Origin of the sequence: Halorussus aquaticus (assembly GCF_024218795.1) — an archaeon.
Classification (GTDB): domain Archaea; phylum Halobacteriota; class Halobacteria; order Halobacteriales; family Haladaptataceae; genus Halorussus; species Halorussus aquaticus.
Genome location: NZ_CP100400.1, coordinates 3,392,348 through 3,501,961, shown reverse-complemented (window position 1 = coordinate 3,501,961; position 109,614 = coordinate 3,392,348). Strand labels below are relative to the sequence as shown.

The following is a 109,614-nucleotide window of genomic DNA, read 5'->3' as shown; positions in this document are numbered from 1 at the left end:
GTCGTCCACGACCACGGGGTCGTCCCCGCCGGTCTCGGCGAAGGCCTCTTTCGCCCCGGTCACCGCGATTTCGCCGAGGTCGTCGCTCTGAACCTCCGTGTAGTCGTAGTTTATCTGCTCCACGTCGTCGTCGAGGTACTCGCGCGCCTCTCGGACCTTGCCCGCGTTGCTCGTCACGAATCTGATGGTCATGAAGGGTCTCCGTTGATTCGGGGTGAGGGTGCGCGTAGGTTATAGTCGTTGATTCGCCCGACGTTCTCCGGCGAGCGTTCCCCGGAAGTTATGATGCTTGGGTGACTGTTTCGAGCATGGACTCGCTCACGACCGGGCGTCCCCTCGACGAGGACGGCACACCCACCGACGGACCCGCGCTCGAACTCGACCCCGAAGGGACCGCCGCCGACCTGTTCGAGGACTCACCCTATCCGCTCGCGTCCAGCCCCGGAACCGGGATGTGGATGGCTCCCCTGCGGTGGCCCGACGACGCCGACGAGTCGCCTGCCATGTTGGTCTGGTTGTCGCCCGACGCGACCGAGCTTCCGGCGCACGTCCACACCACCGACGAGGAGCAGTTCCGCGCGGTCGAAGGCGAACTGACTGTCGTCGAGGAAGGCGACCCCCGCCGTCTCGAACCCGGCGAGGAGTACACCGTCCGGCCCGGGCGCGAACACTACTTCCGGAACGACACCGACGACTTCGTCGCCTTCTACGTGGACCTCCCGTGGGCGAAGACCCTCGAAACGCAACTCACCGTCTCCGGGTTGGACCACGAAGGGGCGTTCGGTTCGGGCGGCGACTACGGCGAACCGAGCCTCCTCTACGGACTCGTGATGAGCGAGTACCTCCGAGACGGCACGAGAGTCGCGGTCGGACCCCCGGCCGTCCAGCGACTCCTCTGGGCCACGCTCGGCCGCGTCGCGAAGGCCCTCGGCCATCGACCGGTCGAGGAGCGACACCTCCGCGACGAGTTCTGGACAGAGACCGTCGAACAACCGAACCTCTGACCGGACTCGGTGGTGAGGGACCTCACTGCCGAGTCGGCGACCGGACCGAAAATCGCAATTCCTTACCTCGCCCGGCGACTCACTCCAGATATGAGCACGATTCGGGTCGCGTGGGGAACGGGAACCGGACCCACCGAGATGTCCTCGTACGACGCCGCTCTCGCGGACGCCAACCTCCACAACTACAACCTCGTGTCGGTCTCGTCGGTGATTCCGGCCGACGCCGAGGTCGAAGCGGTCGGCACGGCCCCGGACCTCGGACCCGCTGGCGAGCGCCTGACGGTCGTGGAGGCGCGCGCGACGCGCGCCGGACCGGGACACGTCTCGGCCGCGCTCGGATGGTCCCAGAGCGAGGAGGGACCGGGCCTGTTCTACGAGGCCGCGGGCGAGACCGACCCCGAAGCCGTCGCCGAGCGCGTCCGGACCGGTCTCGCGGCCGGGCGAGAACTTCGCGAGTGGACGTTCACCGACGAACGCGTCGAGACCGCCAGCATCGACGCCGAGGCCGGAGTCTACGCGTCGGCGGTCGTCATGGCCGTCTACGGCGAGAGCGAACCGATTTGTTGAGCAGATTCGCTCGCAGTAGCGAACCGTGTCAGAGCCTGCCGAAGCCGAGAGCTTTTATAACGTCGGGAACTAAAGTATCGTCGTTAGACCGATGAACGGAAACACCCCCTACGCGGGCGTCCCCGGCAAGACGCAGGCCGGTAAACGTGCGAACGCCGACGTTCCGGACCTCTCCCCCGAGCAGAAACAGTCGCTTCGCGACAGCATCACCGACATCGCCACCCGGACCCGCGAGTTCCTCCCCGACGAGTACGTCGTCGGGTCGAAGGTCGCCGACGACGGCAACGGACCGCAGGCGCAGGTGTCGGTCCAACCGCCGGTCGGCCACCCCGTGAGTGCGGGGTTCAAACCCAGCATCGACGACTTCGACGGCGACAACCTCGAAACGCACGAAGAGGCGGAGGTCGCCCGCGGCCTCGCGGCGAGTGCCGCCATGCAGGTCAAGCAGATGATGGGCGACAACATCACGCCGACCGCGCGATAAGCGTCGCGTCTGCCGGGCGGTCCCGTACTTTCACTCGAACGACCCTCGATTTTCACGCGGAACCGACTACCGTCCGTCGTGTCGAACGACTACTGTCCGTCGTGTCGAACGACTACTGTCCGTCGTGTCGAACGGCTACTGGTTCTCACGCAGAGCGGCCATCGACTCTCACGCAGGAGAATCAGCAGTTTCACGCGGAGGGTCCGCCGACCCGTCCGCGCGGACCGCGGCGCGTCGGCGGGTTCCGGAAGAGAAGATGGGCGAGCGCAATCGCCGACAGCATCGCGCCCGCCGACACGCCGAACTGGGACGTGACGCCGAACAGTTGCCCGGCGAGCAGACCGACCAGCAGCGGCATCGGAAGGAAGACGAGAGCGAGGTCGTAGTAGGATACGTTCGGTACTCCGGCGTTACCACTGGGTAGTTGGATTTGCCCGAGCATGAAACCACCTTTCCGTAGGTGTATAGGGTAGGGATTGACTAAAAATTATTGGTCGGTGGTAATCTTATCCGCCAGCGGCCGAGGGCGACGCTGGAGTCGGAAGGCCTGTCGCGAGGTTCGACGCCGCTCAGTTCTCGACGACCGTCCCGCCAGCACCGACGGCGACGTTCGGACTGCCGCGGACGACCGCCTTCAGGTTCTGGCCGGTCGGCGTGGCGTCCTGCGCCCACTTGCCGTCGGTCAGATCGAAGACCTTGCCGCCCCCGCCGACGGTGAAGCCGTTTCGGTCGTCGTCGGTGACTTCGACGTCGCGGAGACCGGCGTCGCCGAGGTCGGTCGGCGTCCAGTTGGCACCGTCCCAGTGGAAGCCCATGCCGCCGCCGCCCGACACCCACACGTCGTCGGTGGCGTCGCTGTCCACGCCGTAGAAGTTGACGTTCGCGTCGGCGATGCCGATGTCGTCGTAGGTGACGCCGTCGGTGGTCTGGAACACCGTCTGGTTAGTGTCCACGACGTGGCCGGACTTCACGTCGTGGAAGTCGATGGCCGAGAGTCCCGACCCGCTACCGGGCGTGACGTAGTTCCACGTCTGGGACGCCCCGTTCTCGAAACTGTAGTAGACCTTGCCCGAGTCGCCCGCGACGTAGACGTTGGCATCGCCAGCGGGACCAGTCACGGACACGTCGTTGAAGTTGTTCGTGCTCCCGACCGGCTTGGAGTGGTCGTAGAGAGTCCCGGTCTCCACGTCGTACGCGCCGACCGCGCCCGAGGAACCGACCATCCAAATCTGCTTCCCGTCGTCGGTCACGTCCGCGCCGTACAGCGAGTTCCCGTTTCCGGTCACGCCGCCGTCGAAGACCTTCCGCCAGCCGTCGGCCGTCCGGCGGATGGCGACGCCGCCAGCGCCGACCGCGTACGCGCTGTCTGCCGTGTACTCCACGTCGTAGAGGGTGTTTCCGGTGGGGGTCTCGGCGACCGTCCATCCGGTTTCGGCGGCGGTCGCAGTCGCGGGGAGGGCGGCAGTTACGACCGTCGCGGCCGATGCTTGCAGGAACCGTCGTCGCGTCGTAATACGTTCCGTCATGACTCCACTCGACAGTGAACGAGGGTTGATACTTCAAAGGAGGAATCCGTTCCCGCTCTTCAGACCGTTTAAAACCACGCAATCGTGGCTGAAACCCGCGAAAACCCAACATCGAGGAGTAATTTTAATCCCAGTATAGTTTGGACTGATTGAGTAATAAATGGTGAAAAATAGAGCCGGTTGTTTATAATCGACCTCGACACGCGGCCGGAATCCGGGTCGATTCGTCGCGGACAGCGGTTTCGGTCCGACCTACTTCCCCCAGAAGGGGTCGCGCTTGCGCCGTTTGTCGAGGTACATCTGGAGCGCCTCGAGTTCGTCTACCGGGATGTCGTCGGCGAGTTCCTGTTCGAGAATCTTGGCGTGCTTCTCCGGGAGTTCCATCCAGAGTTCGTCGCCCTCCTCTATCTGGCGGCCGACCGTCGGTCCGTCGATGGCGACGCTGACGCGGTTCCCGCTACGCGCTTCGTCCACGTCGTCGCCCTGCTCCTGAATCCCCTTGAGTTGGCCGACCCGCGTCGGGTCGTTCCCGTCGAACTTCACCACGTTGCTGTTCTTCTTGACGGTGCCCGCGAGAATCTCGACGCCGACCACGGCGGGGTCGTTCTGTCGGAAGGTGTGGTCCTTGAGAATCTGGAACCGCGCGGGTCGAGTGATGTTGTCCAGCACCGTCTCCTGCTGGGCGCGTTCGAGTTCCTCGACGTACTCCTCGTACTCTTCGATGAGTCGGTAGATGACGCCGCTCTCGAACAGTTTCACGTCGCTGTCCTCCGCTTGCTTTTCGGCGTCGGCCAGCACGTCCACGTTGAACGCGAGGATGGTCTTGTGCGTGTCCTCGCTCGCGGTGGACGCCACGCTGATGTCGCGAGGAGCCACGTCGCCGACTTCGGCGCGCATGATGGGGATCTCGGCCTCGTCCATGGCGTTCGCGATGGCCTCCAGACTGCCGAGCGTGTCGGCCTTCACGACGACGCCCTGTTCTTGGGTCTCCACCTCGATTTCGGAGAGTTCGGCCCGAACCTCCGTGATGACCTCCTCGATGTCTCGGTCCCGGACGACTCGGACCGGCGCGCCCGCCATCGCGTCGTCGAGGTCGGGTGCGGCGATTTTGACGCCGGACGCGGCCGCGATTTCGTCCACCTTCTCGAAGCGGTCTTCGGTCCGAATCTCGGCGAGCGGCCGGGGTTTCAGGATGGCGCGCACGTCGGTCACGATGGGGTCGTCCAGACCCCCGACCACGATGGTCTCGTCCTCGCGGATGGTCCCGTCGTACAGCACGACGTCGAGGGTCGTCCCGAAGCCCTTCTCCTCTTTGACTTCGAGGACGGTGCCCGCGCCCGGTCCGGTCACGTCGATGGCCATGTCCTCCTTCATGTACCGCTGGGCCAGACCCATCAGGACGGTCAGCAGGTCGGGAACGCCCTCGCCGGTCTCCGCGCTGACCGGCACCACGCCGATGTTCCCCCGGAAGTCCTGCACGCGCCAGTACATGTCGGCCGAGAACCCCTCGTCGCTGAGTTCGCCGATAATCTCGTAGAGCTGCTCGTCGAGCGCCGACTGCACGCGGTCGCTCTGGGCTTCTTTGGTCTGTTGGACCGGCGCGTCCTCGTTCGGTTTCCACCCCGGAATGGTGTCGATCTTGTTCGCCGCGACGACGAACGGCGTCTGGGACTGTTTGAGAATGTTGATGGCTTCGAGGGTCTGCGGTTGGAAGCCGTCGTTCACGTCCACGACGAGGATGGCGATGTCCGCCAGCGCGCCGCCGCGCGACCGGAGCGTCGTGAACGAGTGGTGACCCGGCGTGTCGATGAACAGCAGACCGGGCAGGTCGAAGTCGCTCGGGTCGATGAGGCTTCCCGCGACCTTCGACACCACGTCGAGCGGGATGGCGGTCGCCCCGATGTGCTGGGTGATTGCACCTGCTTCGCCTTCGATGACGGTCGAACCGCGTATTTTGTCCAGAAGACTGGTCTTGCCGTGGTCTACGTGTCCCAGTACGGCGACGATGGGGGTGCGCAAACCTCGTTCGTTCTCGCGTGTATTAGTGTCAGGCATAGGCTACCACCGGGGAAAGAAGGTTCTTACTCAAGAGGTACTCCGCGTAGCATTTAACTTTTTCACTCCGCTGTACGTCAGCGCCCGAACTGTCGGGGGTCGCACCACCCCGTATCCTTTATGGTGTAGCACTCAGTAACCCCCCGTATGTCGAAAATCCTCGCCGAAAACCTCTCGGGGAAGGCCGTCATGGGGTCAGACGGGACAGAACTCGGTATGCTGTACAACATCACCATGGACCTCAAGACGGGTGAACTCGCGGACCTACTCGTCGAACCTGACGAACAGTTGCAACGTGGCACGGTGGAGTTCGACTCCGACGAAGAGGGTCGGTTTCAGGTCCCCGTCAAACGAGTGCAGGCAGTAAAAGACTACATCGTCGTTCAGCGGTAAATGTACGTTCTAGACGCCTCAGCTTTCATCAACGAGTATCACACCAACGCGGACACGGCGAGCATCCCGATGGTCCGCGAGGAACTAGAGGACGAGAGCGCCTATCGTTTCGACGCGATGGAGGGGTCCGGGATGCACATCCACATCCCGCAGGACGGCGCGGTAGAGCGCGTGCGCCGGGCCGCCAAGGAGACCGGCGACTTCGAGGAACTCTCCGACACCGACGTTCGACTCATCGCCGGTGCCTTCGAACTCGACGCGACGCTCGTCACCGACGACTACGCCATGCAGAACGTCGCCGAACACATGGACGTGAACGTCGAGGTCATCGCGCAGGAGGGCATCGCCGAACAGCGCGACTGGCGGTTCCAGTGTCAGGGATGCGGGCGCGAATTCGACGAGAACAAGGACCGATGCCCCATCTGCGGGAGCGAACTCACCCGCAAGAACCCGTCGAACGCCTGAACCGACCGAACTACCCCTCCGTCCGACGTTCGACTCGCCGACCGGATTCGTCCGCAACGGGCCTCCTCTGTTCTGGGACTCGTCTCCCGCCCAACCTGCGCTGTCGCTCGCGCACGCGGAGTCGCTGCGCACTCACTCGTCGGTCTCTATCTCTTCGAGTCCGACTTCGATGAGTTGCCGGAGGACCTCCTGCGTCGTCAGGTCGTACTCGCGGGCCAGCGTCTCGATGCGCTTGGCGCGGTCGCGCTCGCAGGTGATCGAGTAGCGACGCTCCATGAGGCGTTCAGAGGTCGTTGCAGGTGTTAAATCTACGTCAGACGCGAGGCGGACGCGGGACGCACGGACGGCAGACGCCCCGTCTCCGGGGCGAACGTTCGATTTCGACCGGTCCGTTGTCAGCCACGACTCGACCGGTCACGCGCCGCCGGTCATCTGGACGTACATCGCCGCGAAGATGATGGCGTCGAACGTACCGTGGATCAGCGCCGAGACGGTCACGTTGTCCGTCTTCAGGTACGTCGCCCCGAGGATGAGCGAGAGGAAGAAGATGACCGCGAGCGTACTCAGTAGCGCGGGGAGGTCGGCCCCGGCAGCGTAGGCGGGGATGTGTGCCAGCGAGAACACGACGCTCCCGACCAGCACGCCGCCCCAATCGCCGAACGTCGGATACAGCGACTTCTGGATGATGTTGCGGTAGAGCAGTTCCTCGCCCGGACCGATGATGAGCCACGACGCCGGAATCAGCAACAGGAGGATTTCGGCGTTACCGCCCGCCGCGGCCTGCTGGACGTTGTGTTCGGCGGTGCTCAGGCCGAGTTGGGAGAAGACGACCGTGACGAGTACCTGTAGCCCGAACAGCGCGAGGACGCCGCCCACGACGTAGCCGAGGTCGCGCAGTGTCGGGACGCGGAAGTCCAGAAACGCCAGCGTCTTGTCCGTCCACTGGAAGTATATCAGCGCGACGGTGCCGGTGCCCAGACCGAGCGCGACCGCGCTGATGGCGAGTTGAGCGGCCGTGCCGGGGTCGCCGGGGACGAGTCCCGCCGCGATACTCACGAGCACGCTGGCCCACGCCGCGATGGCGAACAGTCCGGCGAATCCGACCGCGAGACCCCATCCGGCGGCTTTGACGGCCGTACCCAGCGACTCGGGGAGACCCCGGCCGTCGCCGTACGCCGCGATGACGCCGCCTACGCCGCCGAGTAGCGCGAGGGTCACGCCCCACGGTGAGACCGCAGTTACATCGACGGATAGCGCCGTTCCCCCGGCCAGCGTACTGTGACCGGCGAGTGCGCTCGCTCTCGCTACGCCGACGTAGCCGACGACGGCCAGACTGGCGACGCCAGCGACGAGCGACCCGGGACCGCGGGCGAGTACGTCATGGCGTCGCAGCGAGAAAGCGCCGAACGCGGTCGCGCCGAGGACGGCGAGAATCACGTTTTCGACGGGACCGATGCCGACGGTTCCCCACGGGAGCGCGGCGGCCGCGAGGGCGAATCCGGCCAACACGACGCCCACGCTCGCAGCAGAACGGTCTTCCATACTCCGAACAAGGGGTGGCCGGGCTAAAGTCCCTGTGTTTGTATGTTGGCGCGGTGAGTTGTGTCGGGTGCGACGAGTCGTCAGTTCCGCCGCGCGAGTGCGAGTCCGGCCGCCACCGCGACGAGCGCCACCGGGACGCCGAATCCCGGGATGCTGGACCCGCTGCTACCGTCGGTCGTCGAAGTGGTGGACGCCGCCGATTCGTCGGCGGTGGTCGTGCGAGCGGTCGTCGTGGGAATTACGGCCGACTCGTTCACGACGCGTCCGTCCACCTCTGCCAGTGGGAGACCCCGCTCGACCGTGACCGTGAAGTTCGCCCCCGTCTCGGCCTCGCCGAAGTCCAGCGTCGCGGCGAAGGTGCCGTTCTCTCGAACCGTGGCGGTGTCGGACAACGAGAAGTCGTTCGGCACGTTCATCGCGCCGTTCTCGGCGGTCACGACGATTTCAGTGCCCGGACGGAGGTTCGTCGTTCCGCGAATCGTCTGGTCGGGAGCGGCGCGGACCAACACCGCCTCTCCCGGACGCTCGACCGTGAGGTTCAGCGGGGTCTCGACGAAAGCGAACACGGTGGCGTCGCCGGACGCCTCGGTTACGACGAGTTCGGACACCGTCCGAGGCACTCCGCCGACGTCGACCGAGAGTTCGGTGCCCGCTGAGAGCGACGAGAGTTCGAACGTCGCGTTGAAGCGACCACCCTCGTCGACCGTGACGGTCCGCGAGGCGTCGAACGTCGAATCTGACGCCGACACGTTGACGTCGAGTTTCGTGACGGTCTGGTCGCCGACGCGGCCCCGAATCGTGTAGTTCGACGCCGGGTCGTCCACGGTCAGCGTCCCGTTTCTGCGCACGGTCGCCGACTCGTTCACGACGAGACCCTCGACCCCGGTGTCGCGGCTTTGGCGCACAGAGGCGACGAACTCGGTTCCGCCTCTGACGTCGCTGAGGTCGAAAGCGGCAGTGGCGGTGCCGTCGTCCCCGAGGGCCACCTTCTGGGCCTTGAGGAACTCACCGCTCGCCTTCACTTGGACGGTGAACTCCGTCCCCGGTGTGGCGTCGGACCGAACGCGGACAGTCTGATTCTCGGCGGTCTCCAAGACGAGACGGCCACCGTCGTGGACGAACGTAACTTCGTGATTCGTCACGACACCGGTCGCCTCGGCCAGTTTCCGCCCCTCTTGATTGACTGTAACCGTCACGTTCGTCCCCGGTTCCGCCATGCGGAGGTCGAGATTCGCCGTCGCAGTGCCGTCCTCCGAGACCGTCACGTCGTACATGTCTGCGTACTGGCCGTTCTCCCTGAGTACCACGTTCAGTTCGGTGCCAGCGTCGGCGTTCGTTCGGATGGTGACGTTCTGGTTCCGGGCCGGACGAAACTCTAGAGGTTCACCGTCGTGAACGATGGTTGCAGAGACGTTTCCCTCGGTGGTCGTCCCGTTCGTCTGAGCAAGCGCGGGATTCGCTTCGGTCGGGGATGCGTCCACGATGTCGCTCGATACACCTACAGGCGAGGCGGGAGCGCCCGCGGCCGTACTAGAGACGAGTGCGACCAACGCCAGTGCGAGCGCTATCCGTCGATGGAGGGCTATCTCGACCATGATTCTAACAATATCCGCGGTAATCTACCCGCCCTACTGTCAAAAATTTACTGTTTTAGGTCCCGAGCTACTCGACAGTTAGCGTCGTCTTCTCGGCGACGGCGTCGGCCTCCTCGAAGTCGCCGCCGCCCAACAGCCCTCGCGCGGCCTTCTTGCCCCACTCGACCGCCGGTTGCGTGAACGTCTTCACGCCCGCGAGTTCGCCGTAGAGAACGCAGGCGGCCTCCATGCCGTAGAGGAGTTCGCCGAGACTCCGCTCGTCGATGCGGTCGATTTCGACGCGGACGTTGGGCTGACCCGCGGCGGCGAGACTGGCTTCGGTGGCCTCGAACTCGGCGTCCAAGAGGTCCCCGAGCGACGACCCGCCGAGATACGAGAGACCGTCAAGGTCGGTGTGCGGGATGTCGCGGTCCGCCCGCTCCTCGGGTCGCACGAGCGTGACCATCTTGTCGTGAGGACCGGCCCGGTAGAGTTGCAGTTGGGAGTGTTGGTCGGTCGCACCGAGCGCGCGGGCGGGGGTCTGGCCCCGACCGTCTTTGCCGAGGCTCTCGGCCCACAACTGGGCGAACCACTCGGCGAAGGTTTCGAGCGACTCGGCGTAGGGCATCATCGCGTTGACGGCCGCGCCGCGTTCTTCGAGGGCGTAGGACGCCGCGCCGTAGGCGTACGCGGGCGAGTCGTACAGCGACCCCGCGAGTCGGTCGGCCTCGTCTCCGGCACCGCGGAGGATGGCGTCGATGTCGTGGCCCTGTATCGCGGCGCAGGCCAGCCCCACGGTCGAGAGGACAGAGAACCGGCCGGGAACCCCGTCTGGCACCGCGAGCGCGGGCAGGTCCTCCGTCTCCGCGAGTCGCCGGAGGTTCCCCTCCTCGCCGGTGGTGACGAAGGTCCGGTCGGTCCAATCGACCCCGGCGTCGTCCATGGCCTCGCGCACGACGAGGAAGTTGGCGAGCGTCTCGGCGGTGGTGCCCGAGCGCGAGACGACGTTGACCGCGGTGTCGGCCAGCGGCAGGGAGTCGAGCAGTCGCGTGACGTGTTCGGGGTCCACGTTGTCGAGGAAGAAGGCGTCCGTCTCGGAGGGCAGGGCGCGGGCGAGCGTCGCCGCGCCGAGCGCGGACCCGCCGATGCCGACGGTCAGGACCGCCTCGGCGTCGGCGAAGGGTTCGACCGCGCGCCGAATCGCGTCGGGGTTCGCGGTGTCGGGGAGGTTCAGCGCGGCGTAGCCGTGTTCGGACTCGTCGCGCCCTCGTTGGATGCGCTCGTGGGCGTCGGCGACTCGCTCGTCGAGTTCGTCGAGGGCTTCGCGTGAGAGGCCGGGGGTGGCGACGTCGGAGAGTGCGTTACCGAGGTCTACTCGCATGGTGGTGTTCGTATCCGCGATGGCGCGCGACTAAATGGTTGCTCCTCGGTTCGTGGACTCGACCCCGCGGACGCCCGCCGTTCCCGGTGACTCATCGCACCCCTTTTCACCCCGCTACCCTAACGTCCGGAGAAGATGGGCGACGCGCAGACCGGAACCGAACCGGAGGAACCGCGGACCGAGACCGACGGGTCCCGCAGCGTCCTCGTCGCGGCGTTCCGCCGGTCGTTCGCCGGGACCGACTCCCGACTTCTCAAGTCCTACGTGGTCGTGAGCGCGCTCCTCGGGGCGCTGGTCGGAGTGCTGCTGTTGCTCGCGATTCCGGTCTGGGTGTTCAACACCGCTGGCGGGTCCGAACTCGCCACCTTCTCGCGGGCGTTCCTCGTCGTCGCCGGGGTCCTGCTGCTGGTGGCACTGGCCGCGCCCGTCTACTCGGCCGGACAGCGTCACGCCCGCGGAACCGCGAGCGCCCGCGCCGACGCCTCGCTCGCGCTCGCCGGGTACGTCTTCGTCCTGTCGCTGTACGTCTCGCTGCTGATTTCGGCACCGCCCGGTCAGCGCGAGACGCCCCCCGCGCTGGTCGCGCCCGCGGTGGAGTTCCTCTACTCGCTCCCGGCGACCTACGCCGTCGCGCCGCCGCTGCTCGCCGCAGCGCTGATTCTAGTCGTCCACCGGGTCGCGCGGTAGCGCGTCCCCGTCGCCCACAAACGCAACCGGGAAAACCCCGGGAGACCTACGCCGGACCATGAGCGACCCCGACGAGAAGACGAGTACCTTCCTCGTCACGCACGCCGAGGGCGATTCGGCTGTACTGAAGGACGTCCACGACGGGCAGGTTCACACCCTCTCGTCGAATCCCGGCGTCGAGGAGACCGACGCGGTCGAAGCCACGGTCGCGCCCGACAAGCCGATGAACCTCACGTGGTCCGTCGTCGAGGTCGAGGAGCGCCGGAACCTCTCGACCGAGCGGAGCGAAGAGCCACCGACCGTACAGGAGCGCGAACTCGCAGACGAGCAGGACGTTGGCGAAATCGCCCGGACCGAGCGCGCCGGAGAGGGCGAGATTCACGTCCTCACGGTCCCGCCGGAGGACACCGAGGACGCGGTCTCGGACGTGTTGGACGACGAGGCGACCCTCTCGCGGGCGGCCAGACTCGGCGTCTCCCGGGTCGAAGTCCGCGCGGATGACGGCGTCGTCAGCGTCCGATACATGCCGTAGAAGACGGTCGCGTCACACCTCGTTCGGTCCGTCCCGACTCTGGACCTTCCACCCGCCCTGCATCCCGCAGGCCTCCCGGACCGCCCACTCGATTTCGGTGTCGGGTCCGAACGTCTCACCGCTCTCGATTCGCTCGACTCGGAGCGGCACGTCCAGCGTACTGCCACAGCACCCGACGCCGACGAACTCCTCCCACCCGTCGCCCTGCCGAACCCGGTCGGTCTTGGTCTTCCGGAGGTAGGCCTCGAACGTGTCCTTCTCGACCTGAAACCGACCCCAGTCGCTCAGGTCCGCCGGGTAGGAGACGACCACTCGGTCGGCGGGCGTGAGGTCCTCGTGTCGGTCTCGCAGGTCGTCGGTTTCACTCATGACTGCGGATACGCCCGCGAACGGTTTGAGCCTTCTTCCCGAACCGAGTTCCGTCGTCAGTACGCCGTTCAGTCCTCGGCGAACCGACTGACGAGAACGAGAAGGGATAAGAACACTTATTCACGGCCGTACCCCATTCCTCTCCCATATGGTAGCGTTCGAAGTGCCGGAGGTGGACTACACCCAGTACTCCAACCGGCAGTTGGCGGCGATTCCCCTCGCAGTTCTCGCCGTCGCACTGCTGGTCATCGTCGGGTGGTACGTCTTCACCGGCGCACCAGTACGACTCGGCATGGAGTTTACTGGAGGAACAGAGCTACGAGTCCAGACCTCCACACCGCCCTCCGAAATTCGCACCTCCTTCGACGTGGAACCGACGATTACTCCGGTCCGAACGGCCGACAACACCTACATCGTGACCTTCCCGCCGGAGACCGAGAACATCGCCCAACAGGCGAGAAACAACTTAGAGCCGGTCCAAGGACAGACGGAGGCCGACATGGTGAAGTCGGTCCAAGGGACCTCCGCGAGTTTCGGTCAGGAGACCCAACGCCTCGCACTGCTGGGCATCGGCCTCGCGTTCGCCGGAATGAGCGTCCTCGTCTTCCTGATGTTCCGGTCGTTCGTCCCCTCCATCGCGGTTGTCATCTCCGCGTTCAGTGACATCGTGATTCCCGTCGCGCTGATGAACCTGCTCGGTATCCCGCTCTCGCTGGGGACCGTCGCGGCACTGCTGATGCTCATCGGGTACTCGGTGGACTCCGACATCCTGCTGAACAACCACATCCTGCGCCGGTCGGGCAGCTTCTACGAGTCCACCCACCGCGCGATGCGGACCGGCGTGACGATGACCGTCACGTCGCTGTCCGCGATGGCAGTGATGGCGCTGGTCTCGTACCTGTTCGGCATCGAACTGCTGGCGTCCATCGGCGTCGTCCTCGTCCTCGGACTCGCGACCGACCTCATGAACACCTACATGCTCAACCTGAGTCTGCTTCGCTGGTACAAGTACGAGGGGGTGGCCAGATAGATGGAGATTCGTGACAACTGGCGAGTCATCCTGCTCGCCATCTTCCTCGTGGTCAGTACGTTCGCCATATTCGCCCCCGGCGTCGGCGGCGACGACGGCGGCGGGAGCGGCGCAGTCGTCGAACAGGCCAGCGACGGCCCGACGAACCTCCAGTTCGGGCTCGAACTCTCCGGCGGGACTCGCATCCGCGCGCCCGTCAACGGTCTCACCGCCGAGAACGTGGACGTACCTCAAGGTACAGGACCGGGCGCCGTCGAGCGGCAGGTCGCCGGGAACCTCTCCGGCGTCGGGGCCGCCGACGTGAGCGTGCGTCTCGCGGCCGCGGCCAACGAGACCACGACCGTCGAAGTGTTCAGCGAGAACGTCACCGAAGACGAGTTCGCCTCGGCGCTCCAGCAGACCGGATACGAGTACGACACCATCCGGCAGGGAGTCACCGAGCAGACTCGCAACACCATCACTCGCATCCTCCGAGACAAGATATCGGAGGCCGGACTCTCCGGCGGGCGAGTCCAGCAGGTGACGACCGCGAGCAACGAACACTTCATCGTCATCGAGATGCCCAACACCAATCAGAGTCAGGTCAGGGACCTGGTGACCGAGCGCGGGCAGGTGCAGGTCGTCGCCGTCTTCCCGGCACAGAACCAGAGCGGTAACGGGACCCAGTACCGCCGAGTTCCCCTGCTCTCGCAGGGCGACTTCAGCAGTATCGGGACCGCCGAAGTGACGCAAACTGTCGGCCCGAACGTGCCGGTGGTGCTGAACCAGCAGGCGGCCGAGAACTTCTCGCACGCGATGCGGGCGTTCGGTTTCACCGGCGAGGGCGTCAACGCCTGTAATTATCGAGCGAATCCGGAGAACCCCGGCTACTGCCTGTACACCGTCGTGGACGGCGAAGTCGTCTACGCGGCGAACATGGCCGAGGGCTTGGCCCAGACCTTCCGACAGGAGAAGTTCACCCAGAGTCCCAACTTCGTCATGGGCACGGCCAACCTGTCCGAGGCCCGCGAACTGCAGATTCACCTGAACGCGGGGTCGCTCCCGGCGTCGCTGAATCTGGATCAGGGCACCTCCTACTTCCTCGCGCCGAGTCTGGCCGAGGAGTTCAAGCTCTACTCGCTCATCACGGGACTGGTGGCCGTGGCGGCGGTCAGCGCCGTGGTCTTCCTGCGGTACGGTGACCCGAAGGTCGCCGCGCCGATGCTGGTGACGGCGCTCTCGGAGGTCGTCATCCTGCTCGGAGTCGCCGCGGCCATCCAACTGCCGCTGGACCTCAGTCACATCGCGGGGTTCATCGCGGTCATCGGGACCGGGGTGGACGACCTCATCATCATCGCCGACGAGGTGATGTCCGAGGGCGACGTGAACTCCTCGCGGGTGTTCCAGAGCCGGTTCCGCAAGGCGTTCTGGGTCATCGGCGCGGCCGCCGCGACGACCATCATCGCGATGAGTCCGCTGGCGGTGCTGAGCCTCGGGGACCTCCAAGGGTTCGCGCTCATCACCATCCTCGGCGTCCTCATCGGCGTGCTGGTCACGCGACCCGCGTACGGTGACATCCTGCGGAGTCTGCTGACGGACAAGTAACCGCACGCGAATATTTTCTCGAAAATAGTTTCGGGCCGAACGGACTTCTCGGTCAGCAGTTGCAGTCGTAGCACCACTCGTCACACCCCGGCGAACAGAAGCACGGAGTGCAACAGTCGTCGCAACAAACCTTTTCACACGTTCCGCCGTCACAGACTCCGAGCGTGGTCGCACCGTCTAGAACCGTCGGTTCCGACCCACGCTCACCGAGGAGTGCCCATCGTTCGCCGCTCTCTGGGCGAATCGCAAAGGTCAGCAACCCCTCGTCGGTCATCCGGGTGATTTTGATCTCCGGTTCGACCGACCCATCGGCCCGTCGATTCGAGTCGACGTATTCGTACTCCTCTCCACGGTTTGGACCGTCCGGGTCCAGCGTCATGTCCTCCGCAGTCGTCGCCTCGATGAGACCGTCCTCAGCAAGCGATTCGAGTGCCTCCTCGTGGTCCGAGACGACTTCCCGAACGCTCTCCGGGGCTTCGTATCCAGCGACGGCCGCCTCGTGGTCGGCCATCGTGTGTGACGCCTCTCCGGTCTTGGCTCCTGCGACGCCGCTTGCACTACCCATAACTGTCGCGCCTGCTGCGACCTTCTTGAGAACACTCCGTCGGTCGATGGTATCGTTATCGAATGTCATTGTCGCGCTTTCAACCTCATAGTAGAATCATTTATAGATTTTCAAAATAAGATAAAAGAAAATGTGGCGGTATCTTCCCAAGTGGCCGTCGGTGAGCGGTCGTGGGCCGCCCGAGGACCGACTTCTACTCCTCGTGTGATTCGCACCGCGACGCGAAGTTTCTTGTACTGACGCCGACAACTCCTCGGTATGCCCTCCGACATCCCCGACGAGCAGTTAGAGCGCGTCGTCCGACGCGCCGTCCGTGCGGAACTCAACCTCCTCGTCGGGCGCGTCCTCTGGACGCTGCTCTCCGTGGTCGGCATCTCCGTCGGGTTCGGCCTCGTTACGATGGGTTTGGACGCCGCGGAGTGGAACCCCGTCACGGTGGCGTTCACCGTCCTCGGCATCTGGCTGGTCGGTCTCGGAATCCGGACGCTCCTGTTGAAGTGGAATTTCCCGCCGTACTACTCCGAGAACAGTCTGTCGTAACCCCTGACTCGGGTGACGCCTTCGCTCGTCCCGAATCGCGTGGCCTAGAACTCCCCGAGACCCGACTGCTCGGCCGCGGCCAGCACGTCCTCGCAGGTGGACCAACTCCGGCGCGCGCAGTCCGGAAGCCGACCCGTCTCGGCCACGAAGGTCTCCAGAAACTCGCGGGTGGTCGAGTCGCCGGGATAGCCCGACCCGAGGTCGCCCAGTCGCGACCCGTACTTCTCGGCGTACCGCTCGGCGAGCGCCGCGACGTGGGCGTCGCGCTCGACTTTGGCGACGATACTGGCCGCCCCGACCACGGCGTGCTCGTCGTCGGCCCCGTGTTCGGCGGTCAGTTCGACCGCCGCGGGCGCGCGGTCGGCGACACGGCGCGCGAACCGCTCCTCGCTGGTGTCGCCCGCGTCCGCGAGGCCCGCGACGGTCTCGTCGTCCGCCTTCGGTGACACGACCTCGGCGATGGCGTCGGCGTGGGCCGCCACGGTGAGCGTGTTCATGTCGGTCTCCGGGTCGTCGATGCGTTCGACCGGAACTTCGGTGACGCCGACCGCGATTCGGTCGTCGTCGCGCAACTCGGCCGCGAGCGCCTCCCGGCGCTCCGGTGGGACGCGCTTCGAGTCGTCGATGCCCGCCGGGAGGTCGGCGGGGTCCGGAATCCGGACCGCGGCCGCGAACATCGACCCCAACACCGGACCCTTGCCCGCCTCGTCTACTCCGAACACGGTCCCGACAACGCGTCCGGGCTAGTTGTACGTTGCTACTCGCCGATTCGTCGTAGACGAAAACACCAGAGGGCGGAGAGGTTGGGCCAGAAGAGGCATGAACATCCGTGAAGGATATAGGGTCGATGAAACGCTACCTTCTGGACCGAATCGACGACAGCGACGAACTGCTCGACGAGGACAGATACCCCATCAGTGCCGACGACCTCATCGACGAGTTCGGCGACTTGATAGTCTCCTACCCGGACGGGAGCGAGACGCTGCGGGAGATTCTCGGCAGAGTCTCGCCCGACACCTACCGGACGCCCGAAGAGGCACGGACGGCCATCCTGACCGGCGTCGGTACGCAGGCCGTCGGCCGCCAGCGCTACAGCGACCGCGACCCGCCGGTGCTCGGCGCCGACGAGTACACCAATCGCAGCGAGTCGTTCTGAGCGAGTCGAGACCCTGATACGCACCGCCGCCGTACTCGTTTTCGATGACGCTCACGGTCGCACTCGACGACAGGGAACCCGCGGGACTGCGCCGGGTGATCGAGGCCCACGACGACGTGGACGCGGTCGAAGTGCGACGACTCCCGGCGGCCGACATCGCCGCCGTCGATGCGTTCGGGACGCCCTCCGATTCGCCCGACTCCGGCGGTGCCGAGCGCCGGGTCGCCGGGAGCGTCGGCATCGAGCGCAAGACGGTGGACGACTACGTGAGTTCCGCACTCGGGACGACCGGCACCGACCTCCGCGAACAGGTCGAGAAGATGGCCGACGCCTACGACCACGCGTACATCTTACTGGAGGGCGACCTCTCGGACGTCGGCGCGCGCAGACCCGGACTGAGCAGCGCCGCGGTCCACGGCACGATGGCCTCGTTCGCGGCCCGCCACGACACGCCCGTCATCCCCTGTTCGGACCGCCAACGGCTGGTGGACGTGGCGATACGCCTGCTCCGCAAGCACGGCGAGGAGGCGTCTCCCCGGCCGCTCTCGGGCGGAACCGTGACGGGGTACGCCGCGCCGACGACCAAGCGTCTGTTCGGCGTCATCGAGGGCGTCGGCCCGCAGACCGCCGACGCGCTCTACGAGCGGTTCCCCTCGGTCGAGGCGCTGTTGGCGGCGACGCCCGCGGACCTGCGCGAGGTGGAGGGCGTCGGCGAGAAGCGCGCGGCGGCGATTTTCGAGACGCTCAGAGGCGAGCGCGACGAGTGAGCACGGAGACCGTGGTGGCAGAGTCCGGATTCACCAGTCGAACTCGCGGTGAATCTGACGACCCTCGTCGTTCAGGACGGGACCGACGACCTCACTGACGCCGTCGAGAATCTCCGCCGAGCGTATCGGCGGTTCGCCGCCGGTGAACGCCGCGATCTCGTCGCTACCGACGCTGTAGACGACCCGTCCGAACCCGGCGTTGGTCATCCCGGTGGCGCACATCGGACACGGTTCCGTGCTGGTGTACATGACGGTCTCGGCGCGTTCTTCGGGGTCGAGTTCCCGACAGGCCCGGTACGCGAGGTGGAGTTCGGGGTGACGGCGGATGTCGTTCTCCGTGACGACGCGGTTCGAGTCGGCCATGACGACCGTGTCTTCGCGGACGAGGACGCTACCGAACGGTCGGTCACCGCGGTCGGCCGCCTCGCGAGCGAGCGCGAACGCCCTGCGCATGTGCGAGTCGTGGTCGAAGTCGTCGAAGGTCGAATCGGGCACGTCCGTGTACTGAGTCCGCGACCACGTAGTTCTACTCCTCACCGGGTTCTCTCGGGAGGGAAATCGACGGGGAGAGCCGACGACGTACGGAGGGCCGTGCTACTCCACGGGTTCGCGCCAGTGGACAGTGACGTTGTTCACCGCGAAACTGTCGTCGGTGGTCGGGTCGCGGTGAACCCGCAGGGTGTTCGTGCCCTCCTGTAGTTGCGCGTCGGTAATCGCGTCCTCCCAGTACTGCCATCCGTCGGCGGGCGGCACGTCGAACCCGCCGAGCGACCCACCGTTGATTCGGATTTCGTGGCCGAACTCCCCCACTCGGAACGCCTGCAGGCCGACGTAGGGGTCGCTCGCCCGGTCGGTCGGGACCGTGAACTGGAACTCGGCGGTGGCGTCGCCGACGTACTCTGCCCACGGAACGTCCAGCGCCCCCTCCGTCGGTCCGAGGTGGGCGCTCACGTTCACCTGCGCGTAGTTAGCGCGGTAGGCCATGGGTCGTCCACGACGCGCGCCCTCAAATTCGTGGGGGCCTCAGTGAAACCATCATCTCGTGGGTCCCGAAGTGGAACACTACCGTACGTCGCCGGAAGTTTTGTATTCATTGCATACATTGTATACTTCATGGGCACGATTTCGTCTCGCATTCCGGACGACTTGGAAGAGGACTTGAAGTCGTACATCGAGGAGGAGAACCTCGATAAGAGCACTGCCGTTCGGAAACTCCTCACGGAGGGTCTCGGCGACTGGCAAAGGGAGAAGGCACTGAAGAGACTCGAAGCAGGCGAAACGACGCTTTCGGGTGCCGCCGCGATGGCAGATATGAGCGTTTGGGAGTTCGCGGCGTTAGCGAAAGACCGGAACGTGATGTGGGTCTCTGAGGACCATCTCGAATCCGACCTCGATGACCTATGACGCTGGTCTTCGACGCTACTCCCCTCATCTACCTCGGAAAAGCGGACAGGCTCGACGTATTGGCGAGAGCAGAGCGCCGACTCGTTATTCCCGGACGGGTCTACAAAGAGGTCGTCGGCGATGGAATGGAAGAGGGATATCCCGACGCGAAACGCATCAACGAACGCTATCGGGACAGTCTATTCGAACAGCGAACGTTCGAAAGGGACGAACGATTCGACCGACTTCTGAGAGAGACGAATCTCACTCCGGCAGATACGGCGGTGATGCTGCTCGCGGAGGAAGTCGATGGAACAGCCGTCATGGACGAGAAACACGGTCGGGACATCGCCGAGATAGAGAACATCGAGACCCGTGGAACGGCCTACCTCTTGCTTTCGTTAGTAAAAGGTGGCGACCTTCCCGCCGACGAGGCCAGAGAGACCATCGACACGATGGTCACCGCCGGATGGCACTGTTCGACGAACCTCTATTCGAGTATTGTCCGCAAACTCGACGAACTGCAGTCGGAATGAGAAACCCGTAAACCGCCGCGTCGCCACCGTTCTACCATGTCCATCCTCGAAGACGCCCGCCGAGTCGCCGAGAACGGCCCGGTCTGCGACGCCTGTCTGGGCCGGTGCTTCGCCGACCGGAGTTTCGGGCTGACGAACGACGAGCGCGGCCGGTCGCTCAGAATCGCGGCCGCACTGGAGGACGACGACCCCTACGAACCCGAAGACGAGGAGTGCTGGGTCTGCGAGGGCGAGAGCCAGCGGTTCGACGAGTGGGCAGAGAAAGTCGCCGAGTCGCTGGAGGGCTGGAACTTCGAAACCTATCAGGTCGGGACGCGAACGCCGCCGCTCGTCGAGGAGAACGAGGCCCTGCTCAGGGAGTCCGCCGACCTGCCCGACGACGCGGGCGAGTCGTTCAAGTCGGAGTTCAACCGCGAAGTCGGCAAGCGCGTCGGCCGACTGACGGGGACGGAGGTGGACTTCGAGCGCCCCGACGTGCTGGCCCTGCTCAACGTCGAGGGCGCGCCGCGAGCGAGCGAGGACGGAGACATCTCCGACCACGCGGTCGAGGTCCAGATAAACTCGGCGTTCGTCTACGGCCGGTACCGGAAACTGGAACGCGACATCCCGCAGACCGAGTGGCCCTGCCGCGAGTGCGGTGGTTCGGGCAAGCAACTCGCGGAGGGCGGCGGCGAGGAACCCTGCGACCACTGCGGCGGGTCGGGCTACCTCTACGAGGAGAGCGTCGAGGAGTTGACCACGCCGCCAGTCCTCGACGCGATGGACGGCGACGAGGCCCTCTTCCACGGCGCGGGCCGCGAGGACGTGGACGCCCTGATGCTCGACACGGGCCGACCGTTCGTCATCGAGGTCAAGCGACCCCGCGAGCGCGACGTGGACACCGACGCGCTGGAGGACGAAATCAACGAATTCGCCGACGGGAAGGCGGAGGTCACCGACCTCGCGCTGGCGACCCACGAGATGGTCGAGCGCGTGAAGGAACTCGACGCGAGCAAGACCTACCGGATGGACGTGACGTTCGACGACGACGTGACCGAGCAGGCCCTCGAAGAGGCCATCGGAGAGCTTCGGGGAACGACGGTCGAGCAGGACACGCCCCAGCGCGTGGACCACCGCCGGGCGAGTATCACCCGGACTCGGACCGTCTACGACGTCGATGGCCACCTCGAAGACGAGCGACGCGCCGAACTCGAAGTCCACGGCGAGGGCGGACTCTACGTCAAGGAACTGGTCTCGGGCGACGAAGGCCGGACCACGCCGAGTCTCGCGGGTCTGCTCGGCGTCGGCGCGGAGGTGACGGCGCTGGACGTGCTGGCCGTGGAGGGCGAGGACGAGGCGTTCGCCGACCCCGAGTATCTGAAGGAGTCGGTGTAGGCAGTTCGAGGGGTCGGCGCGAGTCGTCGGGGACTGCCACAAGCCGTAGGTAACGGAGCGCCGTACCGCCGAATATGGGGGGTTCGGGAGACGCGACTGGGGGAGACCGCTCGGACGAGAGCGACGAGGAGCGAACGCCCGACGAGAACATCGGCGGAGAGTTCGCCGAGGATCCCTCGGACGCCATCTCGCTGCTGGGGCACTTCTACCGGGGCCAGATGGACCGAGTGACCACGTGGCGGGGGCGACTCGACCAGACCTCCTACTGGGCGGTCACCATCATCGCCGCCCTGCTGACGTGGGTGTTCTCCAGTCCGGGCAACCCCCACTACATCCTGCTCATCGGGATGGGCGCGATGGTGGTGTTCCTCGCGGTGGAGACGCGGCGTTACCGGGCCTACGACGTGTGGCGCGAGCGCGTTCGCCTGTTGGAGCAGAACCTGTTCGCGGAGATGTTCGACCCCGAGACGGACCTCACGCACGACGACTGGCGGCGGCGCATCAGCGAGGACCTGCTTGACCCCGCGGTGAAGACCCGACCGTTCACCGCGCTCTCGCGGCGGCTCCGCCGAATCTACTATCCGCTCCTGCTCGTGCTGCTGGCGGCGTGGGTCGCGCGCGTCACGGTGTTCCAACCGAAGCAGACGTGGCGAGAGACCGCGGGCGTCTTCGGCGTTCCGGGGTCGGCGGTCGTCGCTGGAGTCGCCGTCTTCTACCTCGCGGCGACGGCCGCGGTGGTCTACGGCGTCGTCCAGCGCGGCGGCGGCGAGTTCCACGAGCGCGAGCAGACCGACCCGTGGAAGGAGTAACACAGGAGCGCGGACGCCGCTTTCGGAGGAACCGCTGACGGGGAGGAGGTGACGGCTGGACGAGAGAATCGTCAGACCGAGAGACAGAGAGTAGCCGCCGACCTCAGTCGTCGGCGGGCGTGCCCGGTCGGAACTCCCGACTGATGGCCTTCCACTTGCCCGTCGAGAACCGATAGTAGTTGATGACCGCCGGGACCGTGGTCTCGGCCACGAACGAGAGATAGAGACCGACGAGTCCGAGCGACGTGGTGGCCCCGAGGTACGCGACCGGGATGGCGACGCCGAACATGCCGACGACCTGACTGTAGAACGGCCACCGGGTGTCGCCGCTGGCGTCGAGCGGGCCGACCGTCCCCGACTTGACGCCCTGCGCGACGGCCGCGACGCAGGCCGCGTAGACCAGCGCCACCGCGACCGGGACCGTGGTCTCGCCCGCGTCGCCGACGAACAGGCGGACTATCGGGTCGGCGAACGCGCCGACGAGGAGGGCCGCGACCACGTAGGTCGCGACCGAGAAGACGACGATGTCGCGGGCGTACACTTCGGCGGCGCGCTCGTCGCCGCCGCCGAGTTCCTGACCGACGAGGCTGCTGGACGCGAGTCCGAACCCCCAACCGGGCGTGTTCATCAGTCCCCAGATGCGCCGGGCGATGACGTACGCGGCCACGACCGTCGGGCCGAACAGGCCGACGATGGCCAGCATGGGGAACTTGGCGACGGTCCAGACGCCGTTGCGACCCACGACCGGGAGACCGATGCGGACGACGTCGACTATCGTCTCCCGGTCGAGGTACGTACCGAACGGACTCACTCGCACGGGGAGACCACCGACGCCCGGGAGTCGCCCGAAGACGAGACCACCGGCGAACGCGGCGGTCACGAGGACGTTCGCCAGCACGGTCCCGAGGGCCGCGCCGACCACGCCCAAGTCGAGTCCGAAGATGAGGACGCCGCTGAACGCGATGTTCGAGACCGCACCGCCGCCCCGGACCAGCATCGGCGTCCACGCGTCGTCGGCGCCGATGTAGATGCGACTGCCGACGAGGTTGAGACCCGCGAACGGGACGCCGAGCGCGACCACACGGAGGTACGCCGCGCCGAGTTCGACGGCGCGGGCGTCGTCGGTCATGACCGAGATGAGTTCGGCCGGAAACAGCCAGAAGGCGGCGGTGACGGGGAGCGAGATGGCGAGGACCACGACGGCGCTGGCACGGACCGCCACGCCGAGTTCGTCGTAGGCCTCCGCGCCGAAGCGCTGGGAGACGAGCGCGATGGTCCCGGCGGCGATGCCGCCCCCGAGCGAGAACGCGATGCCCCAGTAGGGACTGGCGAAGCCGATGCCCGCGATGGCGACGGGGCCGATTGCCACCCCGACCATCGCCACGTCCACGGCGTTCTTCGACATGCGCGCGAGTCCGGTGACGATGCGCGGCCACGCGAGGTCCGTGGTCCGGCGGACGCGCTCCGGGTCGACGAGACCGGCGCGCGCGAGCGCCAGACCGACGCCGAGGATGAGCAGTCTGACGGGGTTCGGGAAGCGTACCACGTTGCGTGTGTATTTCGAAACGAAAGTAAAGTATTTTCTATACGTGACGCACCGAGGAGAGGACGTGCCGACGCGCCCGTCACCACTTGGACGGGACGGAACCGTCGCCCGATGGAGACACACGTCCATATTCGGGAGACGGTCCTCCTCACGTGCCAGACAAACCTCTACGTTGGCGAAATGAGTAGCTATACGGTCTTCGTCGTCGAAATTACGGCCGACTATGCGAATGCACGCCGATTGGCTGACGCAAGCCGACGAGCGAATCCTCGAATTTCTGAGCGAACGCGGTAACTTCCCGCCGTCGGCCATCCGCGACCGACTGGCCGACGTCGGCGAGGACCTCACCTACTCCACCAACCACCTCGGGATGCGCTGTCGCGCGCTCGCCGACCGCGGTTTGCTGGAGAACGTCGGCGGGGGCACCTACAGCATCACGGACGTCGGCGAGCGGTACCTCGACGGCGAGTTCGACGCGGGCACTCTGGACGGCGAGTAGCTTCCTCGGGGTCGTTTCGTTCGACGGCAGTGCTACGATACGACTGACGGTCGCGCGAGTCGTCCGCATCGGTCTCACCGTCGTGGTTCCGGTGCCGCGAGTCCCGCAGGTCACGGCGTAGCGGCGAGAGGCGGAGAAACGCGCGAAAACGCGGGGAGTTCAGTAGGCGTAGCTCGGGAGCGACCCTTCGGTGACGATTCCGGTCTCGTCGTCGTCCTGCTCCATCTTCTCGAGGGCGTCCGTGAAGTCCGACTGCTGGACCTCGGTCCGACCGTCGCGGATGGCGAACATGCCCGCCTCGGTCGTGAGACTCTCGATGTCCGCGCCGCTCTTGCCCTCGGTCCGCTCGGCGAGCGCGTCGAAGTCCACGTCGTCGGCGATTTTCATGTCGCGGGTGTGGATGTCCAGAATCTTGCGCCGGGCCTCCTCGTCGGGGTGGGGCACCTCGATGAGGCGGTCGAACCGGCCGGGCCGGAGGATGGCGCGGTCGAGCATGTCGAAGCGGTTGGTCGCGGCCATGATGCGAATCTCGCCGCGGTCCTCGAAGCCGTCCATCTCGCTGAGCAGTTGCATCATCGTGCGCTGGACCTCGGCGTCGCCCGAGGTCTTCGAGTCGGTGCGCTTGGAGGCGACCGCGTCGATTTCGTCGATGAAGACGATGGCGGGTTCTCGCTGGCTAGCCAGTTCGAAGAGGTCACGGACTAGTTTCGCGCCCTCGCCGATGAACTTCTGGACGAGTTCCGACCCGGCCATCTTGATGAAGGTGGCGTCGGTCTGGTTGGCGACGGCCTTCGCGAGCATCGTCTTGCCGGTCCCCGGCGGGCCGTGGAGCAGGACGCCGCTCGGCGGTTCGATGCCGACCGTCTCGAACTGCTCGGGGTTCTCCAGCGGTTGTTCGACCGCCTCCCGGACCTCGCGGGTCTGCTCTTCGAGGCCGCCGATCTGGTCGTAGGTCACGTCCGGCGACTCGTCTACCTCCATGGCCTGCGCGCGCGCGTCTTTCTCGGCTTCGAGGACGGTCTGGACCGTGAAGGAGTCGTTGACGGCGACGCGGTCGCCCGACTCTATCTCCTCGCGGAGTCTGGGCGAGACTTCGGTCACGACCTCCTGATTGTTGCCGTGCTGTTTGATGATGATGCCGTCGTCGGTCAGTTCCTCGGCGGTGGCGACGTACAGCGACGTGGTCTTCAGGGTCTCGTTCTCGCGTTCGAGTCTATCGACTTCCTCGCGCAGGTCGGCGCGCCGCTCGCGCGCGTCGTCGAGGCGCTCCTCCAGCGTGGCGTTCACGTCCACGATTTCGGCGAAGTGTTCGCGGAGCGCCGAGAGCCGTTCCCTGTCGGTCATCTCGGGGTCGAGTTCGAGTGTCGGTTGGTCTGGGAGGGGTGGGCTGCGCGACATCGTTGTTACTCACCCTTAGGCCACCGGCTTAAAAGTGCCTTTGGGTCTCGGAGGTTCTCCCACGAAAAAACGTTTCGCAGAACCCTCTCGAAACGGTCACTCATCGCGGTCAGTCAGAACCGGCCAGACGACGCGCCGACCGACTACCGTCGGTGGACTCGGAAAGCCGGAACTCGCCGAGGAGGGCGTCGAGTTCGTCGGCCGTCGAGGACAGCGAGGCCATCCGCTCGGCGACTTCCGAGAGCGAGTTGGCCTGCTGTTCGGTCGCCGTCGCCGCAGTTTCGGACTCCGCGGCCGTCTCCTCGCTGATGGCCGCGACCTCCTCGACCATCGCCACCACGTCCTCGGCCGACTCGGCCTGTTGGTCGGTGGCGTCGCTGATTTCCCGAACGCTCGCGTCCACGTCGCCCACCACGTCCGCGATGTCCTCGAAGTCGTCCAGCGCCGCCTCGACCGTCTCGACGCCGTTGGTGACCTGCTCGTGGGTCTCGCGGACGTCCGCGAGGGTCTGTTCGGAGTCGGTCTGAATCCCCTCGATTCGCTCAGTGATTTCGTCGGCGGCCTCGCTCGTCTCCGTCGCGAGGGTCTTGATTTCGTCGGCGACCACACCGAAGCCGTCACCGTGTTCGCCCGCACGGGCGGCCTCGACAGAAGCGTTCAGCGCCAGCAGGTTGGTCTGAGTCGCCACCTCGTCGATGAACGAGACCACCTCGTCGATTTCGCCGATGTCCGCCGCTAACTCCTCGACCGCCTCGGCGGTCCGGTCGATACCGTTCTCCACTCGGTCGAGTTCCTCGGCGGCCTCCCGGGCGGTCTCGCGGCCCGACCGTGCCCGCTGGGTGGCGGTTCGGGCTGTCTCGGCTACCTCGTCGGCCGACGCCGCGATTTCCTCGACCGTCGCCGAGAGGGTGTTCATCTCGGCAGCCGCCTCGTTGAGTCTGGTGGTCTGGCGGGTCGCACCCTCCGAAATCTCGCCGACCGCCGCTGCGACCTCGTCGCTCGCCTCGCTGACCTCCCGGAGGTCGGTGTCGGTCGCCTCGCTGGCGGTCGCCACGTCGTCAGCGAACGCTGCGAGTTCCCCCACCGCGTCCGCGAGCGTCGAGAGGAGGGCGTTGTAGTTGTCCACGACCTCCTCGTGGAGGTCGGTCTCGGCGACGCCCGAATCGATGGTCGCGGTCAGGTCGCCGCCCTCCGCGCGCTCGGCGGCCGCTCCGAACGCGGTCACGAGTCGGCGGAGATTCTGCGACCGGCGTTCGAGGTCGGCGGTCGTCGCCTCCAGTTCGTCGGTCGTCGCTTCCAAGTCCGCAGTGTAGGTCCGTAGATTCTCGGCCATCCGGTCGAGCGACGCGCCGAACTCGCCGGGGACCTCCTCGTCCAGTACGGGGTCGTCGAACTCGTGCCGGGAGAGCGCGGCGGCCTGCTCGGCGACGACCCCGAGATAGGCCCGCATCTCCCCGAAGGAAGCGACGAGGCGACCGATCTCGTCGTCCCGTTCGGACGGCGGAACCGACGCGTCGAGGTCGCCGTCCGCGATGGCGTCGGCCACTCGGTCGAGCGCCGCGATGGGTTCGGTGATGTCCCGGCGGACGACGAGCACGGTGTTGGCGAACGCGATAGCCGCCGCCGCCAGTAGACCGACCGTGAGACCAGTTCGGACCGGGCCGGTGAACGACGAAGGGAGGACGGCCTGCCCGATAGAGATCACGAACTGGATACCGACCGCGGCCAGTACCTTGCGCTCGACCGACTCGCTCACGCCGAGGCGGTCCATCGACCACCACAGCGCGTTCTCGTATTTGGCGAGAAGTTGACGTCCCATGCACCGCCGTTCACACGTTCGTTACATAAACCAGAATGCGCGTTTTCAAAAAATGAAAACGAGTGCATGTCCGGACGGCCGACTCAGAGCAGCGATTCCATCTCGTCGAGGTGGTCGTCGTACACGCCGAGCGCGCGCTGGATGGGTTCGGGCGAAGACATGTCCACGCCCGCGGTTTCGAGGAGTTCGAGCGGGTAGCCTCTCGACCCGCTCCGGAGGAACTCGAGGTAGTCGGCGGCCGCGTCGCCGTCGGATTCGAGAATCTCGTCGGCGAGCGCGACGGCGGCGCTGATGCCGGTGCTGTACTGGTAGACGTAGTAGCTGTAGTTGAAGAAGTGCGGGATGCGCGACCACTCGCGGGCGATGCGGTCGTCCACGACCGCCGGTTCGTAGAACTCCGCCTTGAGGTCGCCGTAGATTTCGTCGGCCGCGTCCGGGGTGAGCGCCTCGCCCTCCTCGACCAGACGGTGGGCCTGATGCTCGAAGTCCGCGAACAGCGTCTGGCGGAAGAGCGTCGAGCGGAACCGCTCGAGATACTCGTTGAGGACGTGTCGGCGGAACTCGGGGTCCTCGACGGTGTCGAGCAGGTGGCGGGTCAGCAGGCTCTCGTTGACCGTGCTGGCGACTTCGGCCACGAAAATCTCGTAGTCGCTGTAGACGTACGGTTGGGTCTCGCTGGAGAGTTGGCTGTGGAGCGAGTGGCCGAGTTCGTGGGCCAGCGTGAACATCGAGGAGATGTCGTCCTGCCAGTTCATCAGGATGAACGGCTGGGTGTCGTAGGTCCCGCTACTGTACGCGCCGGACCGCTTGTTCTCGGTCTCGTACACGTCCACCCATCGCGAGTCGAACCCCTCGGCGACCCGGTTCTGATAGTCCTCGCCGAGCGCACCGAGCGCCTCCACGACGTACTCGCGGGCCTGTTCGTACTCCAAGTCCGGCGTCTCGGTCTCGGTCATGGGCATGTAGAGGTCCCACATCCGGAGTTCGTCCACGCCCAGACTCTCGCGCTTGAGTTCGGCGTGACGGTGGAGTTTGTCGAGGTTGTCCCGGACCGTGTCCACGAGGTTGTCGTACACCTCGACCGGGACGTTGGGTCCGTCGAGTGCGGCCTCGCGGGCGGTGTCGTAGTCGTGAATCTGCGCGAGGCGGACGTCGGCCTTCACAGACTGCTTGTACGCCGTACCGATGGTGTTGTGGAACTCGCCGAGTTCGTCGAAGAAGCCCTCGTAGACGGTCCGGCGGAACTCCCGGTCCTGATTCTTCAGGAGTTTCGTGAAGTTGCTCTGGGTGATTTCGACCGCGTCGCCGTCGGGCTTCTCGACGGTGGGGAACTCCATGTCGGAGTTCATCAGCATGTTGTAGATGTCGCCCGACGCGCCCGTGACTTCGCCCAGTTCCGCTAGCACGTTCTCGACTTCGGCCGAGCGGGTGTGGTCGGCGACCCGGAGAACGTCGCGGAGGTAGTGGTCGTAGGTTTCGAGTCCGTCGGTCCCCGCTATCATCCGGTCGAGTTCGTCCTCGTCGAGGTCCTGAATCTCGGGTTCGACGAAGCTACTCGCGCTGTCGGCCTGCGAGGCCAGCGACATCGCGCGAGACGACAGCGCCTGATACTGCTGGTCGGCGGTGTTCTCGTCCTTCCGCATCCGGGCGTAGACGACGACCGTGTTGGCCTGCCGCAGAATCTCGTCGCGGAGTTCGAGGACCTCCAGCAGCGTCTCGCCGTCCTCGGTGGCGCGTCCCTCGTAGGCCGAGAGTTCGTCGAGGCGCTCCTCGACTTCCTCGTAGGCCCGCTCCCACTCCTCGTCGGTCGCGTAGATGCTCTCCAAGTCCCACTTGTACTCGGTGTCTATCTCCGACCGTTCGGGAACTGAACTCATATCGTCTGGTTAGGAAAGACCGACTGTAAGCCTTTGTCATTCGGAAGTTGGCTTCCGGAAAACGGCGACGACGCCGACCCCGCGCGTTCGTTTCGGGGCGTGGACTTTTGGCGGTCCGCGATGCAACGTCGGCCATGGACGCCGAAACCGCGGCCGCGGTGGGCGAGGCGTGGACCGACGACTACCCGTGGGAGTTCGTCACGAGGTTGACCGAAATCGGCGACCGGATGGGCGGTTCGCCGGGCGAGCGCAGGGCGGCCGAACTCGTCGGCGAGGGGTTCGAGCGAGCGGGCGCACGCGAGGTCACCGTCGAGTCGTTCGAGATGAACCGATGGTCGCGGGGCGACGCCGAACTCGCGGTGACGGACCCGGTCGAGCGGTCGTTCGAGACCATCGCGCTCCCCTACTCGCCGCCGGGCGAGGTCCGGGGGAAACTCGTGGACGCGGGCCACGGCACGCCAGCGGAACTCGACGAGGTGGACGTGGAGGGGAACGTCGTGGTCGCGTCCACGACCACGCCCAAAGGGTCGCGGTTCATCCACCGGATGGAGAAGTTCGGTCACGCCGCGGCGGCGGGCGCGGCGGCGTTCGTCTTCCGGAATCACAAGCCCGGCCAACTGCCCCCGACCGGGTCGCTCCGGTTCGACAGGGAGGCCGCGATTCCCGGCGTCGGCGTGAGTTTGGAGACCGGCGATTGGCTGACCGACTACGCCGAGCGAGACGCTCGCGCCGCGCTCCGCGTGGACGCCGAGACGACGCCCGGAACCAGCCACAACACCCACGGGCAGTTGGGTCCCGACACGGACGACGAAATCCTCGTCGTCGGCCACCACGACGCCCACGACATCGCCGAGGGCGCGCTCGACAACGGGTGCGGCATCACCGTGGTCGTCGCGGCGGCCCACCTGCTCGCCGAGATGGACCTCGACCTGCGGGTCCGGGTCGCGGGCGTCGGTTGCGAGGAGGTCGGCCTGCTCGGCGCGGACGCCCTCGCGGAGCGACTCGACCTCGATTCGGTCCGGGCGGTCGTGAACGTGGACGGCGCGGGCCGGTTCCGAAACCTCCGCGCGCACACCCACGGTTCCGAGACGATGGAAGCGGTCGTGGAGTCGGTGTCGGAGGCGGCGAACCAACCCGTCGCGGTGCGCGAGCAGGTCCATCCCTTCAGCGACCACTGGCCGTTCCTCAAGCGGGGCGTGCCCGCGCTCCAACTCCACAGCGAGCGCGCGGCCGAAACCGCCGCGGCGCGCGAGCGCGGACGAGGGTGGGGTCACACTCACGCCGACACCCGCGACAAGGTGGACGACCGGAATCTTCGGGAACACGCCGTGCTGACCGCTCTGCTAGTCCGGGAACTCGCGGCGACCGACGAGGTGCCCCGACCGAGCGCGGAGTCGGTCGCGGGGAACCTGCGGTCGGGCGACTACGAGGAGGGGATGAAGGCCGCCGGAATCTGGCCGGAGGACTGGCAGTAGGGGAGGACCTCACAGCAGCGATTCGGTCTCGACGATTTCGACCTCGTTCAAGTCGAAGTCCTCCGCGACGGTTGTGGTGTGGTCGTCGCAGTAGTACTCCTCGCAGGTCTCCCCGCAGGGGTACTCGATGCGGAGTCTGCGCGTGGCGAGTCGGTCGCACTCCAAGTCCATCTCGCACTCGACCATCGTCGCCGGTTCGACGCGCACGGCAATAGGTTTGGCGTCGAACGAGTTCGCCGACGCCGACCGCCGATTCGACGGTTCGCATCCCGCCCCCGAGGGCTACAGTCGTCGCGTTATCTCGCTCGCAACTCGCGCCCCGGTCGCTCGTTCTTCGCGCAGCGACTCGAACACCTCGCGGGCGCTCGCGGCGGCCGTCTCGTCGGTCGAGAACTCCAACGACGGATACCCCACGTCGGCCAGCACGAGGGGGTACGCCGGGGCGGGCGCGACGCCCGCCGGACCGTCGATTCGCTCGGGTCCTAGCACGCGCTCGACTTTCGCCAACTCCGCGTCCCCGGTCGCCACCGCTCGAACCAGCGAGACCACGCGACGGACCATCTCGCGGACGAACCCGCCAGCGCGCAGGGTGAAGACCAGATACTCCGCGTCCCGACGCACGTCACCCCGTAACTCCCGTACCGTGTTCTCGTCGTCGGGCGTGAGGTTGTGGAAGTCGTTCTCGCCCGAGAGACGCGAGAGCGCGCGCTCGGCCCGAGAGAGGTCTGCGTCGGGCGCGTAGCAGTGATAGACGTACTCGCGGAACTCGGCGTGGTGCGTCGCGTGGAAGTCGGCGGGCGCGTCGGCGCTCGCCCACGCCCGGACGCTCCCCGGGAGTTCGCTGTTCAGCGCGGCCGGTGTCAGCCAGTCGGGGCACTCGAAGGCGACGGTCTGAGCCACCGCCGACACCCCGGCGTCGGTGCGTCCGGCCGCCGCGTACCCCGCAGGTTTGCCCTCGGCCACGTCGAGGGCGTTCGCGGCGTCGAAAATCGCGTCCTCGACCGTCGGCACGTCCGGCTGGCGCTGGAACCCGTGGAACGGACGGCCGTCGTACGCCACCCGGAACGCTCGCATCATCCCGTGTTCCGTCACCGAGGTATTTAAACCGACAGGAGCGACGGCGGTGACTGCGAACCGCTGTCGCCGTCCCCGCGAGAGTTTACGTACCAGAACGGGACCAATCCGTCACGTGACCTGAGAGCCGCCGCGGAGCGGTCTGCGATAGTACGGCACGTCTCTCCGCGGGTCGTCGGTGTCGTCTGTTCGCCACTCCGCCAGCCGTCGCTCTCGGAACTGCTCACTCCCGGTCGAACACGCGCTCTCTCGACCCCGCCGCCTCGACGTCCTCGGTCTCTAACAGTCGTTCGAGACGCCGCTCGAACTCCGCGTCGGTCAGTTCGCCGCGCGCGTAGCGCGCTCGCAGTTGCTCTACCGGGTCGTCGGGAGTCGTCTCCCGTTCGACTTCGACGCCCTCTGCGTCGGTCTCGACCATCGGGAGAGAGTCGCCCAGCAGGGCGACTAACGGCACGACGATGAAGAACCCGAGGACGAAGATAGTCGGGACGAGGAACTCCAATCCCACGACGGCGAACAAGGCCGTGAGACCGAACGTCAGCACCGACAGCACGGCGATCAGTCGCTTCTTCTCGAACGTGACAGAACTGTTGGCCATGTCCGGAGCTATGACGGTGGCTCCCAAAAACCTTGGACAAGCGAAACTACTCGAAGTCCTCGTAGGTCGGCCGGGCAACGTCTTCGGGCGGGAAGTCGTCCACGGGGACCTGCGTCTGCTCGCCCGAGTCCATGTCCTTGACGGTCACGTTCCCGTCGGCGAGGTCCTGTTCGCCGACGATGACCACCGTCTCCGCGCCGATGGAGTCCGCGTAGTCGAGTTGCGCACCGAAGCTTCGGCCCGACACGTCGGTCTCCACGACGTGGCCCTCGGCCCGAAGTTCGCGTGAGACCTCGGCGGCCACGTCGCGAGTGTCGCCCACCTGCAGGACGTAGTAGTCGGTCGCGAGTTCCTCGTCCGGCCAGACGCCAGCGCGCTGGCAGAGCAGCGACAGCGGGGCGGCCCCGGGCGCGACGCCGACCGCGGGCGTGGGTTGGCCGCCGAAGCTCTCGATGAGGTCGTCGTACCGGCCGCCGCCGAACACCGAGCGCTTGACCTCGCCGGTCGCGTCGAAGCACTCGAAGACGACGCCAGTGTAGTAGTCGAGACCCCGGGCGGTCCGGAGCGAGAGGTCGCAGTACTCGCGCGCGCCGAAGTCGGCCGTGGCTTCGAGGACGTTCTGGAGGTTCGTCACCGCTTCTTCGACGCGCTCGGTCCCGGCGAACGCGACGAGTTCGTCCAGGTCCTCCTCTGGTGTGTCGAGTAGGTCGTCGAACTCCTCGGCCTGCGAATAGGAAAGGCCCGCGTCCGAGAGCAGGCCGTAGTACTCCTCGTCCTCGACCTTCGCGCTCTTGTCTACCGCGCGGATGGCCGCCGCGGTGTCCACGTCGGCGTCGAAGGCTTCGAGCAGGCCGCCGAGGATGTCACGGTGGCTCACCCGGAACTCGAAGTCGTCGCCCGTGAGACCGAGACCGGTCAGCGCGTCGGCCGCGTACGACAGGACCTCGGCGTCGGCCGCCGGGTCCGAGGAGCCGAAGATGTCGACGTTGGTCTGGTAAAACTCCCGGAAGCGGCCCTGCTGGGGTTCCTCGTAGCGCCAGAACGGACGAGTCGAGAACCACTTGATGGGCTTGGAGAGTTCCTGTTGTTTCGCCACGACCATCCGAGCGACCGTCGGCGTGAGTTCGGGAGTCAACGCCACGTCGCGGCCGCCTTGGTCCTCGAAGCTGTACAGTTCCTCGACGATCTCCTCGCCGCTCTTGTCCACGTACATCTGGGTGCGCTCCAGCGCGGGCGTCCCGATCTCCCGGAAGCCGTACTGGCGCGCGGTCGCTTCGAGCATGTCGAACATCTCGCGACGCGCGCCCATCTCGCCGGGGTAGAAGTCGCGGAAGCCCTTGATTCGGTCGTACATGGGAGTGCGTTGGGCGAGCGCGCGCTTGAAGCTTTTACTTCTCGTCGGCAGACCGCGTCACCGGTTCCAGAGCGTTACCGGCGTTCCGTTCCGACGCGAAAACAGCGGGGGAACTCGGCACTAGCCGAGCGGTTCGCCGCAGACCAGAATCATCGTGCAGTCGCCGTCACCGTCGTTATCGTAGTCGTTGTCACCGCCACACTGGGTACTCACGTCGCCGCTGGCGGGCGCGAGGCACATGTCCGTACCGACGTCGTTCGACGTCACGACCGAGTCGGCGGTGACCGACTGCGTTATCGGAGCGCCAGCCCCGATTCCGACAGTCGCTACGAGGAGGACCGCTACGACCATGGCACTCTGTATCGCTCTCATAGTGCATCATATACAACAGATAAAATATATAAACTATTTTCTAATACCACAGTACACATCTGTGCCGTAAAATACCGTTCGACGGGCGAACTCCGCAGTTACGAGAAACCCGTGACGTAGGTCTGGGTGTGGTCGGGGAACACCTCTGCCACGGCGTCGTCGCCGTGTTCCCGGGCCAAGAGTGCGCGAAGTTCGTCTTCGTAGTCGGCCTTCGGAATCTCCTCGCTGGGTCCGACGGTCACGTCGAGCGTCTCCGCGACCAGCGCATCGACCGCGCCCCTTCCGAACCCCGCCAGCGGGACGATGTACTCGACGCCGTGGCGGTCTTCGAGGCTCTGGGCCTGCGCGCGCGAGACGGACGGGACTCGGTCGTCGCGGCGCGTCCCGTCGGCCACCGCGTCGAACCCCATCTCGGCGACCGTCTCCAGCGCGTGGAGGTGGACCTGCTGGATGCCGTTGCGCGGGTAGCCGTCTTCGACCATCTGTTCGACGGCTTCTCCGGCCACGTCGCCGTCCAGTTCGACCGTCTCGAAGTCGAAGCCGAGTTCCTCGGCGGTCCGGCGGGCGTGGTCCCACGCGTCCGCGACGCCGAACGTGGCGGTGACGAGCGTCACGTCGTAGAAATCGTCGAGCAGGAGGGCGGCGAGCGTCGAGTCCTTCCCGCCGCTGTAGAGTAGCCCGAGGTCCATCCTCACCGACGACGGATGTTGAAGCTCTTGGAGTCGGGCTTGAGTTCGCGGAGCAGTTCCTTCATCTTGTCCTCGTCGATTTTACCGTTCACGCGGCCGCTCTGGGCCAGCGCGAGAATCTGGCGCTCGACTTGGTCGGCGAAGTCGGGCTTGCTCATCCGGACGGAGTTGAGTCGCTTGCGCGCGCCGTCGGTGAGGTGCTTGCGGAGCATCGCCTGCTTCTGTGCGTCGGCCTGCTGTTGGGCCTGTTCCTGGGCCTCGCCTTGGTCGGCCTGTTCCTGCATCTCTTCCATCTTCTGCTTGCGGAGTTCTTCGAGTCGCTCGTCGTCGGGCTGTTCGCTCATGTGTTGTGTCGTAGTAAACGCCCACGGCCAAAAATGATTACGGAGAGGCGACGCTGGGTGAGGGGTGTCGGTTACCGCAGTGCCGAGCAGCGACCGACTGGTCGGCGCGGCGAAAAATACCTCGGCGTCGTCTACGCGTAGCGTTCGAGTTCCGGCCGGTCGAGGTCTTCCATGACCTCGCCCGCGACGTCGTCGAGAAGACTGCGGCCTTCTCCGGTCACGATGCGGCCCGCGCTGCCCTCCGTGTCCACGAGATCCTCGTCTTCGAGTTGCTGGAGCATCGTCCGGATGACCTTCTTGCTTCCGTCCGTGCGGTGTTCCGGAGCGACCTGATAGCGGTTCGAGCCGTCCTTCTTGTCGCCGTACTCGGTCGAGAGTCGCTCGACGCCGACGGGACCGTCGGTGGCGACCTTCCGGAGCAGACTGGCGGCGCGTCGGTGCCAGAAGTTCTCCTGTTCGGGCGGGAGTTCGCGGCCCTCGCCGGTCTTGGTGTACTTGGCCCAGTCGGGTTCGTCGATTCGGTCCTCCAGGTTCGCGGCGACCGCGTCGATGAGGTCGTCCGCGGGAACGTCGTAGAGCGTCGTCATACCCACGAATTCCGTTCCGCGGCGTTTAAAGGCATCGTTCCGGACCGTGGCTGAGTGTGAGAGAACGCCGCACGATGGCGGTCAGTCGCTCGCGGATTCGTGGACGTTGTTGGCCTCTAGCATGGCGGTAGCGCTTCCGCCGAGCAGGACCGGGAGCAGGTAGGTCGCTCCGCGGTGGAGGACCGCGGCGGCCGCGGCGGTCCCGGCATCGACGCCCGTGATAGGGACGATGAGTAGAATCAACGCGGGTTCCACGCCGCCGAGACCGCCGGGCAACGGTGTGATACTCGCGACGCTCCCGAGGGGGACGATGAACAGCGCGGCCGCGAACGGGACGGCGTGGCCGAGCGCGAGCAACGAGAGCCACAGCGACAGCGACAGCAGTAGCCACCCGAGCGCCGAGAACGACAGCGCGACCGCCAGTTTGTGGTGGTCGCCCCCGACGCGCTCCAGCGCGGCGAAGAAGCCCTCGATTTGGCCGCGAATCTCCGCCTCGTCCGGAGGTGCGACTCCGGGGACGGCGCGACCGAGCGTCCGTCCCACCGGGACCGCGGCCGAGACGACGAACTCGGAGACGCGGCGTCGGTTCCGCCACCCGAGGTACGCGAGTGTCGGAACCCCGAGCGCCAGCGCGACGAGCGCCAGCGCGGCGAGTTCCACCCTGTCGCCCGCAGTGAACTGGGTCGCGTAGTAGCCCACGCCGACGAGCGCGAACGTGATGGACGGCACGAAGTTGAGCGTATCCACGCTGGCGACCGCCGCCAGTCCGTTCTCGTACTCGGTCCCGGTCGTCCGCGAGACCAGCAGCGCGCTGAAGGGTTCGCCGCCCGCCTGCCCGAACGGGGTGACGTTGTTCGCGAACGTCGCCCCGGCGAACAGCAGGAACGCCTGCCAGACCGACACCTCGACCGCGATGACCGAGAGGACGGTCCGGAGCGCCATGGCCCACGCGAACAGCCATCCGATCGCCACGACGCAGACCGACGCGACCAGCCACGGGTCGGCCCGTGAGAGCGCAGACGCCACGTCCTCCAGTCCGACCAGCGAGTAGAGCGCGACCAAGACGACAGCGCCAGCGCCGAACCCGACGAGTATCGAACGCGCGTCTCCGAGGTCTACGTCCATCGCGTCCACAGACGGTCGGTCGGGGCTTGAAGCCACCGGAGACGTGGTTTAACAGAGACGAAGAGTCGGCGTGAACCGAACCGGCCGCAGTCGACCGCTCGGCTTCGCGCGAGTTCGACCGGACAGGACGCGTCCGCTCCTCCAGCGAGTCGAATCACCGACGTTCGCCGTGCCGAGGTACGGTCTCACGCGTCCGAGACCGCAGACCTTTCACCGCGGACGGACAACCACGGGGCATGGACGAGCGGGCCGCACTGTCGTTTCTCACCGACCGACTCTCGCACGCGGGCGACGACGCGGCGGTCGTGGACGGACAGGTGTTGACGACCGACATGCTCCACGAGACGACCGACTTCCCGGCGGGGACGACCCGATACACCGCGGGGTGGCGGTCGGTCGGGGCGTCGCTGTCGGACGTGGCGGCGATGGGTGCCGAAGCCACCGCCGCAGTCGCGGTGTACGCCGCGCCCGAATTCGACGATGCCGACCTCGGGGACTTCGTCGCGGGCGCGAGCGACGTGTGCGAGGCGGTCGGCGCGGAGTACGTCGGCGGCGATTTGGACGAAAGCCGGGAGTTCACGGCGGCGACGACCGCGCTCGGACGAACCGACGACCCAGTGCTGCGCTCGGGAGCGAGTCCGGGCGAGCGCGTCTGCGTCACGGGAACTCTGGGGCGCACGGGCGCGGCGCTCGAACTGTTCGAGCGCGGCGACTCCGAACGGAACGACACGGAGCGCGCGAACGACCTGTTCCGGTTCGAACCGAGAGTCGAGGCGGGCCGGATAGTCGCCCCGTACGCCACCGCGATGATGGACTCCAGCGACGGTCTCGCGCGGTCGCTCCACCAGCTCGCGGCGGCCAGCGACTGCGGGTTCTCGGTCCGGTGGGACGCGCTCCCGGTGGACGAGGCGGTCCGCGAGGTGGCCGACAGCGAGGCGGAGGTCCGAGAGCGCTCGGTGTTCTTCGGCGAGGACTTCGAACTCGTCTTCACGGTCCCCGAGCGCGCCCTCGAAACCGTACGAGAAGCGTCACCGACCCCGATTTCGGTCGTCGGCGAGGTCACGGCGTCCGGGGTCGAGATGGACGGCGAGACGTTGCCAGACAGAGGGTACACGCACGGCGGAGGATAGAGGTCGCTACGTCGGAACACCGCGTTCGTCTCGAAGGTGACGTTTCCATCGTAGCGACCGCCGCCGTGCTATGTCAACACGGAGCTGCGACCGCCGCCGTACCGCGTCAGCGCCGTACCGCGACTGTCGTCGTACCGCGCCGACACTGAGCCGCGACCGCCGTCACGTGATTATCTCGATGGGGACCGGGGTGAAACACAGGATTCCCAGCACGAACGTCAGAACCCCGATGACCTTCCGCGTCGAGTCCAACCCCTCGTCGTCGATGGGGTGGGCCGGGCCGACGTAGGCGACGTACGTCGCCAGTAAGCCCCAGAACACCCACAGGACCGAGGCGTTGCTCACGTGTTCGACGTAGAAGACGTAGGCCGCGAGTCCGAACAGCGCCACCGGGACCAGCGCGGCGATGCGCTCCTGTTCCTCCCCGAGAATCGCCCGGACGATGTGACCGCCGTCGAGCATGCCGACCGGGATGAGGTTCAGGAACGTGACGAACATCCCGACCCACCCGCCGATGACGACCGGACTGACCATCTTCGTGGGGTCGGCGTAGGTGAGTTGTTCGCCGAGCGCCCACGCGATGAACTTCAGGAGCGGCGGATAGCCGAACTGGACCTCGATGGTGTTGGCGCTGTTGACGTACTGCATCGGCACTGGTTCGGCCGGTAAGCTGACGCCGATTGCGGTCACGATAATCGTCGCTACGAGGCCAGCGAGCGGCCCCGCGACGCCGATGTCGAACAGCGCCTCGCGGTCGGGCATCTGTCCCTTCATCCGGATGACCGCTCCCATGGTCCCGATGAGCGAGGGCATCGGGATGAAGTACGGCAGCGTGGCGTCTACGCCGTGGTACCGAGTCATCACGTAGTGGCCCAACTCGTGCGTGAGCAACACGCCGAGGACCGCGGCGGTGAACGGCCACGCCTCCACTATCCTCGCCGGGTTCTCGAAGGGCTTGATGTGGTACCACCGACTTCCGGCGTAGAGCGTCGAGACGACCGTCAAGACGAACAGTCCGATGTTCGTCCACGGAATCCCGTCGATGCTGTTGTCGGCCGGTTCGGCCACGAGAACGTACTCGCCGGTCTCGGTGGTCAACGTTACCTCGTAGCCGTGTTCGCGGAACAGCGGCCAGACGGCGTCGAGCAGTTGCTCGCGGGCGACTAGCGGTTCGCCGTAGTACACTAGCCGGTCGCCGTCGCGGCGGGCGTCGTACACGCGGAACACGGCATTCAAACGCTCCAGCGATGGACCGTCGGCGGGCGGGTCGGTCGAACCCATTCAGATTGCGCTACGGCGCGACTATTGATAAACCCCCGGACGGAGCGGTGGAAATCTGTCCGAAGTGGGGTTCGACCGACGGCGCTACTCGGGACGCCGTTCGGACTCCAATTCACGTGTTCGCGCTCGTGCGAGTGCTGGGAGTCCAAGTCGTAGAGCGTCCCGTTCGCCCTCGGCGCAAAGACTGAAAGGCTCCGGGTCGTACTCGAATCCGATGAAGACAGGGGAGTGTCCGTATGGAGGACTGTGAACACTGCGGAGCGTCGTTCGACGACGAAGCGGCGTACCTGCGACACCTTCGGGACGAACACGGGGACGAACTCGGTCGGATAGAACGGCGTCGCGTCGCCGAGTTAGACGCCGAGGAGAGCGGGTCGAACGCCGTGCTGTACGGGGCCGGAGTCGGTGCGATACTGCTCGGCGGTCTGCTGGTGTATCTGGTGTTCTTCTCCAGCGGCGCGCCGGGGTCGAGCGGAGCGGAGACGGGCGGGACGGGAACGAACGGTCCGTCCGCGGTAGGGTCGGTCCACTATCACGGGACCATCGACGTCAGCATCGGTGGCGAGCAACTGGACTTCAGTCGACAGCGGTTCCAGTTGCAGGCCGACGCCTTCCACTTCGAGAACGGCGACGGACAACAGTGGCACGTCCACGCGAAGGACGTGACGCTCGCCTACGCGATGCAGACGCTCGGCATCGAGGTTACTAACGAGACAGTCACCTACGACGGGACGACCTACGGCGACGACCCGAACGAGACGGTCGAGGTGCGGGTGAACGGCGAGCGGGTGACCTCCGCCGAGTACGTCCTTCAGAAGGGCGACCACGTGCGAATCGTCGCGAACGCGTCCGGGAGTTAGCCTACTCCAGCGGTTCCGGCGACGGCGGGACTCGGCGCTTGTGTCGGCTTCGCTCGTACATCCCGCGGACGCGCCGGACCGCTTCCTCGGTCAGTTCTTCCACCTCGCGTGCGGTCGCCGTGACCGACAGCGGACCGTCGATGTGGAGTGCGAGGATGGCGTCGAGGCTGTCGTATCCGATTCCCAGTTCCTCCTCGTCGGTCTGGTCCGCCCAGAGTCCGGCGGTCGGCGGCTTCTCGACCAGTTCGTCCGGTACGCCGACGTGAGCGGCCAACTGGCGGACCTGCTGCTTGTAGAGGTTGCCGATGGGATGGCAATCGACCGCGCCGTCGCCGTACTTCGTGAAGTAGCCGACCAGCGCCTCGCTCCGGTTGCCGGTGCCGAGTACGAGCGCACCCTCGTGGTTGGCGACGAGGTAGTTCAGGACCGCCCGAGACCGGGCGCGGGCGTTACCGACCGCGAGTTGGTCGCCCTCCGCCTCGGGGTAGGTGTCGAGGAAGGCGTCCACGATGGGGTTTATCTCGAACACGTCGTAGGGGATGGCCAACTCCTGAGCCACCCACTCGGCGTCGCTCATGTTCTCCTCGTCGCTGACCGCGCCGGGCATGACCAGTCCGTGGAGGTTCTCCTCGCCGAGCGCTTCCACGGCGAGGTGGGCCGTGAGCGTGCTGTCGATACCCCCGGAGAGTCCGAGGACCGCCCGATCGGTGCCCGCGTCCGCAGCGGTATCGCGGATGAACTCGACGATGTGCTCTCGGCGCGCTTCGAGTTCCGACTCGGAGAACCGCAGGTCTATCATGGACGTGTGTAAGCGAGGCGGTGTCTAAATACTCCCGGAAGGCAGAGATTTCTGGACGAATGGGCAGGTCTACGCCCGTCGAAAGGTTGGGCTGAAACGCTACGTTGAAGTGGCGTGCGAGAGAAACGAGAAACGCAACCGAGCGCCGGTGGTGAGACGGACGAAGTCCGTCGATGCTCGGCGCGAACGCAGTGAGCGCCGGTGGTGAGCAAATCCGGAAGATTTGCGAACCTCGGCGCGCGAGGAGCGTAACGACGAGCGCGCCGGTGGTCTAGTGGTAGGACATGAGCTTCCCAAGCTCATAGCCCGGGTTCAATTCCCGGTCGGCGCATTTTTGCGGCGAACTTCGCTGCGAGTCTGGTCGCCTCTCCGCCCGTTAGAGGACGTTACGACACGTCGGCCTCTCGGAGAATCCGACGACCCGACCGGACGAGTCGGTCTTGGTGTTTCTGTGCGGTCTCGTTGTACAACAGCCCATTGCGCTTGACGATGTTGCCGTCGACGAGTACCGTGTCGACGTTCGCGAGGCCCGCTTGGAAGACGACCGTTTCGACGGGGTCGTGGACCGGCGACGTGTTGATGTCGTCCGTCTCGATGAGCGTGATGTCGGCGCGCTTCCCCGGCGTCAACGACCCGATATCGTCGGCCAGTCCGAGCGCACGGGCACCGTCGATGGTCGCGAGTTCGAGCGCGCGTCGCGCGGTCAGCGAGACGGTGTCTATCTGCTCGTTGCGCTCGACGGTCGGTTGGTTGTCGAGCGCCCGCTGGACCTGCAGTGCCATCCGAGTCTGAGTGAACATGTCGCCGCTGACGTTCGAGACGATGTCCACGCCGACGGACGGAATCGCACCCGCGTCCAGCGTCTTCCGGAGAGCAGGCATTCCCATCCCCATCTGCATCTCGACTTCGGGGGTAGTCGATACCGACCCGCCGGACTCACCGATGAGTTCGAACTCCTCCTCGGTGAGTCGATTGGCGTGGATGTAGTTGAGGTCGTCGCCGAGAAGTCCGAGTTCGTCGAGAGTCGATACCCCTCCGGGACCGAGCGAACCGACGTGCATCGACGCGGGAATCCCGAGTTCGCGAGCGAGTTCGATGTCGTGGGTAACCACGTCGTCCGTCGAGTAGTCCGGGCCGCGGATACCCATCGCGAGCGTGAGGAGGCCGTCGTTCGCGGGGAACCGCTCGCGGTTCAGTCGTCGAACGTCGTCCGGATGGGTTTCCGTGCTGTCGTCCCACCACTTCGCACTGTTGTCACCGGGCGGCCCGTGCGTGAACACCGCACGGATACCGGCGTCCTCCAGACCGTCTATCGCGCGGTTGGTGTGGCCCGGAGAGTTCGCTATGTGGAACCAGTCCAGAACCGTCGTGGCACCGGCATTTAGCTGCTCGACTGCACCGAAGAGGTTGCCGAGGTAGGCGTCTCGGGGTCGGTAGTGGCTACTGATTTCGCCGAGCATCTTCTCCAGATACTCGAGGAACGACCAGTTCCCCGCGATACCGCGAACCCCCGCCTCCCACGTGTGGAGGTGCGCGTTCACGAAACCGGGGAGGACGATGGAATCGCTGGCGTCGATGACCTCGGCGGTCGGCGCTTCGACGTGCCGGTCTATCTCCTCTATCTGTCCGTCCTCGACGAGCAGGTCGGCGTTCCGGCGAACACCGACGTCCGGGTCCACGGGAACGATAGTCCCGTTCTTTATCAGGACGCGGTCGGGCGACTGACCGGGTCGCTCGGTCGTGTCGTTCCGCGGCGACTCCGCTCGCGTCTCGGCAGCACTACCGAGCGACGCGAACGACAGCGACGACACCGTCAGACCGCCAGCCTTGAGGTAGTTCCGTCTCGATACGTCGGGTCCGTTCCCGTCTTGCTGGTCCGTCATGGAATCTCTGCAGTTCGTGGTTCGTCGCAAGATTGGATAGACCCTCGTTCGGAACATACCAAAGCCGTCCCGTCCTGCGATTCGATATCGACGAACGCCGCTGGCCGGGGACGCTACCACGGAGAACTGGTCGTCTTCTACGACGGAAAACGAGTCGTATCAGTCGTCACTCGTCACGCCGGGTAACCGGTTCACCGCAGCGCCGTCGGATGCGTCGGCCATCCGGTTCGAGAGGAAGGTCGTCGCGAGCCACGACTCCGCGCGAGTGATGCGGTACTGTAACGTCGATGTCGGAACGTCCTCGGCGTCGGCAATCTCCTGTAGCGACATCTCTCGCGGCGTCTCGTAGTAGCCGTACTCGACGGCCAGTTCGAGCGCCTCTCGCTGCTCGTACGGCAGGTCGTCGCCGGTTCCGTGCGTGTCGTCCCACTCGGGGGACTGTTCGAGTCGTCCGAACCTGAGTTCGAGTCCGTCGCGGAGGTTCTCGCTGAGTTCCTCGTAGATAGTGCTCATCGCCGCGTCGTCGTCCGTGAGAATCTGCCACCTGTACTCGTCGCCGTGTTGTTCCGCCCGGCACAGCACTCCGTCGCCGAGGCGGGCCGCGGCGAGATACGGAATCGACCGACAGCCCTCGCCCTCGGACTGCTTGGAGTAGATGAGTCGCCGCGTCGGTTCCGTCGTCAGGGTCTCGTACGTCCAATCGACCTGACAGCCTCCCATCCCGCGGAGACTGGAACAGCGTTGGAGATTGGTCAGCTGGTCGTCGTACGCCGACAGGGCCTCCTTCGGCCCGGTGACTTCGTCTACTCGCCACATCGTATCGCGGGTTACGTGGCACGAGACTGTCCGCGAGTACAGTTGCGGGAACTCGATGAACACGTCCATCAAGTGGTCCGCCCCCTCGCTGTAGACGACCGTAAAATCGAACTCGCGCATACGGAGCGTACGAGTCGTACGCCGATGAATGCTCGGTTGGAATGTACCGAATCCCCCGTCGGAAGCCACCGCTGAACTCGGAGAAGTCACAGAACGGCGGTGCTACTCACGTTCGGGACGGTGGGTACAACGAGTCGAGGATGAACTCGTCGATGGCTTTCCGGGCCTCCGCCGGGGCGTCCTCGTGGTCGAGCGAAATCCGTCGTTCCCGGGCCGCGTGAATCACGTCGGTGACGAGTTGTCCCATCCGTTCGGCGTTCACCTCGCGGAACTCGCCGTCCGCGATTCCCGCTTCGATGACTTCGACGATGCTGCCCTGAATACGGGCGTAGTGGTCGTCGAAGAGTTCCCGATGTTGCTCGTCGTTCTGGGCGTGGGCGTACAGTTCGTGGTACACCTTCATTCGGTCCCAGTGTGAGAACTCGTCGAACTCGGGACCGAAGAGACACTGGTCGATTCGCGCGTCGAGTTCCGAGCGCGGATTCGTCTCTCCCTCCACCTCGACGCTCCCCTCGTACTGGTCGATGATGTATTCGAGGAACGAGGAGAGCAGGTCGTACTTCCCGTCGAAGTGATAGTGGATCACCTGACGAGACATCTCCATCTCGTCGCCGATGTCACGCACTCGCAAGTCCTTGTACCCGTGCTCGCTCAGCGCGCGAAAGGTCGCCTCCATGATTACCTCGCGGGTGTCTTTGGAGTCGACCTCCACCTCCGATTCGCTCATGTTGTGGGTCTTTCGGGGTGGGGACTCATAGCGGTTTCTCCGCACCGAATCCACGAGGGTGTGATTCGAGGAGGCTCTGAGCGAGTATCGCGCAAAACGTCGTTCGAACGAAGGCGCTACCGAACGGGAGGACAGTTCGGAGCCGTTACAGTTCCGGGACGTCGGACGGCATATCGAAGTCGTGGTAGTACTCGCCTTTCTCCTTCGAGAGGATGTCGAGGACGGCGGCCGCGCCGTCACCGGCCGCGATGACCGCCTGCCACTTCTCCGCTCGTCCCATGGCACCCGTCGCGTACACGTCTTCGACTGACGTCTCCATGTCCACGTTCACCTCGACGACGTCTTCGTCGGTGAACTCGCAACCGAGTGCTTCGGCGAGACTCCGGTCGCCACCTGTCGCGAGGACGACGTAGGTCGCGGTGTACTCGTCGTCCGCCGTCGCGACGGCGAATCCGTCGTCCGTCTGCTCGACGGCGGTCACTTCCGCGTCGCGAAGCGTCGCGCCGCGGTCGCGGACCTGACCGCGGGTGACCTCGAGGAACTCGTCGCCGCTGATGCTTCGGACCGCGGGATAGTTGAAGAGGTGGGCCTTGTGCATCCACGACTCGTCGGTGTCGAAGACGACCGTTTCGAGGTCGTTCTTCGCGGCGTACAGTGCAGCACTCAGTCCGGCGGGACCGCCGCCGACGACAGCTACGTCTACCATAGTGGACACGACTGCTTCCGGACAAAAGTATCTTACCATCTGGTAAAACACGGCGGTGGTCCACAGGTCGCTCACCGAGTAGTCGCCCTTCCGAACGTTCGACACGCTCGACAGTAAACGGCGGTACGGCGAGAGCTACAGCACGAACGGACCGCGTTGACGGATTGGCTCGTCGTGGGGCCGACCGGAAATCGCGACGACACGCAGGGCGTCCTCGCTCCGAAGTTCGACGTCCCGGCCGTCGGTAACCGGGAGGACATCCCCGGTAGTGAACGCGTCCCCGTCTACCGTCCCGTCACCGGAGACGCCGTAGAGGAACCCCGTCCACTCGTCCGGAATCGACCAAGACCAACTGTCGGACACGGAGACGTCCAGATACTCCATCGGCGTGTGCAGTTCTATCGGCGAGCCGTCACCGACGACTGTCGTGACAGTCGCGCCGTCCCGTCCCTCCGTCGGAAGGTCGGCGGCGTCCGCATCCACGTAGTCCGGGTCGGCGTCCTTCGCTTCCCGCGGCAGATTCACCCAGAGCTGTAGTCCGTTGCAATCGCTTCCGCGAGCAGGGAACTCCGAGTGTTGGATACCGCTTCCGGTCGTGATGCGCATCACGTCGCCCTCGTCGGCGGTGTTGGAGACGCCGAGCGAGTCCTCGTGTTCCATTCCGCCGTCGAGCATGTACGAGACTATCTCGAACCCTCGGTGGGGGTGCATCGGGAACCCCTCCCCGGAACTGATGTAAAATCGTTCGAAGAGGACGAACGGGTCGAGGTTGGACGGATAGTCGTCCGTCGGAAAGGCGCGATTCGAACGCACTCCCGTCCCGTGTCGGACTTCCCCGCCGGGGAGAGGACCAGAGGGGTTCGCTCCTCCTCGGTCGGACTGGTTCATACCACCGTTTCGTTTACCATACGGTAAAATCCGTCGGAATAGATGCTTCTCCTGCAATGGATAGAGTACAGACTTGAGGAACAACCCTCTACGGACGGGAATCACCGTTATCCACGTTCGAATCTCGGTCGCGGAGGACTCCACCGACGACGTCGCATATCGAGTGTGCGTCTCTCTACTCGTTTTCGCGGGCGAACTCCGTAGACGGCTACGTTTCCGAGGGTCGAATGTTCACGACTTGTGAACAGGAAACCCTCTCCTCGTTCGCGCCCCTTTTACTGTTTTCTACCATTTGGTAAAACGCAAATGACGAGCAACCTCTCGATCGACGCCGATTGGAACGCGCTCTACATCGACGGGGAGTGGACCCCGAGCGGAAGCGGCGAGACCCTGACCGTCGAGGACCCCTCGACTCGCGAGGCAATCGCGGAGGTTTCCGCCGCGACCGAGGCGGACGTGGACGCCGCCTACGAGGCCGCCGCGGCCGCACAGGCCGAGTGGAGTGAGCAGCCACCGGCGCGGCGACAGGCAGTCGTCCAACAGTTCCTCCAAGCGGTTCAGGACCACAGCGAGGAGATAATCGACCTGCTGGCACACGAAGTCGGCGGGTCGCGCATCATGGGTGAAACCTCCATCCAGATCGCCTCCGACCACGCCAGCGAGGCGGCGACGCTACCGCGCCGGATGAAGGGAGAACACGTAGACTCCAACATCCCCGGCAAGGAGAACCTCGTCCAACGCGAAGCGAAGGGCGTCGTCACGGTCATCTCGCCGTGGAACTTCCCGCTCAACCTCTCGATGCGCGCCGTCGCCCCGGCCATCGCCGCCGGGAACAGCGTCGTCCTGAAGCCCTCGACCAACTCTCCGATTACGGGCGGCTTGGTCTTCGCGAAACTCTTCGAAGAGACGGACCTCCCCGAGGGTGTGCTGAACGTCGTCACCGGGCGAGGCTCCGACATCGGTGACCGCGTCGCGAGCCACCCCGAGAGCGACGTCGTCTCGTTCACCGGTTCGACGGAAGTCGGCCAACGCGTCGCCGGACTCGCGGGCGAGAACCTCGCCGTCCCCGCGATGGAACTCGGCGGGAACAACGCGTTCGTCGTCACCGCCGACGCCGACCTCGACCGGGCTATCGACGGCGCGACGTTCGGGTCGTTCGTCCATCAGGGACAGGTCTGCATCTCCATCAACCGCCACATCGTTCACGAGGACGTCTACGACGAGTACGTCGCCCGCCTCGTCGAGCGTGCGGAGGCGCTCCCGGCCGGGAGCGCCCACGACGAGGACACGGTGGTCGGCCCGATCATCGACGAGTCCCAGCGCGACGAGATGCTCGGATACGTGGCGGACACCGTCGATGCGGGTGCTACCCTCGAAACGGGCGGTGAAACCGTCGATATCGACGAGACCGACGACTCGCTGGTCGTCGCGCCGACGGTCCTCTCGGACGTGACCAACGACATGGCGGCCGCGTGTAACGAACACTTCGGCCCGATCGCGCCCGTCATCCAGTTCTCGGATATCGACGAGGCTGTCGAAATCGCCAACGACACCCCGTACGGTCTCTCCGGGGCCGTCCACTCCGGTGACCTCGAAGTCGCGAAGGACATCGCCGACCGCATGGAGACCGGGAACGTCCACATCAACGACCAACCGATCAACGACGAGGCGCACGTTCCCTTCAGCGGTATCGGTGATTCCGGGATGGGCACCTACAACAGCGACGCCTTCCTGCACGAGATAACCGAGACGAAGTGGGTCTCGATTCAGCGCGACGCGCGCGACTACCCGTTCTAAGCGCGACTCCCCGCGCTACCGTCGTTTCATTTTTTACCGTCGTCTCGTTCTCGACCGTCATTTCTTCTCGATCCCCGTCCTCGTCGGTCTCACGCCACACCGGTGGGAACGCCGTGTAAGGGTTCATTCGAAACCGTTCTCGACCAGTTCCAGCAGTTCGGCGGTCGCGTCCGCGTCGAACGTCATCGGGCGTCGCCACCACGGTCCCTTCCCGGAGTCGCTCGACAGGTCCGTCACCACCCGGTTGGCCTCCGACCCCTGCTCGGCGGAACTGAGCGGAACCGCGGTCTCGTACAGCCCCGACTCCCGTTCGTCGCCCGCGAGCAGGACCGCGGCGTCGAACTCCTCGCGCTTGACGTGGGCGTTGTTCCGGAAGGTCTCGCGCTCGTCCGCGGGCAGGTCGGCGTACGCGTCGCCGGGAACCGGGTCGCGCGCGAGGCGGAACTGGCCGACGAGGTACGCGCCCCAATCGGGCGAAATCCACTCTCGCTCGGGGTCGCCGCGAGCGGTCAGGGTGGCGTAGAAGAGGACGTAGTCGCCTTCGCGCAGGTCCAGCAGGGGCCGGGCCTTCACGCCGTGAGGGTCGCCGTAGGTGTAGCGCTCGCACTCGGGGTACTCGGCGAACTCCGGGTCGAGGTGGACCGGCGCGTCCGCGCTCCCGGCGGGCAGGTCGGTGTCGAGCGAGAGGTCGGCGTAGGTCGGCACGGACTCGCCGGTCGGGGCCTCCTCGGGGATGGGGACGAACTCGAACCGACCGTCCGGGTAGATGGGTCCGCGGACGCCGGGCGCGTTCGTGTTGGCTCCGACGTTGATGGCGACGGCGCGTGGCATACGACACGCTCCGTGTTACGTCGGGAAAAGCCCACCTCTCGGACGCGAGGCCTCACCGCGCCGACATCGGACTGACGCAGTTCCGACAGTAGGTGTACCCGGTGTCGTTCTCCGTCCCGCACCGCGGACAGACCACGACCAACGGGTCGTCGTTGCGGTGCCGGTCGTCGAGTTCCCGGACCTCTTCGAGAGGGGCCGTCTCCCGGTTCGGCGGCGTCGAGCGGAACAGCGGCGCGTCCTCGTCACTCCGGAGATACCGATAGATTAGCAACTGGACGAGCGAGAAGAGGAGTACGTAGAGGACGATCCATCCCCAGACGCCCATATCGTGGTATATGGTGTCATGGTACTTTGCTCTTCTGACGCACTCGGTTTCGGTACGCGTCGGGCGGTCTCGCCGGATACCGTCAGCTCTTAAACGGATCGACGACTGGACAACGTATGAAGCGACGACGGCGGATGCGGTATCTCGCGTGGTTCGTGTTCCTGCTGGTGCTGATTCTCGGCGCGCAGGGCCTGACCGCGAATCAGGGCGTCTCGGCCACCTCCGCCGCCGAGGGACCCTACGAGGGCCACACGCTCGTCAGCGTGCAGAGCTACGGGTTGGACGGAAAACTACTCGAACTGAACGAGAAGAGCGAGGTCGTCTGGAAGTTCGACCCGCCGAACTCGCGGGTCTTCGACGCCGAGCAGTTAGACAACGGTAACTTCCTCGTGGCGGTCACGACGAAACTTCCGCCCGCGAAGTGTCCCGACGAGCAGTTAGAAGTCGCCTCGGAACAGTGTATCGAGGCCAGTGTCGTGGAACTCGACTACGAGACCAAGGAGGTCGTCTGGGAGTACTCGTGGTACGACGAGAAGATAACCCACCACGAAGTCCACGACGTGGACCGCCTCGAAAACGGCAACACAGCCATCGTGGACATGGGCAACGACCGGGCGTTCGTCGTGAACGAGTCGGGCGCGATTACGTGGGAGTGGCAGGCAGAGAACCACCTCGCGGAGGGCACCCAGTTCCACGAGACGTACGGCGGTCCGGCCGACCCGGGCGGCGAGAAGGACTGGACCCACATGAACGACATCGACAAACTGGAGAACGGCAACTTCCAGCTCTCGGTGCGGAACTTCGACGTGGTCGTCGAAGTGAATCCCGAGACCAAGGACATCGTGAACGTCGTCGGCGAACCGGGCAACACCGAGATTCTCGACCATCAGCACAACCCCTACGAACTCCGAAACGGGACGGTGTTGGTCGCCGACAGCGGGAACGACCGCGTGGTCGAACTCAACGCGACGACCGACGAAGTCGTCTGGCAGTACGGTGGCCGGGGCCTGCTCCACTGGCCGCGGGACGCCGACCGACTCCCGAACGGCAACACCCTCATCGTGGACACGTTCAACGACCGCGTCGTGGAGGTCAACGAGCGCGGGGAGGTGGTCTGGGCGTACGAGGGCGTCCAGATGCCATACACCGCCGACCGACTCTCCGTCCCCGAGGAGGACCACGAGACGGTCCCTGGTTCCGAACTCCGGAGTCGCCACGTCGGTACCGACTCGGTTCAGAGTACGCTGAAGCAGGCCGAAGCCTACGCCGCGTTCGTGTTCCCCTCGTGGATGAACCTCCCCGAACTCCTGACGCTCGCGGGGATAGTTCTCGGGACGCTCTTGCTCCTCCTGGAGGGCAGCGTCGCGGTTGCTCGGGACGGGTGACCGGCGCTCGTGCGGGGTGACCGGTACTCGGAACGAGTGACCTGCGCTCCGGACCGGTGACCCGCACTCGGGAGTAGAACAGAAGAGACGCGACAAGCCTCAGGCGGGCTGAATTCGGAGTACGCGGTCGTCCTGCGGTGCGGGCGTCCCCCTTCCGTCGCGGTTGCTGGTCGTGACGTAGAGGTGGTCCTCCGGCCCGGTGAAGACGGTTCGGAGGCGGCCGTACTTCCCGTCGAGCAGGCGCTGTTGTCCGACGACGTTCCCGGTATCGTCGATACGTACTCGGTGGAGATGCGTCCCGGCGAGCGTCCCGAAGAAGAAGTCGCCCCGCCAGTCCTCGACCGGGCCGTGGTAGAAAGTCGCGCTCCCGGGCGCGATGGTGGGCGTGTACGACTCGATGGGGTCGGTGAACCGTCGGCCGTCGGTCGGCCCCATCGCTTCGGGCCATCCGTAGTTGTTCCCTGCGCGGAGGACGTTGATTTCGTCGTCGGACGAGGGACCGTGTTCGGTGCCGAAGAGCGTGCCCTCGCGCCACGCGAGTCCCTGCGGGTTTCGGTGGCCGTAGGTGAACACGGCGTTGCCGAAGGGGTTGTCGGGGTGGGGTTCGCCGTCGGGAGTCAGTCTGAGGACCTTCCCGGCGAGGGAGTCGCGGTCCTGTGCGAGACCGCTCTCGCCCGCGTCGCCGGTAGTCACGTAAAGCGCGCCGTCGGACGCGTCCGAGGAACCGCCCGGCCCGAAGGCGATGCGGCCGCCGTCGTGGATGGACGCCGCCGGAATGCCGTCGAGGACGACCGACTCGCGGACGAAGTCGTCCGAGATTCGGTGACGCACGACTCGGTTGGCGAGTCCGTTCTCACTCTCGTAGGTCTGGTAGGTGTACGCGACATCGGAGTTCTCGGGGTGGATTGCGAGACCGAGCAGTCCGCCCTCACCGCGCGCCGCGACCACGTCGGTGAGGTCGGCGATCTGCTCCTTGCGGCCGTTCTCGTGGGCGACTCGCTGGACGCGACCGGGACGTTCGGTGAGGTAGAGGTCGCCGTCCGGGGCGAAGGCCGCACCCCACGGCACCTCCAGTTCCATCGTCACCGTTTCCGTGCGGAACCGAGGTTGTTCGGTCGTCGTAGTCGGTTCGTCCCCGGCGGTCCGTAGACAGCCAGTGGCTCCGACCGCTCCCATCGTCGCTGTCAACGACCGCAGGTAGACGCGCCGCTGCATACGTCAGGCAACGTGACCACGGGAGAAAAAGAGCGTGGTTCTACCGGCGAGCGGCGGTTCACGCGGGTGAAAACCGTGCGAACGCAGGGCGTACCCGTCGGTAGCGAGTGACGTGGAAACAGGGGAAAATGGGGGAGGCGAACCGTCCGAAGGGGACCAGACGGACGGTGCACGCAACGATTCAGTACTTATGCGGGGCAGACGCGCCACGTCGTCGCGGACGTGTACGACCACTTCTCGATTTCGAGGTCGGTGGCGGAGTCCTTGAGTTTCACCATCAGCGCACCGATCTCCTTGGCCGAGAGGTCGACCTCGTCCGCGATGAACTTGCTCTTGAAGTACATCTCCCCGTCGTCTGCTTTGCTCCGGAGGAACTGCTTGAGGCGTTGTTCCTTGGACTGCGGTTCGGGAGCGTCGGAGGGCTTCGTTGTTGCGCTCATCGTCATTTCCACGTAAGCGGCAAGGGATGATATAAAGGGGAGACGGTTAGGGTCGTTTTCCGCGGATTTGAATAACGGAGACGACACGAAGCGGGAAAATGGGGTGAAACCGACTTTTTACGACGTTTTCTCGGGCCGCTTCATCGTTTAAAGCGCCATCTAAGATTTTGTTTCACCTTTCGGTCCCGAAACCCCGAACCCTATGTAACTGACTGACACGGTCGGGGGAGACGCCGAGACGGACTGCTATCGGTGTCGTCGAACCAGTAGTTCACACTCCCAGAGCGCGTCGCAGCGGACGGAGGAACCGTGAAAAACGTTACTGGCGCTCGTGAACCCAGAACTGTTCGTCGGTCGTGGACTCCTTCTTGAAGATGGGAACCTCGTCTTTGAGTCGGTCGATACCGTCCTCGACGGTGCGGAACGCCTCCTCGCGGTGGCCCGCCAGCACCACGACGAACACGATGTCCTCGCCGTACTCGATGACGCCCGTTCGGTGGTGCATCAACACCTCGTAGACGCCGTCGCGTTCCTCCAGTTCCGCGCTGATAGCGTCCATGCGGTCCTCGGCGACGCCTTCGTACTTCTCGAATTCGAGGAACTCGGTGGGCGTATCGGCGGCGTCCTCCTTCGCGCGGACCCGACCGGTGAAGGTCGCGATGGCACCCGAGTAGGGGGCGTCCTCGGACCGCTTGGCCTCGGCCACCAGCGATTCGAGGGTCTCGTACGGTTCGGTCCCGGCGAGCGCGGTCCGGACCTCGTCGGGGTCCACGTCGGCAGCATCGGCGGCGTCGAGCAGGACCGCTGCCGGGGCCTCGGAGTCCGAATCCGCGGCGTCGCCGATACGGACCTGCGGTACGTCGGCCTCCGGGAACCCGACCAGCAGCGCGTACTCGTAGTCGGGCGCGAGGTCGGCGAGCAGGTCCGACAGCGACCGGTCGCGGCCCGTCGCCGACCAGTTTCCGTCCGTGAACTCGAACTTCGCCGCCGAGGGTCCGTCGTGCTGTTCGACGTCGGTTTCGGTCCGGCGGACCTCCGCGACGCGGCCGTCCTCGCCGAGGCGACTCGCCAGTCGGTCGGCGACCGCCCGCGCCGCCGCGTCGGGACCGACGAGGCTCAGTACGTGCATGGGGCGGTTTTGGACCGGGGTGCGCTTGTAGCCTTCGGTGACCCCGAATCCGCGAGCAGTTTCGAGGGACGCCGCTCGGGGACCGTGGCGTCTGCACGGGTCACGGAGAGGACAGCCGTGACGCGAAGGTCGGCGACGAAAATCGGTTCGTTGCCTTCCGCAGTTGGTAATCCTTAAGGCCGCGACCGGGCTACTCGGCCACAGAATGAAAGTAGTCGTCTCCATCGGCGGGAGCGTACTCGCGCCCGACCTCGGTTCCGAGCGCGTCCGCGACCACGCCGACGTGATCGAGGACCTCGCCGCCGAAGGCTGCACAGTCGGAACCGTCGTCGGTGGCGGCGGCGTCGCTCGCGAGTACATCGCCAGTGCGCGTGATCTAGGTGCGAACGAGATAGAACTCGACGACATCGGCATCGACGTGACGCGGCTCAACGCGCGCCTGCTCATCGCGGCGCTGTCCGAGCAGGCCGCGCCGAGTCCGCCCGAGGACTACGAGTCGGCGGGCGCGGCGATGCACCGCGGCGACATCGCGGTGATGGGCGGCGTGACGCCCGGTCAGACCACCGACGCGGTGAGCGCGGCGCTCGCGGAGTACACCAACGCCGACCTGCTGGTCTACGCGACCAGCGTCCCCGGCGTATTCAGCGACGACCCCAACGAGGATCCGGACGCCAAGAAGTACGACGAACTCAACGCCGGGGAACTCGTGGACGTCATCGCGGGACTGGAGATGAACGCCGGGAGTTCTGCGCCGGTGGACCTGCTGGCGGCGAAACTCATCGAGCGGTCGGGCGTGCGCACCATCGTCCTCGACGGCACGGAACCCGAGCGCATCGCCGACGCGGTCCGGTACGGTGAACACGAGGGCACCGACATCGTGCCGGAGGGAGCGGACGACCAGATGACCTACTGGGCGCGAGACGAGCGATGAGCGACGGACCAGCCAGCGACGACTCCGGCGACCCGACCGCCCGGGAGATGCACCCCGACGACGACCCGTACGTGCTTCAGGGGCCCCAGTCCCACCCGTTCTGGGCCGAGGCGGTCGCCGACCAGATTCTGGCCCGCGACCCCGACGACCCCATCGTAATCAAGGGCGGCATCTCGCCGTCGGGCGTCCCGCACCTCGGCAACATGAACGAAATCGTGCGGGGCTACTTCGTCGCCGAGGCCCTGCGGGAACGGGATTACGAGGTCCGACAGGTGTTCACCGCCGACGACCGCGACCCCCTGCGTAAACTCCCCAGAAAGCTCGCGGACCTCGACGGGAACGTCGTGGAGTTGGGCGACGTGAACGCCGGAGCCTTGGGCCGGAATCTGGGCAAGCCTTACACCGACATTCCCGACCCCTTCGGCTGCTGTGACTCCTACGGCGAACACTTCTCGAACCTCATCGAGCGGAGCGCCGAACTGCTGGGCATCCCGGTCGAGATGGTCTCGAACACCGAACTCTACGAGTCCGGTGAGTTCGAGGACGTGACTCGCCACGTCCTCGAACACCGCGAGCAGGCCCGCGAGGTTCTCTCGCACTATCAGGACAAGGTGGACGAGGAGTACGTCCCGTTCAACCCCATCTGCGAGGACTGCGGCAAGATTACCGAGACCGTCACCGACATCGACCTCGACTCGGGCACCGTCGAGTACGTCTGCACCGACATGGAGGCGGGCGACCAGACCATCGAGGGGTGCGGTCACGAAGGCACCGCTACCTTCCGCGAGGGCAAACTCCCGTGGCGCTTCGAGTGGCCCGGCCAGTGGCAGGTCCTCGGCGTGGACCACGAACCGTTCGGCAAGGACCACGCCGAGGGGTCGTGGCCCAGCGGGTCGGACGTGGCCCGGAACGTCTTCGAGAACGAACCGCCGGTACCGATGGCCTACGAGTGGTTCACGCTCAACGGCGAACCCTTCTCGTCGTCGTCCGGCCACGTCATCATGGTGCAGGACACCCTGGAGATGCTCGAACCCGAAGTCCTCCGGTACTTCTTCACCAAGGACCCGAGCAAGGCCCGGGACTTCACCGTCGAACATCTGGACCACCTCGTGGACGAGTTCGACGAGTTCGAGCGCAACTACTACGGCGAGACCGAGGGCGAGGAGCGGACCGACGCCGACGAGAAGGCCGAGGAAATCGCGGACGCCGCCTACCCGCCGACGATTCGGCCGACCGTGGCCGCCCGCTTCGACGAGGACGGCGACCCCGTCTCGACCCCCGAGCGCGGGAGCGTCGCCGTGGTCGATTCCACCCGGCGCGCGCAGGCGAACGACCTCGTCGACGGTCCGTTCGGCGAACGCGTCCGACTGCCCTACACCTTCGCGGCCGTCCTCGGCATGACAGACGACCCCGACCTCCGGGAAGAAATCGCCCGCCGTGAGGGTCACGTTCCGGACGACGCGCCCGAGTGGGTCACGGAGTTCGCCCTCTCACGCGTCGAGAACGCCCGCGAGTGGGCGCGCCGCACGGGCAACGAGTTCGACTACGAACTCAAGCGAAGCGAGATGCCGGACGTGGACCTCGACCCGGACACCGAGACCGCGCTGGACGAACTCGCGGCGTTCGTGGAGACTCACGACGACCCCGAGGAGATTCAGGGCGAAATCTACGAGACGGCCAAGCGCCACGACATCCCCGTCGGTGAGTTCTTCTCGGTCGGCTACCGCCTGTTCTTCGACGACGAGGAGGGTCCGAAACTCGGGCCGTTCCTCGCGAAACTCGACCGCGAGTTCGTGCTCACTCGCCTCCGGCGCGAGGAGTAACCGTCCCCTACGCCCGTATCAGAGCCAGCATAACAAAGTATCTTCCAAGCGTTGTTCGAATCGAGAGTCGGGCGGCGCGGTACCGACCGACCCGAGGAGACTTACTATGTCAATAATAGAACTAAACCTCGAGAAACCCGCGTTCAAGCGCGTCGAATCGGTCGAGGAAGCGAAAGTCAAGCCCGCGGAATCGAGCAAACAGAAGACGGAGCACGAGAGCGCATCCAGTCAGCAGGACGGCCAGTCGGGCCAGCAGGGAAGCAAGTCGAGCCAACAGGGCCAGCAGTCCGGTCAGTCGGACCAGCAGTCCGGCGGTAGCGGTGGGAAGAGTCGCATCCGCAAGTACGGCCGACGGATGGTCATCCTCGGCGGTACCGCGGCCGGAGCGGCCGCCGCCCGGAAACTGCGCCAGCGCCGCAAGCAGAAGAAGTCCGATTCCCAGCAGAAGTTAGAAGAGGACTGGCAGACAGCGGAAACCTCGTCGGGGTCCGGTTCCGCTAGCTCGTCCGGTTCGTCCGGGTCGAAGTAGCGGTTTCGGGGCGTTCCCAAACGCCTTTGACTCGCGCGTCCCTTCTTTCGTCCGATGAACACGTTCGTGTGGGTCCTCGTCGGAATTGCGGTCTACTGGCTCGGGGTGTTACTCCTCGACTCGCAGGGGTTACTGCCGTCGTATATCGGTACTCAAGGACCGATTCTGACCGTTCACACTCAGCGCGGCAAGAAGTTCCTCGACTGGCTCGCCCAGCCGAAACGCCTGTGGCGGGCGTGGGGGAACTTCGGACTCGGCATCGCGCTGGTCGTCATGGTCGGCACGTTCCTGCTGTTGATAGTGCAGGCCGTCGCGGTCGTCCGGAACCCGCCCGCCCCGACCGCGGCGACCGAACCGCAGAACGTCCTCGTGATTCCGGGCGTCAACCAGTTCCTCCCGCTGTCGGTCGCGCCCGAAATCCTGTTCGGCCTGCTCGTCGGCCTCGTCGTCCACGAGGGCGGCCACGGTCTCATGTGTCGAGTAGAGGACATCGAAATCCAGTCGATGGGCGTGGCGGCGCTCGCGCTCCTGCCGGTCGGCGCGTTCGTGGAACCCGACGAGGAGAGTCGGGCCGACGCGAACCGCGGGAGCCAGAGTCGGATGTTCGCGGCGGGCGTCACCAACAACTTCGCGGTCACGGTCGCCGCCTTCCTCCTGCTGTTCGGGCCGGTCGTCGGGTCCATCGCCGTCGCGCCCGGCGCGGCCATCGGCGGGGTGTTACCGGGGTCGGCCGCCGACGACGCCGGACTGTCCGCGGGCGACCGCATCGTCTCGGTCGGCGGAACTCCGGTGGAGAGCAACGACGCCCTCGACGCCACGCTCTCGCGTATCGACGACCGTTCGGTCGAGGTGACGCTGGCCAGCGGCGAGACGACGACCATCGAGCGGTCGCTGCTCGTGACCGGCATCTACCCGGACTCGCCGTTCACAACGGGCGTGGGGAAAGGCGCGACTATCACCGCGGTCAACGGAACGACCGTCCACACGGAGGGCGAGTTCCACCGGGCGGTCGCCAACCGGACGGTGGCGACTATCGAAACCGCGAACGGAACGACCGCCACCGGACCCATCGGCGCGCTGGCGACGGTTCGACCGGACAGGGCGGCCGATAACGCCGGTCTACCGACCGAAGGGAATGTCGTCATCACCTCCGTCGGCGGCGAGCGCGTCCGGAACGCCTCGGAACTCAGCGCGACGCTGGACCGGTACGACCCCGACCAGAACACGACCGTCGAGGCGTGGGTCAACGGGAGCGTCGAGCGCTACGACGTGACCCTCGGCGGGTCCGACGGCGGGGACGCCATGCTCGGCATCTACGTCATGCAGGGCACCAGCGGCATCTCGGTCAACGGGTTCGGCGTCCAACTCTACCCCGCCCAACAGTTCCTCAGCCTGCTCGGTGGCGATTTGGGTAGCGTCGTCGGCGGTCTCGGCGGCCCGATAATCTCGTTCCTCTCGGGCGTCTTCGGCATCCTGCTGCTGCCGTTCGCCAGCGTCTCGCTCCCGTACACGTACAACTTCGCGGGGTTCGTCGCGTGGAACGGCGGCTTCTACACCGCCGCGGGCGGGCCGCTCTCGTTCCTCGGCGACTGGGGCCTGTTCGTACTGGCGAACGTGCTGTTCTGGACCGGGTGGGTGAACCTCAACCTCGGGTTCTTCAACTGTATCCCGGCGTTCCCGCTCGACGGGGGCCACATCCTCCGGGCGAGTACGGAGGCGGTCGTCTCGCGCCTTCCGACGAATCAGGGTCGCCAGTTGACGACGATGGTCACGACGACCATCGGACTGGTGATGCTGGTGAGTCTGCTGTTGATGGTGTTCGGACCGCAACTGCTGTCGGGATAAGAGAACGGCGTCGAACCGTCGCGCTTCGACTCCTTACTCCTCGTCGTCGTCCAGTCCCATGCGCTCGGCGAACTCCTCGGGAGTGTCCGGGATGCGCTCGAAGTCACCGAAGTCGCGCTCGTAGTGGCGAATCAGTTGCTCGACTATCCACGCGTTGAAGTCCTCGTCGAAGCGCCACTCGTCCGCTCGGTCCTCGACCTCGAAGCGGTCGTCGGTGGCGAACGCCGCGAAGACGTGGTAGAACCCCAGAATCACGTCCGCGAAGTCGCGGGCCTTGCCGCCGGTCTCCTCGCGCTTCTCGGCGAGTTCCTCGCGGCCCGCGTCGGTGATCTCGAAGTACTTGCGGTCGGGTTCGTCCGCGCGCTCGATGCGCTCGGCCCAGCCTTTCTCCTCGAACTTGTAGAGGATGGGGTAGACCGACCCGTACGATGGTTCCCAGTGGCCGCCGCTGATAGACCGTATCTCCTTGAGTATCTCGTACCCGTACCGCGGTTTTTCGTCCAGAAGTTCCAACACGAGATACGCGATGAGGCCTTTCGGCGGGCCGCTTTTCCGCATTGACAGGAGATTCCGACCGTATTTTTGAAAGGCTTTCGGTCGGGGTAACGAGCGCGTTCGACGGTCTGGACGGCCGAGACCTACTGCGACTCAAAACGCTATTACCGTCAGGGGACCGAGATGGACGCATGACGAGAGAACCCCCTGCGACCAACGAAGGCTGGTACGCGCTACACGATTTCCGGACCGTGGACTGGGACGCGTGGCGCGCCGCCCCCGAACGAGAGCGCGAGTCCGCGCTCGAAGACGGCATCTCGTTCCTGCGCGAGCGCGTGGACGTGACCGACGCCGAGGACGGTTCCTCGGCCGTCTTCTCGATGCTCGGACACAAGGCCGACCTGCTGGTCCTCCACTTCCGGCCGACGATGGCCGACCTCGACACCGCCGAGCGCGCGTTCGAGGACACCGCGTTCGCCGAGTACACCGAGCAGAGCAACTCCTACGTCTCGGTGACCGAGGTCGGCGGCTACACCAACGAGGAGATGACGAAGGAACCCGAAGAAATCGAGGACACCGGTCTCGCGCGCTACGCCGAGAGCAAACTCTACCCACAGATTCCCGACAGCGAGTTCGTCTGCTTCTACCCGATGGACAAGCGCCGCGAACCGGGGGAGAACTGGTACGACCTGCCGTTCGACGAGCGCGCCGAGATGATGGACACCCACGGCGAAATCGGCAAGACCTACGCCGGACAGGTCTCGCAGGTCATCACCGGTTCCATCGGCTTCGACGACTTCGAGTGGGGCGTGGACCTGTTCAGCAACGACGCGACCAACATCAAGGACCTGCTGTACGAACTCCGGTTCGACGAGAGCAGTTCCAAGTACGCCGAGTTCGGCCCGTTCTACTTCGGCCGCCAGTTCCCGCCGGAGGACCTCCCCCAGTTCATGGCCGGTGAGGCGGTCCCCGCCGAGGAAGAGGCGGACGAATCCGGCCATCCCCACGGCGAGGGCGGACACGGCCACGGCGAGTCCGAGAGTCATCACGGCCACGGGGACGGCGAGGGGAATCACCACGGTGGAGACAGCGACCACCACCACGGCGGCGACGAATCGACCGCCGAGGACGACTCCGGCAGCATCCGGGGCGAACTCGAAGACCTCGACATCTACGCGGGCCAACCCCACGGCGAGGACGTGTACGCGATGGTCCTCTACTCCGAGGCCGACCCCGACGAACTGTTCGAGGAAGTGGACGGTCTCCGGAAGAACTTCGACCACTACGACACGCACGTCAAGACCGCCGTTTACCGAGCGAACGACCGGGACCGCTCGGCGGTCGTGAGCATCTGGGAGACCCAGAGCGCGGCCGACACCGCGGGCGGGTTCCTCTCGGACCTGCCGGGCATCGTGGCCCGCGCTGGTGAACGTGGCAGTGGCCACGCAGGAGAGGAGAGCGGGTTCGGCACGATGGGGATGTTCTACACCGTCAAGCCCGAACACCGCGAGGACTTCGTGGAGAAGTTCGAGACGGTCGGCGGCCTGCTCGAAGAGATGGACGGCCACCTCGAGACCGACCTGCTGGCCAACCGCGAGGACGAGAACGACATGTTCATCGCCAGTCAGTGGGAGTCCAAGGACGACGCCATGGCGTTCTTCCGGAGCGACGACTTCGCCGACACCGTCGATTGGGGCCGCGACGTGCTGGCCGACCGACCGCGACACGTCTTCTTGGCCTGAACCGCCCGAGACTGTCCCGCGGAGTCGTCGGCCGGTTTCCGCCGCGAGCGCGCCGGTCGGTCGCGGCGGTTCCCACCACAACCAAAACCCCCATCAAGTCAGGACGAGTAGTGTTCGAAATATAAGCGACGGAGGACCCTGTATGACCAAACGACACGTATCCCTCTCCGACGAGATGGAGGCCTCACTCGAAGAGTTCATAGCCGAGGTAGACGCCCGACTGGCGAGCGACGAGGACACCTGCGAGGTGGTCGAGCAGGTGCTGGTGGACCTCCACGGAGACCGGGAGGCCTACGAGCGGTGGCAGAACGGCGAGCGCGTCTCGCCCGCCGAGGAGATTCGCCTCCAGAGCTACGACCCGTGTAACGCGACCCTCGAGAGCGAGTACTACGCCGAGAAGGACGAGGAGAAGTTCCAGCAGTCCAAGCACCTCCAGTGGCTCTGGCGGCAGTTCGACGCCACGCCGATGGCCGACAACGTGGAGTTCGCGCTCCGATTCCGCCGGATGCTCGCCGACCACCTCTTCGCCGAGTGCGGCGACGACTGCCGCTTCTTCAAGGGAATCACGTTCACCTACGGTCACAACATCACCGTCGGCGACAACGTGGTCGTCCACGACGACGTGCATCTGGACGACCGCGGGGAGTTGACGCTCGGCGACCGGGTCTCCGTCTCCGACTCCGCGCACGTCTACACCCACGACCACGACGTGGTGGACCAGACCGAGGTGCGCAACTACCGCACCGTCATCGAGGACGACGTTCGCGTCACCTACGACTCGATGGTCCGCGCTGGCGTCCGGGTCGGCGAGAACGCCATCGTCGGCGCGAAGTCGGTCGTCCAGAGCGACGTGCCCGCCCATCACGTCGCGGTGGGCCAACCCGCGAAGAGCGTGAAGATAAAGCCCGGGTGGGAGAGCGCGGCCGAACCCCTCGACGCCGACGTCGAGACCGACAAGGAATCCCGGCGCATCGAGTACGACCTCCCCGAGGACCTAGAGGTCTACGACGAGTTCCAGCGCGACCTGAACCCGCCGAACGAGGAGTGAGAGGGCCGTCCGTCGGCGAGTCGCGCAAGTCTGTTCTGTGGCCACGTCTCCGAGACGCGACAGCGGTATCTCTCGTCGGTCCTTTCGAGCGCGAGTGACTACCGCCTCCCGTTTCGGTGGTGAGGGAGAATCGAACGCCTCTGGTGGCGAGTCGAACACCCGGAGAAAACCACTGCACTTAGCCGCCTCCGACACCTTTGTAACGACGAACCGTCACCGTCCGAGACGTGTCACTCGTCTCCGCGCTCGGGACGGCCATCCTCCCGGTCCTGTCCGTCGCGGCGGTCGGCTTCCTGCTCGGGAAAGTCCGCGAGGTGGACGTGGACGCGCTGGGGACCGTCACCATCTACGTCCTGACGCCCGCGCTCATCTTCCACAGTCTCGCCACCTCCGAGATTTCGGGCGGACTGGCCGCGAAGTTGTTGGCGGGCGTGGGACTGTTCACGCTGGCGATGGTCGCGCTGGCGGAACTCGTCGGCCGACTGCTCGGCGAGTCCGAACCCGTGCTGGGCGCGCTGGTCCTCTCGTCGTCGTTCCCGAACGCGGGCAACTACGGCATTCCGCTGTCGGCGTTCGCGTTCGGCGCGGTCGGGCGCTCGACGGCGGTCCTCTACATCGCGGGCCAGTCGGTGCTGATGTACACCGTCGGCGTCTATCTGGCCTCGCGCGGCGAGACGACCGACCTCCGGTCGGCCGCCGCGGAGGTGTTTCGCCTCCCGCTGGTCTACGCCGTGGTCGCGGCGTGGGTCGCGCGGTGGGCCGGTGTGGTCCCGGCCGCCGACACCGCCGCGATGGAGACGCTGCAACTCGTCGGCGACGCCTCCATCCCCGTGATGTTGCTGATGCTCGGCATCCAACTCGCCAACACCCAGCACGGCGCGGCCATCTCGCGGGTCGGCGTCTCGAACGGCCTGAAACTGGTCGTGGCACCGCTGGTCGGCGTGGGGGTGGCGCTGGTTCTCGGTCTCGGGGCGAGTCCCGCGGTAGCGCGGGTGTTCGTGCTGGAGTGCGGGATGCCCGCCGCGGTCACGCCGCTGATTCTGTCCATCGAGTACGATTCGGGCGACGGGGAGGGGTTGTCGGGACCGGAGTACGTGAGTACCGCGATTTTCGCGAGTACGGTCGCGAGCGTGGTGACGCTGACGGGACTCATCGCGGTGTTGCAGTCCGGATTGGTGATTTGAGTTCGGAAGCAGGCCAAAGGGAGACAGTTGAATCGGGCCGTCGATGAGAGTCGGAAGTCGAGGAGGGGTAGCTACTGCTTGAGCCGAGGAGTACCGCAACTGCCCCGCACCGCAACCGCGAGCCTCGCGCCTCCCCGGCCTCGTCGGCCGCCTTCTGGCGGCCGACTCCCTCGCGCAGACGGGCACGACGCGCGAGGGCGTCGTGCCAGCGCGCGCCGGCAGGACGGTCGGCGGTAGCTCACTACTCGCGCCGGTCGGCGATGGCGTCGGCGTGGCGCTCGACGAGGCGGCCGAAGACCTCGGTCTCGCGGCGTTGCTGGACCTCCGGCGGCGAGTCGTCGCGCATGCGTTCCTTGACGAGGCGGAGGGTCTCGGGGTCGTTGGCGGCGAGTTCGTCGGCGACCGCCCGCGGGTCGTCGGTCACTCGCGTCACGAGTCCCATCCTGTGGGCCGCCTCGGCGTCCACGGTCCGACCCGAGAGCGCGAGGTCCAGCGCCTCGCCCTCGCCGACGATTCCGGGGAGGCGCGCGGTCCCGCCCCACGCGCCGAACAGGCCCAGTTTCACGCCCGGTTCCGCGAAGGTGGCGTCCGGGGTGGCGACCCGGAGGTCGCAGGCCAGCGCGAGTTCGACCCCGCCGCCGCGGGCCGGGCCGTCGATGCCCGCGACGACCGCGCTGTCGGCGTCCTCGACGGCGTCGGCGACGTGTTGGCCGCGCTCGGCGAACGCCTCGGCGGCCTCGCGGTCGAGTCCGGCCACCACGTCGAGGTCCGCGCCCGCGCAGAACGCCGGTCCCTCGCCGCGGAGGTAGACGACCGGTCGGTCGGTATCGGTCACCGCCGCTTCGAGCGCGTCGAGTCCGTCGGGCGTGAGCGCGTTGCGTCGGTCGGGTCTGTCGAGCGTCACGACCCGCACGCGGTCGCAGTCCTGAGTCCGAATCACGGTCCCGTCACGTTCGCACATCGGAGTCGGTTTCCAAAGGTCTTTGGCGATTCCGTCGTAAGGGTCGCTCAATGGAAGCGGCCGTCCGGGCACGAGAAGCAGGACGACAGGCGGTTCGAGACGTTGCGCCGGACCGACTCCGCGAACGCATCCACTCGCTCCTCGACGAGTCCGCGATGGTGCCGGGCGTGCTGGCGCTCACCTCCGCGGGGGCCGTCGAGGGGGCGAGTGCGACCGGAGGCCGGAAACCGAGCGGAACGGGGGAGCTACCGAGCAGTACCGACGGACGTGCAACCGGGAGCGGTCCCGTGGGCGTCGAGGAGCGCGCCGCTGGCGTCCAACTCATCTACGAGGGACTGCGCCTCACCCGCGCGCTCGCCGACGAGTCGCCGTGGGACCGCGACCCGCCGCACACCGACAGCAACATCGACATCCTCGCCGCGGACGTGATGGTCGCCCGTGGATTCTCGCTGCTCGCGCGGACCGAGGCCGCCGACAAGGCCGTCGAGACCGTCCAGTCGTTCGGGCGCGACGAGACCGAGGGCCAGCAGGGTCGCCCGACCGCACCGCACGCGCTGGAGACCGACGTGTTCGAACTCGCGGTGGTCGCGGGCACGACCGCGTTCGGGTCCGAACCCTCCGACGCGCTGCTCGCCTACGCCGCGGAACTGGCCGAGTCGCTCGACGGCGACCATCCGGAGTCGCCGGACTCGGTCGCCGACGCCGTCGAGGAGGCCGTGGCCGACGCGCCGGACCCCCGACAGTTCGGCCCCGCCGAGGACCCCCGGCCCTCTGCCACCGACCCCTGACCGCCGTCTCCCTGATGCGAATCGAAACGCCTAAAGAGGTTTCCGGGCATACCATGAAATGCACCGAAGTAGCGGAGTGCGCCTGGGTAGCTTAGAGGTAAAGCGCGTCCTTGGTAAGGACGAGAGCCCGGGTTCAAATCCCGGCCTAGGCTTCCTGCGGAGCAGTTGACCTAAATGGCGGTACAGCGTCGCTCTATCATAACTTTTGCGGCGTTTTCGACCGAGTATCCTACCCGTCAAACAGCCTGTTTTGCCGGTACTTCCGCGCTATGAATTACACCCGTCGCGGAAGCCACCCCACGCAGCCATGCGGTTTCAAAATATGACATGCGTTCGCAGGAACGCCAAGTATCCGGCGCACCATTACCTCTCCCTTGGCATTGGAACGGCTATCTACTCCGTACATGACGCGTCAACCCGCGAGAACGCCCGCGCTGTGGAAGGTAGGAGGTTGCGACATGAGACGAACGCGCGGGCCATTGAGAATCGTTAGTCCGCTTCAAAAATTTTGTAGATTTGACGGGTATATCGGATATTCCTGATTCCAGACGTGGAGAACAGCACCGCGCCGTGAGATTGCGGGCGCGTTCTCGTCGTATTCCACTCCTTACGCCAATCTATCACTTCGACATGTCGATTTACGTAAGCCCCGCCCGCTGGTGTCCACAGGGGACACCAACGTGGATTTCTTGCGCTCTGAAATTCCGTCTTTAGTATCCAACGTCTGCCGGTCACCTTCCAGCGCCTTGATGAACTAGTCCACCCCAGTTGAACAAGGAATTAACTTGTTAAATAAACCCCCATACTTTCTCCCCAACCTCTTCTGTACATGCATCGCGGAACCGTTGGAAGTCTCCATCCCCCTGATTCACTACTCTAACTCGGAATGAAGAATCCGTTTTTGAGATGACGAGAATCGAACCTCCCCTTGGACTCACTTGTTCCATCGTTGCTTCCCTGACATTCAATCTCCATTCACGTCTGTCATCGTAATACCAGAACCGATAATTCACATTTTCACTCCCTCCAGCAGTTTCCAGTTCACCATCAAAATACACGTCAGGATGTTTGTGAGGCCCTTCAGTGATCTCTGGGAAAAAGTCGACGGCGTCCATCGGAATCAGGACTTCCGGTGTCCCAGGAGTGCCTGGCTGGTGGCTGGAATCAAATGGAGACAATTGAAGAACGAAAGTGTCCCACTCTTCCGGGGAAGTACTGGTTGTCGTGCCACTAGTTTCGCGCTCATCCGCAGAAACTCGTGATGTAGTCGGGAGGCTAGGTGTCTCTTGAGTTGGGAATAATTCACGCACTTCTTCCGACACACCATTCTCAGAAGGGTCTCCTGAACCACGTGTTGAAGCCTCTCCTCCGACGGCTTCGTCTTCGGTTACCAGAGTTCCGCTTTCCTCCAGTAAGTCCAGGAGATTCTCGCTGATGGGCTGAACGTTTGGGTGAGCATCATCAAGCAGAGTCTCAAGGAATGACTTGTACTCCGCAAATTTCTCGACTTCATTTTCGTCAGAGAGGTTGAATTCTATTATCGTTCCAAATTCTACGTTGCGGAACAGACCATCTCTAGTCAGATTACCGCTTCCAATTATTAGAGCCGCTTCGTCATCACCCTCCAACATATAGAATTTTGGGTGGAAGATGAAATCCGAACTAGTATTATAAATAGTCGATTGCGTGGCCATCGCACTCAGTTGTTCGAGGGCTTCTCTTGTAGTCACCTTATTGTCGACACCTGCGACCCCGAATAACTCCCCGCCCTGATTGAGAAATTCAGATAGCGATTCTCCCAAGTAGTCAAACCCAGACCTTCTCAAAAACGCGATTGCGAAATAGAATTGTGAATATCGATCATCTTCCAGACGCTCTTTCAGTACATCGCCAAATCGATCGCCTTCGATATCTTCGGTAACGACCTGACGAATCGGTGAGACATCCATGTAATAGGCTATTTCACTAACACCAATAACTGTTCTGTGTCAATTGAGTTATTACTATTGTGCATGCTATATCTACGATGGGTATCCATCTCAACCCGCTCATCAACTTTGTAGCCAACTTGTTCGCCAAGTTCTGCAAGAAGTTCCGGGTTATCGATTACATACTCTTCTCCACCCAATTCAGTAGTATTACGACCAACAATCAGCCCATATGGAGCCTTATCCTTTAATACGCCATATGTTTCTTTGAAGGATTGCTTCATATCTACCAGATATTGATAAACGAGAGCAGGCCTATTCTGACGGCGGAACCCGTCGGACTCGGAATCTACGGCTTCCTTCAGATTTCGGCAGGTAGAGATACACCCTTTTGGTAGATGGTGTTCATTTGTTTCAATCGAATCGTAAATCTCCCGTCTCGTGGTTTCCTTAATATTACGCGAGCCGATTAGCGATCTCGATTTCTCACGCATCTCTCCAGTCTTAATTAAGCCGAAGAGATACATACTCAATCTGTACGTATCTACATACGGTAGAGCAGAAGCATATGGTGGGCTAGTGAGTGCGCCATCGAATTTCGTATCTTTTGGGAGGCTAGGGTGGCTCAACACCTCATTTGCGAAGTCTCTAGAATCCGACTCTAGCGCGAATTGGTTCCCACCGTTACCGGTGATGGCGGTACGGCTACGGAGGACAGTTTGGAGGAATTCCTCTATACGTTCGATGAATTTTGTGACTAAAGGATAGTTAGCAGGTTTATCATCCATTTTCCGAGTGCGAAGGTCACCAGAATCTTGTAGCGACGCATCGCGCAGTTCATCGCTTAAGAGGATTTCCAGCACCTCTTGTGTTTTATCGGAACTAACCGACAACAAGCGTCGCTGAATCGCGTGAATTTGGACGAGTACCGAGTCAACGAACCAACTTTCGAGATAATCGATGCCCTGAATATCCTCTTTCCACCCCTTCCCGGCTAATGATTCAATATTTTCTTCTGGGAAAGGAGAATACAGGGTATAATCCTGAAATTGACGGCGCAAATCTTCGATAACCGACTTCATTTCCTCATTAAGTCTATCTTCTGGGACCTCTAGGGAATCTACCTTTGCGTTAGCAATCTTAACTGCTAGAGGGTTAATCTCGATTCCAACAGCGTTCCAACCACGGTGCTTTGCTTCAACGAGAGCCGTCCCACTTCCAGAGAACGGGTCGAGTAACCAATCTCCGCATTCCAGCCCGAATCTATTCCCGATCGACCGAACGACTTGTGGGTTGAATTTCCCTCTATACTCGTGTATTCCGTGAGAAGAGTAACGCGTCTGTTGGCGGCCTAACCGATAGTTAGACAGAGAATGGTCAGAAGACTCAATGGAGGAAGAATCTTCTGCAACCTCCAATTTTGCTTGGTTCGTAACCACAACTTCATCTTCAGACTCCACGTATTGGAAGTAGGTGGTCTCAACAGCCTTCTTCGCCCAATTTTCCGTATTAGAGACCTCTACTGTTAGTGCATCTTCAGTGTCTTCGACAACCTCGATGCCATTAAACAGCGTATCTAATTCGGCTTTAGCGAACTCTGCTTCGTAGGGGAAATGATCGTAGTCAAACCAGTGGAATCGAAGTTTCATCTTTATAGTTTCTTGAAGGTGAGTATTTTCTCGTCCTTTATTTTCGAGTATCCCGGGTTGAAACTCTTAGTGTTAGACGGGATACTTCTGGAAGCGGAGTCAGCCGTATAGAAGCCGGCTGCATCAGCGGCGCGCTCTAGGAGTTTACCATTATCTACTTCTTCCCCCTGAATCACGGAACGTCCAACAACGAAACTGGCTGTAGCATCTTCCGTGGTAATATCTCTGAGTAGGTCGAACAGAGACACCATCCGCTCCTCGAAGTCAGTTTCGTCCCGTGGGTTGCTACCTTGATAGTGGGGCCGAGCACCGATCTCGTTTTCTTTCACTTCGGTAGGGTCGGCCAGACCAAGCCAATACATCCGATATTTGTGATACAGCCAGTATTCGTATGCGTTCGGATATGGCGGTGAGGTGATGACCAAATCGACCTTCTGGGGAATATCTGAGGGTTCTACTTCTAATATATTCTCGTTGAGAACGTCACAAGTGGCACTATTTCGTCGCCATTCTGAATTTTTCTTGAATGCGGATTCGATCTTTGAGGACGCTTGTGAGAACTTCTGTAGAACGTCTTCTGCAGTAACGTCCTTCTCTACAGCGGCATATCGGGTGTTACTGTCTTGATTCGATACCCTAACAATTATACTAGAGAGTGCAACCTGAAGCGCCTCCTTGGTAGGCTGATTTTCGACCTGCTCTAGTTCGTCAATTATGAGCGTTAGAGCCTGCTGAATCGGTTTCTTGAACCAATGGTCGATATTTGGGAGGTCTGGAGGCTCAACGTCGCCAGGGTATCTGTTCCGGACACTCGTGATAATTTCACGTGCACGATTACCAAAGTCATCTGGCAGTGGCCGTGTCTTGACCCGACTAATAAGGCAAGCGAGTGGGTGTACGTCTACTCCAATAGAGGAATGCCCCTTCTTCATAGCCTCCACTAAAGCAGTTCCTGAGCCACAAAACGGGTCGAAGACAACATCTGATTTGGAGTCAGCATATATTTCTATTAACTGATGGGGTATCTGCGGGATAAACTTGGCAGGGTAAGGATGGATAGAGTGAACGCCTTCTCTTGAATTTGCTCCTTGGAACGTCCAGTCATACTGACGGAGTTCAGATTCTTTTTGTGTCATATATATGGTGTTTGCCTTTGGTCGTGCTGATAAAATCGTGGCTTGTTGCTCTGATAAACTTGGCTATTCGTCCACCTACGGAAGATCTTTTCGTCCTTCGATGTAGCAGTCGGCACAAGGAAAATCGTCGGATAGATCGTCACAGTCACACTCCTTATAGTCATCTACATCAAGGCTGAGAGAATCCTCAACAATATCCTCTGCAACAGTACCGCCGTCTGGCCGGTGTTTATCCGAAAGCGTCAATGCGTTCGACCGCTCGTGATTCCCACTCGGCGTCAGGAAGTTCACGGACGCTTTGAAGACGACCAGGCCGCCCACGGTAGCGAGCGCGATCTTGTGCTTGCAGTCCGGCCCGTGTTGGACGTCTGCCGGGCACTCACACTCGGCGGGCACAACGACGCCGTCCTGTTCTTCGAGCGTCAGTATCGGCGCGTCCCCGTACGGTGACGGTATCGCCGTCGTTCAGTCGGGACTCGTAGTACCGTTTCCCGTGCGTCTCCGTGCCGAGAATCTGGTCTGCGAGGTCACGAAGCGTCGGGGTGCGGGGTCGTCCGGGATACTGTCGAGGTCCTGAATCCACTCCTCGGCGAGGCAGAACTTCGCGTTATCCGGTTCGACGAGGACACGCCCCGTATCGTCCTCGACGATGAACGGCACTGCTCCGCGACCGGATTCCCCTCGCTGTCCCCACGTATCAACGTGCCCGTCGAGGCCACGTTGGGTCCGCAGTTCAATCACCTGCTACGAGTCGGCGAGACACGACTCCCCCGAGAGCGGAGCGTCGACCGCCTCGTCGGCCCGCCGGGCGATGTCGGAGAGAGAAGGCTCAGCTTGGATTTCGCCACGTCGTTACTGCTCGCCAACGACGCGTTTCTTCGTGACTCTGACGGGATGTCAGACGAGCGCGGACGAGCAATCGACGTTCTCGATTTCGGACACGTAGCCGGGGTTACGCTGACCTTCGGCGGACGTAACGCGACTTACGACAGATGTCCAACTAGAACGGTGGCCTGCAGTTTACTGCCTGCCCGGAATACGCGCGACAGAGTGGTTCGAAATGACTCGTGACACCACGAACGCCGACGCGGACCCGGACGCGAAGTCGAACGCGGACGCGAGCGAGACTCGACCGACGGCCTCCCGGCGGCAGTTTCTGACCGGCGTGGCGGCCGCGACGGGAGTCGCGCTCGCGCCGACCGTGACGGAGGGACAAGAGGCCGGTCTCGAAACCGTGGCCGCGTTCGACCCGCCGAACCTGCCGGAGAACATCGCGACCGACCGCGAGGGGAACGTCTACGTGAGCATGGTACCGCCCCGCCAACTGTGGCGGGTCCCTCGGGAGGGTGACCCCTCGTCGGTCGCACAGGTCGGTCCCGAGGACGGAGAGGGGTCGCTCCTCGGCATCTCGCGGACGGAGGACGGAACCACGTACGCCGTGCTGAACTCGGGAGTGGCCGAGACCAACGGCGTCTGGCGAGTCCCGCCCGACGGGTCGCCCGAACTGATGGCGTCGATTCCGACGGAGGGGACGTTCCCGAACGGCGTCACCCACGACGCGGTGGACGACGGCGTCCTCGTCACCGACTCGACGCGGGGCCTCGTCTGGCGGGCGACCGACGACGGTGCGTCGGTCTGGTTCGACGACCCGCTGCTCGACCCGAACCCGTACGCGAGCAACTCCCTCGGGGCGAACGGCATCGCCGTCGGTCCCGAGGGGGACATCTACGTGGCGAACCTCAGTTTCGGTGCCGTCGTCCGGATTCCGATAAATCAGGACGGGAGTCCCGGCAGTCCGGAGGTCGTCGTCCAGAGCGACCGACTCGTCGGCGCGGACGGTCTCACCGTCGCCGACGACCGGACCGTCTACGTCGCGGTGAACGCTCAGGACAAGGTCTCACGGGTCACGTCGGGCGGCGACGTCTCGACGGTGGTCTCGGGCGGCGAACTCTCGTTCCCGTCGGACGTCCACTTCGGACCCGGCGACGACCAATCGACGCTGTACGTCTGTAACTTCGCGCTCCCGGCGTTTCAGGCCGAGGACCGGGAGGCGAACCCGAGCCTGATGCGACTCGACCTCGAGCAGGTCACGACGACGGAGGGGGAGGAGACGACCACGACCGAAGCGGAGACGACAACCACGACTGAGGAGACGACGACTACGACCGAAGGAGAGACGACCACTACCACCACGGCCGAGGAGACGACAACCACGACGACCGAAGGAGAAACGACGACTACCACCACGGCTGAGGAGACGACGACCACGACAGCGGAACCCACGACCACGACGACAGAGGAAACGACCACGACGACAGAGGGAACGACCACGACGACAACGGAGGAAACGACGACAGTCGAGTAAACGACGACCGCTTAGGTCGGTCGCCGACCGCTACGCTGGTCCTACTTCTTCGGTTCGGGGTCGAAGATGTCCGGTCGCTCTTTCCCGTCGGCCTGCACGATGGCCATGCAGCCCTTCCGGGCGACCCGGCTGAGCGAGTGGTCCACGAGTTTGAAGTTCCCGGGAACCGGGAAGTCCATCGTCGCTATCGTGGTGCTGCCCGGCGCGACCTGCTTGGTCTGGATGTGGGTCTGCGGTCTCGTGGTCAGCGACCCCTCGGGCCAGAGCTTCTCCCAGACGTTGCCGATGGGGTGGAAGCTACTGGTGAGGTTCGGGCCGCCGGTGACGAAGAACACCCGCGCGGTGTCCCCGGTCTCGACTTTCCCTGCCCCGTACTTGTCGGGCGTGCAGGCGTACTTCTCGCCGTTCATCACGACGTAGCTCGGCTCCTCGCGCTTCATCGCCTCGTGGTCGAAGTTGTGCTTGCCCGTCTCGCCCGCCCGCTTGTCGGTGTATATCTCGTGCTGTCCGAAGTAGAACTCGTGGTCCACCTCGGGGAGTCCCTCCTCGGGTTCGACGAGGATGAGACCGAACATGCCCGCCGAGATGTGCATGTCCATGTTCGGGACCGCGCAGTGGTAGATGTACGCCCCCGGGTAGGTCGCCTTGAACTTCAGGTGGGCGGTCTCGCCCGGCGCGGTCATCGTGGCCTCGGCACCGCCGCCCGGTCCGGCCGCGGCGTGGAAGTCCACGTTGTGGGGCATGTCGTTCTCGGCCGGGTTCTCGAAGGTGAGATTGACCGTGTCACCCTTTCGGACCCGAATCATCGGACCCGGAACCTGCCCGTTGTAGGTCATGTAGTTGAACGTGACCCCGTCCTCGATTTCGGCCGTGACCTCCTCGGGCCGGAGGGTCACGTCCACCGTCTTCGGTTGGTTGCGGCTAATCGGGTCGGGGACGTCTGTCGGGTCCGCGGCGACGCGCTGGACGGTCTTCTGTTTCTGTTTGTTCATGGCCTTCTGGGTCTGGGTCGTTTTCGGGGCGGAGCGGGTCGAACACCCGGCGAGGGTGGCCGCGCCACCGAGGCCGATACCTTGCAGGACCGTGCGACGATTGGTTGTGGGCATTGGGAGTCACCTTACAGTTACAGATAGTCGCCGACACCCCTTCAATCGGGAAACCGATTCTCGGGCCACGAGAAGGCCATCGAACGTGTTCGAGCCGTTCTCAGATTCTGAGAATCGGAGTGCCGATTCCACGGAAACTACTCGAAATATTCGAAGAAAGTAGAAAGAGAGACCGGCGTTCAGTCGTCGCCTTCGACGACCGACTCGGCCGAGACGGGCGCGTCGCCGGGAGCGTCAGACGGCGTGGTCTCGCCGCGGGCCAGCACCTTCTTCACCACGTCGTAGCCGAAGATGGCCGTCCCGAGGATGACCAGCGTGTCGCCCGGCATCCGGAGCCAGAACAGCAGTTGGACCAGGTCGCCCTGATAGAACGACAGGCTCCGGGCGGCGTCGTAGCTCTGAGTGAACGCGACTTCCAACTGGAGGAAGCCGACCGGGAGCAGACTGACGCCGACCATCAGCGCGAGACCGACGTTCCACGCCCAGAACGCCCGCCGGAGGTTCGTTCCGGACCACTTCGCTTCGGGCACCGCGATGCGGAGCATGTACGTCACCATGCCGAGCGCGAGGAAGCCGAACGCGCCGAACATCGCGGCGTGGGCGTGGGCCACCGTGAGGTAGGTGCCGTGCTCGAAGTAGTTGATGAACGGCAGGTTGATGAAGAACCCGAGGACGCCCGCGCCGACGAAGTTCCAGACGCCGCTGGCGACGATGAACATGAACGGCAGCGTGTAGGGGAACGACTGCCCGCTACCGGACATGGCGCGGTACTGGCCGAGCGCCTCGTAGAGGATGAACACCAGCGGGATGAGTTCGAGCGTCGAGAACGCGCTCCCGATGGGCACCCACACGTCGGGTTGGCCGACCCACCAGTAGTGGTGGGAGACGCCGATGACGCCGGTCCCCATCACGAGCAGGGCCTGCACCATCACGGCCTTCTCGGCCGACCGCTTGGTCAGCAGGTTCATGCTGACCAGCGTGACGCCGACCAGCGCGACGATGAAGAACTCGAAGGCCCCCTCGACCCACATGTGGACGACCCACCAGCGCCAGAACTCCGTGACGACGATGTTAGTCTGGGGCGTGTAGAGGAAGCCCGCCGTGAACAGCAGGGCGATGGAACCGCCCGCGTACAGAATCATGTGCGCGAGACCCCACTTGGGTTCGCGGTCGAGCAGCGGCTTGAGACCGCGCGCCACGAGGGCGGCCCACGCGAGGAAGCCGACGAGGATGCCGACCTGCCAGAGCCGCCCGATTTCGAGGTACTCCAGCCCCTCGTTGCCGAGTATCCACCAGAGCGCGCCGTCGAGGTACCCCTTCGCGCCCAACCAGATACCGACGAGGGCACCGACCACGACCACGACGAGGACGCCGAGCAGGCGGTTTATCCACGCGCCCTGCTTTCGGGGTTCGCGTCCGGTCAGCAGCGGCGGGAGGAACAGGCCCGCCCCGAGCCAGAGGGTGGCTATCCAGAGGATGCCGAGGTCGAGGTGCCACGTCTTGGCGATGGAGAACGGGATTAGCTGGAGGAAGTTGACGCCGAGCAGTTCGCCCAACCCGAAGAAGTCCGCCCGCTCGATGTAGTAGTGGGCGAGCAACCCGCCGAGCAACACCTGTCCGAGGAACAGTCCCGCGCCGACGACGGCGAACCGGAGCGCGGCGGCCTGTCCGGGGAACAGGTTCACCTCGTCGGGCCGCGGAATCGAGACGCCCTCGGTCTCGGGTTCGGGGAGTTCGATGGACTTGTAGAGCCAGACGCCGAACCCGGCCCCGGCGACGAGCAGTATCATGGCGATGACGCTCCACGTCATGGCCGCGCCGGTGGCGTCGTTACCGGCCGCGGGTTGGTAGGGCCACTCGTTGGTGTAACTGTGGTCCGCCCCGGGCCGGTCGGTGTGGGATATCCACGCCGTCCAGAGCGCGAAGTCGGCGAACCGCCGGGCCTCCTCCTCGCTCTCTATCATCCCGACGGGGACGCCCCGCTCGTGGCTCCCCTCGTGGTAGCGCTCGACGTACACCTGCCGGACCTGCTCGTGGGCGTAGGCCTCGGCGGCGGAGTACTGGATGCGCTGTCCGGGGTCGCCGTCGGTGAGGTCCGACTTCACCGCCACGTCCACCGTGGCCCGTTCGCTATCCGTGAGACTCCCGTAGGTGGACGTGTCGTACTGTTCGCGGGCGTAGTACTGGCGCATGAACTTCACCTTCAGGTCGAGCGTGTCGGCGGTGTAGTCCTCGCCGTAGTACGCGCCGTTACCCAGTATCGACCCGTGGTTCATCATCCCGTCCGACTGGAAGATGGTCTTTCCCTCTCGGACCTGCTCGGCGGTCACGATAGTCTGACCGTTCGGCCCTTCGACCTCTTTCGGGATGGGCGGGGCCTGCTGGTAGGAGTACCACGCGCCAGCGCCCATCACGGCCAGATTGAGGACGAAGACGACCGCGAGTATCTTGCCGAGTGTGCTACGTTTGACTCTCATACACGTCGAGGTTGGCCTTCGTGGGGCTTTTAATTGGAGCGCGATTCCTGTACTCCGGGAAGCCGGGCGAACGTGTTCGGGCGGACGGGGACACCCGTCTCGGGGTGACGGAGACTCGTCGCCCGCTGACAATTCCTATCATCATAATCATTGCAAATAACGGCGTGCGCTCCGCTCCACAAACCGCGGGATGCGCCGTTCTCGCGCTCGGCCGCACGCGGTGCGGTCGCGGCCGAGCGCACGGGCAAGCGGGGAGGAACGGGGCGCGGTCGCGGTGCCGTGCGGTGGGAGTGCCGAGACTCCGCTGCACAAGCAGTAGCTAGTTTCGCCGTCCCTTCACCGACCTCCCCGGACCGTCACGGACGTTCCCGCGGCGCTTACCGACTCTCGCACTCTGTGACAAAAAGGAAGACGAGCGGTCAACCGGTTCGCGTCTGCGCGAGTCGAGAGCCACACCGGCGTTCGAGCGCCACACCGACGCTCGGTGCAGTTACTCGTCCTCCGACCGGGGAGCCAGCACCAACAGCGCAGTGCTGTCCGCCTCGGCCTTCGGCGACACCTCGCGTTTGCCGTCGAATCGCAGGAGATCGCCCGGTTCGAGGACGTTCGATTCGCCGTCTACGCGCACGTCGAGACGCCCCGACACGAGGTGGACCACGATTTCGCGCCCGGGATGACGGTGGGCCGGGACTTCCTCGCCCGCGTCGAGCGAGAGGCGGACGGTCTTCGGTTCGGCCCCCGGAAACGCCACCTCTCGGGGTCGCTCGGTCAGGTCGTCGAGTGCGACTGTCTCGGTCATGGCAACTGTCTCGGGTCGCTACTGCTTGGGGAACTTCGCGACGAACTTCTGGCTACCCTCGCGTTCGACCTCGTAGCTGTCGGCGTCGAACGACTCCACCTCGGCCTGCATCTCGTAGAACAGCGGCTTGGGTTCGTGGTCGTTGACGATTTCGAGGACCTCGCCGCTGTCGAGTTCGTCGAACGCGTCGTGTATCTTCGGGTGGCGTTCCGGCGGCGGAATCTCGCGGACGTCTAGTCTCGGCATGACGAGTGGAGATACTCGCGGTCGTCCCTTCGCGGTTATCCCGAACGTGTTCGGGAGAGGGCGGCCGAGTCGCGTCGGACCCGCGGTAGGGACACTCAGGACTCGACTTCTTCGACGGAGAGGCGATAGAAGATGTAATCGGCGACGGCGAGTCTCAGTTCGTAGTAGTCGCCCTCGTACGTCACGTAGCGGTTGCTCCGGAGTTGGTCCGGAAACGCCTTCACACCGTAGCCCTCGATTTCCGCCTTCGCTCGGGCCGCCTCGAACAGGTCGCGGGCGTCCGCGGTGAGGTTCTCGTAGGCGACGACGCCGTCCGAGGATTCGACCGACGAGGCGTTCACGACCGTCGCGTTCCCGAGATGATACTCGCCGTAGAAGCCGCCGCGCTCCCACGACAGTTCGTAGAGCGTCCCGCGATAGCGGGCGTACCAGCCGTCGGTGTCGGGCGTCAGTTCCCCGGTGAGGTTCGAGCGCATCACCCGCACCGACTCGTTCTCGACGGCCCGCCGGAGCAGGTCGCGCTCGGACGCCGAGAGGTCTGCGGCCGAGAGGGTCGCGCGGGTCGGCAGCGTCGTGGTCGAGGCGGCCGATAGGTCGCGAGTCGCGGTCGGTGTGTCAGGGGTCGCGGTGGATTCGGCGGTCACTGCGGTCCGGGTCGTCGGGTCCGCAGTTGCCGCCGATTCGGCCCCCGGCGGAGACGACCCCGAACACCCGGCGAGAACCAGCAGGACGGCGAGACAGACCGAACCGACGCGGAGGGACATACGCCGTCTCTGCGCGCCTCTTTACAAGTGTCTTGTGTCGAACCTGAACCGAATCGGCGAGAATCTGGCGCACTTTGGGCGTGGCTCCGCGCTCACTCCGTTCGCGCCATCTCCGCTACGGTGGTTCGTGTCACTGACGCGCTCCGCGGGCGCGGTGGCGACTGACCGACAGTCAGTCACCACCGCGCGGGTCGAACTCGCCGCGCTTCAACCCCTCACGCACGGGGTCGTGTTCGGCGTCGGTCGGCGGGGGTGCGGTGACGAGCGTGGCCTCCAGACGCCGGTCGGCGTCGGCTTTCACGCCGCGGTCCTCGCCCGCGGGCACGACCACCACGTCGCCCGGGCCGACGGCGCGTTCGTCGTCGCCGTCGCGGACGACGCCCCGGCCCTCTCGGACCGTAATCGCCACGTCGCTGTCGGGGGCGTGGACCGGGATGAACTGGCCCGGTTCGAAGTAGCCGAGGACGACCTTCATGCGGTCGCTCCGGAAGACGGACTGGGCCGAGAACTGTTCGTCGTCGTACTCGCGTTCGGCGTCGAAGTCGGTCGCGACCATGTCGGAGGTGGGAGCGTCGCGGTCGTGGGGGCTTCGCCGAACGTGTTCGGTCGGTCGTTGGTGGTCAGGTCCGGGAGCGCGATGCCAGAATCTCCTTGGCGGTGTCGCCGAGGCGCTGCATGTCCTCGGCGGTCAGGTGGAACTTGGGGTCCCAGTCCGACTGACCGAGGTAGTCGCTGACGACGAACATCGCGCCCGCCTCGACGCCGCGGTAGTCGGCCACCGCGAACACCGCCGACGCCTCCATTTCGACCGTGAGGAGGCCCTCCTCGGCGTAGCGTTCGACCTCGGCCTCGGTCTCCTGATAGATGGCGTCGGTCGTCCACGAGGGACCGACGTGGAACGGTTCGTCTCGCTCGCGCAGCAGGTCCGTCGTGTCGGCGACGAGCGAGTCGCTGGGGACGGCGTAGGTCTCGGACTCGACGTAGTGGTGGGAGGTCCCCTCGTCGCGGATGGCCTTCTCGCAGACGATGAAGTCGCCCATCTCGACCGAGTCGTCGAGACATCCCGCGAACCCGATGGAGAGGAACGTCTCGACGCCGTCGGCGACGAGTTCGTCCATCAGCATCGCGGTCGTAGGCGCACCGATGCCGAAGTCGCCGAGGACGCCGACCTCGTAGTCGGTGTCCTCGAAGCAGTAGAGTCGGCCGTAGTAGTGGTCCACCGTCTCCCCGTCGTACGTCTCGGTGAAGTACTCCATCAGCCCGCGACTGTAACAGAGGACTACCGCTTCCGGCGGTTCCGGTACGTCGCCCTCGGCCTGCGCCGCTCTGTAATCGGCGTGTTCGTCGGGCGTGACGATAGGGTCCGCACCGTACTTCTCCGGGTGGTTCGGAAACGGCATCGCTCGGCGCTACAGAGGGGACCGTAAAATGCTTTTTCAGGGTTCGGGAGGGCGTGGCAATACGGCATCTCGCTCGTCGCTTCGCTGGAGGAGTCGATGGCACCAGCGCCGAATCACGGGAACTGCTCGTCGGGGTCGCCGTCGCTCGACGTGGGCGACGTGCCGCCGAACGCACCGATTCGGAGCGATTCCGGGCCGTGGCGGACCACGACGCCGGTCAGGTTCGCGGCGAAGACGGCGAACCCGAAGGTCGCCAGCGCACCGCCGACCAGACGCGCGGCCTCGAACGCCGGACTCTCGCCGAGGACGACCAGCGAGAGACCGCCGAGCGTGAGCCAGAAATCGACCGCGGCGAGGCGGTCGTCGTAGAGGTCGTCTATCATCGGGACCGGTTCCAGTCCCACGCGGTCGCTGTACTGGCGAATCCAGACGATGAACGGGACGACGTGATAGAGCGTCCCGAGCAGGACGAACCCGACCACACCGGCCGCGAGGAGGTGGCCCGCCGCGGGGTGGCCGAACGTCGTCGCGGGGTCGGCCGGTCTTCCGAGCCACGACGGAGCGGCCGAGAGCGCCCACGCCGGGAGCGCGAGCGCGACCACGGCGTACCGCGACAGCATCGGCGTCCGCTCGACTTTCGTCTCGTAGAGCTTTCGCGCGAGGACCGCCGCGAACGCGAGCAGACCGACGACCGAGAGGACCGCGCCGACGCGGGCCAGCCACGCGTGGCCGACCAGTCGTCCGGCGGCGAGCGCGAGAACGCCCGGCGGATACGTCCACTCCTCGACGCGCCGGAGGGTCGCGTCCGTCCCGCGAATCTCGGTCTGAGTGAACATCGTGGCGAGCTGGTAGAGCGCCCCCACGACGGTCGTGAGGACGACGCCGAACACCGCGAGCGTGGCGTGGGCCGCGACGACCTGCGAGCGCGCGAGGCCCGCCGCGGCCAGAATCGGCCGGGTGAAGTCCACCGCGAGGAGCAGGCCGAGCGCCGTCACCAGCAGGACGTAGCCCAGCGCGAGCGCGAAGTGTCGTTCGGTCGCGTCTAACTCGTTCGCCCCCGCGAGCGTCCGGCCGACGTTGTAGACGAACGTCCAGAACCCGACGAGCATCGCGCCACCGGCGACCGGGAGCAAATCGAGATTTCCGGCCAGCAGCAGGCCCGAGAAGCCCGCGGCGCCGCCGCCGACCAGCGCGAGTTGGGCCACCGCGAGTCGCCGCGAGTGGAGTCTCACGCCCGACCAGACCGGGACGAACTGGGTCATCGCGCCCAGAATCGTGAGACAGACCCACCCCACCAGCAGGAGGTGGACGTGGGCCGCCCCGGCGAGACCCGGCGCGACGCCGACGACGCCGAGGACCCCGAGCGTCGCGCCCGCCAGCAGGAAGCCGAACCCCGCGACGAAGTGCGCGAGCGGTATCGCCATCGGCGGGCCGCGGTCGGCGTCGATGCCCGCGGGGACGCTCATCGCGGTTCTATCTCCACCCGCCACTCGTCGGGGGCGACCTGCTCGGTCTCGTGGTCGAAACCGCGCCGGTCGAGGACCGCGTAGAGCGGTTCGGGTTCGAAGCTGTTGACGAGGACCAGCGTCTCGTCGTCGCCGAGGTCCGACAGCGCCGACGTGATGGCCCCGAACGGTTCGCCGTCTATCTCTCGTGCGTCGAGTTCGCGCGTGGTTCCGTCGTGGGCGGTCTCGTCGTTCGTCATAGCTGTAGGTGCGGTCGTTCGTCGCCTATCGGTTGTCCCGACCATGTTCGACGGGGTACCGGTCCGGCACGGTGAACCCGAACTCCCGGAGGCGCTCGGCGTTCCGCACTAGATTCCGGTAGAACGCCTCTCCGCGGTCGGTCAGGTGGGCCGCGCCGTACCGAATCGGTTCGCCGCGAATCGTCTCGCCGTCCACCGACACCGCGGCGCTCCGGTAGCGGTCGGCCAGTTCGGGGTCCGAGAGGTCGAACTCGGCGGGGAGGTCCACCCGGGGCAGGTCGTGGGCCACCGCCATGTTCCGGTAGGTGAACGCGGCGTCGAGTCCGCCCGCTTCGAGCGTCCGGAGCAGTTGGGTCTCGGGGAACACGTCGGCGTTCTCCCGAATCGCGTCGGCGGGCGCGCCCTCCCGACCGGCGAGGTCGAGCGCGAGCAGGGTCCGGTAGCCCAGCGGGTCTCTGGCGGGGTCTGTCCGGCCGACAGAAACGTCTTCGCGCGCGAGCGCCGAGCGCCAGTCGTCCCGAATCGCGTCGGCGTGCCGGGAGTCGGGGTCGTAGACCACCGTCAGCGCGTTGGTGGCGAACGTCGCGTGCCACCCCGCGAGGTCCGAGACCAGACTCGGGTCAGCCAGCGCCACGGCGTCGGGGTCGCGCGCCCCCGAGCGGACGAGTTCGACCGCGGCGAGGCTCCCGTGGGCCTCGACCGTCGCGCCCGCCACCTCGTCGGCGACCGTCTGGAGACTGCCAGCGACGAGCGCGCGGGCCGGAGCCGAGTCGGTCGTCCCCGTGACGCGGACGCCGAGCGCGCCGCCCGCGAGCGCACCGCCGGAGAGCAGCAGCGTTCGTCGTCGCATGTTCGGCGGTAGTCCCCGGAGTATCAAAAACCGGGACGCGCGTTCTCAGTCGGCGGGAACGTTCCGGATAGGTGGTCGGACGAACGTGTTCGCGGGGCTTCCTACTGCTCGGGAATCGGCTCGCGAGTTGAAGGACGATACGTGACCAAAGTCGAACGTATGATGCAAGTAACGACGGCGCGACGACCGACCGCGGGAGGTGACGTGACGTGAGTCTCTCTCGGCGCGACTTCGTCCGGGGAGCGGGGGCTGGCGCGGTGGGGACGCTCCTCTCCAGCAGTTGGGGGGCGACCCAGAGCGTCGAACCCGTGACCGAGGTGGACAACCCCCTGAAGTCCTACCCGAACCGGGACTGGGAACAGGTCTACCACGACATCTACGCCTACGACGAGGTGGACTGGACGGTCTGTCACCCCAACTGCACCCAGTCGTGTGCCCTCAACTTCTACATGAAGAACGGGGTGCCGATTCGGGCCGAGCAGGTCTACCACAACGAGGAACCGAGCGTCGGCCCCTCGGGGTACGAGGACGCGGGAGTGAGCCAGAACTGGAACCCCCGCGGGTGCATGAAGGGGCTGACGCTCCACCGCCGGACGTTCGAGCCGAGTCGCATCAAGTACCCGATGGTCAGGAAGGGCTGGGACCCAGACGACCCCAATCCCGAGGGACGCGGCGAGGACGAGTTCGAGCGCGTCTCGTGGGACGAGGCGGCGGACCTCATCGCCGAGAAGATGGCGAGTCTGGAGGACAACAAGCGGTTCCACATCTTCAACGCCATCAAGGCCGACGGACTCATCACCCGCCACGGCGCGGGGCGGCGACTCGCCTCCATCTTCGGCGGGTGCGAGTGGACCGAGTACGACTGGTACGCCGACCTGCCGCCGGGCCACGTCATCACGACGGGCTACCAGACCTCGGACGCCGACGCGGCCGACTGGCGCAAGTCCGACTACACCATCATTCAGGGCAAGAACCTGATTCACAACAAGCTGGCGGACAACCACTGGTTCCAGGAGATGCGCGAGCGCGGCGGCGAGATGGTCGGCATCTACCCCGACTACTCGCCGACCGTCCAGAAGTGCGACCGGTGGCTCCCCATCCGTCCGGGGTCGGACCCGGCGATTCCGCTCGCGTTCGCCAACGTCATCATCAGCGAGGAACTGTACGACCCCGACTTCGTGCGGAAGTTCACCAGCCTCCCCCTGCTGGTGCGCGAGGACGACGACAAGTACCTCCGCGCCCACGAGGTGTTCGACGACCACGAGGCACCGCCGGAGGGCGACGAACAGCACGAGGAGAACGACTGGGGCGACTTCGTGGTACTGGACCAGAACGGCAATCCGAAGGCGGTCACGCGCGAGGAGGTCGGCGACGAGATGCCGACCACCCCGCAACTCGACGCGAAGACCGACCTCTCGCTGGCCGACGGTTCGACGGTCACCGTCGAGACCGACTTCTCGCGCCAGAAGCGCAACGTGCTGGAGAACTACTCGCCCGAGCAGGTCGAGGAGATTACGACCGTTCCGGCCGACGCCATCGAGAAGACCGCGCGGGAGTTCGCCGACGCCGAGAACGGCCAGTGGTTCACCGGCGAGGGCATCAACCACTGGTTCCACGGCAACTCCGAACTCCAGCGATCCATCTTCTTCGTCCAGTCGATGCTGGGCAACGTCGGCAAGCCGGGGTCGGGCTACTACAACTACTCGGGCCAGTACAAGATAGAACTGCTGGACGGCTACCCCCACTACGTCAACCCCGACGGCCACGCGGCCCACGGGATGTACCCCGGCTACGCCTTCGCGTTCTTCGGCGGCGAGCAGTTGGACCCCCACGAGATTCGGGGCGACTTCGACCGCGAGATGGACCTCGTGCCGCAGGGCGACGCCGAGGAACCCGTGATGCCGAAGAACGCGGAGACGTACACGATGTCCAAGCCCTCGATTCTGTGGACGATGAACTGCAACCTCCTGAACCAGACCAAGCATCAGGAGCACGTGGTCAACAACTTCACGAAGCACCCGGACACGTCCAACGAGTTGTTCATCGTCTCGGACATCCACATGACCTACTCCGCACGGCACGCGGACATCGTGCTTCCGGCCCCCTCGTGGCTGGAGTGCGACTACCCCGACATCACGGTGGGTCCGGAGAACCCGTTCATCACGATGGACCACGGGATTATGGACCCCATCTACGACACCAAGCAGGACGGCGAGGTGCTGGCGATGGTCGCCGAGAAGTTGGACGAGAAGATTCCGCGCGAGGAGCGCAACGTCGATTCCTACCGGTCGTACTTCTCGGAGTTCCTCGACGAGGACGGCGACGTCCGCAAGTACATTCAGGAGACGCTCGACCACGGCATCACGACCGAGGACATCGACGTGGCGGACCTCGAAGACGGTCCCGAGCGCCTGAACCTCAAGACCTACCCGCGGGTGCCGTTCTACTCGCAGGTCCACGACGACCGGCCGTTCTACACCAAGACCGGCCGGATGGAGTTCCACAAGGAGGAAGACCGGTTCGTGGACCTCGGGCGCGAGGACCTCGACCACATCGAGAGCGTCGAGGGGACGCCCTACGGCGTCAACCAGAAGTGGCCCGAGGCGGGCGAACAGGAGAACCCCCTCTACCACGACGAGGGCTACCAGTTCTACTACAACACGCCCCACAGCAAGTACCGGACTCACTCCTCGTGGGGGATGACCGACTGGAACCTCATCTGGTCGGCGCGGGACTTCGGTTCGACCAGCGCCGACCCCGAGGGCACCGAGCGACTGATAGACGACTTCTCGTTCCCCGAGGCCGAGGGCGAGACCAGCGAGGCCCCGCCGCTCGGCGAGGCGTTCGTGGAGATGCACCCGAGCGACGCCGCGGACATCGGCGTGGAGAACGGCGACTACGTGCGCATCTCCGGCAAGCGCGGCGGGACGGTGGTCAGGGCCATGCTCAGCGAGCGCCAGCGCCCCGGCAAGGCCGGCGACATGGGCCAGTTGACCCTCTGGCACGGCTGGTGGCCCCAGCACTTCCCAGACGACGAGGAGAAGGGCGACGACGAAGTGAAGGGGTTCAACACGACGACCAACATCTGGCTCGACCCCGGCCAAGAGACCGACGACCTCGTCCACAAGTCGGTGTTCGGCGACCCGAACGTCTCCGACGAGGTGAGCGAGGACATCTCGTGGCACGGCGCGGAACTGGAACACGGCTACGAGGAGACCGTCTGGGCGCCCACCGGGGTGAACCGCGACGACCTCGTGACCGTCGAGAAGTACGAAGAGGCCGACTGGTGGCCCGGCGACGCCCGGAAGGACGACCTCGTCTCCGACTACATCGGCGGGTCGCTCCAGTCGAAGGGCGGTACGAGCGGGACGACCAGCGGAAACAGCGGGACGACAACGAGAGGTGACGACTGATGCCAGAAGTGTACAATCCGCAACTCGGCCGCGAGCAGAGTTACCCCTACGAACACCGCGAGGAGGAGCGCGACTGGCACTGGGGGATGGTCATCAACACGAACCGATGTATCAACTGCAACACCTGCTCGTTCGCCTGCAAGTCCACGTGGACCAGCGGGAAGGGCGAGGAGTACATGTGGTGGATGAACGTGGAAACCGAACCGTACGGCGGCTACCCGATGGGGTGGGACATGCGCCTGCTCGACGACCTCGGTGCCGAGGAGACCATCTTCGAGGCCGCCGAGCAGGGCGAGCGAGTGAAGGGGTACGTCGCCCAGAAGGAGGAGTGGGAGTACCCCGCGCTCGGCGACGACTCGGTTCACGGCGAGTACCCCGAGGACGAGGTGGTCGAGTCCGACCCCGAGAAGGGCAAGTACCACGACATCTGGCAGTTCTACCTGCCGCGACTCTGCAACCACTGCAAGAACCCGGCGTGTCTCGCCGCGTGCCCCCGGAAGGCCATCTACAAGCGCTCGGAGGACGGCATCGTCCTGCTCGACCAAGAGCGCTGTCGGGGCTACCGCAAGTGCGTGAAGGCCTGTCCGTACCACAAGCCGATGTACAACCCCGAGACCGGCGTGTCCGAGAAGCCGGTCGGCTGTTTCCCTCGCATCGAGGAGGGCAACGTTCCCCGGTGCGTGAGCAGTTGCATCGGGAAGACGCGGCTCCACGGCAACATCAACCGGGGACCGGACCGGGGCCGACCGAACGGCAAGAAGTCGGCCGCGCCGGGCCGGAGTCCGACCAACTACCTCGCCAAGTCCGACGAGAAGGTCGCGCTCCCGCTCTACCCGCAGTTCGGCACCCGGCCGCAGGTGTTCTACATGCCGCCGTACCACGTGCCGCCGGAGTTCCTGACCCAGATGTTCACGCCGAACACCGACCAGAAGCGCAACGACTGGCCCGGTAGCACCTACGAGGAGTCGGTGAAAATCATCCAGCAGCGCGTCCGGGACCCGAGCCACCACCTGCTCGGCGTCCTCCAGTTGTTCGGCGCGACGACCCGACTCATCGAGACGTACAACGTCAAGGAGAACCGCGTGAAGGGCTGGGACCGCAAAGGAAAGAAAGTCGTGGACATGCCCATCGAGGAGGACCTCGAAGTCCGCGAGGGCGAGAAGTGGACCAACCAACCGTGAGGTGAGAGCATGGACGAGACACCCCAACGCGACCCCGCGACCCGGAGCGACGACGAGACGGTCTCGACGGACGACGAGACGACACCGCGAGACGACGGAACGACCGCCACCGACGAACTCCCCCCGGCAGAGCGTCACTCGGCCCGCGCCGCCCTCTACAGCGCCGCGGCGGGCGCGTTCTGCTACCCCGACGAGGAGACCGTCGCGCAACTGACCCACGAGGCGACCGCCGAGGGCCTCCGGGAGGCAGGGCGGAAACTCGGCTTCGAGACGGAGACCGAGGCGCTGGTCGAGGCGCTCGACGCGACCGACCGCGAGTCGCTCGAATCGGCGTACAACGACCTGTTCGGCCTGCCCGTGGACGACGGCACCTACCCCGTGGTGCCCTACGAGGCCGAGTACACCGTCGGCGACGAGGTGGGCCGCCAACAGCGCCGCATCGCCACCGTGGTCGGCCTGCTCGAAGCGTTCGGCGTCGAACCCTCGGACGACTTCGACGAGCGACAGGACCACGTCGTCGTGGAACTCGAACTGCTACAGGTGTTGGCGGCCCGCCGCGCGGTCGCCCGCGATGAGGGCGACGACGACACCGCCGACAACCTCGAACGCGCCGAGGCGATGGTGCTGGACGAACACGTCGAGGGCTTCGTGCCCGCGTTCGCCCACGACGTCCGGGAGACCACGCCCGACCCGAGCGACGACGCCGAAGGCGACCGGACCGCGGCGTCGTCGGTCTACCGCGCGGCCGCGAACCTCGCGGAGGCGGTCGTCACCCGGGACCTCGCCGACCACCCCGAACCGGAGGTCGATTTCGAGGCGTCAACGGAGGTGCGGTCCCGTGCCTGACCGCGACGCTGCCCGGCGCGCGACCGTCGTCACGGTGGTCGTCGTCGCGGCGCTGGTGGCCGCCCAGACCGCGGTCACGGCCGCGGTCACGAGCGGCACGCAACCGGCGATGGCGGTCGAGTCGGTGCCCAGCGACCCCGCGTCGTCCCAGTGGAGCGACGCGCCCGAGCGCACGGTCTCGCTGTCGAAACAGCAGATGGCACCGCCGTTCGGCGGCGGCAGCACCGACGAACTGACGGTCCAGACCGTCCACAACGACACTCACACCGCGTTCCGCTTGACGTGGGCCGACCCGACGAAGGACGCCAACATCGGCGCGCCGAACAACTACAGCGACGCCGCCGCGGTGATGCTCCGGACCGGCGACAAGCCCCCCATCACGATGGGCGCGGCCGGAAAGCCCGTGGACATCTGGTACTGGCGCGCGAGTTGGCAGTCGCCCGACGCGTCGTCGAACGGCGACATGTACGCGTACCCGCACCCCGAGGAGGAGACCCAACCGGGGCAGGCCGCGGGGAACCCGCTCTCGACGCCGCCGACCGAGCGACTCGCACAGAACTACTACGCCAAGGGGTACGGGTCGCTGACCCACGCGCCCCGCCAGAACGTCCGGGCGAGCGCCGAGCGGACCGACGACGGGTGGTCGGTCGTCTTCGTCCGCGAACACGGCACCGAGGGGAAGTTCGACGCCGACCTCACGAAGGGCAAGAACGTCTACCTCGCGTTCGCGGTGTGGAACGGGAGCGCCGACGAGGTGAACGGCCAGAAGTCGCTCACGCTCCAGTTCACCAAACTCGACACCGGGAAGTGGGCGATGAGCGACGCCAGCAGCGGGTCGAGCAGTTCGAGCGGGTCCGGACAGTCCGGCGAGTCTGGCGGGTCTGGCGGCCAGTCCGAGGGCGTGTGGATGACACACTCGGTCAGTAACTGGGTGATCGGACTCGTGGTGACAACCCTGCTCACATGGACGGTCGTCTACTGGAGGGCCAGAGAATGAGCGACAAGTACGCCAACCGGAGCGCCCGCGCTCGCTCGCCGAGCCGCGACGGCGGCGACGAGTCCGACCTCCGGAGTCTGCTGGACTCGCCACGGGAGTACGAGCGCCGGGACGCCGCGCTCGCGCTAGTTGACGAGGCGGAGTCGGACGGACTCGGCGCCGAGACCGCGAGCGCGCTGGCCGACCGCCTCGCAGAGGACGACAGCGAGGACGTGCGTCAGTTCGCGGTCGAGGCGCTGGGGGTGGCCGGAGGCGGTGGGGCGGAGGACGTGGAGACCGCCGTCCGGGCCGCGCTCGACGGGGACGACGACGAGTGGGTCCGGGCCGAGGCCGTGGTCGCGCTCTCGCGCATCGCGCCCGACGCCGACGCGGTGGCGGACGCGCTCGGCGACGACAGCGGGTGGGTCCGGCGCAACGCCGTCATCGCGCTCGGCAAGACCGGTCGAGCGACGCCCGAGGACCTGATAGACCGCATCAAGAACGACCCGCACCCCGCGGTCCGGGAGTACGCCGCGCTCTACCTCGGCGAACGCGCCGACGACACCGAGCGGGCGGTCCGCCTGCTGGCGGCGGTACTGGCCCGCGACCCCGAGGCGTTCGTCCGGGCGAAGGCCGCCGAGTCGCTCGGCGAGTTCGCCACCGACCGGGCCGAGCAGGCGTTGGAAACCCACGGCATCACCGACCGGAGCGACGACGTGAAGCGGACCGCCAAGCGCGCGTTGGCGTCGGCCCGCGGCGTGGACCCCGACCAGTTGGACGTGGAGATAGACGACGGGCCGCCCGGCGGCGGTCCCCAGTCGCGGGCCGAGACCCCGAACGGACCCGGCCCGTCGGCCGACGGACCGGGACCTGCGCCCGAGGGACGGCGACCGAGCGGCGGCAAACGGGGTCCGAAGGGCGACGGGCCACCGGCCCCCGGAGAGCCGCCGAACTGACCGACGACTCGATAGGAGGGACGACTTATGGCAAAGACCGACCCCGAAACCGGACAGGCATCGAACGAATCGCTCGGCGTGTCCATCCCCGACGAACACGTCGGCGCGTTCGTCGCGGAGGTGTTCGAGGACGTGGAGCGCAAGACGACGTGGGACCAGATAGTCTCGTCGCTCGTGGCCGAGGAGGCCCGCGACGAGTGGGAGGCGCTCGCGCCGAGCGAACAGGTCGCGGCGGTCCTCTCCACCGCGACCGACTACGACGAACGCGCGACCGACCGACTCGCCGGAATCCCGACCGACCGCGGGCGACCGACGCCCGAGATACGCGAGGAGTTCGACGAGGCGATGCGGTGTCGCGGTAACGCCGACAAGTTCCGAGATGGCGTGGCCGCCGCCTACGACGAGGGCGTAATCGACGACGACGAACTGGTCGCCGCGGTGGAGGACGGCGACTTCGACACCGACCTCATCGCCCAGCGCGAGGACGAACTCGAACGCGTGGCCAACGCCTACGACTTCGAGTTCCGTCCCTACGGCGGGACCCTGATGCACGACGAGGACGGCGAAGACGACGAGGACGACCCCATGGACGACTTCGAGGCGTGGTAACATGACGGACCGAGAGAATCCGAACGAGACCGCAGAAACGGAGGTCGAGGAGGCGGTAGCGAGCGTCGAGGACCCCGACTTCGGCGCGAGCGTCGTCGAGGCCGGACTCGTGACCGACGTGTCGGTGGCCGACGGAGTCGCCACGATTACGGTGGACCTCGCGGGCGCGGACCCCGAGGAGGCCGAGGAGGTCTCGGAGGCGATTCGACGCGCCGCCTTCGAGGTGGCGGGCGTCGAGCAGGTCCGCGTGGAGGGCGAGACGCCCGACGCGGGAGGCGGCGGCCACGGCGGCCCGGCAGGAGACCACGACCACGGGGGCGGTCTCTCGCTCCCCGAGGTCGAACACGTCGTCGCGGTCGGGAGCGCGAAGGGCGGGGTCGGCAAGACCACCGTGGCGACCCACCTCGCCCGCGCGCTGGCCGACGACTACGACGTCGGCCTGTTCGACGCCGACATCCACGGCCCGAACGTGCCCGAGATGGTCGGCGTCGAGGGACCGGTCGAGGCCACCGACGACGGGCAGGCCGAACCCGCAAACGTCGGCGGGATGGAGGTCATGAGCGTCGGTCTCGTCGCCAACGACGCGCCGCTGGCGTGGCGGGGCGCGATGGCCCACGACGCGCTGACCGAACTGCTGGAGGACACCGCGTGGTCGGACCGCGACGTGCTGGTCGTGGACCTGCCGCCGGGGACCGGCGACATCGCGCTGACGATGCTTCAGGAGGTGCCGGTCTCGGGGTCGGTCCTCGTGACCACGCCGTTCCCGACCAGCCTCTCGGACACCGGTCGGAGCGCCGCGCTACTGGAGGAGAACGGCGTCCCGGTCGTCGGCGCGGCCGTGAACATGCGCGGATTCACCTGCGAGAACTGCGGCCACGACCACGACCTCTACGGCGACACCGACCCCGAGGAGGAGTTGGGCGTCGAGGTGCTGGCCGAACTCCCGTTCGACCGGGGGTTACAGCGCCCCGACGCCGACGAAACGGACCTGCCCGCGCCCGTGGCCGACCTCGTCAGCGCGGTGACCGAGTTCCTCGCTAGCGACGACGCAGGGCCGGTGTCGGTCCCCGACTCGGCGCTGGACATCCGCGGCCTGCCCCCGCGCATCCGCCACGAGCAGGTCGGCGAGGAGTTCCGGGCGCTGGACCCCGGCGAGGAGTTCTACGTCGTGAACGACCACGACCCCTCGCCGCTGGCCCAGATGCTCGCGGGCGAGGTCGCCGAGGAGTCGCTCGACGAGGCGTTCGACGCCTGCGAGGTGCATCGCCGCGCGCCAGACGAGTGGGTGCTGGAAGTCCGGCGGGCGGCCTGACCGATTCGGTCTCGATTTCTCTCCGACGTGCTGATTCCGCTCAGACCGCCTCTGCTCGGTCCCGAATCGCGTCGAACAGCGGCACGACCATCCGCTCGGCCAACGGCGACGGTTCGTAGATTCGGCCGTCGTCGGCGCGGTGTTTCCCGACGAGTCCGGCGGACCAATAAGTAACCGTCAACTACTCCCACTCGACACCGCGAGAAGTCCTTCGTATCTATCCGTTGTCGCCAGAATCACTTAAAGCCCGAGCGCCGAACCGACCCGCCTACTTCTCCACCAGCACGCGCGTCAGGACGTAGGCGTAGCCGACCGCGCCCCCGAGGAACAGCCAGACGCCCGCGGACCGGACCGACTCGTCTCCGACCAGCAGGCCCGCACACTCCACCGCCAAACCGCCCGCGAGCAGGCCGATGGTGACGAGCGCGCCCCGGTCGCTCCCGCCTCGGAAGTCGCCCATCCGCGGCGGGTAGAACTGGTAGGCGAAGCCCACGATGCTCAAGCCGAGGAACCTGACGAGTGCGAGGCGGCGGTGGACCGCCAGCAGGGCGGGCGAGTAGCCTACGACGGCGAACCGCACCCCGACGAACGCCGCGAGCACGCCGCTGACGACGCCCGCGAGGATGCCGTACTCGCCGACCCGCCGGGACGGCGACTCGCCCTCGATTCTGACCCGGCGGGAGCGCCCGAAGAGGCGGACGTACCCGACTGCGAACGCGACCAGCGCGGTGGCTTCGAGCGCAGCACCGAGGCGAAACGGCCACCCCGACCCGAGCGAGAGCGCAATTAGCGCCGGGCCGACCGCTCCGGTCGGGAGCGCCGCGGCGAAGGCGAGCGGGGCGTCACCGCCGAGGAAGCGCGGCACGAGCCTCGACCCGAGCGCGAACAGTAGGAGACCCGCCGACCCCGCCGCCAGCAGGTGGGTGGCCCGCGGCGGATAGCCGTCGAAGAGGGTCGGCAGGGTCGTCACGCGAGCGAGGACCGCGTCGGACCCGACCGCGAGGTAGGCCAGCGAGACCGGGACGAAGGCGTTCGCGAAGCGGTCGAGGCGGTCGGTCGCGCGGGCCGACCCCGTGCCGGTCGCGCTCCCGGTCGGGTTGTCCCGGAGCGTCCACGCCAGCGACCCGAGAAACAGTGCGACGCCGGAGACCCACGCGACCCCGCCGAGCGCGGCGAGGGTCGGCCGGTCGCTCGGGTCTGCGGCGGCGACGGCGAGGGTGCCGGTCACCGAGAGCGCGAAGTGGACGCCGGGAGTCCGCTTGGCGGCGAGGACGCGCTCGAAGTAAGAAGGGACCAGCAGGTACGCCTTGCCGAACACCATGTGGAACGCGACGCCGAACAGCGCGAGGGTCACGACCCCGCGCCCGCGAGACGCGCGAGCGCCACCGCGACGAGGAACCACGCGCTGGCCGCCGCGAACCGCCTCGACCACCGACCCACGGCCGGGTTCGCCATCTCAGAACGGGGCGGCGGGACCGTCGTCGCCGCTGCGGTGGATGTCTCCGCTCCGCTGGTCTGCCTCGTCCATCCGGTCGTACTCCGCTAGGTCTTCCTCGTCGTCCCGAAGCCGCGCCTCCAAGCGCCGCAACTTGTCGTTGATTTCGGTGCTCTGGTGGTGCATCGGCGCGACCGACACCGACACCCGGTCGTAGCCGTGACGGTCGCTCAGGGCGTTCCACGCCCGGAACGCCCCGACAGTGAGGCTGTCGCTCTGCGGGCAGAACTCGGTCGTGGGAGTGAACTCCGCGAGCAGCACGTCGGCGTCGTCGCTCTCGCGGGCGTCGTCAGGTCGGTCGGCGTCGTCCGACGCGCCGTCTCCCGCGTCGTCGGGGCGGCGGGCGTACCGCCACCCCGCGTCGGGGTGCCGGGAGTCGAGGTTGAGTCGGGCGAGGTTGTAGCCGAAGGTGGCGTCGTAGACGCCTCGCTCCTCGAAAATCTCGCGGGTGAGTCGGTGGAACGAGCAGTGTTCGTCGCCGGTCAGCACGTCGGTCCCGTCGAGGAACGGTCCGGGTTCGGGCAGGTGGTCCGGACGGAACTCGTCGTACTCGTCGAACGTCTCGTCGTCCGCGTCCTCGGTGGCGAAGGGTCGAGGGAAGCCGGGCATGGCTGTAACTACCGGCGAGCGCCGGGAAGCCGTGACCCCGAACACGTTCGCGGGCCGTTTTCAGCGAGTGGGAATCAGGGCTACCCCCATTTATGTAGCCCTCGAAGGTGCAAGTGAAGATGAACCGAGATACCCTCGACCGACGGACGATGTTGAAGACGATGGCTGTCGGCGCGGCGAGCGCAACTATCGCCGGGTGTTCGAGCGGCGGTGGTGGCTCCGGCGGCGACGGCGGCGAAACGAGCGGCGACGGCGGTTCCGGCGATAGCTCCGGCGACTCGGGCGCGAGCGGGTCCGGTTCGACCGACTTCGGCGGCTGGTTCGACGGCGTCTCGAACTTCGACGGCGTGGTGGACGAGACCGGCAAGTCCGAAGTGACCGTGAAGGTGGGTGCGAAGGGGAACGGCGGTAACTTCGCGTTCAGTCCCGCCGCGGTCAAGGTCTCGAAGGACACTAAAGTCGTCTGGGAGTGGACCGGCAAGGGGAGCTTCCACAACGTCGTCGCCGACAGCGGCGACTTCGAGAGCGAGCAGACCGACGAGCAGGGCCACACGTTCTCCCAGACGTTCTCCAGTTCGGGCACCCACAAGTACTACTGCACGCCCCACAAGGCGATGGGGATGAAAGGCGCAATCGTCGTGGAGTGACTCCATGTCGAAACCCGAGCATCGTTCGGGCGGGCCGCCCCGTCGGGTGGACACCGACGAGCGACCCTTCGTCCTCATCTGGGAGCTGACGCAGGCCTGCGACCTGACCTGCGAACACTGCCGGGCCGACGCCCAACCCGACCGCCACCCCGACGAACTCACCACCGAGGAGGCGAAGACCCTGCTCGACCAGACCCGGGAGTTCGGCGAGGACCAGTTGGTCGTGTTCTCGGGCGGCGACCCCCTGAAGCGCGACGACGCCGTGGACCTCGTGGAGTACGGCACCGACGTCGGCCTGAACGTGACGATGACCCCGAGCGGGACCGCCTCGCTGTCGCCCGACGCCGTGGCCGACCTCGCGGACGCGGGTCTGCGCCGGATGGCGGTCAGCATCGACGGCGCGAACGCCGAGCGCCACGACGCGTTCCGGGGCGAGTCGGGGAGTTTCGAGGAGACGGTGTCGGCCGCCCAGTCGGCCACCAACGAGGGGCTACCCCTGCAGGTCAACACCACGGTCTGTCGCCAGACCGTCTCGGACCTGCCCGACATCGCCGACCTCGTGGCCGACCTCGGCGCGGTCCTCTGGAGCGTCTTCTTCCTCGTGCCGGTGGGCCGTGGCGCGGCGCTCGACCCGATTTCGCCGGACCGGGCCGAGCACGTGATGGAGTGGCTGGTCGAGCGCAGCGACGACTGGCCCTTCGGTCTCAAGACGACCGAAGCGCCCCACTACCGACGGGTCTCGGTCCAGCGGACCGACGCGCCCCCGAAGCGCCAGATGGGCATCACCGCGGGCGACGGGTTCGCCTTCGTGAGCCACGTCGGCGAGGTGTACCCCTCGGGGTTCCTACCCGAGTCGGCGGGAAACGTCCGCGACCGGAGCGTCGTGGACATCTACCGGGACTCGACCCTGTTCGAGGACCTGCGCGACGAGGACGCGCTCCGCGGGAAGTGCGGGGCCTGCCCCTACCGGAACGTCTGCGGCGGCAGTCGCTCCCGGGCCTACGCCACCACCGGCGACCCCCGCGAAAGCGACCCCCTCTGTTCGTTCGTTCCCGAGGGCTACGACGGACCGCTCCCGTGGGACGACGCCAGTCCGCACGTCGAACCGACTCCCGAACCCGCGAACTCCCGGTGATTCGACCGTGACCGCCGCGAACCCCGAACCGGCCGAGGAACGGAGCGAATCACGGGCGCAGGGTGCGGAATCGGCGGGGGAGCGTTCTACCGAAACCCTCGCAGTCGCGGTCGAGGGACGGGAGCGAGTCGTCGTCTCGGCCGGAGAAGTAGACTCGTTCCCGCGCACGTCCCGCATCTGCACGGTCGAGTGCGCGTCGGGCGAGCGCGCGACCGACGAGTGGACCGGCGTCCCGCTTGACGCGCTGGCGGCCGCCGCGGACTTCCCCGGCGAGACGACCCACCTCCGCGCCGAGGCCGACGACTTCGCGGCCGATATCCCGATTCGACCGGCGCTCGGCGGGATTCTGGCGTTCGACCGGCGGGACGGCCGAGACGACGGGGAGACCGGACTACCGCGACTGGTCGCCGACGGCGTCGAGGGCGAGCGACTGGTCAAGCGCGTCGAGCGTCTGTCGGCCGTCTCGCTCGACCCCGACGAGGAACCGCGAGTCGGGTAATCTTTCCTTCGGTCGGCGAGTCAGTCGCTCCCGAAGTTCGATTTTCCGAACGCGAATGCGTGCCCGACGTACCAACGAGAGTGGTCGTGACCGCACTCCGGACACTCGAATCCGGGGTCGCCTTCGACCGAGTCCGGGCCGCGAATGATTCGACGGCAGTTCCGACCTTGGCACTTCGACCCGCTGTAGTTCCGTCTGAACTCACTTGCCGCTCGTCGTCGGTGGTCGTCGTCGCTACAGACGTGGTCTTTCACTGCGTCTTTGAGCGCGTTGCGGTCAGAACGTGAGACAGTTCCGCCACAGTACCTGCAGTCCCAATCCATACGTCAGCGCAACGAACAGACGCCGATTAAATTTGCTAATACTCCTCCGCTCGGTCGAGTTTCGAGGGTTCAGTTTCCCCGCGCTCGGCCAAAATCCGCTCGACGATGTCGCTCGTGGAGTAGAGTCGCGCCCCGTCCGCTTCGGCCAGCGACGCGCGCCTGACCTCGCACTCGACGCCCCAGTCGGCGAGCATCGACCGGACCGCCCCCTCGTCGTGGTGCTGGTCGCCGCCGAGCACCAGCACGTCCGGGTCGATGCGGCGAATCGGGGCGGAGCGGTCCTCCGGGTGACCGAGATGGGCCGCGGTGACCGGGTCGAGTGCTTCGACCGTCCGGACGCGCTGGTCGCCGGGCAGTACCGGGTCCTTGTGAGTCACGCGCTCGCCGTTGGCGACGACGACGTGGAGTTCGTCGCCCATCGCGGCGGCCTCCCGCAGGTAGTGGACGTGGCCGGGGTGGAGCAGGTCGAAGGTTCCGAGCGCGACGACGCGGGTCATCGCCGGGCGGCCACCCCGGGTTCGCGCTCCCTCGGCGTCCCGTCGCCGCGCTCCGCCGAGGTCTCCCGGTCGAGCATCTCCGCCGCGCGCTCGCGGTCCGCCGGGGTGTCCACGTCGAACAGACTCCGGGCGGCGTCCCCGCCGACCGCCTCGGCCGGGACGACGCGAGCGTCGAGGCGGTCGAACAGCGCCGAGAGCCGACCCTCTCCGTCGTCGAGCAGGGCGTCGCAGGCCCGCCGCGCGGCGGCGGTTCGATAGACCGCCTGCGTGGGCCGAAGTCGGTCTCCGGTTCGGACGGCGGCGACGTCGGCGTCCGGGTCGTCGGCCAGTCGCTCGGCGAGGTCCGAGAGCAGTCGCGGGTCGAGGAACGGGCAGTCGCAGGCCGCCAGCGCGCAGGTCTCGGTCCCGACCTCACGGAGCGCGGTCCGGAAACCGAACAGGGGGCCGCGGTCGGGCACGGGGTCCGCGACGAAGCGCACCGGCGTCGCGGCCGAGTCGAACCCGGCCGACGAGTCGAGCGCGTCGGCGAACGCCTCGCGCTGGTCGGCCCGACAGTTGACCACTACGCGGTCGGCCACCTCGGCGAGTCGGGCGACGACCCGCGCGAGCAGCGGCCGACCGTCGAGGCGGGCCAGCGCCTTGTCGCGTTCGCCGAACCGCCGGGAGTACCCACCCGCGAGGACGACCCCCGTCGGACCCTCGGTCTCGTGGCTCGTCTCGCTCACGTCCGGCGATTCGGGCCCGCGTCCGGTAGTGGTTGGCCCGAACACGTTCGGCGCAGGCGACTCGGGGCGGGCGACACAACCCCGGACCGTGACTCGACTCGCAGAACCGAACGCCGACCCCGGCGAAACCGCCGACGCGGGCGGCGGCCGAACGTCCGGCGGGGAGAAAGAAAGGCGAGAGGTCGCCGACCGCCTCCGGGACCGGGCCGAGCGCGTCCGCCGCCGGGAACTCGAAACCGCGCTCGGGCGTCTGGAGGCTACCGGCGAGGTGACGCCCGCCGAGCGTCGGGCGGTCGCGTCCCTCTCTGCGAGCATCACCGACGCGCTGGTCGAACGCTGGGCGTCGAACCTCGACGAGGTGGACGCCGACGCCGCGCTCGGCCTGTTCGCCGACCGAGAGTGACCGAACACGTTCGGCAGTGGGAGTAACGCGACGGAACGCCCAGTTGCGAGTATGAGCGTCGGCATCGTCGGTGGCGGCATCACGGGACTGGCGACACACCACTACCTCCGGGAGTCGGGCGTCAAGAGCGTCGTCTTCGAGGCCGACGACGAACCCGGCGGCGTCGTCCGGAGTCGGAAGGTCGAGGGACGGGTCCTCGACTTCGGACCTCAGCGCACCCGACTGACCCCCAGCATCCGAGGACTGGTCGAGTCGCTGGAGTTGGACGACGAACTCCGGGAGGCCGCGGACCCGCCGCTGTACGTCTACCACCACGGGAAACTCCGGCGAGTCCCCCAGACGCCGCGGGAAGCGGTGACGACCGACCTGCTCTCGTGGCGCGGGAAGGTCCGGGTGCTTCTGGAACCGTTCACCGACCCGGCGCGGGACGGCGAGACCGTCGAGGAGTTCCTGACCCGGACGTTCGGTTCGGAGGTGGCGCGCTACTACTTCGGCCCGCTCTACGGCGGCATCTACGGCTCCCACCCCGGCGAGATGCCGGTGGAACACTCGCTGGCGAAGGCCCTCGACGGGGCGGGCATCGAGGGGAGCGTCCTGACATCGGTCGCTCGGAAGGTGCTGGCGGGGCGAGAGGCCCCGCCGATAGTCTCGTTCGACGACGGACTCCAGCGACTCCCGGAGGCGCTCGCCGAGGCGCACGACGAGAGCGCCGAACTCGGGACGCCCGTGGGGGAGATTCGGCGCGAAGAGTCGGACTTCGTCCTCGAAACGTCGGCGGGGGAGACCGCCGTGGACGAACTCGTGGTCACCACGCCAGCGGACGTGACCGCCGACCTGCTCGGCGACCTCTCGCCCGACTCCGCCGAGGCGCTCCGGGAGTTGAACTACAACCCGCAGGTCGTCGTCCACCTCCACTCGGAGGCCGACCTGACCGGCGCGGGGTATCAGGTCCAGTACGACGAGGCGTTCCGGACGCTGGGCGCGACGTGGAACGCGAGCATGCTCGACCGCGACGGCGTCTACACGTGCTACCTCGGCGGGTCGCGCAACCCCGAGATGGTCGAGTGGAGCGACGACGAACTGGCGTCGGTTGCGACCGAGGAGTTCGAGGAGATTACCGGCGCGTCGGCGCGGGCGCTGTCGGTTCACCGACTCCGGCGCGGGATGCCAGCCTACGACCGGAGTTGGGAGGCACGGGACCGAATTTCGACTCCGGAGGGCGTGCATCTCTGCACGAACTACACCGCGCGGGCCGGGATTCCGGGTCGGATTCGGGAGGCCAAGCGGACGGCCGAGAAGTTGGCGAAGTCCCGGGCGGACGCGGCCGACGCGCCGTCGGTCGTCGCCTGACGACCGGTCGAAAAACGGGCCTGCTTCACCGCCCCCAATCTCCACGCATCGCTGTCCTCGGACCCTCCCGTCTTCGTACTTCTCCGTACCGCTCCGATCGTCTACCCCTCGACGTACTCCTTGACGATTTTCTCCTCGACGCGGTGGAGCGTCTCGCTCGCGGTCGATTTCGCCACGCCAGCCTCATCGGCGAGTTCGGTCAGCGAACACTCCCGCGGGGTGTCGTAGTACCCCTCCTCGACCGCGGCGTTCAGCAACTCGCGCTGGCGGTCGGTCAACAGGCTCTCGGAGTTGACCAGTTCGCGGACGTACTCCACGTCGAACGACATCCCGAACGCGTCGAGTTGCGCCGTGAACGCCGAGAGGCGGTCGCGCGAGGCCGTAATCTCGACCTCGGCCTCGCCGTCCTCGATGACGAACGGGAGTTCGAGCGGGAGTCCGGACTCCTGCACCGAGAACAGCAGGAGCGGGGCGGTGGTCTCGAACTCGACGAGCGCGGACTCCTCGGACGCCTGCTGGATGTCGAGTCGGACGATGTCCTCGCGGTCGTCCATGTCGCCGACGACCGCGCGCAGGTCCGACGACGTTATCTCCAGCAGTCCGACGCCGGTCTCCTCGGCCGGAAACGCCGCCAGCACCCGGAACTCCGCGTCCGGGTGGGCCGACGAGACTTCGGAGACCCACACGTCCTCGGGGAGCGTGATGTGTAACTTCGCTGTTGGCATCTCTATCTAACACGTCGAAGGCTACGAACCCATAAGTCTTCCCGAACATGTTCGGTTTTTGGGTCGGTGGCGACCGGTCTGCCGACGAACTTGTTCGGGGTAAACACCGTGAGAACGCGCCGCGTACGTTCTCCCATGCAGACCGACTTCGCCGAACGAGCGAGCGAGCGCACCGACGCACCGGCGGACCGACCGCGCGAGGTCCTCGACGTTCGGGAACTCGGACCGCCCGAACCGCTGACCGAGACCCTCGAAACGCTGGCGGACCTCCCCGACGGGACCGTCCTCGTGCAGGTCAACGACCGGGCACCCCAGCACCTCTACCCGAAACTCGACGACAGGGGCTACGAGTTCGAGACCGTCACCGACGGCGGCGTCACGTTGACGACTATCTGGTAGCGACCCGAAGGGTCAGAAAGGTCGGACTGAAGGTCGGTCAACGGGCGGTTCCGCCGCCACTGGAACTCACCGCATCTCGTCGAGGCGAACGTACGACCCCTCCTCGGCGGTCATCCACTCGGTCACGAGCGCCTCGTCGGACGCTTCCATCGGGTAGAGCGTACACTCGTCGGACCCGGAGTCGCGTTCGACGACGACCGCGTTCAGGTCGGGTCGGTCGGCAGTCGTCTCGTCGTCGGTCGGCGGCGTCACGTCGGCCGCGTTCGTCGGAGTGGTGTTGGTCATGGTCGAATCGTCGCGTCGGGGTCGGTCGGCGGACGGTCGGTCGAATCAGTCCCGGTGTCAGTCGTCGGTGTCCGCACCGAGCGCGGCGTCGATACTCCGCGAGTCGTCGGCCGTCTCGGCGATATCGACGGTCAGCACGGGCACCGACGAGAGGGTGACGACCTTCTGGGAGACGCTGCCGAGCATGTTCCGCGTCGGGTCCGACCCGTGGGTGCCCATGACCACGAGGTCGGCGTCGCGCTCGTCGGCGGCGGCGAGAATCTCGTCGGCGGGGTTGCCCCGCCGAATCTCGGTCGTCACCGTCACGCTATCGAAGGCCGCCGCGGTCTCGTCGGTCGCGCGCTCGCCCTCCTCGCGGAGTCGGTCGGTCACTTCGGGAATCCGGTCATCGTCGAGCGTCAGGAACGCTCGGTCGTCCACGACGTAGAGGACGTGGACGTCGGCCCCGCGTCGTTCGGCCACGTCGCGGGCGTGTTCGACCACCGTCTCCATAGCTTCGCTCCCGTCGGTCGGAAGCAACACCGTGTCGTACATCACATCTCGTACTCGGTACCGGAGGAGTATATATGTGGTCCGTCGTTCCCGCGCGATGAAAACCGGGGGGCGACCGCGGCGTTTCGAGCGGGACGGTCATCCGAGGAAACTGATCCACACGTCTCACCCTCGCCGATTTTCAGGGTTTGGGAATCGGTGACCCGTTATACCCGGTCGGCCGCCCTACCGTCACGTGTAGGAGTGATTTGCTATGGCCACCGACGCGTCCAACTTCCGAACCGAGGCGAACGTCTTCGAGACCGACCTCGCGGGCATCACCGTCCGGGGGAAGGCCCACAGTCTGAGCGCGTGGTTCGTGCTGGCGCTCCGACTCATGATGGGCTACGCGTTCCTCCACTCGGGGTGGAGCAAACTCACGGCCGCCGAACCATTCGACGCCGCGGGGTACCTGACCAACGTCACCGCCGCCAGTCCGCTGGCCGGACTGTTCCACTGGATGGGCCAGACCCCGTGGTTCGTGGAGTTCGTCAACCTCGCGGTCCCGTGGGGCGAGTTCCTCGTCGGACTGGGCCTGCTCGTGGGCGCGCTGACCCGCCTCGCGGCGTTCTTCGGCGCGTTCATGATGTTGCTGTTCTACTTCGGCAACTGGGAGGTCCAGCACGGTCTCGTCAACGGGGACTTCGCGTACATGCTCGTCTTCCTGGCCGTCGCGGCGTTCGGCGCGGGCCGCATCCTCGGCCTCGACGCGCTGATAGAGACGTACGAGACGGGGAGCGAGACGCTGGTCGAGCGCTACCCCCGACTGCGATACGTCCTCGGGTGAACCGCCCGTGGTCTCGTTCTCTCCGCGGTTCCGTTTGCTCGGGGTTCCGTTCGCTCTGTGGTCCCGGTCAGTTCGCGGTCCGGGTCGGTCCCCGGTTACGGTCGCGACTGTCGGAACGTCGCCGAATCGGAGCGAGGGTTTTTCTCTCCCGGCACACACGATGATAGTATGACAGGACACGAGTCCCGTTCCGAGCGCCGTCCGGTAACGTTGGCCGACTGCACGTGGCCCGAAATCGAGGCAGCGCTCGAAGGCGGGACCGAAACCGCGGTGGTCGCGGTCGGGGCGGTCGAGCAACACGGGCCGCACCTTCCGCTGGTTGTGGACGCGCTCACAGGCGACGAACTCGCCCGGCGAATCGCCGAGGAACTCGGCGACGCGCTGGCCGCGCCGACGATTCGGCCGGGATGTTCGGGCCACCACATGGAGTTCCCCGGCACCATCACGATTCCGCCCGAGACCCTGATGGACCTGATTCGGTCGTACTGCCGGTCGCTCGACGAACACGGCTTCGAACACGTCGTCCTCGTCCCGACTCACGGCGGGAACTTCGCGCCGGTCGAGACGGTCGCACCCGAAGTCGCGCGGGAGATAGACGCGAACGTGGTCGCGCTCGCCGACCTCGACGAACTCATGGCGTTACAGAACGAGGGACTACGAGAGGCGGGCGTCGAGTACGAGGAACCCGTCGTTCACGCGGGGGCCGTCGAGACCGCCGTCGTGCTGGCGGTGGAGGAAGGTCTGGTCCGGACCGACGAACTGGAGGCGGGCCACGAGGGGGAAGTCTCCACGTCTCGCCTACTCAGCGAGGGGTTCGAGGCCATCACCGAGAACGGAGTCCTCGGCGACCCGCGGGAGGCGACTCCGGAGGCCGGAGAGGCTATTCTCGACCGGATAGCGAGTGCGTACGCCGAGAAAGTCGAGGCCGAGCGCGAGGCAGTCAAATAGAGCGCCGAAGCGGCCCGGCGACCCTCACTCGGCGTACAGCGAGTAGAGGATTATCGCGAACCCCACCGCGGTCAGCGTGCTCTCGACCACGAGCGCCACCGCCCCGGTGGTGACGAGCACGCGGTCCACGACGCCCGCGAGCAGCGACCCGAGCGTGACGGTGCCGAACCCGAGCGCCAGCGCCCTGAGCGCGGCGGCACCGGTCCGGCGGTACGCCTTGAACGCGAAGTAGGTGATGAGACCGCCCAGCACGAGCGTTATCGTCTTGAGCGCGACGACGGTGGAGGTGACGTGAACCATCTCAGGTCTCCTTGCGGACCTCGGCCCAGAGGCCCGCGAGTTGCTCCTCGGCCGACTGCGTCGGGCGGGAGATGGACACCTCGAACTGGCGACCCTCGTCGAGGAACACCGAGACCTCCTCGAACGCCAGCGAGTACTCGGAGGTGTGGTGACCGTCGGTCCTGATGGCGGTCTTCTCCGAGAGAATCGACGCGTCGGTGAGTCGCTCTAGCTTCCGGTACGTGGTCGAGGTCGGGATGTCACACTGGGTGGAGATTTCGCTTGCTGTCATGGGTTCGTCGAGTTGGCGGACGATGCGTCGGCACTCGGGGTCGTCCAAGGCGTCGAGGACGGGTTGGAGTTCCGGGGAGTCCTCGGTCGCGAGCGGGTCGCGGACCATCGAGTGGGATTCGTCCGGATACGAACATAAGCCGTTCGACTTCGACGCCGCGGGACGGTTCAATGGCGTGAAACGAACTGCAACGGTCGCAACGAACTGCACCATCGTTATAGTTAGCGTGCCATGGGGAACGTAGGGAGACGTTGGTGTCTATAGATATCTCTCGAACCGAACGACCGACCGTACTGATCGTAGACGACAATCGACCGCTCGCGGACGGGTTCGCTCGCGCGCTCCCCGAGCAGTACGAGGTCCTGACCGCGTACACCGGAGCGCAGGCCCGCGAGGCGCTCCACGAGGACATCGACGTGGTGCTACTGGACCGCCGCCTGCCCGACGTCTCCGGTGACCAACTCCTCGAAGAGATTCGGGAGAACGGCTACGACTGCCGGGTCGCAGTCGTCTCCGCGAACGAGCGGTCCGGAGACCTCGACTGCGACACGTACCTCACCAAACCGCTCGCCGGGACGGAGGTCGTACGCCAGACAGTTTCGGACCTACTCGACGGCAACGTCTCGTACTGACCGCCGATTTCCGGGGAGTCGAACCGGCCGCCGCGTTCGCAGAACCGACGAACGTCCACCTCCCGAGCGACCGCTTCGCCCGGCCGTCTCGACGCGAAACCTTTTGTTTGCGCTCGGAGTACGTAGTTCCATGAGGCTTGTTATCGTGGGTGCAGGAAGAGTCGGCCTGCGAACCGCCCGCATCCTACAGGAGGAGGGCCACGAGGTGACGGTCGTCGAGAACGACGCCGAGAAGGCCGACCGCGCCCGAGGCGAGGGGTTCATGGTCGTCGAAGGGGACGGAACCAGCGAGGAGATAATCGAGCAGACCGACCCCGAAACCGCCGACGCCATCGGCGGGTTGACCGGCGACCTCAACGTCAACTTCGCGGCGTGCATGATAGGCAAGCACCACGGGTGTCGGACCGTCCTGCGCATCGACGAGGACTACCGCGAGGACATCTACCACAAGTTCGCCGACGACGTGGACGAGGTGGTCTACCCCGAGCGACTCGGCGCGGCGGGCGCGAAGACGGCGCTGCTCGGCGGTAACTTCAACGTCATCGCGGACCTGACCGAGCAACTCCAGTTGACCACCGTCGTCGTCCCCGACGAGTCGCCGGTCGTCAGCGAGCAGGTCAGCACGGTCGAACTCCCCGAGAACGCGCGCATCTACGCTCACGGCAGGGAACACGAGCAGATGACGATTCCGCTGCCGAACGCGACCATCGAAGTCGGCGACCAACTCGCCGTCATCGCCGACCAGACCGCGCTGTCGGAGGTGCGCCGGCGCCTCCAGGGCGAACCGGCCGAACCCGCCGAGTAATCGGTCCCGTTTCCGGAGTTCGGCTCGTCGATTCGGTAATCGAGAGCGCGCGAGAGTCGGTACTCGAAAAGAGAGTCCGAACTCGAAGCGAGCGAGGAACGCGCCGAACGAGAGGAAGGTCCGATAAAAAGCGGACCGAGGAGGGCAGTGGGTAGCGCGGGGTCAGTGGTTGGCACCCCGAAACGAGAACTTTCGTGGGAGGATTGGTGACACTGTGGCGAGAAGCCAACTCGCCGCCAGAGCCTCCGGCGTCGTCGGGATGCCGACCGGGAGACTGCTGCACGCTTCGCGCCCGAGCCGTCGGGCGCAGTTCCTTCTTTGGCGGATTGGGACTTTGTTATGTGCAGTCTGGGCCGACTGTACGTGCGGTCTTCGCGCGAGCGGCGGCCGACAGCCACCACCTAGGGACGGCGTAAGTGGTGGTTACTGGCCGACGCGGTTATCGCTCGCAGGTCCGAAGGCCGACGAGCGAGGGCGGAGGAAACCCGACGCTCGCCGGGGGAACGCCGAAGGGGGAGTGGGAGAGGGTGTGGTGGTGTGCCGGGCGCGCTGTGTGGGAGGATGGGGGAGAGGCCTTCGACGCGCGCCCAGTCGGCGGTGTGAACGGGATTAACTTAAAAGTGCGTCAGACGGAGGTCGGCCGAATTTCGCCCGAACGGCGACGCCCGCTCGGGGAGTCGCGACCCCGGTAGCGGGGACCGCATCGCGCCGGTCGGTCGATGGGCGCGTCGGGTCACTTGCCGGGTCGCCTACCTTCAAGGGCGGCCGGACCGAGACGGGACGTATGGACGGAACCGGCGTGCCGCTGATTACGCCCTTCGACGAGGACGGGGAACTCGACGCCGAGCGACTCCGCGAACTCGTCAGGTGGGTGCAGGACGGCGGCGTGGACTTCATCGTGCCCTGCGGGTCGAACAGCGAGGCCGAACTGATGGGCGTCGAGGAGCGCGCCCGCGTGGTCGAACTCGTCGCAGACGAGGCCGACGTCCCGGTCATGGCGGGGACGGGTCACCCCGGACTGGCCGAGACGCTCCGCCAGACCGACCTCGCGGCCGAGGCGGGCGCGGACGCCGCGCTCGTGGTGACGCCGTTCTACTACAGCCACGACGACGAGACCATAGAATCGTACTACCGCGAGGTGGCCGACGAGAGCCCGATTCCGGTCTACCTCTACAGCGTCCCGGCCTACACCGACGTGAAGCTCTCGCCGGAGGTGGTCGGCCGACTCGCCGACCACGACAACGTGGCCGGGATGAAAGACTCCAGCGGCGACGTCGAGAGCCTCCAACGCGAGCGCCGACTGACCGAGGACGCGTCGTTCGACCTGCTGGTCGGGAGCGGGAGCGTCTACGCCCACGCCCTCGACGCGGGCGCGGACGGCGGGATTCTGGGGCTGGCGAACGTCGCGCCCGAACGCGCCAGCGAGATTTACCAGTTCCACCTCGCGGGCGAGGACGATGCGGCCCGCCAACTCAACGCCGAACTGGTCGAACTCAACCGGGCGGTCACGTCGAAGTACGGCGTGCCCGGCGCGAAGGCCGCGATGGCCGAGCGCGGCGTGTCCGCGGGGTATCCGCGTAAGCCCCATCGGCCGGTCGAGGAGGACGTGCGAGCCGAAATCGCGGACCTGATAGACGACGCCACGCCGTAATCTCGTAGTAAATCTCTTCTCGATAGCGTACTCGCCGCATAACGGGACCCCGGTTCAGTCGCCCTTCGAGAGCGTCTGGACGACGCCGCTGACGAACGGCCGCGGGTCGTCGAGGCGGAGGAAGTCGAACTTCGGCTGGCGGACCACCGACTCGCCGATCTCCCACGCCGTCTCGCCGAGACCCGGCCGCTCCACGAACGGCGAGTCGTCGCGGAGGACGCTGGCGACGTAGCCGAGTTCGCCGTACAGCAGGTGGCTCCCCACGCCGAGTTCGAAGTCGGGGTCGATTTCCTCGCGCCGTCCCTGCGACTGGAGCCAGTAGTAGTAGGGGAAGTCCGCGCCCGCTTGCACCGTCGAGGGGAGCGACTGCCACATCCGGGGGTTGATTTCGGTCAGGTAGTACTCGCCGGTCTCGGCGTGTTCCATGTACTCGATGCAGGCCAGTCCGTGCCAGTCGAGTTCGCCGAGCAGGTCGCGGGCCACGCGTTCGAGTTCCGGGTCGTACGTCGATTCCCGGTAGACCCCGCCGCCGCCGGTGTAGGAGTTCCCCCGAATCTGACGGTGCTGGAACGTCGCCACGGGTTCGCCGCGGTCGTACAGCCCCGCGAACATGTACTCGTCGCTCGACGGGACGAACTCCTGCACGATGGGCGCGTGGTTCATCTCGGCCAGCAACTGCTCGCGGTCGGGGTCCTCGCCCGGTCGGACGTGCGTGACGTTGTTGACCTCCTCGGCCTCGCTGGGCGCGTGCGTCTCGACGTACTCGTCGGCCAGCAGGTTGTACCGCGACTTGAGGATGCGCTCGCCGCTCCAGTCCTCGACCTCGTCGAACGCTCGGGTCTCGGGCACCGGCACGCCCGCGGCCTCCGCGGCGGCGGCGAGTTCGACCCGGTCGTGGACCCGCGCTAGCGTGTCGATGTCGGGCACTTCGAGCGAGACGTGGTCGGTGAACTCGTCGCGGTACTTCGAGAGCAGGTAGGCGTCGTACTCCCGAACGGGAATCACGGTCTCCAGGTCCTCGCGCGCCGCGAGGTCCAGTAGCGCGTCCTTGTACGCCAGCAGGTCGTCCTCGGGCGACGGGAGCGCGGCCGTCTCGTCGCAGAACCGCGAGGCGAACACGGGGACGTGGTCGTGTTCCGACGCCGCGACGGTGTGGACGCCGCGCCGACCGAGCGACCGCAGACACGGGTAACTGTACGGCGCGACGCCCGTCGGAACGAGGACCGACGGGCCGTCGTCGTTAGCCGGAGACATGTCGTCGAGTTCCGTCGCGGTTAGCTTTAGTATTGGCCGACAAATCTGCCCGGCAGCGGTCGTAGGACGCCCCTTCCGCGGCGTAGGGGCGGTTTACGAGCGAGGGAAACTCGACTCGGCAAGCGACTACACCTCGCGCGGACTCGCCCGGGTCGCGGTCGCCTTGAACGACGCCACGACCGCCGACCCTTCGCGCAGGTCGAGTTTCTCGACGCTCGACATCGTGACCAGCGCCGCGAGCGGAACGTCCGCGTCCACGTCCACGAGGACGCGAGCGACCTGCTCCCCGGCGTCGATAGCCGCGACGGTCCCGGCGAAGCGGTTTCGAGCGCTCGTGGCCGCTTCCGGGGGCGCGTCGTCGGGCGCGTTGAGCGTCACTGCGTCGGCCCGGACGGCGACCTGCACCTCGTCGGCCGCCGGGGCCAGCGCCCGGACCCGCCCGGCGTGGGTCTCGACCGTGGCGAGTTCGCCCTCCCGCGAGACCACCCGCCCGGACAGCACAGTCTCCTCGACCTCCGCCGTGCCGGTGAACTCCGCGCGGAGGCGCTCGAACCGGGCCAGCAGGTCGCGGGCCTCGTCGGTGAGTTCGCTCCCGCCGCCGCCCGACCCGCCGCGCTGGCGCGCGACCAGCGGACCCAGCGCGTCTTCCAGCGCGGTGAGTCGCTGGTGAGCGCGAGAGTACGACCTGCCGAGGGCGTCGGCGGCCGCGTTCAGCGACCCCTCCTCGTCCACCGCCCCGAGGAGTTCGGCGTCCGCGGCGTCGAACTCCACCCCGTCGGCCCGGAGATGGGCCTCGAATCCGGCGTCCATACCGCGACGGACGGTCCGGGGGAGCAAAACCGTTATGTCTCGGGCGATAGAACGGGGTTGTGTCTATGAGGGAACAACGCTCTCGGCGCGACCTGCTGAAGGCGACCGGTGCGGTCGGACTCGGCGGACTCGCCGGGTGTATCGGCGGCCAGTCGTCCGACGGGGCGACCACCGACGCCGGGACCGCGACCGACGAGGCGATAACTACCGAGGAGGCCGACGACACCGCGACGCCGCCAGCCGATTCGATGACCGTCTTCCACGCCGGGAGCCTCGCGCCGCCGTTCGGTGCGGCCGAACCGAAGTTCGAGGAGGAGTACGGCGTGACGGTGAATCGGGAGGCCAAGGGGTCGGTCGCGTCCACGAAGAAAATCACCGCGCAGGGCCGGAAGGCCGACGTGCTGGGCGTCTCTGACTTCCGACTCATCCGGGACCGCGTGGTGCCCGACTACGGCAGTTGGTACGCCGTCTTCGCCACCAACGCGATGTCGCTCCAGTACCGCGAGGACTCGCCCGGTGCCGACGAAATCGGTCCCGACAACTGGTGGGAAGTCCTCTCGCGTGACGACGTGACGGTCGGCCACAGCGACCCGGCCATCGACCCCGGCGGCTACCGCGCGGTCATGGCGATGCAGTTGGGCAAGGAGAAGTTCGACGGAAATCGGCTCTACGACGAGCAGACTTTCCAGAAGATTCGGGACAACATGACCGTCCCGACCGGGACCGAGACCAAACTGGAGGGCCAGTTGCAGTCCGGGAAACTCGACTACGCCCTCTACTACCGGTCCATCGCCTCTCAGTCGGGGATGCCGTACGTGGACCTCCAACCCCACGTGGACCTCTCGAAACTGAGCCGGAAGTACGCCGAGCACTACGCGAAGGCGACGGTGAACGCGGCCGGTACCGAGTACGTCGGCGCGCCCATCGCGTACGGCATCACGGTGCCGAGCGTGGCCGAGGCACCCGGCCGGGGCGCGCAGTGGGTCGAGTACATGATAACCGAACCGGGCCGGAAGATACTGAAGGACAACGGTCTCATCCCCAAGCAACCCGCCGTCGTCACGGCGGGCGGCGACGTGCCCGACCGCGTGGCCCAGCACGCGGAAGCAAAGACTTCAGTGGGACCGCTCCAACTGTGAAACCGTGAGCACGGACGCCGAGAGCCGAAGTTCAGCGAGAACCGTCGCGGGGACGCCCGCGCCGCGAGTCGGGACCGGAACCGCGGTTCTCGCGGTCGTGTCGGTCCAACTCGTCGCGTTCGCGGCCGCGCTGGCGGTGGGCTACCCCGGCGCGTACGCCGGGTTCGCGGTCCTCTCGGCCGGAGCCATCGCGGCCTACCGGAACCGCGGCGCGTTCGGCGTCCTCGCGGCCACGCTCGGGACCACTCTGCTGGTCGCGCTCGGCCTGCCCCTACTGATGCTTGTCGCCCGGCAGGACCCCGCGCTGGTCGCCGAGATGGCCGCCGACCCCGCAGTCCAGCAGGCGCTCTACCTCTCGGTGTACGCGCCGCTGCTCGCCGCGATAGCCAGCGTCGCGCTCGGGGTGCCGCTCGCGCTGGTCCTCGCGCGGGGGTTCCCCGGACAGCAACTGGTCGAGAGTCTGGTGGACCTCCCGCTGGTCGTCCCCCACAGCGTCGCCGGTCTCGCCATCCTCTTCGGGTTCGGCGAGGGCGGCGCGTTCGGCGGAGTGCAGTTCACGATTCCCGTCATCGACTTCACCTTCGAGTTCGCCGTCCTCCAGACGATGCTCGGGATGGTGCTGGCTATGACGTTCGTCTCGGCACCCTTCGCGGTGAACGCGGCGCGCGAGGCGTTCGAGTCGGTCCCCACCCGCGTCGAGTGGGCGGCCCGGACCCTCGGCGCGAACCGCTTCGAGACGTTCCGGCGCGTGTCCGCCCCGCTGGCGTGGCGGGGCGTCCTGACCGGCGGGGTCCTCGCGTGGGCGCGGGCCGTCTCGGAGTTCGGCGCGGTGGCCATCGTCGCCTACAGCGTCGAGTTCTTCTACCTCCCCGAGGGCGAGAGCCTGACCGCCCAGCACGCGCCGGTCTTCATCTACAA

118 protein-coding genes and 2 tRNA genes (2 of these 120 only partly in view) are annotated in these 109,614 nt (G+C 65.9%); 53 read left to right on the top strand and 67 right to left on the bottom strand.

The genetic code is table 11. From position 1 onward, the window contains the following. Positions 1-192: the 5' end (the start) of an XTP/dITP diphosphatase gene (locus tag NGM06_RS18060; protein ID WP_254268292.1), read on the bottom strand. Its footprint begins 348 nt before the window's first position; the window shows 192 of its 540 coding nt (coding positions 1-192); its start codon is at positions 190-192; its stop codon lies beyond the left edge, outside the window. Between the two features lie 116 nt (positions 193-308). Here NGM06_RS18060 and NGM06_RS18055 point away from each other — a divergent pair, with 116 nt between their 5' ends. The 3 genes from NGM06_RS18055 to NGM06_RS18045 all read left to right on the top strand — a co-directional run bounded on the left by NGM06_RS18055 (position 309) and on the right by NGM06_RS18045 (position 2,055). Continuing rightward, positions 309-1,004, top strand: coding sequence for a cupin domain-containing protein (locus tag NGM06_RS18055; RefSeq protein ID WP_254268291.1), 696 nt, complete (start codon positions 309-311; stop codon positions 1,002-1,004). A 90-nt stretch (positions 1,005-1,094) separates the two neighbouring features. Beyond that, a complete protein-coding gene (locus NGM06_RS18050; protein ID WP_254268290.1) occupies positions 1,095-1,571 on the top strand; it encodes a pyruvoyl-dependent arginine decarboxylase in 477 nt (158 codons plus the stop codon). 91 nt (positions 1,572-1,662) lie between these two features. Beyond that, positions 1,663-2,055 carry a DUF5811 family protein gene (locus tag NGM06_RS18045; RefSeq protein WP_163519925.1) on the top strand — a complete coding sequence of 131 codons (393 nt, stop codon included), beginning with the start codon at positions 1,663-1,665 and terminating at the stop codon, positions 2,053-2,055. 190 nt (positions 2,056-2,245) lie between these two features. Here the strand turns inward: NGM06_RS18045 and NGM06_RS18040 are convergent, their stop codons facing one another. From NGM06_RS18040 to infB, 3 genes are all read right to left on the bottom strand, one after another. Beyond that, positions 2,246-2,497 carry a DUF8015 family protein gene (locus tag NGM06_RS18040; RefSeq protein WP_254268289.1) on the bottom strand — a complete coding sequence of 84 codons (252 nt, stop codon included), beginning with the start codon at positions 2,495-2,497 and terminating at the stop codon, positions 2,246-2,248. Positions 2,498-2,624: 127 nt separating this feature from the next. After that, positions 2,625-3,581: a WD40/YVTN/BNR-like repeat-containing protein gene (locus NGM06_RS18035; protein ID WP_254268288.1), complete on the bottom strand. Its 957-nt coding sequence runs from the start codon at positions 3,579-3,581 to the stop codon at positions 2,625-2,627. A gap of 252 nt (positions 3,582-3,833) precedes the next feature. Next, on the bottom strand, positions 3,834-5,636 hold the full coding sequence (gene infB / locus NGM06_RS18030) for a translation initiation factor IF-2 (protein ID WP_254268287.1): 1,803 nt from the start codon (positions 5,634-5,636) through the stop codon (positions 3,834-3,836). A 147-nt stretch (positions 5,637-5,783) separates the two neighbouring features. Here infB and NGM06_RS18025 point away from each other — a divergent pair, with 147 nt between their 5' ends. Both NGM06_RS18025 and NGM06_RS18020 read left to right on the top strand, forming a co-directional pair. Beyond that, positions 5,784-6,029, top strand: coding sequence for a PRC-barrel domain-containing protein (locus tag NGM06_RS18025; protein WP_163519921.1), 246 nt, complete (start codon positions 5,784-5,786; stop codon positions 6,027-6,029). Continuing rightward, positions 6,030-6,494: an NOB1 family endonuclease gene (locus NGM06_RS18020; RefSeq protein ID WP_254268286.1), complete on the top strand. Its 465-nt coding sequence runs from the start codon at positions 6,030-6,032 to the stop codon at positions 6,492-6,494. Between the two features lie 132 nt (positions 6,495-6,626). Here NGM06_RS18020 and NGM06_RS18015 read toward each other — a convergent pair whose 3' ends face one another. The 4 genes from NGM06_RS18015 to NGM06_RS18000 all read right to left on the bottom strand — a co-directional run bounded on the left by NGM06_RS18015 (position 6,627) and on the right by NGM06_RS18000 (position 10,991). Further along, positions 6,627-6,770, bottom strand: coding sequence for a CopG family transcriptional regulator (locus NGM06_RS18015; protein WP_163519919.1), 144 nt, complete (start codon positions 6,768-6,770; stop codon positions 6,627-6,629). A 138-nt stretch (positions 6,771-6,908) separates the two neighbouring features. Then, the gene (locus NGM06_RS18010; protein WP_254268285.1) at positions 6,909-8,036 is read right to left on the bottom strand and encodes a CPBP family intramembrane glutamic endopeptidase; all 1,128 of its coding nucleotides are present in this window, start codon (positions 8,034-8,036) and stop codon (positions 6,909-6,911) included. Positions 8,037-8,116: 80 nt separating this feature from the next. Next, positions 8,117-9,631 (bottom strand): BGTF surface domain-containing protein, encoded by a 1,515-nt coding sequence (locus NGM06_RS18005; protein WP_254268284.1) that lies wholly within the window; start codon positions 9,629-9,631, stop codon positions 8,117-8,119. Between the two features lie 67 nt (positions 9,632-9,698). After that, positions 9,699-10,991 carry a phosphoglucose isomerase-related protein gene (locus tag NGM06_RS18000; RefSeq protein ID WP_254268283.1) on the bottom strand — a complete coding sequence of 431 codons (1,293 nt, stop codon included), beginning with the start codon at positions 10,989-10,991 and terminating at the stop codon, positions 9,699-9,701. A gap of 135 nt (positions 10,992-11,126) precedes the next feature. On the opposite strand from NGM06_RS18000, the gene NGM06_RS17995 reads away from it, so the two are divergent. Further along, positions 11,127-11,678, top strand: coding sequence for a DUF8056 family protein (locus NGM06_RS17995; RefSeq protein WP_254268282.1), 552 nt, complete (start codon positions 11,127-11,129; stop codon positions 11,676-11,678). A 58-nt stretch (positions 11,679-11,736) separates the two neighbouring features. Next, the gene (locus NGM06_RS17990) at positions 11,737-12,210 is read left to right on the top strand and encodes a DUF5812 family protein (protein ID WP_254268281.1); all 474 of its coding nucleotides are present in this window, start codon (positions 11,737-11,739) and stop codon (positions 12,208-12,210) included. A gap of 12 nt (positions 12,211-12,222) precedes the next feature. Here the strand turns inward: NGM06_RS17990 and NGM06_RS17985 are convergent, their stop codons facing one another. Continuing rightward, complete coding sequence (locus NGM06_RS17985; RefSeq protein WP_254268280.1) at positions 12,223-12,579, bottom strand: DUF7968 family protein; 357 nt, start codon at positions 12,577-12,579, stop codon at positions 12,223-12,225. A gap of 148 nt (positions 12,580-12,727) precedes the next feature. Here NGM06_RS17985 and secF point away from each other — a divergent pair, with 148 nt between their 5' ends. Together secF and NGM06_RS17975 are read left to right on the top strand one after the other, a co-directional pair. Further along, positions 12,728-13,609, top strand: coding sequence for a protein translocase subunit SecF (gene secF / locus NGM06_RS17980; protein ID WP_254268279.1), 882 nt, complete (start codon positions 12,728-12,730; stop codon positions 13,607-13,609). Continuing rightward, a complete protein-coding gene (locus NGM06_RS17975; RefSeq protein WP_254268278.1) occupies positions 13,610-15,193 on the top strand; it encodes a preprotein translocase subunit SecD in 1,584 nt (527 codons plus the stop codon). It abuts the gene before it with no gap. 52 nt (positions 15,194-15,245) lie between these two features. Here the strand turns inward: NGM06_RS17975 and NGM06_RS17970 are convergent, their stop codons facing one another. Next, on the bottom strand, positions 15,246-15,827 hold the full coding sequence (locus NGM06_RS17970; protein ID WP_254268277.1) for a hypothetical protein: 582 nt from the start codon (positions 15,825-15,827) through the stop codon (positions 15,246-15,248). Between the two features lie 189 nt (positions 15,828-16,016). Between NGM06_RS17970 and NGM06_RS17965 the strand changes: the two genes are divergently transcribed. Beyond that, positions 16,017-16,298: a hypothetical protein gene (locus NGM06_RS17965; RefSeq protein WP_254268276.1), complete on the top strand. Its 282-nt coding sequence runs from the start codon at positions 16,017-16,019 to the stop codon at positions 16,296-16,298. Positions 16,299-16,342: 44 nt separating this feature from the next. Here the strand turns inward: NGM06_RS17965 and rnhB are convergent, their stop codons facing one another. Next, positions 16,343-17,020 carry a ribonuclease HII gene (rnhB, locus tag NGM06_RS17960; RefSeq protein WP_368410453.1) on the bottom strand — a complete coding sequence of 226 codons (678 nt, stop codon included), beginning with the start codon at positions 17,018-17,020 and terminating at the stop codon, positions 16,343-16,345. Between the two features lie 125 nt (positions 17,021-17,145). On the opposite strand from rnhB, the gene NGM06_RS17955 reads away from it, so the two are divergent. Next, positions 17,146-17,454, top strand: coding sequence for a DUF5789 family protein (locus NGM06_RS17955; protein WP_254268275.1), 309 nt, complete (start codon positions 17,146-17,148; stop codon positions 17,452-17,454). Between the two features lie 44 nt (positions 17,455-17,498). Next, on the top strand, positions 17,499-18,221 hold the full coding sequence (locus NGM06_RS17950; protein ID WP_254268274.1) for an ERCC4 domain-containing protein: 723 nt from the start codon (positions 17,499-17,501) through the stop codon (positions 18,219-18,221). 30 nt (positions 18,222-18,251) lie between these two features. Here NGM06_RS17950 and NGM06_RS17945 read toward each other — a convergent pair whose 3' ends face one another. Next, positions 18,252-18,716 (bottom strand): nucleoside deaminase, encoded by a 465-nt coding sequence (locus tag NGM06_RS17945; RefSeq protein ID WP_254268273.1) that lies wholly within the window; start codon positions 18,714-18,716, stop codon positions 18,252-18,254. A gap of 99 nt (positions 18,717-18,815) precedes the next feature. Then, the gene (locus NGM06_RS17940) at positions 18,816-19,205 is read right to left on the bottom strand and encodes a DUF7383 domain-containing protein (protein ID WP_254268272.1); all 390 of its coding nucleotides are present in this window, start codon (positions 19,203-19,205) and stop codon (positions 18,816-18,818) included. A 129-nt stretch (positions 19,206-19,334) separates the two neighbouring features. Between NGM06_RS17940 and NGM06_RS17935 the strand changes: the two genes are divergently transcribed. From NGM06_RS17935 to NGM06_RS17920, 4 genes are all read left to right on the top strand, one after another. After that, on the top strand, positions 19,335-19,625 hold the full coding sequence (locus NGM06_RS17935) for a UPF0175 family protein (protein ID WP_254268271.1): 291 nt from the start codon (positions 19,335-19,337) through the stop codon (positions 19,623-19,625). Then, positions 19,622-20,140 carry a PIN domain-containing protein gene (locus NGM06_RS17930; RefSeq protein WP_254268270.1) on the top strand — a complete coding sequence of 173 codons (519 nt, stop codon included), beginning with the start codon at positions 19,622-19,624 and terminating at the stop codon, positions 20,138-20,140. The genes NGM06_RS17935 and NGM06_RS17930 overlap by 4 nt, the downstream gene beginning before the upstream one ends. Before the next feature lie 36 nt (positions 20,141-20,176). Further along, the gene (locus NGM06_RS17925; RefSeq protein WP_254268269.1) at positions 20,177-21,514 is read left to right on the top strand and encodes a tRNA pseudouridine(54/55) synthase Pus10; all 1,338 of its coding nucleotides are present in this window, start codon (positions 20,177-20,179) and stop codon (positions 21,512-21,514) included. 74 nt (positions 21,515-21,588) lie between these two features. Next, a complete protein-coding gene (locus tag NGM06_RS17920; protein WP_254268268.1) occupies positions 21,589-22,323 on the top strand; it encodes a DUF2270 domain-containing protein in 735 nt (244 codons plus the stop codon). A gap of 103 nt (positions 22,324-22,426) precedes the next feature. Here the strand turns inward: NGM06_RS17920 and NGM06_RS17915 are convergent, their stop codons facing one another. Further along, entirely contained in the window at positions 22,427-23,869 is a 1,443-nt protein-coding gene (locus NGM06_RS17915) for an MATE family efflux transporter (protein WP_254268267.1), read from the bottom strand. A 223-nt stretch (positions 23,870-24,092) separates the two neighbouring features. Here NGM06_RS17915 and NGM06_RS17910 point away from each other — a divergent pair, with 223 nt between their 5' ends. Next, positions 24,093-24,368 (top strand): winged helix-turn-helix domain-containing protein, encoded by a 276-nt coding sequence (locus NGM06_RS17910; protein ID WP_254268266.1) that lies wholly within the window; start codon positions 24,093-24,095, stop codon positions 24,366-24,368. Between the two features lie 159 nt (positions 24,369-24,527). On the opposite strand, the gene pan2 is transcribed toward NGM06_RS17910, so the two are convergent. From pan2 to pepF, 3 genes are all read right to left on the bottom strand, one after another. Beyond that, on the bottom strand, positions 24,528-25,766 hold the full coding sequence (pan2, locus tag NGM06_RS17905) for a proteasome-activating nucleotidase Pan2 (RefSeq protein ID WP_254268265.1): 1,239 nt from the start codon (positions 25,764-25,766) through the stop codon (positions 24,528-24,530). Positions 25,767-25,875: 109 nt separating this feature from the next. Then, complete coding sequence (locus NGM06_RS17900; protein WP_254268264.1) at positions 25,876-27,585, bottom strand: methyl-accepting chemotaxis protein; 1,710 nt, start codon at positions 27,583-27,585, stop codon at positions 25,876-25,878. Positions 27,586-27,668: 83 nt separating this feature from the next. Further along, a complete protein-coding gene (pepF, locus tag NGM06_RS17895) occupies positions 27,669-29,462 on the bottom strand; it encodes an oligoendopeptidase F (protein ID WP_254268263.1) in 1,794 nt (597 codons plus the stop codon). A gap of 134 nt (positions 29,463-29,596) precedes the next feature. Between pepF and NGM06_RS17890 the strand changes: the two genes are divergently transcribed. Next, positions 29,597-30,937, top strand: coding sequence for a M28 family metallopeptidase (locus tag NGM06_RS17890; RefSeq protein WP_254268262.1), 1,341 nt, complete (start codon positions 29,597-29,599; stop codon positions 30,935-30,937). 9 nt (positions 30,938-30,946) lie between these two features. On the opposite strand, the gene NGM06_RS17885 is transcribed toward NGM06_RS17890, so the two are convergent. The 9 genes from NGM06_RS17885 to NGM06_RS17845 all read right to left on the bottom strand — a co-directional run bounded on the left by NGM06_RS17885 (position 30,947) and on the right by NGM06_RS17845 (position 37,080). After that, positions 30,947-31,144: a hypothetical protein gene (locus NGM06_RS17885; RefSeq protein ID WP_254268261.1), complete on the bottom strand. Its 198-nt coding sequence runs from the start codon at positions 31,142-31,144 to the stop codon at positions 30,947-30,949. Positions 31,145-31,219: 75 nt separating this feature from the next. Continuing rightward, positions 31,220-32,011: a tRNA pseudouridine(38-40) synthase TruA gene (truA, locus tag NGM06_RS17880; protein WP_254270052.1), complete on the bottom strand. Its 792-nt coding sequence runs from the start codon at positions 32,009-32,011 to the stop codon at positions 31,220-31,222. 223 nt (positions 32,012-32,234) lie between these two features. Next, positions 32,235-32,609 (bottom strand): SHOCT domain-containing protein, encoded by a 375-nt coding sequence (locus tag NGM06_RS17875; protein WP_254268260.1) that lies wholly within the window; start codon positions 32,607-32,609, stop codon positions 32,235-32,237. A gap of 46 nt (positions 32,610-32,655) precedes the next feature. Beyond that, positions 32,656-33,963, bottom strand: a complete 1,308-nt coding sequence (gene hisS, locus NGM06_RS17870) for a histidine--tRNA ligase (protein WP_254268259.1) — start codon at positions 33,961-33,963, stop codon at positions 32,656-32,658. A gap of 120 nt (positions 33,964-34,083) precedes the next feature. Continuing rightward, on the bottom strand, positions 34,084-34,335 hold the full coding sequence (locus NGM06_RS17865) for a hypothetical protein (RefSeq protein WP_254268258.1): 252 nt from the start codon (positions 34,333-34,335) through the stop codon (positions 34,084-34,086). A 98-nt stretch (positions 34,336-34,433) separates the two neighbouring features. Further along, a complete protein-coding gene (locus NGM06_RS17860; protein WP_254268257.1) occupies positions 34,434-35,024 on the bottom strand; it encodes a DUF7411 family protein in 591 nt (196 codons plus the stop codon). Between the two features lie 2 nt (positions 35,025-35,026). Next, positions 35,027-35,368 carry a DNA-binding protein gene (locus NGM06_RS17855; protein ID WP_163519891.1) on the bottom strand — a complete coding sequence of 114 codons (342 nt, stop codon included), beginning with the start codon at positions 35,366-35,368 and terminating at the stop codon, positions 35,027-35,029. 131 nt (positions 35,369-35,499) lie between these two features. Then, entirely contained in the window at positions 35,500-35,955 is a 456-nt protein-coding gene (locus NGM06_RS17850; RefSeq protein ID WP_254268256.1) for a 30S ribosomal protein S19e, read from the bottom strand. An 81-nt stretch (positions 35,956-36,036) separates the two neighbouring features. Then, a complete protein-coding gene (locus NGM06_RS17845) occupies positions 36,037-37,080 on the bottom strand; it encodes a lysylphosphatidylglycerol synthase transmembrane domain-containing protein (RefSeq protein WP_254268255.1) in 1,044 nt (347 codons plus the stop codon). Between the two features lie 236 nt (positions 37,081-37,316). On the opposite strand from NGM06_RS17845, the gene thiL reads away from it, so the two are divergent. Next, positions 37,317-38,210: a thiamine-phosphate kinase gene (gene thiL, locus NGM06_RS17840; protein ID WP_254268254.1), complete on the top strand. Its 894-nt coding sequence runs from the start codon at positions 37,317-37,319 to the stop codon at positions 38,208-38,210. 162 nt (positions 38,211-38,372) lie between these two features. Here the strand turns inward: thiL and NGM06_RS17835 are convergent, their stop codons facing one another. After that, the gene (locus tag NGM06_RS17835; protein ID WP_254268253.1) at positions 38,373-39,491 is read right to left on the bottom strand and encodes a site-2 protease family protein; all 1,119 of its coding nucleotides are present in this window, start codon (positions 39,489-39,491) and stop codon (positions 38,373-38,375) included. 236 nt (positions 39,492-39,727) lie between these two features. On the opposite strand from NGM06_RS17835, the gene NGM06_RS17830 reads away from it, so the two are divergent. Continuing rightward, positions 39,728-40,351, top strand: a complete 624-nt coding sequence (locus NGM06_RS17830; RefSeq protein ID WP_254268252.1) for an Hsp15 family protein — start codon at positions 39,728-39,730, stop codon at positions 40,349-40,351. A gap of 1 nt (position 40,352) precedes the next feature. On the opposite strand, the gene NGM06_RS17825 is transcribed toward NGM06_RS17830, so the two are convergent. After that, positions 40,353-41,150, bottom strand: a complete 798-nt coding sequence (locus NGM06_RS17825; RefSeq protein ID WP_254268251.1) for an NAD+ synthase — start codon at positions 41,148-41,150, stop codon at positions 40,353-40,355. Between the two features lie 260 nt (positions 41,151-41,410). Here NGM06_RS17825 and NGM06_RS17820 point away from each other — a divergent pair. Then, positions 41,411-41,481, top strand: a tRNA-Gly gene (locus tag NGM06_RS17820). Positions 41,482-41,536: 55 nt separating this feature from the next. Here the strand turns inward: NGM06_RS17820 and NGM06_RS17815 are convergent. The 5 genes from NGM06_RS17815 to NGM06_RS17795 all read right to left on the bottom strand — a co-directional run bounded on the left by NGM06_RS17815 (position 41,537) and on the right by NGM06_RS17795 (position 46,290). Next, positions 41,537-43,033, bottom strand: coding sequence for an amidohydrolase family protein (locus NGM06_RS17815; RefSeq protein ID WP_254268250.1), 1,497 nt, complete (start codon positions 43,031-43,033; stop codon positions 41,537-41,539). A 159-nt stretch (positions 43,034-43,192) separates the two neighbouring features. After that, a complete protein-coding gene (locus NGM06_RS17810) occupies positions 43,193-43,969 on the bottom strand; it encodes a helix-turn-helix domain-containing protein (protein ID WP_254268249.1) in 777 nt (258 codons plus the stop codon). Between the two features lie 106 nt (positions 43,970-44,075). After that, positions 44,076-44,696, bottom strand: coding sequence for a TetR/AcrR family transcriptional regulator (locus NGM06_RS17805; protein ID WP_254268248.1), 621 nt, complete (start codon positions 44,694-44,696; stop codon positions 44,076-44,078). 145 nt (positions 44,697-44,841) lie between these two features. Continuing rightward, a complete protein-coding gene (locus NGM06_RS17800; protein ID WP_254268247.1) occupies positions 44,842-45,402 on the bottom strand; it encodes an NAD(P)/FAD-dependent oxidoreductase in 561 nt (186 codons plus the stop codon). A 135-nt stretch (positions 45,403-45,537) separates the two neighbouring features. After that, a complete protein-coding gene (locus tag NGM06_RS17795; protein WP_254268246.1) occupies positions 45,538-46,290 on the bottom strand; it encodes a pirin family protein in 753 nt (250 codons plus the stop codon). Between the two features lie 306 nt (positions 46,291-46,596). On the opposite strand from NGM06_RS17795, the gene NGM06_RS17790 reads away from it, so the two are divergent. Then, a complete protein-coding gene (locus tag NGM06_RS17790) occupies positions 46,597-48,087 on the top strand; it encodes an aldehyde dehydrogenase family protein (RefSeq protein WP_254268245.1) in 1,491 nt (496 codons plus the stop codon). A 123-nt stretch (positions 48,088-48,210) separates the two neighbouring features. On the opposite strand, the gene NGM06_RS17785 is transcribed toward NGM06_RS17790, so the two are convergent. Together NGM06_RS17785 and NGM06_RS17780 are read right to left on the bottom strand one after the other, a co-directional pair. Next, positions 48,211-48,918 (bottom strand): Nmad3 family putative nucleotide modification protein, encoded by a 708-nt coding sequence (locus NGM06_RS17785; protein WP_254268244.1) that lies wholly within the window; start codon positions 48,916-48,918, stop codon positions 48,211-48,213. Positions 48,919-48,970: 52 nt separating this feature from the next. Then, a complete protein-coding gene (locus NGM06_RS17780) occupies positions 48,971-49,243 on the bottom strand; it encodes a DUF7577 domain-containing protein (RefSeq protein WP_254268243.1) in 273 nt (90 codons plus the stop codon). Positions 49,244-49,359: 116 nt separating this feature from the next. On the opposite strand from NGM06_RS17780, the gene NGM06_RS17775 reads away from it, so the two are divergent. Continuing rightward, positions 49,360-50,628: an aryl-sulfate sulfotransferase gene (locus NGM06_RS17775; protein ID WP_254268242.1), complete on the top strand. Its 1,269-nt coding sequence runs from the start codon at positions 49,360-49,362 to the stop codon at positions 50,626-50,628. Positions 50,629-50,727: 99 nt separating this feature from the next. Here NGM06_RS17775 and NGM06_RS17770 read toward each other — a convergent pair whose 3' ends face one another. From NGM06_RS17770 to NGM06_RS17760, 3 genes are all read right to left on the bottom strand, one after another. Continuing rightward, complete coding sequence (locus tag NGM06_RS17770; RefSeq protein ID WP_254268241.1) at positions 50,728-51,843, bottom strand: PQQ-dependent sugar dehydrogenase; 1,116 nt, start codon at positions 51,841-51,843, stop codon at positions 50,728-50,730. Positions 51,844-52,031: 188 nt separating this feature from the next. Then, positions 52,032-52,283, bottom strand: coding sequence for a DUF7123 family protein (locus NGM06_RS17765; RefSeq protein WP_254268240.1), 252 nt, complete (start codon positions 52,281-52,283; stop codon positions 52,032-52,034). 319 nt (positions 52,284-52,602) lie between these two features. Next, positions 52,603-53,412, bottom strand: a complete 810-nt coding sequence (locus NGM06_RS17760; protein ID WP_254268239.1) for a molybdopterin synthase — start codon at positions 53,410-53,412, stop codon at positions 52,603-52,605. Between the two features lie 205 nt (positions 53,413-53,617). On the opposite strand from NGM06_RS17760, the gene pyrH reads away from it, so the two are divergent. The 4 genes from pyrH (at position 53,618) to NGM06_RS17740 (ending at position 58,540) form a co-directional block, all read left to right on the top strand. Continuing rightward, the gene (gene pyrH / locus NGM06_RS17755) at positions 53,618-54,343 is read left to right on the top strand and encodes a UMP kinase (protein WP_254268238.1); all 726 of its coding nucleotides are present in this window, start codon (positions 53,618-53,620) and stop codon (positions 54,341-54,343) included. Next, positions 54,340-56,166, top strand: a complete 1,827-nt coding sequence (gene lysS, locus NGM06_RS17750) for a lysine--tRNA ligase (RefSeq protein WP_379793577.1) — start codon at positions 54,340-54,342, stop codon at positions 56,164-56,166. Before pyrH ends, lysS begins: the two co-directional genes overlap by 4 nt. 106 nt (positions 56,167-56,272) lie before the next feature. After that, positions 56,273-56,695, top strand: a complete 423-nt coding sequence (locus NGM06_RS17745; protein ID WP_254268237.1) for a hypothetical protein — start codon at positions 56,273-56,275, stop codon at positions 56,693-56,695. A gap of 54 nt (positions 56,696-56,749) precedes the next feature. After that, positions 56,750-58,540 (top strand): site-2 protease family protein, encoded by a 1,791-nt coding sequence (locus tag NGM06_RS17740; protein WP_254268236.1) that lies wholly within the window; start codon positions 56,750-56,752, stop codon positions 58,538-58,540. Positions 58,541-58,573: 33 nt separating this feature from the next. Here NGM06_RS17740 and NGM06_RS17735 read toward each other — a convergent pair whose 3' ends face one another. After that, on the bottom strand, positions 58,574-59,098 hold the full coding sequence (locus tag NGM06_RS17735) for a helix-turn-helix transcriptional regulator (protein ID WP_254268235.1): 525 nt from the start codon (positions 59,096-59,098) through the stop codon (positions 58,574-58,576). 128 nt (positions 59,099-59,226) lie between these two features. Here NGM06_RS17735 and NGM06_RS17730 point away from each other — a divergent pair, with 128 nt between their 5' ends. The 3 genes from NGM06_RS17730 to NGM06_RS17720 all read left to right on the top strand — a co-directional run bounded on the left by NGM06_RS17730 (position 59,227) and on the right by NGM06_RS17720 (position 63,009). Further along, complete coding sequence (locus NGM06_RS17730; RefSeq protein ID WP_254268234.1) at positions 59,227-60,777, top strand: heme-binding protein; 1,551 nt, start codon at positions 59,227-59,229, stop codon at positions 60,775-60,777. A gap of 142 nt (positions 60,778-60,919) precedes the next feature. After that, positions 60,920-61,825: an acyltransferase gene (locus NGM06_RS17725; RefSeq protein ID WP_254268233.1), complete on the top strand. Its 906-nt coding sequence runs from the start codon at positions 60,920-60,922 to the stop codon at positions 61,823-61,825. 227 nt (positions 61,826-62,052) lie between these two features. Then, positions 62,053-63,009 (top strand): AEC family transporter, encoded by a 957-nt coding sequence (locus NGM06_RS17720; protein WP_254268232.1) that lies wholly within the window; start codon positions 62,053-62,055, stop codon positions 63,007-63,009. 241 nt (positions 63,010-63,250) lie between these two features. Here the strand turns inward: NGM06_RS17720 and NGM06_RS17715 are convergent, their stop codons facing one another. After that, positions 63,251-63,949: an enoyl-CoA hydratase/isomerase family protein gene (locus NGM06_RS17715; RefSeq protein WP_254270050.1), complete on the bottom strand. Its 699-nt coding sequence runs from the start codon at positions 63,947-63,949 to the stop codon at positions 63,251-63,253. A gap of 71 nt (positions 63,950-64,020) precedes the next feature. Between NGM06_RS17715 and NGM06_RS17710 the strand changes: the two genes are divergently transcribed. Both NGM06_RS17710 and NGM06_RS17705 read left to right on the top strand, forming a co-directional pair. Continuing rightward, entirely contained in the window at positions 64,021-64,758 is a 738-nt protein-coding gene (locus NGM06_RS17710) for a DUF7114 family protein (RefSeq protein ID WP_254268231.1), read from the top strand. 80 nt (positions 64,759-64,838) lie between these two features. Further along, positions 64,839-64,910, top strand: a tRNA-Thr gene (locus NGM06_RS17705). Positions 64,911-65,546: 636 nt separating this feature from the next. Here the strand turns inward: NGM06_RS17705 and NGM06_RS17700 are convergent. The 5 genes from NGM06_RS17700 to NGM06_RS17680 form a co-directional block, all read right to left on the bottom strand. Then, positions 65,547-66,707 carry a phospholipase D-like domain-containing protein gene (locus NGM06_RS17700; RefSeq protein WP_254268230.1) on the bottom strand — a complete coding sequence of 387 codons (1,161 nt, stop codon included), beginning with the start codon at positions 66,705-66,707 and terminating at the stop codon, positions 65,547-65,549. Between the two features lie 8 nt (positions 66,708-66,715). Beyond that, positions 66,716-68,335: a DNA methyltransferase gene (locus tag NGM06_RS17695; protein WP_254268229.1), complete on the bottom strand. Its 1,620-nt coding sequence runs from the start codon at positions 68,333-68,335 to the stop codon at positions 66,716-66,718. Between the two features lie 2 nt (positions 68,336-68,337). After that, positions 68,338-69,471, bottom strand: a complete 1,134-nt coding sequence (locus tag NGM06_RS17690; protein ID WP_254268228.1) for a DNA methyltransferase — start codon at positions 69,469-69,471, stop codon at positions 68,338-68,340. Positions 69,472-69,546: 75 nt separating this feature from the next. Further along, a complete protein-coding gene (locus NGM06_RS17685; protein ID WP_254268227.1) occupies positions 69,547-69,867 on the bottom strand; it encodes an SWIM zinc finger family protein in 321 nt (106 codons plus the stop codon). Between the two features lie 69 nt (positions 69,868-69,936). Beyond that, positions 69,937-70,131, bottom strand: coding sequence for a hypothetical protein (locus NGM06_RS17680; protein WP_254268226.1), 195 nt, complete (start codon positions 70,129-70,131; stop codon positions 69,937-69,939). A 400-nt stretch (positions 70,132-70,531) separates the two neighbouring features. Here NGM06_RS17680 and NGM06_RS17675 point away from each other — a divergent pair, with 400 nt between their 5' ends. Continuing rightward, on the top strand, positions 70,532-71,836 hold the full coding sequence (locus NGM06_RS17675; RefSeq protein ID WP_254268225.1) for an SMP-30/gluconolactonase/LRE family protein: 1,305 nt from the start codon (positions 70,532-70,534) through the stop codon (positions 71,834-71,836). A 41-nt stretch (positions 71,837-71,877) separates the two neighbouring features. Here NGM06_RS17675 and nirK read toward each other — a convergent pair whose 3' ends face one another. The 10 genes from nirK to NGM06_RS17625 form a co-directional block, all read right to left on the bottom strand. Beyond that, positions 71,878-72,942 carry a copper-containing nitrite reductase gene (nirK, locus tag NGM06_RS17670; protein ID WP_254268224.1) on the bottom strand — a complete coding sequence of 355 codons (1,065 nt, stop codon included), beginning with the start codon at positions 72,940-72,942 and terminating at the stop codon, positions 71,878-71,880. A gap of 179 nt (positions 72,943-73,121) precedes the next feature. Continuing rightward, positions 73,122-75,419, bottom strand: coding sequence for a nitric-oxide reductase large subunit (locus NGM06_RS17665; RefSeq protein ID WP_254268223.1), 2,298 nt, complete (start codon positions 75,417-75,419; stop codon positions 73,122-73,124). 490 nt (positions 75,420-75,909) lie between these two features. Continuing rightward, entirely contained in the window at positions 75,910-76,218 is a 309-nt protein-coding gene (locus tag NGM06_RS17660; RefSeq protein ID WP_254268222.1) for a cupin domain-containing protein, read from the bottom strand. Between the two features lie 18 nt (positions 76,219-76,236). Further along, entirely contained in the window at positions 76,237-76,464 is a 228-nt protein-coding gene (locus NGM06_RS17655; protein WP_254268221.1) for a DUF2249 domain-containing protein, read from the bottom strand. Positions 76,465-76,559: 95 nt separating this feature from the next. Then, positions 76,560-77,228, bottom strand: coding sequence for a DUF7979 domain-containing protein (locus NGM06_RS17650; protein ID WP_254268220.1), 669 nt, complete (start codon positions 77,226-77,228; stop codon positions 76,560-76,562). Between the two features lie 172 nt (positions 77,229-77,400). Continuing rightward, positions 77,401-77,784, bottom strand: a complete 384-nt coding sequence (locus NGM06_RS17645) for a cupin domain-containing protein (RefSeq protein ID WP_254268219.1) — start codon at positions 77,782-77,784, stop codon at positions 77,401-77,403. A 64-nt stretch (positions 77,785-77,848) separates the two neighbouring features. After that, a complete protein-coding gene (locus NGM06_RS17640) occupies positions 77,849-78,628 on the bottom strand; it encodes a nucleoside phosphorylase (RefSeq protein WP_254268218.1) in 780 nt (259 codons plus the stop codon). A 113-nt stretch (positions 78,629-78,741) separates the two neighbouring features. Then, positions 78,742-80,094, bottom strand: coding sequence for a hypothetical protein (locus tag NGM06_RS17635; RefSeq protein WP_254268217.1), 1,353 nt, complete (start codon positions 80,092-80,094; stop codon positions 78,742-78,744). Further along, entirely contained in the window at positions 80,091-80,333 is a 243-nt protein-coding gene (locus NGM06_RS17630; RefSeq protein ID WP_254268216.1) for a DUF2249 domain-containing protein, read from the bottom strand. Before NGM06_RS17630 ends, NGM06_RS17635 begins: the two co-directional genes overlap by 4 nt. Positions 80,334-80,358: 25 nt before the next feature. After that, complete coding sequence (locus tag NGM06_RS17625; RefSeq protein ID WP_254268215.1) at positions 80,359-81,183, bottom strand: extracellular solute-binding protein; 825 nt, start codon at positions 81,181-81,183, stop codon at positions 80,359-80,361. Positions 81,184-81,392: 209 nt separating this feature from the next. Here NGM06_RS17625 and NGM06_RS17620 point away from each other — a divergent pair, with 209 nt between their 5' ends. The 7 genes from NGM06_RS17620 to NGM06_RS24240 are packed head-to-tail and all read left to right on the top strand — an operon-like array spanning position 81,393 to position 90,476. Beyond that, the gene (locus NGM06_RS17620; protein ID WP_254268214.1) at positions 81,393-84,596 is read left to right on the top strand and encodes a molybdopterin-containing oxidoreductase family protein; all 3,204 of its coding nucleotides are present in this window, start codon (positions 81,393-81,395) and stop codon (positions 84,594-84,596) included. Further along, positions 84,596-85,777 (top strand): 4Fe-4S dicluster domain-containing protein, encoded by a 1,182-nt coding sequence (locus NGM06_RS17615; RefSeq protein WP_254268213.1) that lies wholly within the window; start codon positions 84,596-84,598, stop codon positions 85,775-85,777. The genes NGM06_RS17620 and NGM06_RS17615 overlap by 1 nt, the downstream gene beginning before the upstream one ends. Before the next feature lie 9 nt (positions 85,778-85,786). Then, positions 85,787-86,623 carry a TorD/DmsD family molecular chaperone gene (locus NGM06_RS17610; protein ID WP_254268212.1) on the top strand — a complete coding sequence of 279 codons (837 nt, stop codon included), beginning with the start codon at positions 85,787-85,789 and terminating at the stop codon, positions 86,621-86,623. Further along, positions 86,616-87,620 (top strand): ethylbenzene dehydrogenase-related protein, encoded by a 1,005-nt coding sequence (locus NGM06_RS17605; RefSeq protein ID WP_254268211.1) that lies wholly within the window; start codon positions 86,616-86,618, stop codon positions 87,618-87,620. Before NGM06_RS17610 ends, NGM06_RS17605 begins: the two co-directional genes overlap by 8 nt. Continuing rightward, positions 87,617-88,555, top strand: a complete 939-nt coding sequence (locus NGM06_RS17600; protein WP_254268210.1) for a HEAT repeat domain-containing protein — start codon at positions 87,617-87,619, stop codon at positions 88,553-88,555. Before NGM06_RS17605 ends, NGM06_RS17600 begins: the two co-directional genes overlap by 4 nt. 27 nt (positions 88,556-88,582) lie before the next feature. Then, entirely contained in the window at positions 88,583-89,164 is a 582-nt protein-coding gene (locus tag NGM06_RS17595; protein WP_254268209.1) for a hypothetical protein, read from the top strand. A 1-nt stretch (position 89,165) separates the two neighbouring features. Continuing rightward, positions 89,166-90,476 carry a P-loop NTPase gene (locus NGM06_RS24240; RefSeq protein WP_303658723.1) on the top strand — a complete coding sequence of 437 codons (1,311 nt, stop codon included), beginning with the start codon at positions 89,166-89,168 and terminating at the stop codon, positions 90,474-90,476. Positions 90,477-90,516: 40 nt separating this feature from the next. Here NGM06_RS24240 and NGM06_RS17575 read toward each other — a convergent pair whose 3' ends face one another. From NGM06_RS17575 to NGM06_RS17565, 3 genes are all read right to left on the bottom strand, one after another. Next, the gene (locus tag NGM06_RS17575) at positions 90,517-90,657 is read right to left on the bottom strand and encodes a hypothetical protein (protein ID WP_254268208.1); all 141 of its coding nucleotides are present in this window, start codon (positions 90,655-90,657) and stop codon (positions 90,517-90,519) included. 87 nt (positions 90,658-90,744) lie between these two features. After that, positions 90,745-91,830, bottom strand: a complete 1,086-nt coding sequence (locus NGM06_RS17570) for a hypothetical protein (RefSeq protein WP_254268207.1) — start codon at positions 91,828-91,830, stop codon at positions 90,745-90,747. 102 nt (positions 91,831-91,932) lie between these two features. Further along, positions 91,933-92,580: a DUF7998 family protein gene (locus tag NGM06_RS17565; RefSeq protein WP_254268206.1), complete on the bottom strand. Its 648-nt coding sequence runs from the start codon at positions 92,578-92,580 to the stop codon at positions 91,933-91,935. A gap of 119 nt (positions 92,581-92,699) precedes the next feature. Between NGM06_RS17565 and NGM06_RS17560 the strand changes: the two genes are divergently transcribed. Genes NGM06_RS17560 through NGM06_RS17550 form a run of 3 tightly spaced genes read left to right on the top strand, consistent with a single transcriptional unit; the run spans position 92,700 to position 94,861 of the window. Further along, positions 92,700-93,227: a halocyanin domain-containing protein gene (locus NGM06_RS17560; protein WP_254268205.1), complete on the top strand. Its 528-nt coding sequence runs from the start codon at positions 92,700-92,702 to the stop codon at positions 93,225-93,227. A 4-nt stretch (positions 93,228-93,231) separates the two neighbouring features. Further along, the gene (locus NGM06_RS17555; protein WP_254268204.1) at positions 93,232-94,362 is read left to right on the top strand and encodes a radical SAM protein; all 1,131 of its coding nucleotides are present in this window, start codon (positions 93,232-93,234) and stop codon (positions 94,360-94,362) included. 7 nt (positions 94,363-94,369) lie between these two features. Continuing rightward, positions 94,370-94,861: a molybdopterin-dependent oxidoreductase gene (locus tag NGM06_RS17550; RefSeq protein ID WP_254268203.1), complete on the top strand. Its 492-nt coding sequence runs from the start codon at positions 94,370-94,372 to the stop codon at positions 94,859-94,861. 358 nt (positions 94,862-95,219) lie between these two features. Here the strand turns inward: NGM06_RS17550 and NGM06_RS17545 are convergent, their stop codons facing one another. Both NGM06_RS17545 and mobA read right to left on the bottom strand, forming a co-directional pair. After that, entirely contained in the window at positions 95,220-95,681 is a 462-nt protein-coding gene (locus tag NGM06_RS17545; RefSeq protein WP_254268202.1) for an FAD synthase family protein, read from the bottom strand. Continuing rightward, positions 95,678-96,406 carry a molybdenum cofactor guanylyltransferase gene (gene mobA / locus NGM06_RS17540; RefSeq protein WP_254268201.1) on the bottom strand — a complete coding sequence of 243 codons (729 nt, stop codon included), beginning with the start codon at positions 96,404-96,406 and terminating at the stop codon, positions 95,678-95,680. The genes NGM06_RS17545 and mobA overlap by 4 nt, the downstream gene beginning before the upstream one ends. Positions 96,407-96,494: 88 nt before the next feature. Here mobA and NGM06_RS17535 point away from each other — a divergent pair, with 88 nt between their 5' ends. Both NGM06_RS17535 and hemG read left to right on the top strand, forming a co-directional pair. Next, the gene (locus NGM06_RS17535) at positions 96,495-96,809 is read left to right on the top strand and encodes a glutamyl-tRNA reductase (protein ID WP_254268200.1); all 315 of its coding nucleotides are present in this window, start codon (positions 96,495-96,497) and stop codon (positions 96,807-96,809) included. 51 nt (positions 96,810-96,860) lie between these two features. Next, positions 96,861-98,159: a protoporphyrinogen oxidase gene (gene hemG, locus NGM06_RS17530; RefSeq protein WP_254268199.1), complete on the top strand. Its 1,299-nt coding sequence runs from the start codon at positions 96,861-96,863 to the stop codon at positions 98,157-98,159. 101 nt (positions 98,160-98,260) lie between these two features. Here the strand turns inward: hemG and NGM06_RS17525 are convergent, their stop codons facing one another. Next, a complete protein-coding gene (locus tag NGM06_RS17525; RefSeq protein ID WP_254268198.1) occupies positions 98,261-98,884 on the bottom strand; it encodes a helix-turn-helix domain-containing protein in 624 nt (207 codons plus the stop codon). 135 nt (positions 98,885-99,019) lie between these two features. On the opposite strand from NGM06_RS17525, the gene NGM06_RS17520 reads away from it, so the two are divergent. Then, positions 99,020-99,283 (top strand): DUF2249 domain-containing protein, encoded by a 264-nt coding sequence (locus NGM06_RS17520; protein ID WP_254268197.1) that lies wholly within the window; start codon positions 99,020-99,022, stop codon positions 99,281-99,283. A gap of 66 nt (positions 99,284-99,349) precedes the next feature. Here the strand turns inward: NGM06_RS17520 and NGM06_RS17515 are convergent, their stop codons facing one another. Further along, positions 99,350-99,568: a DUF7511 domain-containing protein gene (locus NGM06_RS17515; RefSeq protein ID WP_254268196.1), complete on the bottom strand. Its 219-nt coding sequence runs from the start codon at positions 99,566-99,568 to the stop codon at positions 99,350-99,352. A gap of 57 nt (positions 99,569-99,625) precedes the next feature. Next, positions 99,626-100,102, bottom strand: coding sequence for a universal stress protein (locus tag NGM06_RS17510; protein WP_254270048.1), 477 nt, complete (start codon positions 100,100-100,102; stop codon positions 99,626-99,628). A 211-nt stretch (positions 100,103-100,313) separates the two neighbouring features. Here NGM06_RS17510 and NGM06_RS17505 point away from each other — a divergent pair, with 211 nt between their 5' ends. Together NGM06_RS17505 and NGM06_RS17500 are read left to right on the top strand one after the other, a co-directional pair. Continuing rightward, positions 100,314-100,886 carry a DoxX family protein gene (locus NGM06_RS17505; RefSeq protein WP_254268195.1) on the top strand — a complete coding sequence of 191 codons (573 nt, stop codon included), beginning with the start codon at positions 100,314-100,316 and terminating at the stop codon, positions 100,884-100,886. A 168-nt stretch (positions 100,887-101,054) separates the two neighbouring features. After that, positions 101,055-101,834, top strand: a complete 780-nt coding sequence (locus NGM06_RS17500; protein WP_254268194.1) for a creatininase family protein — start codon at positions 101,055-101,057, stop codon at positions 101,832-101,834. A gap of 24 nt (positions 101,835-101,858) precedes the next feature. Here NGM06_RS17500 and NGM06_RS17495 read toward each other — a convergent pair whose 3' ends face one another. Beyond that, a complete protein-coding gene (locus NGM06_RS17495; RefSeq protein WP_254268193.1) occupies positions 101,859-102,134 on the bottom strand; it encodes a DUF7521 family protein in 276 nt (91 codons plus the stop codon). A gap of 1 nt (position 102,135) precedes the next feature. Next, positions 102,136-102,513, bottom strand: a complete 378-nt coding sequence (locus NGM06_RS17490; protein ID WP_254268192.1) for a winged helix-turn-helix domain-containing protein — start codon at positions 102,511-102,513, stop codon at positions 102,136-102,138. 146 nt (positions 102,514-102,659) lie between these two features. On the opposite strand from NGM06_RS17490, the gene NGM06_RS17485 reads away from it, so the two are divergent. From NGM06_RS17485 to NGM06_RS17475, 3 genes are all read left to right on the top strand, one after another. Further along, positions 102,660-103,037: a response regulator transcription factor gene (locus tag NGM06_RS17485; protein ID WP_254268191.1), complete on the top strand. Its 378-nt coding sequence runs from the start codon at positions 102,660-102,662 to the stop codon at positions 103,035-103,037. A gap of 130 nt (positions 103,038-103,167) precedes the next feature. Next, the gene (locus NGM06_RS17480) at positions 103,168-103,842 is read left to right on the top strand and encodes a potassium channel family protein (RefSeq protein WP_254268190.1); all 675 of its coding nucleotides are present in this window, start codon (positions 103,168-103,170) and stop codon (positions 103,840-103,842) included. A 784-nt stretch (positions 103,843-104,626) separates the two neighbouring features. Next, a complete protein-coding gene (locus NGM06_RS17475; RefSeq protein ID WP_254268189.1) occupies positions 104,627-105,493 on the top strand; it encodes a dihydrodipicolinate synthase family protein in 867 nt (288 codons plus the stop codon). A 54-nt stretch (positions 105,494-105,547) separates the two neighbouring features. On the opposite strand, the gene NGM06_RS17470 is transcribed toward NGM06_RS17475, so the two are convergent. Then, complete coding sequence (locus tag NGM06_RS17470) at positions 105,548-106,747, bottom strand: carboxylate--amine ligase (protein WP_254268188.1); 1,200 nt, start codon at positions 106,745-106,747, stop codon at positions 105,548-105,550. A 126-nt stretch (positions 106,748-106,873) separates the two neighbouring features. Then, entirely contained in the window at positions 106,874-107,557 is a 684-nt protein-coding gene (locus NGM06_RS17465) for a TOBE domain-containing protein (protein ID WP_254268187.1), read from the bottom strand. A 65-nt stretch (positions 107,558-107,622) separates the two neighbouring features. Here NGM06_RS17465 and NGM06_RS17460 point away from each other — a divergent pair, with 65 nt between their 5' ends. Both NGM06_RS17460 and NGM06_RS17455 read left to right on the top strand, forming a co-directional pair. Next, positions 107,623-108,696, top strand: a complete 1,074-nt coding sequence (locus NGM06_RS17460) for a substrate-binding domain-containing protein (RefSeq protein WP_254268186.1) — start codon at positions 107,623-107,625, stop codon at positions 108,694-108,696. Positions 108,697-108,700: 4 nt separating this feature from the next. Next, a protein-coding gene (locus NGM06_RS17455) for an ABC transporter permease (RefSeq protein WP_254268185.1) crosses the window boundary here: on the top strand, positions 108,701-109,614 show its 5' portion. 121 nt of this gene lie beyond the right edge of the window; the window shows 914 of its 1,035 coding nt (coding positions 1-914); its start codon is at positions 108,701-108,703; its stop codon lies beyond the right edge, outside the window.

Excerpts from the sequence above, each read along its gene's own strand:
- NGM06_RS18055 (WP_254268291.1), top strand. The coding sequence starts at position 309 with ATGGACTCGCTCACGACCGGGCGTCCCCTCGACGAGGACGGCACACCC.
- NGM06_RS18050 (WP_254268290.1), top strand. The coding sequence starts at position 1,095 with ATGAGCACGATTCGGGTCGCGTGGGGAACGGGAACCGGACCCACCGAG.
- NGM06_RS18045 (WP_163519925.1), top strand. The coding sequence starts at position 1,663 with ATGAACGGAAACACCCCCTACGCGGGCGTCCCCGGCAAGACGCAGGCC.
- NGM06_RS18040 (WP_254268289.1), bottom strand. The coding sequence starts at position 2,497 with ATGCTCGGGCAAATCCAACTACCCAGTGGTAACGCCGGAGTACCGAAC.
- NGM06_RS18035 (WP_254268288.1), bottom strand. The coding sequence starts at position 3,581 with ATGACGGAACGTATTACGACGCGACGACGGTTCCTGCAAGCATCGGCC.
- infB (WP_254268287.1), bottom strand. The coding sequence starts at position 5,636 with ATGCCTGACACTAATACACGCGAGAACGAACGAGGTTTGCGCACCCCC.
- NGM06_RS18025 (WP_163519921.1), top strand. The coding sequence starts at position 5,784 with ATGTCGAAAATCCTCGCCGAAAACCTCTCGGGGAAGGCCGTCATGGGG.
- NGM06_RS18020 (WP_254268286.1), top strand. The coding sequence starts at position 6,030 with ATGTACGTTCTAGACGCCTCAGCTTTCATCAACGAGTATCACACCAAC.
- NGM06_RS18015 (WP_163519919.1), bottom strand. The coding sequence starts at position 6,770 with ATGGAGCGTCGCTACTCGATCACCTGCGAGCGCGACCGCGCCAAGCGC.
- NGM06_RS18010 (WP_254268285.1), bottom strand. The coding sequence starts at position 8,036 with ATGGAAGACCGTTCTGCTGCGAGCGTGGGCGTCGTGTTGGCCGGATTC.
- NGM06_RS18005 (WP_254268284.1), bottom strand. The coding sequence starts at position 9,631 with ATGGTCGAGATAGCCCTCCATCGACGGATAGCGCTCGCACTGGCGTTG.
- NGM06_RS18000 (WP_254268283.1), bottom strand. The coding sequence starts at position 10,991 with ATGCGAGTAGACCTCGGTAACGCACTCTCCGACGTCGCCACCCCCGGC.
- NGM06_RS17995 (WP_254268282.1), top strand. The coding sequence starts at position 11,127 with ATGGGCGACGCGCAGACCGGAACCGAACCGGAGGAACCGCGGACCGAG.
- NGM06_RS17990 (WP_254268281.1), top strand. The coding sequence starts at position 11,737 with ATGAGCGACCCCGACGAGAAGACGAGTACCTTCCTCGTCACGCACGCC.
- NGM06_RS17985 (WP_254268280.1), bottom strand. The coding sequence starts at position 12,579 with ATGAGTGAAACCGACGACCTGCGAGACCGACACGAGGACCTCACGCCC.
- secF (WP_254268279.1), top strand. The coding sequence starts at position 12,728 with ATGGTAGCGTTCGAAGTGCCGGAGGTGGACTACACCCAGTACTCCAAC.
- NGM06_RS17975 (WP_254268278.1), top strand. The coding sequence starts at position 13,610 with ATGGAGATTCGTGACAACTGGCGAGTCATCCTGCTCGCCATCTTCCTC.
- NGM06_RS17970 (WP_254268277.1), bottom strand. The coding sequence starts at position 15,827 with ATGACATTCGATAACGATACCATCGACCGACGGAGTGTTCTCAAGAAG.
- NGM06_RS17965 (WP_254268276.1), top strand. The coding sequence starts at position 16,017 with ATGCCCTCCGACATCCCCGACGAGCAGTTAGAGCGCGTCGTCCGACGC.
- NGM06_RS17955 (WP_254268275.1), top strand. The coding sequence starts at position 17,146 with ATGAAACGCTACCTTCTGGACCGAATCGACGACAGCGACGAACTGCTC.
- NGM06_RS17950 (WP_254268274.1), top strand. The coding sequence starts at position 17,499 with ATGACGCTCACGGTCGCACTCGACGACAGGGAACCCGCGGGACTGCGC.
- NGM06_RS17940 (WP_254268272.1), bottom strand. The coding sequence starts at position 19,205 with ATGGCCTACCGCGCTAACTACGCGCAGGTGAACGTGAGCGCCCACCTC.
- NGM06_RS17935 (WP_254268271.1), top strand. The coding sequence starts at position 19,335 with ATGGGCACGATTTCGTCTCGCATTCCGGACGACTTGGAAGAGGACTTG.
- NGM06_RS17930 (WP_254268270.1), top strand. The coding sequence starts at position 19,622 with ATGACGCTGGTCTTCGACGCTACTCCCCTCATCTACCTCGGAAAAGCG.
- NGM06_RS17925 (WP_254268269.1), top strand. The coding sequence starts at position 20,177 with ATGTCCATCCTCGAAGACGCCCGCCGAGTCGCCGAGAACGGCCCGGTC.
- NGM06_RS17920 (WP_254268268.1), top strand. The coding sequence starts at position 21,589 with ATGGGGGGTTCGGGAGACGCGACTGGGGGAGACCGCTCGGACGAGAGC.
- NGM06_RS17910 (WP_254268266.1), top strand. The coding sequence starts at position 24,093 with ATGCGAATGCACGCCGATTGGCTGACGCAAGCCGACGAGCGAATCCTC.
- pan2 (WP_254268265.1), bottom strand. The coding sequence starts at position 25,766 with ATGTCGCGCAGCCCACCCCTCCCAGACCAACCGACACTCGAACTCGAC.
- NGM06_RS17900 (WP_254268264.1), bottom strand. The coding sequence starts at position 27,585 with ATGGGACGTCAACTTCTCGCCAAATACGAGAACGCGCTGTGGTGGTCG.
- pepF (WP_254268263.1), bottom strand. The coding sequence starts at position 29,462 with ATGAGTTCAGTTCCCGAACGGTCGGAGATAGACACCGAGTACAAGTGG.
- NGM06_RS17890 (WP_254268262.1), top strand. The coding sequence starts at position 29,597 with ATGGACGCCGAAACCGCGGCCGCGGTGGGCGAGGCGTGGACCGACGAC.
- truA (WP_254270052.1), bottom strand. The coding sequence starts at position 32,011 with ATGCGAGCGTTCCGGGTGGCGTACGACGGCCGTCCGTTCCACGGGTTC.
- NGM06_RS17875 (WP_254268260.1), bottom strand. The coding sequence starts at position 32,609 with ATGGCCAACAGTTCTGTCACGTTCGAGAAGAAGCGACTGATCGCCGTG.
- hisS (WP_254268259.1), bottom strand. The coding sequence starts at position 33,963 with ATGTACGACCGAATCAAGGGCTTCCGCGACTTCTACCCCGGCGAGATG.
- NGM06_RS17865 (WP_254268258.1), bottom strand. The coding sequence starts at position 34,335 with ATGAGAGCGATACAGAGTGCCATGGTCGTAGCGGTCCTCCTCGTAGCG.
- NGM06_RS17860 (WP_254268257.1), bottom strand. The coding sequence starts at position 35,024 with ATGGACCTCGGGCTACTCTACAGCGGCGGGAAGGACTCGACGCTCGCC.
- NGM06_RS17855 (WP_163519891.1), bottom strand. The coding sequence starts at position 35,368 with ATGAGCGAACAGCCCGACGACGAGCGACTCGAAGAACTCCGCAAGCAG.
- NGM06_RS17850 (WP_254268256.1), bottom strand. The coding sequence starts at position 35,955 with ATGACGACGCTCTACGACGTTCCCGCGGACGACCTCATCGACGCGGTC.
- NGM06_RS17845 (WP_254268255.1), bottom strand. The coding sequence starts at position 37,080 with ATGGACGTAGACCTCGGAGACGCGCGTTCGATACTCGTCGGGTTCGGC.
- thiL (WP_254268254.1), top strand. The coding sequence starts at position 37,317 with ATGGACGAGCGGGCCGCACTGTCGTTTCTCACCGACCGACTCTCGCAC.
- NGM06_RS17835 (WP_254268253.1), bottom strand. The coding sequence starts at position 39,491 with ATGGGTTCGACCGACCCGCCCGCCGACGGTCCATCGCTGGAGCGTTTG.
- NGM06_RS17830 (WP_254268252.1), top strand. The coding sequence starts at position 39,728 with ATGGAGGACTGTGAACACTGCGGAGCGTCGTTCGACGACGAAGCGGCG.
- NGM06_RS17825 (WP_254268251.1), bottom strand. The coding sequence starts at position 41,150 with ATGATAGACCTGCGGTTCTCCGAGTCGGAACTCGAAGCGCGCCGAGAG.
- NGM06_RS17815 (WP_254268250.1), bottom strand. The coding sequence starts at position 43,033 with ATGACGGACCAGCAAGACGGGAACGGACCCGACGTATCGAGACGGAAC.
- NGM06_RS17810 (WP_254268249.1), bottom strand. The coding sequence starts at position 43,969 with ATGCGCGAGTTCGATTTTACGGTCGTCTACAGCGAGGGGGCGGACCAC.
- NGM06_RS17805 (WP_254268248.1), bottom strand. The coding sequence starts at position 44,696 with ATGAGCGAATCGGAGGTGGAGGTCGACTCCAAAGACACCCGCGAGGTA.
- NGM06_RS17800 (WP_254268247.1), bottom strand. The coding sequence starts at position 45,402 with ATGGTAGACGTAGCTGTCGTCGGCGGCGGTCCCGCCGGACTGAGTGCT.
- NGM06_RS17795 (WP_254268246.1), bottom strand. The coding sequence starts at position 46,290 with ATGAACCAGTCCGACCGAGGAGGAGCGAACCCCTCTGGTCCTCTCCCC.
- NGM06_RS17790 (WP_254268245.1), top strand. The coding sequence starts at position 46,597 with ATGACGAGCAACCTCTCGATCGACGCCGATTGGAACGCGCTCTACATC.
- NGM06_RS17785 (WP_254268244.1), bottom strand. The coding sequence starts at position 48,918 with ATGCCACGCGCCGTCGCCATCAACGTCGGAGCCAACACGAACGCGCCC.
- NGM06_RS17780 (WP_254268243.1), bottom strand. The coding sequence starts at position 49,243 with ATGGGCGTCTGGGGATGGATCGTCCTCTACGTACTCCTCTTCTCGCTC.
- NGM06_RS17775 (WP_254268242.1), top strand. The coding sequence starts at position 49,360 with ATGAAGCGACGACGGCGGATGCGGTATCTCGCGTGGTTCGTGTTCCTG.
- NGM06_RS17770 (WP_254268241.1), bottom strand. The coding sequence starts at position 51,843 with ATGCAGCGGCGCGTCTACCTGCGGTCGTTGACAGCGACGATGGGAGCG.
- NGM06_RS17765 (WP_254268240.1), bottom strand. The coding sequence starts at position 52,283 with ATGAGCGCAACAACGAAGCCCTCCGACGCTCCCGAACCGCAGTCCAAG.
- NGM06_RS17760 (WP_254268239.1), bottom strand. The coding sequence starts at position 53,412 with ATGCACGTACTGAGCCTCGTCGGTCCCGACGCGGCGGCGCGGGCGGTC.
- pyrH (WP_254268238.1), top strand. The coding sequence starts at position 53,618 with ATGAAAGTAGTCGTCTCCATCGGCGGGAGCGTACTCGCGCCCGACCTC.
- lysS (WP_379793577.1), top strand. The coding sequence starts at position 54,340 with ATGAGCGACGGACCAGCCAGCGACGACTCCGGCGACCCGACCGCCCGG.
- NGM06_RS17745 (WP_254268237.1), top strand. The coding sequence starts at position 56,273 with ATGTCAATAATAGAACTAAACCTCGAGAAACCCGCGTTCAAGCGCGTC.
- NGM06_RS17740 (WP_254268236.1), top strand. The coding sequence starts at position 56,750 with ATGAACACGTTCGTGTGGGTCCTCGTCGGAATTGCGGTCTACTGGCTC.
- NGM06_RS17735 (WP_254268235.1), bottom strand. The coding sequence starts at position 59,098 with ATGCGGAAAAGCGGCCCGCCGAAAGGCCTCATCGCGTATCTCGTGTTG.
- NGM06_RS17730 (WP_254268234.1), top strand. The coding sequence starts at position 59,227 with ATGACGAGAGAACCCCCTGCGACCAACGAAGGCTGGTACGCGCTACAC.
- NGM06_RS17725 (WP_254268233.1), top strand. The coding sequence starts at position 60,920 with ATGACCAAACGACACGTATCCCTCTCCGACGAGATGGAGGCCTCACTC.
- NGM06_RS17710 (WP_254268231.1), top strand. The coding sequence starts at position 64,021 with ATGGAAGCGGCCGTCCGGGCACGAGAAGCAGGACGACAGGCGGTTCGA.
- NGM06_RS17700 (WP_254268230.1), bottom strand. The coding sequence starts at position 66,707 with ATGGATGTCTCACCGATTCGTCAGGTCGTTACCGAAGATATCGAAGGC.
- NGM06_RS17695 (WP_254268229.1), bottom strand. The coding sequence starts at position 68,335 with ATGAAACTTCGATTCCACTGGTTTGACTACGATCATTTCCCCTACGAA.
- NGM06_RS17690 (WP_254268228.1), bottom strand. The coding sequence starts at position 69,471 with ATGACACAAAAAGAATCTGAACTCCGTCAGTATGACTGGACGTTCCAA.
- NGM06_RS17675 (WP_254268225.1), top strand. The coding sequence starts at position 70,532 with ATGACTCGTGACACCACGAACGCCGACGCGGACCCGGACGCGAAGTCG.
- nirK (WP_254268224.1), bottom strand. The coding sequence starts at position 72,942 with ATGCCCACAACCAATCGTCGCACGGTCCTGCAAGGTATCGGCCTCGGT.
- NGM06_RS17665 (WP_254268223.1), bottom strand. The coding sequence starts at position 75,419 with ATGAGAGTCAAACGTAGCACACTCGGCAAGATACTCGCGGTCGTCTTC.
- NGM06_RS17660 (WP_254268222.1), bottom strand. The coding sequence starts at position 76,218 with ATGACCGAGACAGTCGCACTCGACGACCTGACCGAGCGACCCCGAGAG.
- NGM06_RS17655 (WP_254268221.1), bottom strand. The coding sequence starts at position 76,464 with ATGCCGAGACTAGACGTCCGCGAGATTCCGCCGCCGGAACGCCACCCG.
- NGM06_RS17650 (WP_254268220.1), bottom strand. The coding sequence starts at position 77,228 with ATGTCCCTCCGCGTCGGTTCGGTCTGTCTCGCCGTCCTGCTGGTTCTC.
- NGM06_RS17645 (WP_254268219.1), bottom strand. The coding sequence starts at position 77,784 with ATGGTCGCGACCGACTTCGACGCCGAACGCGAGTACGACGACGAACAG.
- NGM06_RS17640 (WP_254268218.1), bottom strand. The coding sequence starts at position 78,628 with ATGCCGTTTCCGAACCACCCGGAGAAGTACGGTGCGGACCCTATCGTC.
- NGM06_RS17635 (WP_254268217.1), bottom strand. The coding sequence starts at position 80,094 with ATGAGCGTCCCCGCGGGCATCGACGCCGACCGCGGCCCGCCGATGGCG.
- NGM06_RS17630 (WP_254268216.1), bottom strand. The coding sequence starts at position 80,333 with ATGACGAACGACGAGACCGCCCACGACGGAACCACGCGCGAACTCGAC.
- NGM06_RS17625 (WP_254268215.1), bottom strand. The coding sequence starts at position 81,183 with ATGCGACGACGAACGCTGCTGCTCTCCGGCGGTGCGCTCGCGGGCGGC.
- NGM06_RS17615 (WP_254268213.1), top strand. The coding sequence starts at position 84,596 with ATGCCAGAAGTGTACAATCCGCAACTCGGCCGCGAGCAGAGTTACCCC.
- NGM06_RS17610 (WP_254268212.1), top strand. The coding sequence starts at position 85,787 with ATGGACGAGACACCCCAACGCGACCCCGCGACCCGGAGCGACGACGAG.
- NGM06_RS17600 (WP_254268210.1), top strand. The coding sequence starts at position 87,617 with ATGAGCGACAAGTACGCCAACCGGAGCGCCCGCGCTCGCTCGCCGAGC.
- NGM06_RS17595 (WP_254268209.1), top strand. The coding sequence starts at position 88,583 with ATGGCAAAGACCGACCCCGAAACCGGACAGGCATCGAACGAATCGCTC.
- NGM06_RS24240 (WP_303658723.1), top strand. The coding sequence starts at position 89,166 with ATGACGGACCGAGAGAATCCGAACGAGACCGCAGAAACGGAGGTCGAG.
- NGM06_RS17565 (WP_254268206.1), bottom strand. The coding sequence starts at position 92,580 with ATGCCCGGCTTCCCTCGACCCTTCGCCACCGAGGACGCGGACGACGAG.
- NGM06_RS17560 (WP_254268205.1), top strand. The coding sequence starts at position 92,700 with ATGAACCGAGATACCCTCGACCGACGGACGATGTTGAAGACGATGGCT.
- NGM06_RS17555 (WP_254268204.1), top strand. The coding sequence starts at position 93,232 with ATGTCGAAACCCGAGCATCGTTCGGGCGGGCCGCCCCGTCGGGTGGAC.
- NGM06_RS17545 (WP_254268202.1), bottom strand. The coding sequence starts at position 95,681 with ATGACCCGCGTCGTCGCGCTCGGAACCTTCGACCTGCTCCACCCCGGC.
- hemG (WP_254268199.1), top strand. The coding sequence starts at position 96,861 with ATGAGCGTCGGCATCGTCGGTGGCGGCATCACGGGACTGGCGACACAC.
- NGM06_RS17525 (WP_254268198.1), bottom strand. The coding sequence starts at position 98,884 with ATGCCAACAGCGAAGTTACACATCACGCTCCCCGAGGACGTGTGGGTC.
- NGM06_RS17520 (WP_254268197.1), top strand. The coding sequence starts at position 99,020 with ATGCAGACCGACTTCGCCGAACGAGCGAGCGAGCGCACCGACGCACCG.
- NGM06_RS17515 (WP_254268196.1), bottom strand. The coding sequence starts at position 99,568 with ATGACCAACACCACTCCGACGAACGCGGCCGACGTGACGCCGCCGACC.
- NGM06_RS17510 (WP_254270048.1), bottom strand. The coding sequence starts at position 100,102 with ATGTACGACACGGTGTTGCTTCCGACCGACGGGAGCGAAGCTATGGAG.
- NGM06_RS17505 (WP_254268195.1), top strand. The coding sequence starts at position 100,314 with ATGGCCACCGACGCGTCCAACTTCCGAACCGAGGCGAACGTCTTCGAG.
- NGM06_RS17500 (WP_254268194.1), top strand. The coding sequence starts at position 101,055 with ATGACAGGACACGAGTCCCGTTCCGAGCGCCGTCCGGTAACGTTGGCC.
- NGM06_RS17495 (WP_254268193.1), bottom strand. The coding sequence starts at position 102,134 with ATGGTTCACGTCACCTCCACCGTCGTCGCGCTCAAGACGATAACGCTC.
- NGM06_RS17490 (WP_254268192.1), bottom strand. The coding sequence starts at position 102,513 with ATGGTCCGCGACCCGCTCGCGACCGAGGACTCCCCGGAACTCCAACCC.
- NGM06_RS17480 (WP_254268190.1), top strand. The coding sequence starts at position 103,168 with ATGAGGCTTGTTATCGTGGGTGCAGGAAGAGTCGGCCTGCGAACCGCC.
- NGM06_RS17475 (WP_254268189.1), top strand. The coding sequence starts at position 104,627 with ATGGACGGAACCGGCGTGCCGCTGATTACGCCCTTCGACGAGGACGGG.
- NGM06_RS17470 (WP_254268188.1), bottom strand. The coding sequence starts at position 106,747 with ATGTCTCCGGCTAACGACGACGGCCCGTCGGTCCTCGTTCCGACGGGC.
- NGM06_RS17465 (WP_254268187.1), bottom strand. The coding sequence starts at position 107,557 with ATGGACGCCGGATTCGAGGCCCATCTCCGGGCCGACGGGGTGGAGTTC.
- NGM06_RS17460 (WP_254268186.1), top strand. The coding sequence starts at position 107,623 with ATGAGGGAACAACGCTCTCGGCGCGACCTGCTGAAGGCGACCGGTGCG.